The sequence below is a fragment of the Stieleria neptunia genome (assembly GCF_007754155.1).
Lineage (GTDB): Bacteria > Planctomycetota > Planctomycetia > Pirellulales > Pirellulaceae > Stieleria > Stieleria neptunia.
This window is the reverse complement of record NZ_CP037423.1, coordinates 8,707,109-8,822,451: the sequence shown is the minus strand read 5'-3', so window position 1 is coordinate 8,822,451 and position 115,343 is coordinate 8,707,109. Positions and strand designations below refer to the sequence as shown.

At 60.6% G+C, this 115,343-nt stretch carries 93 protein-coding genes (1 of these 93 cut by a window edge); 49 read left to right on the top strand and 44 right to left on the bottom strand.

Annotated elements, in window-relative coordinates; all coding sequences use genetic code 11:
- Window positions 1-265 precede the first annotated feature (265 nt).
- The 4 genes from Enr13x_RS30785 to Enr13x_RS30770 all read right to left on the bottom strand — a co-directional run bounded on the left by Enr13x_RS30785 (window position 266) and on the right by Enr13x_RS30770 (window position 4,246).
- The gene (locus tag Enr13x_RS30785) at window positions 266-919 is read right to left on the bottom strand and encodes a response regulator transcription factor (protein ID WP_145390772.1); all 654 of its coding nucleotides are present in this window, start codon (window positions 917-919) and stop codon (window positions 266-268) included.
- 315 nt (window positions 920-1,234) lie between these two features.
- Window positions 1,235-1,447 (bottom strand): hypothetical protein, encoded by a 213-nt coding sequence (locus tag Enr13x_RS30780; protein WP_145390771.1) that lies wholly within the window; start codon window positions 1,445-1,447, stop codon window positions 1,235-1,237.
- Window position 1,448: 1 nt separating this feature from the next.
- The gene (locus Enr13x_RS30775; RefSeq protein ID WP_145390770.1) at window positions 1,449-3,209 is read right to left on the bottom strand and encodes a TIGR03545 family protein; all 1,761 of its coding nucleotides are present in this window, start codon (window positions 3,207-3,209) and stop codon (window positions 1,449-1,451) included.
- Window positions 3,206-4,246 (bottom strand): TIGR03546 family protein, encoded by a 1,041-nt coding sequence (locus Enr13x_RS30770; RefSeq protein WP_197455469.1) that lies wholly within the window; start codon window positions 4,244-4,246, stop codon window positions 3,206-3,208. Before Enr13x_RS30770 ends, Enr13x_RS30775 begins: the two co-directional genes overlap by 4 nt.
- Here Enr13x_RS30770 and Enr13x_RS38400 point away from each other — a divergent pair.
- On the top strand, window positions 4,239-4,466 hold the full coding sequence (locus tag Enr13x_RS38400) for a hypothetical protein (protein WP_197455468.1): 228 nt from the start codon (window positions 4,239-4,241) through the stop codon (window positions 4,464-4,466). The genes Enr13x_RS30770 and Enr13x_RS38400 overlap by 8 nt on opposite strands.
- A gap of 49 nt (window positions 4,467-4,515) precedes the next feature.
- On the opposite strand, the gene Enr13x_RS39185 is transcribed toward Enr13x_RS38400, so the two are convergent.
- Window positions 4,516-5,391 carry a hypothetical protein gene (locus Enr13x_RS39185; RefSeq protein WP_231743876.1) on the bottom strand — a complete coding sequence of 292 codons (876 nt, stop codon included), beginning with the start codon at window positions 5,389-5,391 and terminating at the stop codon, window positions 4,516-4,518.
- Window positions 5,392-5,764: 373 nt separating this feature from the next.
- Here Enr13x_RS39185 and Enr13x_RS30760 point away from each other — a divergent pair, with 373 nt between their 5' ends.
- Entirely contained in the window at window positions 5,765-6,952 is a 1,188-nt protein-coding gene (locus Enr13x_RS30760; RefSeq protein ID WP_145390766.1) for a 6-phosphofructokinase, read from the top strand.
- 224 nt (window positions 6,953-7,176) lie between these two features.
- Here the strand turns inward: Enr13x_RS30760 and Enr13x_RS30755 are convergent, their stop codons facing one another.
- Window positions 7,177-7,362: a hypothetical protein gene (locus Enr13x_RS30755; RefSeq protein ID WP_145390764.1), complete on the bottom strand. Its 186-nt coding sequence runs from the start codon at window positions 7,360-7,362 to the stop codon at window positions 7,177-7,179.
- A 300-nt stretch (window positions 7,363-7,662) separates the two neighbouring features.
- Between Enr13x_RS30755 and Enr13x_RS30750 the strand changes: the two genes are divergently transcribed.
- Window positions 7,663-8,733 carry an acyl-CoA desaturase gene (locus Enr13x_RS30750; RefSeq protein WP_145390762.1) on the top strand — a complete coding sequence of 357 codons (1,071 nt, stop codon included), beginning with the start codon at window positions 7,663-7,665 and terminating at the stop codon, window positions 8,731-8,733.
- A 192-nt stretch (window positions 8,734-8,925) separates the two neighbouring features.
- A complete protein-coding gene (locus Enr13x_RS38395; RefSeq protein WP_197455467.1) occupies window positions 8,926-9,063 on the top strand; it encodes a hypothetical protein in 138 nt (45 codons plus the stop codon).
- A 209-nt stretch (window positions 9,064-9,272) separates the two neighbouring features.
- On the opposite strand, the gene Enr13x_RS30745 is transcribed toward Enr13x_RS38395, so the two are convergent.
- Window positions 9,273-9,980, bottom strand: coding sequence for an NIPSNAP family protein (locus Enr13x_RS30745; protein WP_145392778.1), 708 nt, complete (start codon window positions 9,978-9,980; stop codon window positions 9,273-9,275).
- Between the two features lie 257 nt (window positions 9,981-10,237).
- On the opposite strand from Enr13x_RS30745, the gene Enr13x_RS30740 reads away from it, so the two are divergent.
- The 10 genes from Enr13x_RS30740 to Enr13x_RS30695 all read left to right on the top strand — a co-directional run bounded on the left by Enr13x_RS30740 (window position 10,238) and on the right by Enr13x_RS30695 (window position 20,395).
- Window positions 10,238-11,185 (top strand): TerC family protein, encoded by a 948-nt coding sequence (locus Enr13x_RS30740; RefSeq protein WP_231743874.1) that lies wholly within the window; start codon window positions 10,238-10,240, stop codon window positions 11,183-11,185.
- A gap of 262 nt (window positions 11,186-11,447) precedes the next feature.
- The gene (locus Enr13x_RS39180) at window positions 11,448-12,293 is read left to right on the top strand and encodes a Dabb family protein (RefSeq protein WP_231743873.1); all 846 of its coding nucleotides are present in this window, start codon (window positions 11,448-11,450) and stop codon (window positions 12,291-12,293) included.
- 84 nt (window positions 12,294-12,377) lie between these two features.
- Complete coding sequence (locus Enr13x_RS30730) at window positions 12,378-13,466, top strand: mannose-1-phosphate guanylyltransferase (protein WP_145392775.1); 1,089 nt, start codon at window positions 12,378-12,380, stop codon at window positions 13,464-13,466.
- Between the two features lie 182 nt (window positions 13,467-13,648).
- Window positions 13,649-14,107, top strand: coding sequence for a TadE family protein (locus Enr13x_RS30725; protein WP_197455466.1), 459 nt, complete (start codon window positions 13,649-13,651; stop codon window positions 14,105-14,107).
- A 55-nt stretch (window positions 14,108-14,162) separates the two neighbouring features.
- Window positions 14,163-14,606, top strand: coding sequence for a TadE family protein (locus Enr13x_RS30720; RefSeq protein ID WP_145390758.1), 444 nt, complete (start codon window positions 14,163-14,165; stop codon window positions 14,604-14,606).
- Window positions 14,607-14,668: 62 nt separating this feature from the next.
- Window positions 14,669-15,952: a vWA domain-containing protein gene (locus Enr13x_RS30715; RefSeq protein WP_231743872.1), complete on the top strand. Its 1,284-nt coding sequence runs from the start codon at window positions 14,669-14,671 to the stop codon at window positions 15,950-15,952.
- A 32-nt stretch (window positions 15,953-15,984) separates the two neighbouring features.
- The gene (locus tag Enr13x_RS30710; RefSeq protein WP_145390756.1) at window positions 15,985-16,548 is read left to right on the top strand and encodes a hypothetical protein; all 564 of its coding nucleotides are present in this window, start codon (window positions 15,985-15,987) and stop codon (window positions 16,546-16,548) included.
- Window positions 16,549-16,742: 194 nt separating this feature from the next.
- A complete protein-coding gene (locus Enr13x_RS30705; protein ID WP_145390754.1) occupies window positions 16,743-18,644 on the top strand; it encodes a hypothetical protein in 1,902 nt (633 codons plus the stop codon).
- 278 nt (window positions 18,645-18,922) lie between these two features.
- On the top strand, window positions 18,923-19,912 hold the full coding sequence (locus tag Enr13x_RS30700) for a sigma-54 interaction domain-containing protein (protein WP_231744461.1): 990 nt from the start codon (window positions 18,923-18,925) through the stop codon (window positions 19,910-19,912).
- Window positions 19,913-20,197: 285 nt separating this feature from the next.
- On the top strand, window positions 20,198-20,395 hold the full coding sequence (locus tag Enr13x_RS30695) for a hypothetical protein (protein ID WP_145390752.1): 198 nt from the start codon (window positions 20,198-20,200) through the stop codon (window positions 20,393-20,395).
- A gap of 159 nt (window positions 20,396-20,554) precedes the next feature.
- Here the strand turns inward: Enr13x_RS30695 and Enr13x_RS30690 are convergent, their stop codons facing one another.
- The 3 genes from Enr13x_RS30690 to Enr13x_RS30680 form a co-directional block, all read right to left on the bottom strand.
- Window positions 20,555-21,139, bottom strand: coding sequence for a pyroglutamyl-peptidase I (locus Enr13x_RS30690; RefSeq protein WP_145390751.1), 585 nt, complete (start codon window positions 21,137-21,139; stop codon window positions 20,555-20,557).
- A 62-nt stretch (window positions 21,140-21,201) separates the two neighbouring features.
- Window positions 21,202-21,660 carry a hypothetical protein gene (locus Enr13x_RS30685; protein ID WP_145390749.1) on the bottom strand — a complete coding sequence of 153 codons (459 nt, stop codon included), beginning with the start codon at window positions 21,658-21,660 and terminating at the stop codon, window positions 21,202-21,204.
- A 147-nt stretch (window positions 21,661-21,807) separates the two neighbouring features.
- The gene (locus tag Enr13x_RS30680; RefSeq protein ID WP_197455465.1) at window positions 21,808-23,235 is read right to left on the bottom strand and encodes a hypothetical protein; all 1,428 of its coding nucleotides are present in this window, start codon (window positions 23,233-23,235) and stop codon (window positions 21,808-21,810) included.
- Between the two features lie 445 nt (window positions 23,236-23,680).
- On the opposite strand from Enr13x_RS30680, the gene Enr13x_RS30675 reads away from it, so the two are divergent.
- Window positions 23,681-24,382 carry a PTS sugar transporter subunit IIA gene (locus tag Enr13x_RS30675; protein ID WP_145219539.1) on the top strand — a complete coding sequence of 234 codons (702 nt, stop codon included), beginning with the start codon at window positions 23,681-23,683 and terminating at the stop codon, window positions 24,380-24,382.
- Window positions 24,383-24,412: 30 nt separating this feature from the next.
- Window positions 24,413-25,189, top strand: a complete 777-nt coding sequence (locus Enr13x_RS30670) for a hypothetical protein (protein WP_145390748.1) — start codon at window positions 24,413-24,415, stop codon at window positions 25,187-25,189.
- Between the two features lie 304 nt (window positions 25,190-25,493).
- Here the strand turns inward: Enr13x_RS30670 and Enr13x_RS30665 are convergent, their stop codons facing one another.
- The 5 genes from Enr13x_RS30665 to Enr13x_RS30645 form a co-directional block, all read right to left on the bottom strand.
- Window positions 25,494-27,116 carry an HD-GYP domain-containing protein gene (locus Enr13x_RS30665; protein ID WP_145390746.1) on the bottom strand — a complete coding sequence of 541 codons (1,623 nt, stop codon included), beginning with the start codon at window positions 27,114-27,116 and terminating at the stop codon, window positions 25,494-25,496.
- Window positions 27,113-27,577 (bottom strand): response regulator, encoded by a 465-nt coding sequence (locus Enr13x_RS30660; protein ID WP_145390744.1) that lies wholly within the window; start codon window positions 27,575-27,577, stop codon window positions 27,113-27,115. Before Enr13x_RS30660 ends, Enr13x_RS30665 begins: the two co-directional genes overlap by 4 nt.
- Window positions 27,578-27,598: 21 nt before the next feature.
- Window positions 27,599-28,699, bottom strand: a complete 1,101-nt coding sequence (locus tag Enr13x_RS30655) for an HD domain-containing phosphohydrolase (RefSeq protein WP_145390742.1) — start codon at window positions 28,697-28,699, stop codon at window positions 27,599-27,601.
- A 162-nt stretch (window positions 28,700-28,861) separates the two neighbouring features.
- Window positions 28,862-30,028, bottom strand: a complete 1,167-nt coding sequence (locus Enr13x_RS30650) for a sensor histidine kinase (protein WP_231743870.1) — start codon at window positions 30,026-30,028, stop codon at window positions 28,862-28,864.
- A gap of 230 nt (window positions 30,029-30,258) precedes the next feature.
- Complete coding sequence (locus tag Enr13x_RS30645) at window positions 30,259-31,371, bottom strand: YdjY domain-containing protein (RefSeq protein ID WP_145390738.1); 1,113 nt, start codon at window positions 31,369-31,371, stop codon at window positions 30,259-30,261.
- Window positions 31,372-31,610: 239 nt separating this feature from the next.
- Between Enr13x_RS30645 and Enr13x_RS30640 the strand changes: the two genes are divergently transcribed.
- A complete protein-coding gene (locus tag Enr13x_RS30640) occupies window positions 31,611-33,590 on the top strand; it encodes a hypothetical protein (protein WP_145390736.1) in 1,980 nt (659 codons plus the stop codon).
- A 13-nt stretch (window positions 33,591-33,603) separates the two neighbouring features.
- On the top strand, window positions 33,604-34,329 hold the full coding sequence (locus Enr13x_RS30635) for a YggS family pyridoxal phosphate-dependent enzyme (protein WP_145390734.1): 726 nt from the start codon (window positions 33,604-33,606) through the stop codon (window positions 34,327-34,329).
- A 297-nt stretch (window positions 34,330-34,626) separates the two neighbouring features.
- Here the strand turns inward: Enr13x_RS30635 and Enr13x_RS30630 are convergent, their stop codons facing one another.
- Both Enr13x_RS30630 and Enr13x_RS30625 read right to left on the bottom strand, forming a co-directional pair.
- Entirely contained in the window at window positions 34,627-35,964 is a 1,338-nt protein-coding gene (locus Enr13x_RS30630; protein ID WP_145390732.1) for an ATPase, T2SS/T4P/T4SS family, read from the bottom strand.
- A gap of 58 nt (window positions 35,965-36,022) precedes the next feature.
- Window positions 36,023-37,228 carry a type IV pilus twitching motility protein PilT gene (locus Enr13x_RS30625; protein ID WP_145390730.1) on the bottom strand — a complete coding sequence of 402 codons (1,206 nt, stop codon included), beginning with the start codon at window positions 37,226-37,228 and terminating at the stop codon, window positions 36,023-36,025.
- A gap of 330 nt (window positions 37,229-37,558) precedes the next feature.
- Here Enr13x_RS30625 and Enr13x_RS30620 point away from each other — a divergent pair, with 330 nt between their 5' ends.
- From Enr13x_RS30620 to Enr13x_RS30610, 3 genes are read left to right on the top strand one after another with little or no spacing between them, the layout of a single operon-like run.
- Window positions 37,559-38,563, top strand: coding sequence for a sugar phosphate isomerase/epimerase family protein (locus Enr13x_RS30620; RefSeq protein ID WP_145390728.1), 1,005 nt, complete (start codon window positions 37,559-37,561; stop codon window positions 38,561-38,563).
- 9 nt (window positions 38,564-38,572) lie between these two features.
- Window positions 38,573-38,776, top strand: a complete 204-nt coding sequence (gene thiS / locus Enr13x_RS30615; RefSeq protein ID WP_145390726.1) for a sulfur carrier protein ThiS — start codon at window positions 38,573-38,575, stop codon at window positions 38,774-38,776.
- A gap of 4 nt (window positions 38,777-38,780) precedes the next feature.
- On the top strand, window positions 38,781-39,650 hold the full coding sequence (locus Enr13x_RS30610; RefSeq protein WP_315856954.1) for a thiazole synthase: 870 nt from the start codon (window positions 38,781-38,783) through the stop codon (window positions 39,648-39,650).
- 60 nt (window positions 39,651-39,710) lie between these two features.
- Here Enr13x_RS30610 and Enr13x_RS30605 read toward each other — a convergent pair whose 3' ends face one another.
- Together Enr13x_RS30605 and Enr13x_RS30600 are read right to left on the bottom strand one after the other, a co-directional pair.
- Entirely contained in the window at window positions 39,711-41,204 is a 1,494-nt protein-coding gene (locus Enr13x_RS30605) for a zinc ribbon domain-containing protein (RefSeq protein ID WP_145390725.1), read from the bottom strand.
- Window positions 41,205-41,351: 147 nt separating this feature from the next.
- Window positions 41,352-41,981, bottom strand: coding sequence for a hypothetical protein (locus Enr13x_RS30600; protein ID WP_145390723.1), 630 nt, complete (start codon window positions 41,979-41,981; stop codon window positions 41,352-41,354).
- A gap of 331 nt (window positions 41,982-42,312) precedes the next feature.
- Here Enr13x_RS30600 and rpmB point away from each other — a divergent pair, with 331 nt between their 5' ends.
- Both rpmB and gatC read left to right on the top strand, forming a co-directional pair.
- Complete coding sequence (rpmB, locus tag Enr13x_RS30595) at window positions 42,313-42,579, top strand: 50S ribosomal protein L28 (RefSeq protein ID WP_095737588.1); 267 nt, start codon at window positions 42,313-42,315, stop codon at window positions 42,577-42,579.
- Between the two features lie 17 nt (window positions 42,580-42,596).
- A complete protein-coding gene (gatC, locus tag Enr13x_RS30590) occupies window positions 42,597-42,890 on the top strand; it encodes an Asp-tRNA(Asn)/Glu-tRNA(Gln) amidotransferase subunit GatC (protein WP_145390721.1) in 294 nt (97 codons plus the stop codon).
- A 215-nt stretch (window positions 42,891-43,105) separates the two neighbouring features.
- Here gatC and Enr13x_RS30585 read toward each other — a convergent pair whose 3' ends face one another.
- Entirely contained in the window at window positions 43,106-43,978 is an 873-nt protein-coding gene (locus Enr13x_RS30585; protein WP_145390719.1) for a DUF1571 domain-containing protein, read from the bottom strand.
- A 648-nt stretch (window positions 43,979-44,626) separates the two neighbouring features.
- On the opposite strand from Enr13x_RS30585, the gene hemQ reads away from it, so the two are divergent.
- Entirely contained in the window at window positions 44,627-45,466 is an 840-nt protein-coding gene (gene hemQ / locus Enr13x_RS30580; RefSeq protein ID WP_145390717.1) for a hydrogen peroxide-dependent heme synthase, read from the top strand.
- A gap of 275 nt (window positions 45,467-45,741) precedes the next feature.
- Here hemQ and Enr13x_RS30575 read toward each other — a convergent pair whose 3' ends face one another.
- Window positions 45,742-46,650, bottom strand: a complete 909-nt coding sequence (locus Enr13x_RS30575) for a phosphoribosylaminoimidazolesuccinocarboxamide synthase (protein WP_231743869.1) — start codon at window positions 46,648-46,650, stop codon at window positions 45,742-45,744.
- Between the two features lie 250 nt (window positions 46,651-46,900).
- Here Enr13x_RS30575 and Enr13x_RS30570 point away from each other — a divergent pair, with 250 nt between their 5' ends.
- The 3 genes from Enr13x_RS30570 to Enr13x_RS30560 are packed head-to-tail and all read left to right on the top strand — an operon-like array spanning window position 46,901 to window position 50,262.
- A complete protein-coding gene (locus tag Enr13x_RS30570) occupies window positions 46,901-48,397 on the top strand; it encodes an endo-1,4-beta-xylanase (RefSeq protein ID WP_145390715.1) in 1,497 nt (498 codons plus the stop codon).
- A gap of 10 nt (window positions 48,398-48,407) precedes the next feature.
- Window positions 48,408-49,349, top strand: a complete 942-nt coding sequence (locus Enr13x_RS30565; protein ID WP_145390713.1) for an SMP-30/gluconolactonase/LRE family protein — start codon at window positions 48,408-48,410, stop codon at window positions 49,347-49,349.
- Between the two features lie 4 nt (window positions 49,350-49,353).
- On the top strand, window positions 49,354-50,262 hold the full coding sequence (locus Enr13x_RS30560) for a dihydrodipicolinate synthase family protein (RefSeq protein WP_145390711.1): 909 nt from the start codon (window positions 49,354-49,356) through the stop codon (window positions 50,260-50,262).
- A 223-nt stretch (window positions 50,263-50,485) separates the two neighbouring features.
- On the opposite strand, the gene Enr13x_RS30555 is transcribed toward Enr13x_RS30560, so the two are convergent.
- From Enr13x_RS30555 to Enr13x_RS30540, 4 genes are all read right to left on the bottom strand, one after another.
- Window positions 50,486-51,034: a gamma carbonic anhydrase family protein gene (locus Enr13x_RS30555; protein ID WP_145390709.1), complete on the bottom strand. Its 549-nt coding sequence runs from the start codon at window positions 51,032-51,034 to the stop codon at window positions 50,486-50,488.
- Between the two features lie 251 nt (window positions 51,035-51,285).
- On the bottom strand, window positions 51,286-52,242 hold the full coding sequence (locus tag Enr13x_RS30550; protein WP_145390707.1) for a hypothetical protein: 957 nt from the start codon (window positions 52,240-52,242) through the stop codon (window positions 51,286-51,288).
- A gap of 76 nt (window positions 52,243-52,318) precedes the next feature.
- Window positions 52,319-53,959: a BBP7 family outer membrane beta-barrel protein gene (locus Enr13x_RS30545; protein ID WP_145390705.1), complete on the bottom strand. Its 1,641-nt coding sequence runs from the start codon at window positions 53,957-53,959 to the stop codon at window positions 52,319-52,321.
- Window positions 53,960-54,294: 335 nt separating this feature from the next.
- Window positions 54,295-54,576, bottom strand: a complete 282-nt coding sequence (locus Enr13x_RS30540; protein ID WP_231743868.1) for a hypothetical protein — start codon at window positions 54,574-54,576, stop codon at window positions 54,295-54,297.
- 110 nt (window positions 54,577-54,686) lie between these two features.
- On the opposite strand from Enr13x_RS30540, the gene Enr13x_RS30535 reads away from it, so the two are divergent.
- Both Enr13x_RS30535 and Enr13x_RS30530 read left to right on the top strand, forming a co-directional pair.
- The gene (locus tag Enr13x_RS30535; RefSeq protein ID WP_145390703.1) at window positions 54,687-55,256 is read left to right on the top strand and encodes a DJ-1/PfpI family protein; all 570 of its coding nucleotides are present in this window, start codon (window positions 54,687-54,689) and stop codon (window positions 55,254-55,256) included.
- Between the two features lie 84 nt (window positions 55,257-55,340).
- The gene (locus Enr13x_RS30530) at window positions 55,341-56,255 is read left to right on the top strand and encodes an alpha/beta hydrolase (RefSeq protein ID WP_145390701.1); all 915 of its coding nucleotides are present in this window, start codon (window positions 55,341-55,343) and stop codon (window positions 56,253-56,255) included.
- A gap of 236 nt (window positions 56,256-56,491) precedes the next feature.
- Here Enr13x_RS30530 and Enr13x_RS30525 read toward each other — a convergent pair whose 3' ends face one another.
- Window positions 56,492-58,135: a vWA domain-containing protein gene (locus Enr13x_RS30525; protein WP_145390699.1), complete on the bottom strand. Its 1,644-nt coding sequence runs from the start codon at window positions 58,133-58,135 to the stop codon at window positions 56,492-56,494.
- Between the two features lie 240 nt (window positions 58,136-58,375).
- A complete protein-coding gene (locus Enr13x_RS30520) occupies window positions 58,376-59,767 on the bottom strand; it encodes an IS4 family transposase (RefSeq protein ID WP_145390697.1) in 1,392 nt (463 codons plus the stop codon).
- A gap of 324 nt (window positions 59,768-60,091) precedes the next feature.
- Here Enr13x_RS30520 and Enr13x_RS30515 point away from each other — a divergent pair, with 324 nt between their 5' ends.
- The 4 genes from Enr13x_RS30515 (at window position 60,092) to Enr13x_RS30500 (ending at window position 65,431) form a co-directional block, all read left to right on the top strand.
- Entirely contained in the window at window positions 60,092-61,357 is a 1,266-nt protein-coding gene (locus Enr13x_RS30515; RefSeq protein WP_231743867.1) for a hypothetical protein, read from the top strand.
- A gap of 85 nt (window positions 61,358-61,442) precedes the next feature.
- The gene (locus tag Enr13x_RS30510) at window positions 61,443-62,753 is read left to right on the top strand and encodes a beta-ketoacyl-[acyl-carrier-protein] synthase family protein (protein ID WP_145390695.1); all 1,311 of its coding nucleotides are present in this window, start codon (window positions 61,443-61,445) and stop codon (window positions 62,751-62,753) included.
- Window positions 62,754-62,772: 19 nt separating this feature from the next.
- Window positions 62,773-64,206 carry an NAD-dependent malic enzyme gene (locus Enr13x_RS30505; protein ID WP_145390693.1) on the top strand — a complete coding sequence of 478 codons (1,434 nt, stop codon included), beginning with the start codon at window positions 62,773-62,775 and terminating at the stop codon, window positions 64,204-64,206.
- 223 nt (window positions 64,207-64,429) lie between these two features.
- Complete coding sequence (locus tag Enr13x_RS30500) at window positions 64,430-65,431, top strand: DUF6807 family protein (RefSeq protein ID WP_231744460.1); 1,002 nt, start codon at window positions 64,430-64,432, stop codon at window positions 65,429-65,431.
- A 542-nt stretch (window positions 65,432-65,973) separates the two neighbouring features.
- Here the strand turns inward: Enr13x_RS30500 and Enr13x_RS30495 are convergent.
- From Enr13x_RS30495 to Enr13x_RS30475, 5 genes are all read right to left on the bottom strand, one after another.
- A complete protein-coding gene (locus Enr13x_RS30495) occupies window positions 65,974-66,465 on the bottom strand; it encodes a low molecular weight protein-tyrosine-phosphatase (RefSeq protein WP_145390689.1) in 492 nt (163 codons plus the stop codon).
- Between the two features lie 265 nt (window positions 66,466-66,730).
- Entirely contained in the window at window positions 66,731-67,582 is an 852-nt protein-coding gene (locus Enr13x_RS30490) for a 1,4-dihydroxy-6-naphthoate synthase (RefSeq protein ID WP_145390688.1), read from the bottom strand.
- Complete coding sequence (gene mqnB / locus Enr13x_RS30485; protein WP_197455462.1) at window positions 67,579-68,235, bottom strand: futalosine hydrolase; 657 nt, start codon at window positions 68,233-68,235, stop codon at window positions 67,579-67,581. The genes Enr13x_RS30490 and mqnB overlap by 4 nt, the downstream gene beginning before the upstream one ends.
- Window positions 68,232-68,759: an NUDIX hydrolase gene (locus Enr13x_RS30480; RefSeq protein ID WP_145390684.1), complete on the bottom strand. Its 528-nt coding sequence runs from the start codon at window positions 68,757-68,759 to the stop codon at window positions 68,232-68,234. The genes mqnB and Enr13x_RS30480 overlap by 4 nt, the downstream gene beginning before the upstream one ends.
- Window positions 68,760-68,788: 29 nt before the next feature.
- Window positions 68,789-70,090, bottom strand: coding sequence for a nickel-dependent lactate racemase family protein (locus Enr13x_RS30475; protein WP_145390683.1), 1,302 nt, complete (start codon window positions 70,088-70,090; stop codon window positions 68,789-68,791).
- A 180-nt stretch (window positions 70,091-70,270) separates the two neighbouring features.
- Between Enr13x_RS30475 and Enr13x_RS30470 the strand changes: the two genes are divergently transcribed.
- The 3 genes from Enr13x_RS30470 to cyaB all read left to right on the top strand — a co-directional run bounded on the left by Enr13x_RS30470 (window position 70,271) and on the right by cyaB (window position 73,749).
- Complete coding sequence (locus Enr13x_RS30470) at window positions 70,271-71,740, top strand: hypothetical protein (protein ID WP_145390681.1); 1,470 nt, start codon at window positions 70,271-70,273, stop codon at window positions 71,738-71,740.
- A 375-nt stretch (window positions 71,741-72,115) separates the two neighbouring features.
- The gene (locus Enr13x_RS30465) at window positions 72,116-73,150 is read left to right on the top strand and encodes a HEAT repeat domain-containing protein (RefSeq protein WP_145390679.1); all 1,035 of its coding nucleotides are present in this window, start codon (window positions 72,116-72,118) and stop codon (window positions 73,148-73,150) included.
- An 11-nt stretch (window positions 73,151-73,161) separates the two neighbouring features.
- On the top strand, window positions 73,162-73,749 hold the full coding sequence (gene cyaB / locus Enr13x_RS30460; protein ID WP_145390677.1) for a class IV adenylate cyclase: 588 nt from the start codon (window positions 73,162-73,164) through the stop codon (window positions 73,747-73,749).
- A gap of 172 nt (window positions 73,750-73,921) precedes the next feature.
- Here the strand turns inward: cyaB and Enr13x_RS30455 are convergent, their stop codons facing one another.
- Together Enr13x_RS30455 and Enr13x_RS30450 are read right to left on the bottom strand one after the other, a co-directional pair.
- A complete protein-coding gene (locus Enr13x_RS30455; protein WP_145390676.1) occupies window positions 73,922-76,888 on the bottom strand; it encodes a hypothetical protein in 2,967 nt (988 codons plus the stop codon).
- Window positions 76,889-76,916: 28 nt separating this feature from the next.
- Window positions 76,917-79,010, bottom strand: a complete 2,094-nt coding sequence (locus tag Enr13x_RS30450; RefSeq protein ID WP_145390674.1) for a hypothetical protein — start codon at window positions 79,008-79,010, stop codon at window positions 76,917-76,919.
- Between the two features lie 136 nt (window positions 79,011-79,146).
- Between Enr13x_RS30450 and tpx the strand changes: the two genes are divergently transcribed.
- Together tpx and trhO are read left to right on the top strand one after the other, a co-directional pair.
- A complete protein-coding gene (tpx, locus tag Enr13x_RS30445; protein ID WP_145390672.1) occupies window positions 79,147-79,662 on the top strand; it encodes a thiol peroxidase in 516 nt (171 codons plus the stop codon).
- A gap of 239 nt (window positions 79,663-79,901) precedes the next feature.
- Window positions 79,902-80,834: an oxygen-dependent tRNA uridine(34) hydroxylase TrhO gene (gene trhO / locus Enr13x_RS30440; protein ID WP_145390670.1), complete on the top strand. Its 933-nt coding sequence runs from the start codon at window positions 79,902-79,904 to the stop codon at window positions 80,832-80,834.
- 228 nt (window positions 80,835-81,062) lie between these two features.
- Here trhO and Enr13x_RS30435 read toward each other — a convergent pair whose 3' ends face one another.
- Window positions 81,063-81,701 carry an RNA polymerase sigma factor gene (locus tag Enr13x_RS30435; RefSeq protein ID WP_145390669.1) on the bottom strand — a complete coding sequence of 213 codons (639 nt, stop codon included), beginning with the start codon at window positions 81,699-81,701 and terminating at the stop codon, window positions 81,063-81,065.
- A 163-nt stretch (window positions 81,702-81,864) separates the two neighbouring features.
- On the opposite strand from Enr13x_RS30435, the gene Enr13x_RS30430 reads away from it, so the two are divergent.
- Window positions 81,865-84,228 carry a serine/threonine-protein kinase gene (locus tag Enr13x_RS30430; protein ID WP_145390667.1) on the top strand — a complete coding sequence of 788 codons (2,364 nt, stop codon included), beginning with the start codon at window positions 81,865-81,867 and terminating at the stop codon, window positions 84,226-84,228.
- Window positions 84,229-84,378: 150 nt separating this feature from the next.
- On the opposite strand, the gene Enr13x_RS30425 is transcribed toward Enr13x_RS30430, so the two are convergent.
- The 3 genes from Enr13x_RS30425 to Enr13x_RS30415 all read right to left on the bottom strand — a co-directional run bounded on the left by Enr13x_RS30425 (window position 84,379) and on the right by Enr13x_RS30415 (window position 87,064).
- A complete protein-coding gene (locus Enr13x_RS30425) occupies window positions 84,379-85,188 on the bottom strand; it encodes a hypothetical protein (RefSeq protein WP_145390665.1) in 810 nt (269 codons plus the stop codon).
- A gap of 211 nt (window positions 85,189-85,399) precedes the next feature.
- Window positions 85,400-85,822 (bottom strand): hypothetical protein, encoded by a 423-nt coding sequence (locus tag Enr13x_RS30420; protein WP_145390663.1) that lies wholly within the window; start codon window positions 85,820-85,822, stop codon window positions 85,400-85,402.
- A 321-nt stretch (window positions 85,823-86,143) separates the two neighbouring features.
- Window positions 86,144-87,064: a histone deacetylase family protein gene (locus tag Enr13x_RS30415; protein ID WP_145390661.1), complete on the bottom strand. Its 921-nt coding sequence runs from the start codon at window positions 87,062-87,064 to the stop codon at window positions 86,144-86,146.
- A gap of 42 nt (window positions 87,065-87,106) precedes the next feature.
- Between Enr13x_RS30415 and Enr13x_RS30410 the strand changes: the two genes are divergently transcribed.
- Entirely contained in the window at window positions 87,107-87,697 is a 591-nt protein-coding gene (locus tag Enr13x_RS30410; RefSeq protein WP_145390660.1) for a hypothetical protein, read from the top strand.
- 128 nt (window positions 87,698-87,825) lie between these two features.
- Here the strand turns inward: Enr13x_RS30410 and Enr13x_RS30405 are convergent, their stop codons facing one another.
- Together Enr13x_RS30405 and Enr13x_RS30400 are read right to left on the bottom strand one after the other, a co-directional pair.
- On the bottom strand, window positions 87,826-88,227 hold the full coding sequence (locus Enr13x_RS30405; RefSeq protein ID WP_145390658.1) for a hypothetical protein: 402 nt from the start codon (window positions 88,225-88,227) through the stop codon (window positions 87,826-87,828).
- A gap of 26 nt (window positions 88,228-88,253) precedes the next feature.
- Window positions 88,254-89,138 (bottom strand): hypothetical protein, encoded by an 885-nt coding sequence (locus Enr13x_RS30400; RefSeq protein WP_145390657.1) that lies wholly within the window; start codon window positions 89,136-89,138, stop codon window positions 88,254-88,256.
- Between Enr13x_RS30400 and Enr13x_RS30395 the strand changes: the two genes are divergently transcribed.
- From Enr13x_RS30395 to Enr13x_RS30385, 3 genes are all read left to right on the top strand, one after another.
- A complete protein-coding gene (locus Enr13x_RS30395) occupies window positions 89,137-89,442 on the top strand; it encodes a hypothetical protein (protein ID WP_145390655.1) in 306 nt (101 codons plus the stop codon). The genes Enr13x_RS30400 and Enr13x_RS30395 overlap by 2 nt on opposite strands.
- 282 nt (window positions 89,443-89,724) lie before the next feature.
- A complete protein-coding gene (locus tag Enr13x_RS30390; RefSeq protein ID WP_197455461.1) occupies window positions 89,725-93,417 on the top strand; it encodes an FG-GAP repeat domain-containing protein in 3,693 nt (1,230 codons plus the stop codon).
- Between the two features lie 326 nt (window positions 93,418-93,743).
- Window positions 93,744-94,649, top strand: coding sequence for an ATP-grasp fold amidoligase family protein (locus tag Enr13x_RS30385; RefSeq protein WP_145390651.1), 906 nt, complete (start codon window positions 93,744-93,746; stop codon window positions 94,647-94,649).
- 39 nt (window positions 94,650-94,688) lie between these two features.
- Here Enr13x_RS30385 and Enr13x_RS30380 read toward each other — a convergent pair whose 3' ends face one another.
- Window positions 94,689-96,014, bottom strand: coding sequence for a hypothetical protein (locus tag Enr13x_RS30380; protein ID WP_197455460.1), 1,326 nt, complete (start codon window positions 96,012-96,014; stop codon window positions 94,689-94,691).
- A 58-nt stretch (window positions 96,015-96,072) separates the two neighbouring features.
- The gene (locus Enr13x_RS30375; protein ID WP_145390647.1) at window positions 96,073-96,300 is read right to left on the bottom strand and encodes a CPXCG motif-containing cysteine-rich protein; all 228 of its coding nucleotides are present in this window, start codon (window positions 96,298-96,300) and stop codon (window positions 96,073-96,075) included.
- A gap of 399 nt (window positions 96,301-96,699) precedes the next feature.
- On the opposite strand from Enr13x_RS30375, the gene Enr13x_RS30370 reads away from it, so the two are divergent.
- The 6 genes from Enr13x_RS30370 (at window position 96,700) to Enr13x_RS30345 (ending at window position 111,576) form a co-directional block, all read left to right on the top strand.
- Window positions 96,700-97,515, top strand: coding sequence for an EF-hand domain-containing protein (locus Enr13x_RS30370; RefSeq protein WP_145390645.1), 816 nt, complete (start codon window positions 96,700-96,702; stop codon window positions 97,513-97,515).
- A 174-nt stretch (window positions 97,516-97,689) separates the two neighbouring features.
- On the top strand, window positions 97,690-98,283 hold the full coding sequence (locus Enr13x_RS30365; protein WP_145390643.1) for a peroxiredoxin: 594 nt from the start codon (window positions 97,690-97,692) through the stop codon (window positions 98,281-98,283).
- A 5-nt stretch (window positions 98,284-98,288) separates the two neighbouring features.
- A complete protein-coding gene (locus Enr13x_RS30360) occupies window positions 98,289-98,984 on the top strand; it encodes a hypothetical protein (protein ID WP_145390641.1) in 696 nt (231 codons plus the stop codon).
- Window positions 98,985-99,434: 450 nt separating this feature from the next.
- Window positions 99,435-102,989 (top strand): hypothetical protein, encoded by a 3,555-nt coding sequence (locus Enr13x_RS30355; RefSeq protein WP_145390639.1) that lies wholly within the window; start codon window positions 99,435-99,437, stop codon window positions 102,987-102,989.
- Window positions 102,986-110,659, top strand: a complete 7,674-nt coding sequence (locus Enr13x_RS30350) for a hypothetical protein (protein WP_145390637.1) — start codon at window positions 102,986-102,988, stop codon at window positions 110,657-110,659. Before Enr13x_RS30355 ends, Enr13x_RS30350 begins: the two co-directional genes overlap by 4 nt.
- A gap of 155 nt (window positions 110,660-110,814) precedes the next feature.
- Window positions 110,815-111,576, top strand: coding sequence for a hypothetical protein (locus Enr13x_RS30345; RefSeq protein ID WP_145390635.1), 762 nt, complete (start codon window positions 110,815-110,817; stop codon window positions 111,574-111,576).
- A 233-nt stretch (window positions 111,577-111,809) separates the two neighbouring features.
- Here the strand turns inward: Enr13x_RS30345 and Enr13x_RS30340 are convergent, their stop codons facing one another.
- Together Enr13x_RS30340 and Enr13x_RS39580 are read right to left on the bottom strand one after the other, a co-directional pair.
- Window positions 111,810-113,138, bottom strand: coding sequence for a 3-deoxy-D-manno-octulosonic acid transferase (locus tag Enr13x_RS30340; protein ID WP_145390634.1), 1,329 nt, complete (start codon window positions 113,136-113,138; stop codon window positions 111,810-111,812).
- Window positions 113,139-113,951: 813 nt separating this feature from the next.
- Window positions 113,952-115,343, bottom strand: partial view of a preprotein translocase subunit SecA gene (locus Enr13x_RS39580; RefSeq protein ID WP_145390632.1) — the end only. Its footprint extends 2,325 nt past the window's final position; 1,392 of the gene's 3,717 nt are visible here — the last part of the coding sequence; its start codon lies off the right edge, out of view — the gene reads right to left on this strand; its stop codon occupies window positions 113,952-113,954.

Here is a 115,343-nt window from a genome sequence, read left to right as displayed (position 1 = left end):
GCGAGCGGAAAAGGGGTCAGGTACCAAAAACCAAATGGCCCGCAGGGTGCTTCGCATTTTTGGTACCTGACCCCTTTTCCGCGGTACCCTAAGTATAAAAAGTTGACGAAGCACTAGGTGGCGCCCATCAAGAGTGAAGTGAACATCGTGATTCACCGTTCGACCTCCCCTCGCTGCGCTCGACCCGCCTGCCAGGAGGGTGACTGAAAATCTCCACGACCTTGAGGGGCGGGAGAGCGCTATCGCTCGGCGCGTCCGGTGGGGGTCAGTCCCGTCCGGCGCGTGTTTTCAGGACGGCGTACTCGGCGACCGACTCGGCGACGAGTTTTCGCAGCGCGGATTGTCGCCGGCGATCGACAGTCCGAGGGCTGATTTCCAGTTGCTCGGCGATTTCGCGGTTGGGGCGACCTTCGATGGCCAGGTCCAGCACGGCCTTTTCTTCGTTGGTGAGCTGATCCAGGCGTTGTCTGGCCGAGCGGAGGTCTTGGCGTCGGGCGTAGGCCTGCTCGCTGCACCGCATCGCCGCATTGATTTCATCGGCCAGGGCGTGCAGTTCGAACGGCTTTTCGACGACGCTGACGGCACCGAGTTTCATCGCGTCGACGGCGGTCGGCACATCGGCGAACGCCGTCAATAGGATCACGGACAAGCAGCTGTCGCGTTGGTTGAGTCGTCGGAGCAGTTCCACGCCACCGATGCCGGGCATCCGCAGGTCGGTGATCACGCAGCCGGTCTCATTCTCCGACGTCGCCAGGAGCAAATTTTCGGGCCGATCGAACGTCTGGGGGGAGAATCCCAGCTCTCGGAGGGATTCGGCCAGGGTGGTGAGCAGCTCCGTTTCATCGTCAACGATGTACAGACGACTCGCTTCATCGGGGGCGTCAAGTTCTTTCACCGGATTCGTGCTGATCAGCGGCATCTTGGCTGTTCAATAGGTTGGAGTGATGAACGAGGGTGATCCACAGGATCGATGCAGCGTTCTGTGTGGGTCACCATGGGAGTCGTTTTCCAGAATCAGCCCAGCGTTCTGCTGCCGTTCTTCGCGGTGAGACGGTATGACGGCCTTGCCGGCGACGTGTCTCGGACGGAAGTCTCGCTGGGTACACTTTAATCGATCACTCGGCGATCGCAAAAGCGTAACCGATGCTGATTTGACGTTCAGTCTAGCAAAAACTGGGGCGAGACGGAGATACCGCCGAGTTTGTCGGGCTGATTCGGATCCCGGGATCGCTGCTCAAGGGGACTGGTGGAGTGTTTGATTGGCGATCTGGCCGGCCCGTTTGACCGCGTCCAGGGCGTCGGCGCAGGACTGCAGCAACTCCTCGCGAAGCGGACTTTCGGGCTCCCGTTGGAGCTTGATCGTGATCAATTCGAGTCTCATCGAGGCGATCGAAAGATCGTTGTTGATCTGGTGCAAGGACTTGCGGATTCGGGGATCGGATTCCATCTCATCGGAACCGGCCGTTGAGGAATTCGTTCATGCGTCCGATGGTGACTTCGGAGGAGTCCACGCCGTCGAGCAGTTTTTTGCCGAGGTCTTCCAGCAGTCCGTCGGCTTTTGCCGTCAGCGATTGGGCGGCCAGCTGTTGTTGATTGAACCAAGTGGCCAGTTTGGCTTGTTCCTGGTCAAAGGTCTGTTGCACCTTTTGTTTCATCTGTTGTTTCGAAGCGGCGACTTGCCGCGTGACGGCGCTCTGAGCGGCGTCGCGCAGGATGTCGCCCAGGTTGGTTTCCATGTTCATCGACAGGTGGTCCCACCTGCCTTGGAATCCGGCGTCGATGGTGACCGCGTCGACCGCGGCCAGGCTTTCGCGCAAGGCTTGGGTGGCCGAGAGCGTTTCGTATTTGGAATCGACTTCCAGATCCAGCCGGACGCCGGTTTGCTTGCTGACGAAACGCCCTTGGACCTGTTCGCCTTCGCTCCGCATTTGAACCCAGATTTCGCGTTTCCCGCCGCTGACTTTCACCATCGCACGGTGATCGTCGCCGAGTCGTGTTTCGGGCGCCTGGGATTGTGGCCAGTGCAAGGTCAGGCGATCGATGTCCGAGTCATTGCGTCGGTCGCGAATGTAATCGACGTTGACGACTTGGGGGCCGTCGAGTTGGAGTTGTGCCCGCAGCGGTTCGGCGAGCAGTTGTGGATCCGGAGTCAAATTTTCGACGGTGCCGGTCAGCGAGTAAGCGTTGCCGTCGGCACGCATCAGACCTTGGACCTTGCAGCGGCGAACCAGGATGTTCGGTTGGCGCGTGCTGCCGAGCAGATCGATATCGACGCCGCGTCCACGTTCGGTTTCGGGGGCGACGATGGTGTAGTTGGCCAACGTGCGTCCGCCTTCCCAGTAGTCACGGATCGTGGCGATTTGGTTCTGGACCGCTTCGCTGATCAAATCGATGCCAAAGTTTTGGGATTCGTTGAGGTTGCCGGGGACGTATTGATCGATCCGGTCCAGGTCGATTTGTTTGGCTTGTTGCAGGGAGGCGACGTCGGCTTGGAATTGGGCCGGAACGGCATCAAGTGCCGCCAGGATGGACTTCAGTTCGGCGCGTGTTTCGTCAGCCAGTCCGACCGTCCGGCCGATCTTGTCCCAGTCGCGCAGTGGGTTTTCGATCTCCTTGGCATTGGACTTGAAATCACGAACCTTTTGCTCGAGCGCGGAGGCTCGTTGGGCGAGCGACTCGTATTCACGCTGCCACCGCGCCTTGATGGCTTCGCTGCGGCGAACGGTTTCCAAGTCCTTGGCGGCCTGTTCGGCTTGGTCGCCCAGTTGATCGGTGATGCTGCCGAGCAGATTGGAGAGGACGCCCGGCTTGTCGGACAAGCTGGGGGATTCCACATCTTCATCGCGGCTGAGATGTCCGCTGGTGTCACGTTTGGCACCGATTTGCAGTCCCGTGATGCTGCCTTCGCGGGCGACCCAGCGTCGATGCAACATCGCGTTCCCATCAAGCGCCAATTCGATCGCGTCGGCGCGGAATGCGTCGCGCATCTCCTTGGCGTCGCGGGGGTCGGCGACGCGGAAGTTTTCATAGCGGATCGTGGGCGGAAACAGTTTGACTTGCGCCGTGCCGATCTCCACTTTCGCGCCCGTTGCGCTTTGCAATCCGAGGACCGTCACGTACCGGGCGACCGGGCCCAAGCCCAGACCCAACAGCACGAGCACAGCCGAAACGATCAACAGTCGTGTTACAACAAATCGCCAGCGAATCATCCTGCTGCTTTCCTTTCCTGGGAGTGACGCAATTGACGAAGCAGGTAGTTGAGTGCTTCGTCCATCGGTTGCTCGGTTTCACGGTTTGCGATGTCCCGGCCAGTCGCACCGGGGGTGGCTTCGTCGTCGCAAAAATCCTTCATCCGAATCACGTCGATCCGAGTCTCGACGGAAACCATTTGTTCGTTGGTGGGGAGCTCGTCGGACAAGTCGGTTTCGGCTTTCGTCGCGGCGAGATCGGCCGTCGTGTTGTCGTCGTTGTCCTCCGACGCGTCGATCGGAATGAAGACCGGCTCGTTGGCGAGCACGTTGTCAATCGGAATCGTCGTCGGGTCGGTCGCGCTCGGTTCGGCGAGGTCGCGTTTGCGAAGCGCGAAGCGGGGCGGTGGCACCGCATCCTGTTGATCGATCAGCACGGAAACCGCATCCGTTGTGCTGCCGCTCTCGGAGGCCTCGACTGAGGATCCGTGGGGTGACCGCAGTTCGTGTTCGCCGTCGCGTCGGTCGTCAGCTGGCAACCAATCGGCAGCGGGCGACGCGAGGGGGGTTCCGGATTCGGCGGCTTCGGTTTGCCCGTCGCTCTCAACGTCGCTCTCGCTGTTTGTGCTGGGGGCGGCCAATCGAAACAGCGGCAAGCAAATCGCGAAGATCGGAAGCACCGACAGCGATCCGATCACAAAGCTGCCGAGCACCACGGTGTTGTTCAGGTCCGTCCACGGGACCACGGGCAAGGACCACGCCTGGGCCGCCCACCGGCTGCCCGAGGGGTGCGTCAGCAGGTATTCGCCGACTTGGTGTGAGTACGGGTCCAGCCGGGTCGCCACGAAGGAAACCACGATCGCCACGACTCCCATCAACGCGTGGTTGACCTTGAAACACAACAGCATGGCCAACACGATCAGGGCCATCAAATTGCCGTGTGGGATGATTCCCAGCAGCACGCCCAACGCAACACCGCCGGCCAATTGGTGCGGGAAACGTCGTCCCGCAATCGCTTTTCGGACGTTGTTGAACAGCTTGAGCGAAAATATGACCATTGCAGTGCGCCTCCATGCGCACAGTTCACGACAGGGCATCCATCACAGGGCTTATCGGCAGGTCGGCCGCTTGATATTCAATACAACCGTCACATTTTCACTCGCCAGGGCAGTTTCCTGTCTTCTGCAGCGAATCGGGGATTTCGCGGCGCAGCGCGGCGATCCGATGGCGGCACAAAAAAACGGCTGGCGAACCGGAGTTCGTCAGCCGTTGGTGTGATCCGATCGGAGGCCGAGCCCGATCAAACGCTCGGTCGTGCGGGGCGTCTTCAGCTATCGCTGGAAAGTGACTCGCTGGAGAGTGACTCGCTGGATTCTGATTCGGTTTCGCTGCGAGACTCGGCGATCCGTGTGGCTTCACGAACGACGGCGATGGCCGATTGGATTTCGATCGGCGAGAACCAGCGGACGTTGCCGGTGTACTTGCTCTCGACGCGATTCTTGGCGGCCAGGGTTTCCCAGGGCAGCTTGTCCATCAAGTTCCAGGCAGCGGCCTGAGCGGTGTTTTGAGCGACTTGGCGATTGCCGAGTGCTTCGCACAGCACATGCACGCGGTCGTCTTGGGTGACGAAGTCCAAGGGGACGATTTTGTAGGCCATTTTGGGAGTCGGATCGGGGCGTCCGTGTTCCAGGCAAACCGTGGTCACGGCGAGTTTTTGTTGGCGTTGCGGGGGAATTCGCATGAAGCCACCCATGCCGCCGCCGCCCATGCCTCCCATGCCGCCGCCCATACCACCCATGCCGCCGCCGCCCATGCCACCGCCCATCGCTTGACCGCCGCCGCCGCCTCCCATGCCGCCGCCGCCCATGCCTCCCATGCCGCCGCCCATGCCACCCATGCCGCCCATCATCCCTTGGCGGTTGATCGGCACTCCGGCAAATGCGGCCGGCAGTCGCAGGGTCATCGGTTTGTCGGTCAGGTTGTTGACAATGACGTTCGCTTTGGTGGTGTTCAGCGGGATGAACTTGACGTCGATTTTTCCTTCGTCGATCGCGGTAAACAGTTCCGCTTGGACGGTTTCGTCGGCCGCGGGAGCGTCAGCCGACGCCAAGCCGGCGCTCAACGCGACGCCGAACGACAACAGGCCGGCGAACACGCGGCGAGAAACGAGACGGGCAGGGATTGATGGGGTGCGATAGGACACGTTCGAATTCCTTGTGCGATTGGAGCCGCAACGGTGATGAGATTAACGCCCGGATGCGACCATGAAATGGGGATACCTTCGACACCCCGCCTGACGCCGCGCGCGGCGTCGATTGGGGTGGATGAAACCGGGCCAGAGGAATAAGGCGTTTGGATTCGCGGCCCGTACCTCCCCAGGGGATGATCGCAAATCGTTCCTCTTGCCGACCTCATCATAGATCGGCGTCCTGGCAGAACCAAGTGAAATCGTTGTCAGGAATTGCATTTTGGGCTATTGGAATCGGTCCGCGATGTCTACTTTCGCAGGGCGAAACGTCCGCGGGCCGGTTTGCCGGGCGTTCTCAAATCGATCGACAGGCAGGAGCAATCGCGGGATGTCCGTTGAAATCACTGAAAATGGCGAAGTCCACCTCTACGGTCGCGAGCGACTGGGGAAGCGACCGCGGATCGGAATCCTGACCTCCGGTGGCGATTGCCCGGGGCTGAACGCGGTGATCCGGGCGACAACCAAAACCGCATTTTGGCTCGGTTATGACGTGGTCGGGTTTCGGGACGGATTCGAGGGGCTCGTCGATCCGATTCGCTACCAGGTGCTCAGCCCGCGGAACACCGCAGGCATTCTGGTGCAGGGGGGCACGATCCTGGGGTCGACCAACAAGGGCCGGTTTGCGGCGCGGGTGGGGGAAAGCGGCCGCGCGGAGCTGGATCCGCAATTGATCGGTCGCGTTGCCGAGACGGTCGAACGCCTGAAACTCGAGGGGCTGATTGTGGTCGGCGGAGACGGGTCGCTGTCGACGGCACTGCAATTTCACGAAGCGGGAATCCCGGTGGTCGGGGTCCCCAAAACCATCGACAACGACCTCAAAGCGACCGCCTTCACGTTCGGGTTTAATAGCGCCGTGCTGTGCTGCACCGACGCGCTGGACCGGTTGCACACGACCGCGGCGAGCCACGAGCGGGTGATGGTGTTGGAGGTGATGGGGCGGCACACCGGATGGATCGCCCTGCACGGGGGGATCGCCGGCGGTGCAGACGTGATCTTGATTCCCGAGATCGAGTGGACCTATGACAACATCATTGCGAAAATCGCCGAACGCCGGGCGCTGGACAAGTACTTCACGCTGATCGTCGTCGCCGAGGGGGCCCATTTGCCTTCCGGCGGGCTGGTCGTCGAAGAACAGGCCGGGGTGCAAAACAAACAGGTCCGTCTCGGCGGTATCGGCCAGGTCATCGCCGAGCGTCTGGAGGGGATGATCGAACAGGATGTCCGATTCGTCGTGTTGGGACATCTGCAGCGTGGCGGCGGCCCGACAACCTTTGACCGCGTCTTGGCCAGCGAATACGGCGCCCATGCGGTCCGACTGATCACCGAAGGCAAATTCGGGCAGATGGTGTGCAGCGATCCGCCGGACATTCGCGATGTCTCCATTGCCGAGGCGGTCGACCAGATTCGCACCGTCGATCCGTCCGGCTCGGCCGTTCAGAGCGCCCGGGCGATGGGCATCTGCTTCGGCGACACGCCGGGCTACCAAAACCCGTTCATCACACCGCCGCCGCACTAGTGCTCGGTCAGCGTTTACTCGTGGGGGAAGCCTGCCGGCTTGCCGTCTCGTTTCATTCGTCAAACGCAAGCTGGAAGCTTACGCCACTTGCTTGCTGAACCTGAGAACAGAAAAACGGTCGGGTCTCACTCGAAAGCGAAACTCGACCGTTGTTTGAAAACCGAATTGCAAGTGGTCGGTGACGACGATTTCACTCCCACAGTGAACCCACCGTACCTTCCCTCCTATTCGTCCGCGCCGAGTCCGCTGAACAGCAGACTCTCACCGGTAACCCGATTCATCGGACGATTTTTGCGGCGAGCTTCCGCTTGAAACGACCGGTGCGATTGAATCGTCAACCGCGGCCGCGTTTTGCTTCCGGTCGATCGCTCTGCGTCGAGTTTTCCGGCTGCCGCTAAAAAATGCTTCACAGCGTTGCCTCCCTGGATCGTTCGCCGGCCCGTCGCATCGCGAAAATGCTGTCATCACGACTGGCGGATTCGCGACATTCAAACGCCCGAATCGGCTGGGTTGACGGTTTGTCACATGCGGATCACCGGTGTCGCTGCACTCACCGGAGGGGGTCGGGCGGATCTTTTACATCTCCGTTACATTCAAATGCCCCGATCGAGACAGACAGGGACCTGGAAATCCTTAGACTTCCGCAGAACCCGAGTGGCAACCGAATGCCGCTCAGCACCAAGCAACGTCCTGATCGAGGAATCGTCGTTATGGCGAACGTAGTAGAGACACCGCAGAAATCGCACCGGAAGTCATCCGAGAATACAACCAAGCTAGAGTTTCCCGAGCTGGAACAAGTCGCCGGGAAGCAAGGATCACTCGAAGCCAATCCGGCTGAACCTTGGAATGATCCCAACACGCTGGAGGTCAAGCAGTCCAAGCCTGAGGGTCAGGTGGAGACGGCGAACGATCGCAAGCGTTTCGCCAACATCTCCTGGTGGGCGATCGGCTGGTTGGGGCTGGCCCATGCGGTCGTGCTCGGCTTTGCCTGGTACACGTTCACCTGGACCGGACTGGCGGTCATGTTGGGATTGCACTGGCTGACCGGCAGCATCGGGATCTGCTTGGGCTATCACCGATTGTTGACCCACTCGGGCATGAAAACGAAAACCTGGTTCAAATACGTGTTGGCCGGGGTCGGATCGCTCGCCGGCGAAGGCACGCCGCTTGATTGGGTGGCCGATCACCGCAAGCACCACAAACACAGCGACCAGGATGGGGATCCCCATTCGCCGCACGACGGCAGTTGGTGGAGTCATATGTTCTGGCTCGCCTACCACACTCACAACGGCGATCGCAAAGCGTATCTGCAGAAATGGGCGCCGGATCTTTACAAGCTTCGTGGCATGCGAATCATGGACTATCTGTTCCTGCCGATTCACATCGCAAGCGGGGCGATCTTGTTCGGCGTCGGCTACTACTTCGGCGGTGCCTCCTTCGGCGCCTCGTTGTTGGTCTGGGGTCTGTTCGTCCGCCTGGTTGGCGTGTTGCACGCGACCTGGATGGTCAACAGTGCGTCGCACATGTGGGGCTACAAGAACTACGAAACGACCGACGACAGCCGAAACAACTGGCTGGTCGCGATCATCGCCTACGGCGAGGGCTGGCACAACAATCACCATGCTCACCCGCGGATGGCCAAGCACGGTCACAAGTGGTGGGAATTTGATATCACCTGGCAAGCCATTCGTCTGTTCCGAACGCTCGGTCTGGTTTGGGACGTGGTCGACTATCGCAATGCGAAAGAAAAGAAAGCCAAAGAGAAAAACGCGGCGGCCTGATCGCACCGCGGCAACCGCTGAAAACAAGCGCTGAAAACAATGGCCCGATGCATGCTTGATCCCAAGCGTGCATCGGGTCGTTTCGTATCCGATTCAAAGCTCTGGGCCCCATGAAGTACTTTCAGCATCAACAAGCATGCACGCTTCCGCGGTTTCGCCCGGCCCGGCGACTCCTTGCGGATCGTGGTCAACTTGACGGAGATCGTTGGCAACGTGTTTGAATTCGCTGCGCGGGTCACGTGTTGCGACAAAACGATTCTCCGCAACACGTTTCAATTGACCAACATTCCTTCGGCCAAGCTGCGAGGGGACGGCGGTGACGTGGCGTAGCGGCCGGCTCGTCAGCGGAGCCGGTCAGCCCTGCACCTAACGCTGTGAAGCATTTTTCCCAAGTGTTTCTTGAGGTTTTAGCGGCAGGGCGCGAGCCCTCCGGTTCTTCATCTCTGCCAAAACACCGGAGGGCTCGCGCCCTACCGCTAAAAAATGCTTCACAGGGGGGCCCTGCACGGTGGCGGCGGCCCGGGCCGGTTGCTCGTCCGCTACATCTGCGAATACGGCTTGGCCGTCAGGATGTGCTTGTCGATCTTGCTGACCGTGCCCTTGTACTTGGCGACGTTTTTCAGGACCTGCCAATCGGCGTGGGCGCGAAACGCGTCCCAGGCTTTCAGTCGCGCCGCGTCGTTGGGGTAGACCGTCAGGTAGGTCAGGTTTGGCGTTTGCGGGCCGATGACGGCTTGGCCGATGAAGATCGGGGCGATGCCGCAATCGAGAAAGATCGGGACTTCCCCGTTGTTGAACATGTCGACTTTCAAATCGCCCAGTCGCTCATTGGCACTTTCGTACAGCCGCAGCTCGTAGACGCGATCGTTGTTGTCCAAGGTGCCGGCGGGGACATTCAGCGTCGGCATGCAGTCCATCGCCACCAGCAGTTCGCTGGAGATTCTGGCAAACGGAGCGTCTTGGGGGCCGCGTTCCAGGTAGGGTTTGGCGTCGGCGAGGTATTGTTCGTCGTTTTGCAGCCGCGTCGAAAGTCCGGCGAGTTCTTCGGCGCTCTTGGCGGGAATCACGACGATGATGCTGTCACGGTCATTGGTGTCGTTGGACGCCGGCGAAAACACGCCCACCGGTCCGATGTTCAATCGCCCCAGTGCCGGCAGCAAGGCGTGTTGCAAGTACCGGTCGACCGCGGCGGCGTCGCCGTTGTCGCCCAGCAGGTAGGTGCGGACTTCATAAAGCTGCTTCGTCATTGGCGTTCCCGTTTCGGCGGCTCGCGTGGCGCCCGGGCCGAACAGGGTGAGCGTCAGCAGGGATGCGGCGGTGATCAGGACGTTTCGGCGTGGGGTTTTTTTCATCGTTTGACTCTCGCGGTTGGCGTGCGCTGACGCGACGCGAGTTTTCTGCGGGGTTGAGGTGGAATCGATGATGGCATCATAATCCCGCCACCACTCCGGCGGGGATTGTGCCCGCCGGGAATTCTGAACCACCCCAGCGACTGGCTGACCCGATGCTCGAATTCGATTTTTGCTCAACCGTCAGTTCGATTTTCAGCACCCCATTTTCGTTGGGGATGTTTACCGAGCCCCTGATGTTGTTGGCCGAGACCGCACCGCCGGAAGTGGTCGCGGGAGATTTGGCGGAACCGTCCGAAGAGAGCTTGTTTTCCGTCGGCGGTATTTTGACGTTGGGAATGCTGATCGTGCTGCAAGCGGTGCTCGGCTTTGACAACCTGCTGTATATCTCCATCGAGAGCAAGCGGGTGGAAGAATCGAAGCAGTCGATGGTGCGCAAGTGGGGGATCGGGCTGGCGATCGTGTTCCGGATCATCTTGTTGTATGTCGTTGTCAAAGTCATCGCATTGCTGCAAGAGCCCTTCCTGAATCTGATTTCGCATCCGCTGGAAGTGCATCTTTCCGGGCACAGTTTGATCGTGATCGGCGGCGGCGCGTTCATCCTCTGGACGGCGATCAAAGAGATCTATCACTTGCTGGCGGTCTCGGACCTGGGGGAAGAAGGCGACAAGGGGGAAAAGGGGAACTCGGTCACCAAGGCGATCTCGTTGATCGTGACGATGAATCTGGTGTTTTCCTTCGACTCCATTTTGAGCGCAATGGCGCTGACCAAATCTCTAGAAATCATGGCGACCGCCGTCATCTTGAGCGGCGTGCTGATGATCTGGCTGGCCGATCACGTGGCCGAATTTTTGAAGAAGAATCGGATGTACGAGGTGCTGGGGCTGTTCATCCTGTTCATCGTCGGTGTGATGCTGGTCAGCGAAGGCGGTCACTTGGCCAAGATCCAGCTGTTCGGGTATCACGTCGAAGCGATGCAGAAATCGACGTTCTACTTTGTGCTGGCCGTGCTGATCATTGTCGATGTCGTCCAGGGTCGCTATCAGAAAAAACTGTTGGCGCGGCAGGCGAAACTGCGATTGGCCGAGCAACCGTCTGCCTGAATCGCGGCCGGTCGCTAATCCTTGGTCAAATACAGGGGGGGGAAGGTTTCACGGCGTCGCCGCCCAGGGCCCGTCGGGTGGACGCAGCTGGCGGTGAGAGGGTCGCCTTTCGCACCGCGAAACCGTGTTTGCGGGGTGATGTTCTGCAGAACGACAGACGCCCCCATCCGATCAACCGCCCGATGGTGACTTCCGTTACCATTGGTGCGTCGCAGGCGTGATGGTCCCTCCCCGTTCTCCCTTTCCAGACAAGGTTGCCAAGATGTTTCGTTCTGAACTCGCCATCGGCTGTTGTTTGCTGATCGCCGCCTGTGGCTGCGGCGCCCCCGACGATTCCGACGCGGCGGCGACGGCCGAGCCGATCGCCGCTGCCACCACTGCCTCCGATACCGCCACTGCGGAGCCGGAGACCGGCGAAGCGGCCGACCATTCGGCCGACAAAACCGTCCACCCCGAAAACCCCGACAACGTCAACAGCGGCATGTTACGACACGCAGTTTTCTTTTCTTTCAAAGAGTCTTCGAGCGAAGAGGACATTCAGGGCGTGGTCGATGCGTTCGCGGAGCTGCCGTCCAAGATCGATTCGATCATCGATTTTCAGTACGGGGTCAACAACAGCCCCGAAGGATTGGATGACGGGTTGACGCATTGCTTTTTGCTGACGTTCGCCGACGACGCGGGGCGTCAAGCCTACCTGCCCCATCCGGCGCACAAGGCGTTCGGCGATGTGTTGCGGCCGCACATGAAGGACGTGTTTGTGCTGGACTACTGGGGCGATCCGAAACAGGACCAGCCGGACAAAGCGCTGCAGCATGCGGTGTTCTTCAAGTTCCAGGATTCGGCCTCGCGTGAAGAAGTGAAGAAAGTTGAACAAGCATTTGCCGCGCTGCCGACAAAAATCGACACGATTCGCGCGTTCGAATGGTCGACCAACAACAGCCCCGAAACGCACGACGACGGATTCACCCACTGTTTCCTGGTCACATTCGACAGTGAAGAGGGACGTGAAGCGTATCTGCCGCATCCCGATCACCTGGCGTTTGTGGAGGTGCTCAAGCCGGTGTTGGACAAAGTACGGGTGCTGGATTTTTGGGCGACCAAACCCTGACCGTCCTGGACGGCTTACCCTGTGCGGAATGATCCGCTAGGTTTGCCGAGGACACTTCATTACACGATTCAAGAAGTATCGGACATGCTGTACGCGGTGATCATGGCAGGCGGAAGTGGGACGCGGTTCTGGCCTGCGAGTCGGACGTTGCGGCCGAAACAGTTGCTGGCCCTTTCCGGGCAACGGACGATGATCCAGTCGACCAGTGATCGGCTGGCCGGGCTGGTGCCTCCGGAGCGTCAGTTGATCGTGACCAACAAGGTCTTGGTCGATCCGATCGCGGAACAATTGCCGTCGCATCCGGCGGAAAACTTGATCGGCGAACCGGCCAAACGCGACACCGCTCCGTGTATCGGATTGGCCGCCGCGTTGATTGCTCACCAGGATCCCGACGCGATCATGGCGGTGATGCCGTCGGACCACGTGATCGGGACGGACGAGCAATTCTGCAGTGCGATCTCGGCGGCCGAACAGTTGGTGATCGAGGATCCCGAGCGGATCGTCACCTTCGGAATCAAGCCGACCTATCCGGCCGAATCATTCGGCTACATCCAGCGGGGACCGGCGATCGAATCGGGCGAGTCTGCGTCCGGGATCAAGGCGTATCAGGTCGACCAGTTTCGTGAAAAGCCGAACCGAGAAACCGCGACGCAGTATCTGCAGTCGGGCGACTTCTATTGGAACAGCGGGATCTTTTTGTGGCGGGCGTCGGTGATTCTCGACGCGATCAAAGCCAACCAGCCGACGATGTATTCGCACATCCAGAACATCGCCGACGCGATCGGTTCGCCCGATTACGACGCCGTGCTGGAGAAAGAGTTCTGCGCGATCGAAGGGACGTCGATCGATTACGCGGTGATGGAATCGTATTCCAACGTCGCCGTCATCGAGGCTCCGTTTCAATGGGACGACGTCGGCAGTTGGCAATCGTTGGGACGCTTGCACGAAGCCGATGCCGACGGCAACACGGTCGTCGGCGACCATCTGGGGATCGACACGACCGGTTCAATCCTCTTCGGCGAATCCGGCCACACGATCGTCACGATCGGGGTCGAAGACTTGATCGTCGTGCAGACCAAAGATGCCACGTTGGTCGCGCCCAAATCGGCCGAAGAGCGAGTTCGTGAGGCCGTCAAGCGATTGAAGGAGTCCGGCCGCACCGATTGTTTATAGGCACGGTTGTTGAGTTTTCTCAACAGGTTTCCGCCATGCGGTGGGCAGCCCCGGGACGTGTCGGGAAAACTCCAACTTTTTTGCGTGGACCGGCGCGCAATCTGACCGACATGCGACGGCTTTACGAGCTAGGTTTCCGACAACGGGAAATCACCAGTTCATCTCCTTCAAAGCCGTTTGTCATGTTTCTTTCCAAGCGTCGCAGCACGAATTCGCGTCGTCCATGCCGCCGATTTCGGCGTCGGGGGGCCGCCACGGTCGAATTCGCCATCTGCTTGCCAGCGCTGATCGCGCTGACGATCGGAACCATCGATCTCTGTTCGATGTTGTTCCTGAAGGAGTCCATCACGTTGGCGGCTTACGAGGGGGCTCGCCGCGGCGTCGCGCGGGGCCGCACCAACGCCGATGTGATCGCCAGGGTGCAGCAGTTTTTGGACGAGCGGAACATTCAGTACAGCGGCAATCCCTGCACGTTCAGTTCGCCGGATTTTGCCGGCGCGGACACGCTGGAAAATGTCACCACCACGGTCACCGTCCCCTGTGATGGGAACCTGCTGATCCCCTCGGCGCTGTTCTCGGGGATGAATCTTTCCGCCGATGTGACGTTGCGAAAAGAGTACAAGAATCTGCCCAACAACTGACCGTTCCAGTTCCTCAACGCTTGATTGCCCATTCTTTCCGCTGCGGACCACAGCCATGAAACCACGTTCCAGATGTAAGCCTCGATCGAAACGTCGACGCACCGGCAATCGTCGACGCGGTGCGGCCGCCGTGGAATTTGCGATTTGCGCCAATATCTTCTTTGTGCTGATCTTCACGTGCATGGAATTCGCTCGGATGAACATGATCCGGAACCTTGCACAAGACGCCGCCTACTTCGCCGCACGCCGCGCGATGGTGCCCGGGGCGACAGCCGAAGAGGCGACGGCGGCGGCGGACGAAGTGATGTCGATGATGACCAACACAGGGTACGAGGTCAACGTCGAGGAACTCGATGAGGATGCACCCAACGTGGTGGTCACCGTCACCGTCGACTTCGACGAAATCGCTCTTTTTGCACCGATGTTTTTGCCCAACGCGACGATCGAATCGACCGCCCGGATTCGGACCGAACGTTACGACGGATTCTACGAACAGTAACCCTTGTCTTGTTTTTCCACTCCTCTGAAATTCCTTTTCGTCCCATTTCCGCGAGTTACACCATGAACGTCAAACCTCCTCGAAACGGACGCGCGAACCACGCTCGATTCAAACACCGTCGTGGTACGGTGATGGCGATCACCGCGGTCGTGTTGCCCGTGCTTGCGATCCTCGCCGCGTTTGCAATCAATGCCGCGCACATGCAACTGACCCGCACGGAACTGTCGATCGCGACGGACGCGGCAGCACGCTCCGCCGGTCGTGCGTTCAGCGAGGTGCAAACCGTTGACGCCGCGGTCGACGCCGCGGTTGCCACCGCCGCCCTGAACACGGTCGACGGCGAACCACTGCGACTGCGATCGGGCGATGGCGACGGCGAAATCGAATTCGGAACGACGGTGCAACATGGCGGCGACGGAAGCCGTTACCACTTCATCAAGATTCCGACCTCCGACGTTCGTAGCGGAACGGTTGCCAGTGCCGTCCGCGTCCATGGAAAACGCCTGGAAGGATCGTTGTCGGGCAACGTCCCCCTGATCATCCCCGGTCTGCTCAGCACCAACGATTTTGAAACGCAATACGACTCGGTGGCGATGCAGGTTGACCGTGACATCTCGTTGATCTTGGATCGATCGGGGTCGATGGACGACATCGATTTCGATTGGGAGTGGAATGAAAATCCCTTCTCGACCGACGCCAAGGATTGGGCAGCCGAGCAAGGCGAACTCAATCGTTGGTGGTCCGGCGGGCGTTGGCGTTACTCCTACGCCAACGGCAATGATTCGATCACCTACCAGCAGTTCATGTACGAGAACTACTTCAACAAGGGCACGGCGCCCACCAACGCGTGGCAGGATCTTGAAGTCGCCGTCAACGCGTTTCTGGACGTGCTTGAAGGAACCAGCCAAGAAGAACAGGTCTCACTGGCCAGCTATTCCAGCAGCGCGACCCTGGACACCTTGCTGGAAAAGGATCTTCAAATCGTTCGCGACACCGTCGCGCAGCTCAATACCGGCGGCAACACCGCGATCGGCAAAGGCATGCAAGAAGGGATCGAAGGCTTGATTCATAGCCGGGCAAGACCGTTCGCGGCGAAGACGATGGTCGTGATGACCGACGGCAATCAGAACCAAACGCCGTGGGCTGAAAACGTGGCCCAGACTCTGGTCAACAACTATCTGCTGACGATCCACACCGTGACCTTTGGCGAGGGTGCCAACCAGCAAGACATGCAGGAAGTCGCGGCGATCGGCGGCGGAAAGCACTATCACGCCGCGACCGGCGAGGACCTGGTGCGGATCTTTGAGGAGATCGCCAACAACTTGCCCACCATCTTGACCAAGTAGTCCACGTCCATACCTGTCGGGGGGAAGCAACCATGCCAGAGAAGAGCAACCAAGCGCCGGGCGAACGGCCCGAGATGAATCGTCGCGAAAGTGACCGAACCGGTCACCGCGGCGGCGTTCAGGCCGGTGGCCGACGCGAGAGTGATCGCAACCACACCTTGCCCCGAAGCAACGTGGCACGGTTCACGATCCTGGCCTCGTTTTTGTTTTCGACCGGACTGGTCGCGTGGGCCTTCACCCTGCCGTTTCGCTCGGGAAGTCTGGCGGGCCGGGGAAACGGACGTGCGTCGGCCGACGCCACCCTCACCGGTCTGGAGTACGAGGCACGGTTGAGCGACGAAGAATACGTCAACTACACCCGCGACATCGATCGGCGGTTTCTCGCCCGCGTCCAGGACAAAAATCGCCCCCAGACGCCGGGCCAGACAAAAGATGAATTGCACCAAGAGTGGCAGCAACGCGTCGAGAAACGCAAAGCGCAACTCCGGCAGATGGTCAAGGCGTCGGGCGAAAAGGTGCCCCGAGAAGGCACGATTGAATGGCAGACTTGGAAGGATCTGGAAAAGATCATCAGCGACGCCCCGAGCGCGAAGTGACGCGCGTTTGCTCGGGTCGTTCGCGTTCCGGGCGAAACAGTGACGTCGAAACGTCGAGGGACAAGGTTGTTGACGAATTGCGCCCACCTGTGCCCAAACGCAAAGGGATTGGGCGCATATCGGGCTTGCGGTGATTAAGATACCGCTGGGTCCCCTGGCACGATTCCACCACTCTTCCCCCCCGTTTGCCCATCATGCGGTTTCACGTTCTGACAATCGCCGTCTCTCTTGCGTCGGTGGCGTTCCTGGCCGCCGGCGCTCCCGGTCAATTCGACGAAGGGCCGTCGGAGGTCCCTGATCCGGCCGAGGCCACGGCCAAATCCGACGAACTGGTCCGTCAACTCGAATCGACCGCCGCCCGGGGCGGACTCTACCGGGCCGAAGCGATCCGATCGCTGGCTCGAATCGGGGCCTGGCCTCCAGTCGATCGTTGGCTGGCGCAGATCGATGGCGTCGGCGATTCGGCCCAGCTTGTTCAAGCCGCCGACGCGATCGGCACCGAGTTGCTGTTGCGGATCTCGCTTCGAAGCGATCTCAGCGACGCCAGCCGTTCGGCGATCAAAAAAATGACGGCTGCGGCGAACGCGAATCAGCAGTCGCCGGAGCGTCTGCGGGCCGCGATCGATCAACTGGCCGGCGACGAGATCGATGCCAACCTGGCGGCGAACCGGGACTTGATGTCCGGGGGAAACGCCTCCGTCGAAGCCATCGTCTCCGCGATCGCCGGGGGGGGGCCAGCCGGTCATCGCGCCAAGTTGCTCGGCGTGCTCGAAGCGCTCGGCGACGGTGGTGCTCAAGCACTCAATCAGCTCGCGCTCTACGGAGACCCGGGCGTGCGTGCGTCCGCCTTGGACGCGCTGCGGGTTCTCGATCCCGCCTCGGCAACCGACACGTTGATCTCCGCGGCGCTGGCGAGCGATGCGACGGCAGACGAAGTCCAGACGGCGCGTCGTTCCTCGCTGTTTCCCCAGGGGTTCGAAAAACTGGATGCGATCGCGGTGTTGGCCGATCGTTTGAACACGCTGCGGACGGTGGCGATGCGCACACCGAACGACTTGACCCCGGCGATCCTGTGGTCGCTCAATCAGGATCGCACGGGGGTGCAGCCCAATCGCAGCACAGAGATTTTTCGGCGCTACCGCGATGCCTATGACGCCGCGCAACGATTGCGGCGGTTGGGGAGTTTGCCGCCTGCGGTCGCCCGCAGCGTGTTGGCCGCCGACTTGGCCTATCGCGTGATGGTGGACGTGGGTTGGGGGGGGCCCGACCAGGTCAAACAAGTCCGGCAGTTGTATCGCGATCAAGTGGATCCCCAGTCGTTGCTGGTCGCCCTGGGGGAACAGCGCGACCGGAACGATATCCCGGCGTCGGTTGGGATTGTGCGTCTGTTGTCGGATTCCGTCGTGTCGGGCGGCGCGGATTCGGGATTGCTGGTCGGTCGCGACGGCGGGTTCTCCGAGTTGGTCGACGCGGTTCGCGATCCCCAGCCGCGGATTCGGTACGAGGCGGCGAGCAGTCTGTGGCAGGCCGTTTCCGGGTCGGAGAGGGGATTCGCCTTTCCGGGGGCCAGCTACGTTCGCAAGACGTTGGCGGAGATGGCATCACTCGATTCCCGCCCGCTGGTCATTTTGTTGGAAACACGGCCGGTCATCGCACTTCGTCAAGAATCGATCCTCAACCAGATGGGGTACGCGGTGGAGCGGGTGACGTCTGCGATCGACGTCGAGCGGGCGATTGAGCGTGGCGGCGACTTGCGCATGGTGGTCAGCAAAATCAGGATTGCCGATGCGGTACCGGCCGAATTGGTCGATCGCGTCCGGCGTCAGCCCAAGGGCAAGCGGGTTCCGATTGTGTTTTACAGCGACGCGGAAACCAGCGAAAAAAGTCTCCGCAGGACCGAGTTGGAAACCACTTCCAATCGCTGGGTCAGCGACGACACGCCGGCGGTCTACCTGGTGCCGCTTCCGGGCAGTCCGGCGGCGCTGAGCGATGTGCTGTTCGAAGTCGAGTCGAAGCGTCGATTGCCGCCGCTTTCGATCGGCGATCGGGCTCGTTTTCGCATGACCGGCGCAGCAGCCCTCCAAGGTAATTCGTAGCCTCGTTAGGGCACACCCGGTATCGGGATCCGCCGCAAAACGCTAATTTCGCGGCAGTGCTGAGGTAGCACTTTTGCTCGTTGGCATTTGGGCACCCCGATGCGTTGGCGGAACGGGCGGAATCTTTACGACTTCCTGGATCAGGCGAAACGTCCGCGGTGATCGAGGCTCGATTGAGAGTCCGGTTCCGCCGTGATCGCTTCATGGCAATGCTCGGCAACTCCGCAACAACACTTCAAAACGCTCCCTTGCCGGGAATCATTGGAAATGGCTCGGCGATGCGGGAGGTCTATCGCATCACCCGACGCGTGGCGGTCAGCAACGCGTCGGTCTTGGTGCTCGGTGAGACCGGGGTCGGCAAGGAATTGATCGCCAGTGCGGTTCACCAGTTGAGCCATCGCAGCGGCCGTCCCTTTGTCCGCGTCAATTGTGGCGCGCTCAGCGAAAGCCTGCTCGAAAGCGAATTGTTTGGGCACGTTCGCGGGGCCTTTACCGGAGCGGTCAGCAATCGGACCGGCCGCTTCGAAGCCGCCCAGGGCGGCACCATTTTCTTGGATGAAATCAACAGCACGTCCCTGACCCTGCAGGTCAAACTGCTTCGCGTGTTGCAGGAAAAAGAATTCGAACGCGTCGGTGACACCGCCACGCTGCGAACCGATGTGCGAATCATCGCGGCCAGCAACCGTGATCTGATGGGCGAGGTGCGGGCGGGCCGCTTTCGCGAAGACCTTTACTGGCGGCTCAACGTGGTGCCGATCGAGATCCCGCCGCTGCGTGATCGCCGTGACGATATCCCTGCGCTGGTTTCGCATTTCCTGGATTACTACAACGAGCTGAACGATCGCTACGTGGCCCACATCGGTCCCGGCACGATGGAAGCCTTGCGGGATTATCACTGGCCCGGCAACGTGCGCGAGTTGCAAAACTATGTCGAGCGTGCGGTGGTGATGGCGGAAACCGACGAGTTGCTCGTTGAACTGTTGCCCGACTGCGTGACCAGTGGTCAGCCGATCCCGGCGGAGGATCTGGAGGCGGCCGGGCCGGTCGACTTCGAAACGATGACAAAGACCGTCGTGCAACTGGGATTGGACCAAACCGGACGCGACTCGACGGATGTCCATCGCGGCGTCGTCGATGTGGTGGAGAAGGAATTGATCGCACAAGTCCTTCAGGCCTGCGGCGGTGTGCAAACCAAAGCGGCGACTCGGCTGGGCATGAATCGCAACACGCTCCATAAGAAGATCAAAGAATATGGGCTTGACGGTTAACCGCCGCGCGAACGCTTTGGGTGTGGTCTGGACTTGAACATGGTCTAGGATTCTTTAGCACGGACCTCCCGTGTCGTCTTCCATGCCCCTGCACCCGGTTCGGCGTAAGTGCGTCGCGGGGGGGCAGCAAGAAACAGGCATTTCCAAAAAATCCTGGCAGTTCGATGCGGACTTGTTCCGCACTGCCGCGTTACTTCAGTGTCCAAGCCGCTGTTGTTGATCGGAAAGCTTGAGGCATTGGGGGGCAATCGTTTGGGTGTCCAACCGCACGCAGGAAGGTGAGCAATGAAAGACTGCGACTACACGCTTGAGTTATCTGATGGCACGGTCGTGCGTGTCGGGGCAATGACGGATTCCCGTCACCCCGACGTCAAGGCTTTCTACTTTCCCGCTGGCGCTTTGACGCCATTTAGCCACAAGAATTTGCCGACCGCCCGACCCAGCCAAGACCACACGCAGTCGGCGTTCTCCAACTCGCTGTAGCGGCACCGGCGGTCACGGGTACCTGCCGTCTTTCGCGAGCCGCGGAAAAAGGGGTCAGGTACCAAAAATGCGAAGCACCCGTTGGGCCATTTGGTTTTTGGTACCTGACCCCTTTTCCGTTCGGCAATTGCAACCCTCAATTGAAATCTGCACCGAGCCCTAGCGATCGGCTTGGGCGAGATGCTCGCTGACCACCGCGATCGCGGCGCTTTGCATTGGCGTGCTCATGCTGGCCAGTGCAGATCCGTCGGTGGCAACTTGGCCCGGCGTGAGCGGCAGATGGAGAAACAGGCTTTGTGTTCGTCGACCCATCATCTCGCCATAGTGTTGGCTGAGAAACAACGCCGCGTTGCAAAGGTAGGTGCCCGCATGATGGGAGATCTGGGACGGGATTCCGGCGGCGGTCAGCCGCTCCAGGCAGCCGTCCAGGTCGAGCGTCGAACGGTAGGCCGCCGGCGCATCGACGAGCAAGGGTTCGCCGTTGGTGCGCAGATTCAGACCGACCGATTCCAGTTTGATCACGGGCGATCCCGGCGCCTGTCCCAGATGAATCGCGTAGTCATAATTGCGGGCCAAGTCGGCCTCGAGCATCTCGCGCAGTTTCGGCAAGTCGACCGGATAGCGGCGGGTGCTGATCTCCAACGCGCCTTCGTACCAACTCGTCAGGTCGACCAGCGCCAACCAGCTGGAGTTTTGTTTCCAACGGTCATACGGCTCAAATGCGGTGATAAGAATACGAGTCACGGTAACGTGCGCCGGGTGCGTGTGGCGAAGACGGGATCGAGGGTACAGCAGTGCATCATAGATCAGGGCAGCGGTTGAGAGGGAGTTTTAGCCGAATTACGGACCAGTTCCGCTTTGTGAGCTTGGCTGATGTGGACGATTGCTGCGATCGCCGTGATTTGGATGACGGCGATCATCAGCGGCGGAGTCATCCGAATCCGTTCAAAAACCTTCCTCAGCCAGCTCGGCTCTCGTTGTCGTTGGACGTCGAGCCACGACTCGATCGATCGCGATTGAAACTCCGTCGAAACGAACCACAGCGACGCGTCTTCCCAACCGTTTTTCGTCCGCCGCATTCCCCGCGGGATCGCGGCGTCCGATTCGATCGCGGGGACGAACGCGCCGGATTCATTTTCGAACAACGCGGGAGGCGAACAGCCGCCCAGGGCGAGCAAACAGAACCCGACCAGGCTGAGCAGAAGCAAACGCGAAACGGCGGCGCGGTGCGATGCGATGAGTCGATCGAACGAAGAGGCATTCATGCCGATCAGACACACGCAAGCGGCGTGCCGCTGCATCTCAGCCCATGTTTCCCCCGTGATTCGAGACGTCGTCGGCGGTCGTGTTGACCATTCGCCACATCACGTCGCCGGGCGACGTTGCCGTTTCGCAACACACGTTGCTACGGATCAGTATCCCATGCCCAGGCGGAACATCCAGGTGTCGCCGATGCTGAGGTTGTCGGCAGGGTTGCGACGATAGACGAGTTCTCGGTCGCCGACGTAACCGAATTCGAAGAACCAGGTTCGCTGCCCGGCCCGCATCCGTTGGCTTTCGCCCCATTCAAAACCCGTCGTCAAGCGAATGTCGTTGATGTCCACCTGGTCTTCGCCCTTGCCATCTCGCTCGACGATCCACGACCCGCCACCGTATTCACCGGAGACGTACCACCAGACATCGTTGGTGCCCACCGTCGACAGATATCGTGAGTAACGCGGCTGGGGGAAAAACAAATCGACTTTCGTGAACGCATTGGGACGCCAGAACAGCCCGACGGCCGGCAGCAGTTTGATGTCGACACGATCGTAATAATAAACGCCCACTTTGAGCGTCGAAGCCGGAGTGATGCGGAACGTGCCGAGGCCTTTGCCGCGGATGCGTACGCCGTCGATGTCAAAGGACTGGAACTCGCTAAACATCCCCACGCTGACGCCCAAGTCGACGCCCAAGATTCGATTGGGATCGGATTGCCAGGCAAAGTCCAAAAAGGCGCTGTAGGCGCTGCCCGGCATGTCAGCGCCGGTGATCGATTGCGGACCGTCCCACAGGTGCAGCGAAAACGAGGGGGCGATGAACAGCGGTTGAGTCGAGTACAGGAAGCTCGGGATCGCAAACGCCAGCGCCACATCGGTGTCGTTGATCCCCAGGTCGTCGCTGCCGCCACCGTCATGAAGGTAGGTGTGGCGAAACCGCATCCGCTGGATCAAACGATACGGATTCAGCTGCGGTGAAAACGAGGGGGTGCTGCCCAACAGTCCGCCGGGGAACAACGTCGAAGGCGAGCCGCTGGGGTAGGCGGTCGATGGATAGCCGTACGACGGCGGTGCGGCATAGTTGCCCGACGGATTCAAGGACGCTCCCGCCGACGCGCCCCCGCCGAACAGATTTCCCGCGTCGAACATCGGTGGCGGTTGATTGGCCAGACCGCCATAGACCGGCGTTCCGTACGTGGGTTGCGGCGAAGCGGGCGCGAAGAATCCACCCTGGGGTGCGACGGTGGTCGGCGCGCCGAACAAGCCGCCCAGGCCCGATGGCGAGCCTAGGATCGGTGAGGAAGTGGATGGCTGAACGAACCCGGACGCGGGGGATCCGGCATAGGGATCAAACTGGGAAACGCCTGCCGGATTGTTGTAGGGTGACGCGTTGTAAGGCGACCCGTAGCCCTGTCCCGAATAGACCTGCCCCGGAGCAGCGGGCGGAGTGGCGACGGGGCCGGCACGGGCGGTGTTCGGGGCGGCGGTGATCGGGGCCAGACGCGTTTGCGGAACATCCAGGGAGTTGCCAGGCGACTGTGCCGCCGCTCCCGCGGCCGCGATCCAACCGATCCACGCAAGCATGCCCGCCAGGCGGAATGGCCGCGGAGATGCCGGACGGGGACGTGCCGGACGGGGACGGGGCGAGCTGAGTGTCACACGAATGCCGCAAAGCGTTGGGGGCTGTCAAAATTTTCTGCTTGAACTCGGGAATAGCCTCCAGCGGGGATCACGGTCAAGACCGAGACCGGCTGGGAAGCGATGAAACTTGAGTGAATCTGAAAAGATTTCACCGAGAATCCGGAGTTTTTGGACCTCCCTAAATTCATCCCGGTCAGTCAACATACGCGGGACCAAAATGCGACACGCGTGCGAATCAATCAGACGCATCGTGCGAATCCAGCGCCCGCGGACGGACCACACGAAACAAGATTGCCCACGAAATCAGATTGCCTGGGACCTTTGACGAACGTTGTCGACCAATGCAATCAGCCAACAGGTCCGTCACCAAGAATTGATTAGGCCGACAATGGAAGAATTCGATTTAGCCCAGTTAGCGCAATACCTACACATTACACCTGCCAAAGTTGAAAAAATGGTGCTCCGCGGCCGTCTGCCGGGACGCAAGGTGGGCGGGCAATGGCGATTCAACGAGGCCGAGATCCACCATTGGTTGGAGGACCAAATCGGCGCCAGCGACGACAGCGTCGAACTGGAACGCGTCCAACGGGTCGTCGACCGCATGACCGATGAAACGCAGGACCGAGAGTTGCATGAATTGTGCACCGTCGACACCATCGAAATCCCGTTGCGGGCCCGAACCCGCGGATCGGTGATTCGCTCGATGTGTGACCTGGTCGCCGCATCGGGGATGATGTGGGACGCACCGGCGATGGCGGAGGCCGTCAAGAGCCGTGAACAAATGCATCCCACCGCGTTGGACTGTGGCGTGGCGCTGTTGCACCCCCGGCGTCCCCAAACCTCGATTTTGGCCGACACCGTCGTCGGCTTGGCCGTCAGCCAGGCGCCGATCCCCTTCTCTGACACCGGTCACATGACCGATGTCTTTTTTCTGATCTGCTCTTACGACGATTCGGCACACCTTCGTACCCTGGCCAAGATCAGCCGACTGATCGCAATGGAATCATTTCTGAACCGGTTGCGGGCTTGTGAAAACCCGAGCGAAGCATGGCATTGCCTGCAAGAGGCAGACGTTTTGTTGTCGGCATAATGGAAGCGAAAAGGACTTCGGGGTGGGAAGATGTCGATGCAATTGGTCGATCACGGCGGTGTGACGGATCATGGGACGTTGCTGTGGATCGGCGATCGCGATTCAAACGCTTACTGCGACGCCTATGACTTTTGCGAGTCACATGTTTCGCAACTGGCGTATCGCGTGGATCTAAAATCAGCCTTGCTGCGTCCGGCATCGGCGGTGCGAACGATCTTGTGTTGCCGCGACAATGACTCGGCCGAATCGGTTGAGCTGTTCCGAACGCTCTGCCGGTTGCATGCCGATGCCAAAGCGGTCTTGTTGTTGGGGCCGTTGTGCGCCGGTGCGCGACCCTCACCGGCCGATCTGTTTGCTGTGCCGACGATCCATTGGCACGAGTGGGAATCGTTCTTGCCGGGTTATCTGCGGCGCTGCGGATGGGCCAACCGGCCCGGCGGCGTGCCGCAAAGTATCGCCGTGGTCGCGGCGTCCCACGCCAACGCGTCGGCCCTCTTGTCCATCGCTTCCTCCGGTCCGGCGTCGGCGATCTGGTGTCGGCCCGACCAGCTGGCGACCCTTCATCGCTTCGACGAAATCTGGTGGGATGATTCGGCGACCCAAGGTGAGTCCTGGGATGACTTGATGAATCGTTTGGTGGATCCGCCGCGCGAGCACGTTTGGGTCAGCGGAAACGTGACGCCGAAAACCAAGTCCGCGGCGATGGAGGCCGGGGTCGATTTGGTGATCGCCAAGCCGGGCGATTTCTCATTGCTGATCGATCGGGCGGCAGGTGAAACCGAATTCGGGCAACGCCGCGCGGCGTGAGTCGCAAGTGTTCGTCGTCGCGGCGTGGTTTGAAGCCACCGCGAACTCGCCCCCGGCCGCTCGTCCCATGCCACTTCCTTTGTTGGCTCTCAAGGTGTTAGCGGAACGGCGCGAGCCGTCCGGTCGCGTTTCAAAAACACCGAGAAAGACCGGAGGGCTCGCGCCCTGCCGCTAACAAGAACACTCCGTTGGGCGTCCAAGTCGATGACATTGGCCGCTCGCCCCTGGCGTTCGACCCTCCCCTCGCTGCGATCGGACCTCCAGCCAGGGAGGGTGACTAAAGAGGTGGAGGCACCCATGCCGGCTACTGGTCGGACGTGGAGGGTTGGAGCGTCTCGGCCGGGACGCAGAATCCCGTGGTTCCGATGATCGGGCGTCCATCGACGGGAGCCGGTCGGGTCGCGGGTTGGCGGGGCTGGTGGTTGACGCGGATCTCGTCGATTTCGTCGATGTACCGATGAAAGACTTTGATCAGGTTGGGGTCCCAGAACGTGCCGGCGCCGTCGTTGAGAATCGTGATCGCCCGGTCGATCGACATGCCTTGGCGATAGGGGCGATCACTGGTCATCGCATCGAAGGCATCGCAGACGGCCAGGATACGGCCGTCGATCGGAATGTTTTCTCCGGCCAATTGATCGGGATAGCCTTCACCGTTCCAGTGTTCGTGATGGTAGAGCACGCCGGGCAGGATGTCTTGCAGGGCTTCGAGTTCCTGCAAGATCCGCCAGCCGGAGTCCGTGTGTGTTTCGATGATCGCGCGTTCTTCGTCGTTGAGCCGATTGGGTTTTTGCAGGACGCCGTCGGGGATCGCGATCTTGCCGACGTCGTGCAACAGTCCGGTCAGGTAAATGCGTTCGCATTCGACGGAGGTGAATCCGATCTTTGATGCCAGACAGCGGGCGAAGCTGGCGACGCGTTCGCTGTGCCCGCAGGTGTAGGGATCGCGGGCTTCGACGGCGTTGACCAGGGCGCGGATGACGTCGGTGAACAGCTCTTCTTTTTGACGAAGCAAACGAATGTTGTTGAGTTGTGCGGCCAACTGATTGGTTGCCGTTTCCATCAGTGACGCTTGCACGGTCGTGAATCCGAGCTGAGCCCAGGGCACGTCATCGATGTCGTCTTTCACTCGATTGCAGGCCATCACCCAGCCGTGCAGACGCCCTTCGCTGGAGCACTTGACGATGACATATTCGTCCAGCCCGGCGACACCGCAATGTTGATCGCCGATGTTGCGATTACGGACGACCGGTTGCTGGCTCAGTTCCGCGGCGTGGTTTTGGATCAGTTCAAACACCGATTCGTCTTCGATCAGTCGCGTTCCGGTCCACAGGGTGCGACGTTGATGGCGTCGGGAATCATCCACCAAGACGGCCGCGATCGAGACGGCGCCGACACCGTTGACCAGGGGCATCAGGGAGGCGAGCACAAAACCGTCGGTGTCTTCTTCGGTCTGTGGCAGTTCCAGGCTGGAGGCGAGCGCGCGAATCAGCGAGAGTTCTTCAAAGTCCTGCATCACTTGGTTGGTCAACGAATCGACTTCGGCCAGCAACTGTTTGGTTTCGTTGCGTGAGATTTCCAGGTCCAGCAGGGTCATCGCGTGGCGGCCGATTCGTTCGGCATGGTCCGCCGGGGCCGACCAGACGGCGATCCCTCCGGCGGGCAGCGCCAGCGCTTGGCGAACGGTCGAGGCACCGGGCGTCTGTTCGGTGTGCACGCGATGCGGGTCGGACGTCGCCTGCACGACCAACGGATGTCCCCCGTCACGCGCTTCGACCACCGTGATCGACAGCCCGATCCCTTCGGCCAAAATATGGGCGAGCGAGCCGTCCAGCCCACCTTGGTCGTAGGTGCAGACTTTGACATTGGATGCCGGCGCGCCATCTACCGTGCCTCGCGTCGTATCGTTTGGCTCTGCCGTTGGGTTCATGCACTTGCCTCCGGCAGACCTGTCGCCGGCATTCCACCGATCGCAGGGGCAGCGGCGGCAGCGGGTGGGCAGGCCGATGCGGACGCCTGTTGATTGATCGCGTCGCTGACGGCGGACACCACCGTCCCGGGGCTGAAGGGTTTGCCGAACACCGTCTGGATCTTCAACTTGACCACGCGGGGGTCACGTGACAATTCGAGTTGACGACCGGTGACCAAAAAGCATGGCAACGTGGCGTCCATTTCGCGGACGCGTTCGATCAATTCGATCCCCGACATGATCGGCATTTCATGATCGCTGACGACCGCAGCAACCTGGCTGTCGCAGAACGACTTCCACGCTTCGCCGCCGTTGCCGCAGGTGATCGGTTCAAATCCACAGGACTTGAACTTGAACGACAACACGCGAGCCAAGCCGGGATTGTCTTCGGCGATCAGCACTTTTCGTTTTTCGGTGGGCATGGCAGTTGGCAGGATCGAAAGTTAAAGGGTGGGAGCGGCGAGGTGCGCCGGAACGGGGGCGGCCGAAGCGTCCGGTGTGTCCTCGGGGGCTTCGTCTTGAATCATGTCACAGAACTTGTCGACCAGTTCGGGGTCGTGAATGCCTTGCTTGGCGCGATGTCGCAAAATTTCAACCGCTTCGGCTTGCGACTTGGCACGTCGAAAGGGGCGATCATTGGTCAGTGCACTGTAGACATCGACGATGCCGACGATTTGGGCTTTGAGCGGAATCTCGTTGCCGCGCAACCCGTCCGGATAGCCGGTGCCATCGAAGTGTTCTTTGTGGTGTCGGATGATCGGCAACACGGGCGACAACGGTTTCAGCGGGGCGCAGATATCACAGCCCACGCGCGGGTGCTGGTGAAACAGGGCCCGCTCGCGCGGCGTCAACGGTCCCGTCTTTTCCAAAATCGAATCGGGGATCGCGATCTTTCCGACGTTGTGGAGGATCGCTCCGTAGCGAAGCATTTTGAGTTCCGCGGCGTCCAGGCCGATGGCTTTCCCGAATGCGACGGCAAAGTTGGCCGCTTGCTCGACATGGCCACTGCTGTATCCGTCTTTGCTGGCGACGGCACGGGCCAGTGACAGGGCGACGCTTTCGGCCCCGATCAATTCCGCGTTGCCTTTGTGGAGCCGCGTGATCGATCGCAAGCGAACTTTCAATTCGCCGCGGTTGATGGGCTTGCTCAGAAATTCATCGGCGCCGGCTTCGACCGCCTCGTTGATTTCTTCGTTCGACCCGGTGGTCGTCAACATGACGATCGGAATGGTGCGGTATTGCATGTCGCTTTTCAATTCGCGACAAACCTTCAATCCGTCCATCCCTCCGCCCAAGCCGGCGTCCAACAGGATCGCGTGGGGTTCCGGCGTGGCGGTGGCGCAGGCGTAAGCGTCGGGCCCGTTGGTGGCTTCGATGATCTCGTAGGATTCGCCGACCAGCCCCATCCGCAACAGCTTGCGAATCGTGGCGTTGCCGTCGGCGACCAGGATTCGCATTTTGCGTTGGGCATCCACGGCCGCTTGCGAAAACGATTCCGCGAACCCTTCGGCGAATCCTTTGTTCAATTCATTGCTTTCGATCATGGTCAACCTTTCTATTCCCGTGCTGGTTCAAGTTTTGATTCGCGGCAAGCGGTGGTTCGGAAAAGGGGTCAGGTACCAAAAATGCGGAGCACCCTGCGGGCCATTTGGTTTTTGGTACCTGACCCCTTTTCCGCGGCCTGACCCCTTTTCCGCGGCGAAGCACTAGACCCCTGCCAGATCAAGGTTCAACACCGCGTCTTCGGGACGCAGCGTTCGTTCGCCGGCCGGTTCGTCACACATTTCCGCCTCACGCGGCAAACGGATCGTGAACATGGTTCCGGTGTCGACGACGCTTTCGACGTCGATGGTTCCGCCGTGCAGTTCGGTCAGGTGTTTGATGATCGCCAAACCGAGTCCGGTGCCGATGCCTTGGTCGGCGATCGCGGCTTGATAATAGGGCTCGAATAAATGTTCCATGTGTTCCGGGGCGATGCCGCGGCCGGTGTCGCGGACGCTGATGCGGAACATGTTCTTGTCGTCGGGGCGGATCTGCACGATCACGCTGCCGCCGCTGGAGTTGTACTTGATGGCGTTGGAGAGCAGGTTCAACAGGATTTGTCGCAGTCGCAAGGGATCGGCGACCACCTCGTTGAGTTCCACGTCGACTTGAGCGGTGATCGAAATCTCTTCGTCTTTGGCCCGCACGCTGACCATCGAAACACACTGAGAGACCAATTCGGCCAACGCCACCGGTTGCGGTGCCAAGCGGATCATGCCCGCTTCGGCCTTGGCGTAATCCAAGATGTCATTGACCAGCGCCAAGAGATGTTGAGCGGAATCATCGATGTCTTGAACGAACTCGCGTTGCGATTCGTTCAGCTCGCCGGTGCTTCCGTCGAGCAAGGTTTCGCTGATCGCGGTGATGGTGGACAGCGGCGTGCGGACTTCATGGGAGGTTTGCCGGAGGGCCTGGGCACGCATCGCGACGAGTTGCTCCTGGATCTGGTTTTCCAGCGCCCGCTGTTTCTCTTCACGCTGTAGCCGATAGCTGGCCATCAGCACGCGGACGGTGAGGTACAGCACCGCACCCAGGGCGGCCATGTCGCGGACCGCATCGAAGATCGGGCTCCAGGTGGTCGGTTCGGCCGCGTAGTAGAGCTGGGCGAACATCGTGGCGGTCACGACGGCGACAATCGCGCTGGCCAGGCCCAAGGCGCGACGGCGGACGAGCGCATAGGCGGATCCGACGGCCGCCAGATAATACAGAATCAGGACGAAACGGTCCTCGAACGCCAACTGGTGCATGACGACGAGAAAAAGGACGGCCGAGCCGAAAATCAGGCTGTCAGGGCCGAGCGTCCGAGAAAGTTTCTGTTTCAACGCGTGCATAGTGGTGTGCTCCGACGGTTGGAATCGCCCAAACCGGGCGGTTTTCGTCATCGAACACTACGTTGCACTTTTCATCCGATCTTCGGATTCGTACTTTGACTTGGGATCAGCCCCCCCGGACACCATGAATAGTGGGGCGGTGCCGGATTTGCATTTCCGCCCGTTTTTGCCGTTGGCAGCCTGTTTTTACGGCTGGAGGCCTGTTTGCCAGCCAAATGTCGTCGATCCGATCACTGGGCCCGCGGGACATCCCTCGCGGTCGGCAATTCCAGACGATCGGCCGGCTGCGATGGCGGCGGAGCATCCGTTGGCAGTGGCAGCGGGACCAGGATCAGCCGCACCGGGGTCTCGCGCTCGGGGATCTTGGACTCGAACGGGACAAATCTCAGCGAGTCGGCATCGGCACTGCTGGGGATCGCAACGTCCAGCATCGCGCTGGAAAAATTCGAGACACAGATCATGTCGCCGGAGTCGGCCATGTAGTGTTCTTGTTTGGTTTCCTCGTCCTGCCAGAAACCGCTGCCGGCAAAGACCCATTCGGCGGCCATCGCCTGTTCGGTCTGCAAGTCCTGGACCCACTCTCGGGCATCGACCACGTGGAATGCATCCTCGGCGTCGTACCAACAGACCCAGACCCGGATCACTTGGCCGGTCGGCGGTGCAAACTCGGGCCGAAATCGCACCGGGGTTCCCGGGGTCGCGTCGACGGCCAGCAAGGCGGCATGCACTTCACGCGATCGGGCCAGCGCGGCAACGATCGACTCGTGCTCTTTCGTCCCGACTGGACAGGCAAACATTTCCAGCGCCCCGCGTTTGAGTGCGACGTAGCCATCGACAATCACGCGCTGACGCTTGGGGTCGATCCACAGCCGCCCCGTTTTGCTCAGCGGTTTGGCGCCCGGTGGAGGTTCGAAGGCTTTCTTTGCGATTGCTTCGGCGGTCGGTCCCTCGGGTTCCCATTGGGGAAGATCCCCGCCGGTCTGGGCGGCGTCCGAGGCCGCGTCCGGGGGCGTGGTTGGGGCGTTCGCGTTGGTCTCCTCCGGGTCGATGTCCGGCGGCGACGGCAGCGGCCGTCCGGGACCAGAGGCCATCTCGCCGGGCATCTCGATCGGCGCCGATGGCTCGGGGGTGGTAGGTTTCTTTTCAACCGGGGGGGCGGCCGAATCGGATGGCTGCGTTTGGGGTTCGCCGACAGCCGTCGAATTGGCCGCGTCGGAAGGTTCGGGCACGTTTTCCGACGCCGCATCGGTGACGCCTTGGGGGGCCGATTTGCCGCAGCCGACCAGCGGGATCAAAAGCCCGAGAAGCGAACAGGCCAAACCGAGTCGGATTCGTTTTTTCATGGAGGCCGCTGGAGAGATTCGATGGGGATGCGATGGAACGCGTGGAGACAGAACGCGTGGAAAGGACGCTTGGACAGTGGGTGCAAGAGTCACGCATGGCGAGTAAGGTAGCGTCCGGTCTACCGGTGCTCTTTTTGTCGCGCTGCCGTCTGTCACCCATCTTCGCCTTTCGACCTGTCCGAATCCAGCCTCCCATGCCCCGAAAGCGTCGACAACCCAAAATGCCTGACTCGAGCAAAATGCCTGACTCGAGCGAATCCTTGCCGCAAGCGGTTGCGACGGGCGTCACATCGATTGCCGAACCAGATGCGGCGGTGCTCGAGGAGTCCCCCCTGACGTCGGCCCAGTGGACGACCTTGCGCAAGCGGATCCTCGCCGACCAAGACGAGCAACCGATCGGCGTCGTCTTGGGTGACGCGGTGTGGCGGGGAACGATTTATCGTTGGGGGGCCGCGACCGTGTTGCAAACCCCCTGCGACATCCAAACGCAATGGTTGACCCGGACGGCGGTCGGTGGCAGCACCAGCGGCAAGCGATTTCGAACGATCGAGCCCGACGTGATGGTGCGACGTTTTCAAGAGTCGCTGATCCGCAGCCCGGACGAGTTGAGCGAGGTCTGGAACGTCCTGGTTTGGTCGGCGGCGATGCCGGGATTGTTGCAGCATCTCGAAGAAGCCGACTGGTGGAGTCTGCTGGGGACGATACAAGATTTCCGTGACGGCATGCTTCAATGTGATCCGACCCATCCGGCCGTGTTGGTCGGTGTCGCCGAAATCGGACTGACGCTTTCGCAACGTCTCCGCGCGTTGCCTTCGTGCCGTCGCTTGGCCGGCAGCAGCATCGACGCGCTGACGAAGTGGTGTGAGCAAGATGATCTTTCCACCTCCGCCGTGCTCTCCCAACCGCACCGGTGCCGGCTCACGTTGGCTTCCCTGTTGCGTCTGCGTCGTCTGTTGCGGAACGTCGAGCCGCCCAAGCCGCCCAAGAAGACGCAACAAAAGAACGGCAAGTCAAAGTCCAAAAAGTCGAGCGTCTCTTCGGCCGTTGAAAAAGCAATCGACGAGATCGCAATCGAATTGGCGACTTGGGTTGCCGCGTTGACCGGCCGCGGCGGCGTTCAGGCGTTCTCCGGTCTGAGCGAGCGAGACGTTCAGGACGACTTAGGAAAACACGGGCTTTTGGCCTGTGCCGCTGAACTGGATCCGGAAACATTGCAGCCCGCGATGAAGGCCGCTTTGGGGACAGGCCAGACGAAGGGACGGCTGGCGTGGCAGGTCAGTTTGCCCGAAGCGATGTTGCACGACGAAGAGGCCAAGGTCGCCTGCCTGCTTCCCGAATGGGACGTGCGGCGTGGGCGAACCGTGGTCGAGTACGCCGACCGCCAGGCGCGACTGGAATGGACCGCGGGAAAATCGACGCTGGTCAGTGGTCGCTGTGAAACGACCCTCGCGATCGACGGTCAACCGCTTGAACCCCTGGGCGACTGGGTGTCGACCTGCGAGTACACCGACGACGACGTCCACTATCTGGAAATGGAGCAACTGCACGAGGCTGGTTATGTCTTGCAGCGCCAGTTCATGGTCCTGCGCGAAGATCGCTGTTGTTTCTTCGCCGACGCGGTCGTTCGGGGCCAGTTCCACACGGAATTGCAACGGGCTGCCGATGCGAGGCACGACCGCCAGCAGGGTGCCAACAGCGATCCGACATCGGCCTCCCTGCCGTTGATCGACTATCAGATCCGTTTCCCGCTGGCCGATGGGATCGGTGTGGAGCCGGAAGCGGAGACGACGGAGTTGTTTCTTGGCGACCATCGTCGGCGCGCGTTGGTGTTGCCGTTGTCAGCCCCGGAATGGAAAAATTCGCCGTCGCCGACACGGCTGCGGGCGACCGAAGACCGACACTTGTTGCTTGCGTCCCAGGGACACGGTCAGCTGTTCGTGCCCCTGTGGGTGGACGTTTCTCGGGACCGGTTTTCGATGAAACGAACGTGGCGGCAACTGACGGTTGCCGAGCAATTGGACCTGATCCCGTCACGTCTCGCCGCGGCGTATCGGATCCAGATGGGAAAGTCCCAGTGGATTCTGTACCGTTCGATGGCACCGTCGGGGCCACGAACGTTCATGGGCAAACAGATGATCGCGGATTTTTATTGTGCCCGATTCGATGCCAAGGAAGAGTCCTACGAAGACTTGATCACGGTGGAAGACAATCCCAGTTGACGCAATGAACGTGATGTCGCAGCCCCATGAGACCGCCCAGCGGATCCGTCGCAATTGGATGGCCGTCAATGACGAAGTGCGTCGAGCCGCCGCCGCGGCGGGCCGGGATCCCGAATCGGTTCGCGTGATCGGAGTCTCAAAGTACGTTGACGCGGCGACGACGGAAATGCTCTTTGACGCCGGCTGCAGCGACCTGGGCGAGAGCCGTCCGCAAGTGTTGTGGCAGAAAGCCGAAGCGATCGCCCCGGCCGTTTCCGCCGACCCGAACCGTCGCTTGCGCTGGCACATGATCGGCCATGTCCAAACCAACAAACTCCGACGGATGCTTCGCTTTGATCCACTGATCCATTCGGTCGACAGCGAGCGATTGTTGCGGGCGATCGATCAGGAAGCGGGGCGTCAGCAACGCGTCGCCGAGGTCTTGTTAGAAGTCAACATCAGCGGCGATGAGAGCAAGACTGGTCTTTCGCCCGAGGCGGTCGGCCGGTTGCTGGAGATTTCCGATCTCAACGCGGTGCGGGTGGTGGGTTTGATGGCGATGGCGGGATGGGGGACCGAATCGGCAGAGGCGGCGAATCAGTTTCGCAGCGTCGCCGAGTTGCGCGACCACCTGGTCGAGTCCGCCGGTTGCGCGTTGCCCGAGTTGTCGATGGGGATGAGCGGTGACTTTCGCGAAGCGATCGCCGCAGGCGCGACGATGGTCCGCATCGGATCGGCGCTGTTTAAAGGCGTGATCTAAAGTGGCGTAAGCTTCCAGCTTGCGACGAGAGCAGTGGCGTAAGCTTCCAGCTTGCGATTGCCGAGCCCGCGAGGCATGCCCGGTCACCGTTTCTGATTGAGGGTGTGACCGGACGGCCGGCGGTCTGTTGATTCAATCGGGGTCAGCTGAGTCAATGGTGAGCCGCTGGCCGTCAGGCCTCAGGCGGGCGGCAAGAATGCCCGGCCGCTTACGCGTCACGGCTCACCAAATCGACCGCCCCGCACGCGCCGCTTCGGCGAACGCCTTCGATTGGCAAGCAGGATGCTTACCCCGCGGTTACGCTTTCTTGGCGAAGGCGCGTTTCAGTTCGTCCAAACCGGTCAGACCGCGGGCGATGGTCAGCACCGCTTCGGTTTGAACGCCGTGGAAGCCTTCGGATTTGGCGATCCCCGCCAGCCGTGCGACGTCCTGCGTCTTGGTCAGCGCGTCGCGCAACTGGGGGCCGGGCGTGAGCAGTTCGAAAATGGCGATGCGTCCCAGGTAGCCGCGGCCCTGGCATTTGTGGCACGGGGTGATCGGCGCGGGGCGACCATTTTCATCGACCTGTTGTTCGATCGGCGGCGGAATGAAGGGCTGGTACAACAGGGTGACACGTCCCGGCGGAATGCCGAGTTGTTGCAGCAGTTGGGGGGGCGGCTGGAATCCGACTTTGCAGTTATCGCAAAGTCGGCGGACGAGTCGTTGGCCGAGCACGCAGGAAACCTTTTGCGCGATCGCGGCGCGTTGTTCGGGGTATTGGGCGATCAGACGCACCAGCCCTTCGACCGCACCGCCGGCGACCATCCGTGTGATGATTTTCTTTTCGGCTTTGCCGACTTGGTCGAGCGCCAGTTGGAAGGATTCGGCGTCGACGGTTCCGGGGAACAGAAACACGTCGGGTTCTTTGAGGATCGCCTTGCGGACCGCTTCGTAGGGCGTCAGCCCGGTGTTGCCGCCGTAATAGTTGGCATTGATGTTGATGATTTCAGGCTCCGGCCGGGCCTGGTCTTCGAACGATTGGAAGTCGCGCAAGAAGCGGTCGGACGCGTTGATGCCCACGTTCCAGGTCGTCGTCAGGCCTTCGGTTTTCGGAGCGGTCAGCAGCACGATGTCCGCTTCATCGTTGAGGTGCTGCTTCAAGGTGGCGACCATTTTGTCCCGCATGCCGAGATCGCTGAGCGTTTCGAAGGGGATCTGCAGAGAGTCCAAGCGGACCAGGACGCGTTCGCCCGTGGGCACGCCTTGGGACTGCAGCACCAGGTCGAACTTATCTTTCTTGAGTTTGACGGCGACCGACCCCGATTGGGCGCTCCGCCGATCGGCAGGGTTCAGCAGGCACAGTTGTTTGAGTGCGAACAGCATGCCGTCGCCCGTTTCGCGGTCCAGTGCCGGCAACTGTTCCCAGAGCCCGTCGATCATGTACCGCATCGCGCAGCCGGCGGCGGTGAAGTCGAGCAAGACCTGCGTGGCACGCGACTGAATCGCGTGGGAGATCTGCCCGGCGGCGACTTCATAACCGGCACCCTGGCGGGTGCTGATCAGCAGTGCTTGGACTTTGGTGTTGTCGCTGAGCTTGGGCGAGAATTCAACGGGGGCAACGGATTGCCAGAGCTGGGGTGGGGGTTGTTCGGCCATCAATTACGGGCAAGAGCGGATGAGTTGAGTTGGCAAAGGAAGTGGTCGCCGCAAGAGCTTACAAGATACCGGGAGCTTTCACATCGATGCCCTTGAGTGCCATTTTCAGCGCATCTTTGTTCGGCGCGACGGCGAAGGCGGTGGGGCGATCGATCAATTCGTCGTCGATCAGACCTTTCAGACTCATGGTGAAGTCTTGCATTCCGTCATCGGCACCGATGCGAATGGCGTCGGGCAGTTTTTCGTCCTTGCCCTCCAGGACGAGTTTTCGGATCGTCGGGTTGAACGTCATCACTTCGCAGGTCGGGACGCGGGAAACGCCGGGTTTGATGCTTTTGAGCAGTTTCTGGGCGACGATGCCTTTCATGTTGAACGCGATCGCGCTGCGGATGGCATTGTGCATTTCTTCGGGGAACAGGTCCAAAATCCGGCCGATCGTCGTCGACGCACTCGCCGCGTGGATGGTTCCGAACACCAGGTGACCGGTCTCGGCGGCATGAATCGCCGTCATGAAGGTCTCTTCGTCACGAAGCTCTCCGACCAAAATGATGTCGGGGTCTTCACGCACGGCATGCTTCATCCCGATGCTGAAATCCTTGACGTCCTGCCCCATTTCCCGCTGGTTGATCAGGCATTTGTCTTCGGTGAAGATAAATTCGATCGGGTCTTCGAGGGTCAGAATGTGCTTGCGATAGATCGAATTGATGTAGTTGAGCATCGATCCGATCGTCGTACTTTTGCCGCTACCGGTCACGCCGGCCAGCAGCACCATGCCTTGTTCGTAGTGGCACAGGCCTTCGATCGAATCGGGCAGGAAAAGCCCGCGAAAGTCGGGGATGAAGTTATTGATCCGCCGGGCGACCAGGCCGATATTCCCCAGCGACTTGAGCATGTTGACACGAAAACGCCAACGCACGCCGTCGACCATCATCAGGTAGGCAAAGTCAGCGCCGCCTTCCTCTTCGAAAATCAGCAGGTTGCGCTCGTCCATCATCGGCAGCAACAGGTCGACCATTTCTTCGGAGTCGATCGGCCCGCGGTTGAGCGGTTTGAGCGACCCGCCGACGCGGACCATCGGTGGCTGGCCGACCTTGAGGTGCAAGTCGCTGCCTTCCAGCTTGACGAGGGCTCGGAACAGTTTGTCGACCTCCAGCTCTTCCCGCTGTTGGAGCAGCGATTGGCGAAGTCGATTGGCGACAGCTTCTGCGGTGGTGGAACCGGTGGGTTGGGGGGCTGAAGCAGTCTTGCCGTTTTTGTGAGCCATTTCGAGTCTTACGGAAAAAGGAGGAGCCGGGCCAAGCACAGGAGCCAGAAATCGCCTTGCGGGATTTCAGCCATCTTATTCTAGGCCAAGGATGGGAACGCTCAATGGACTCCGCGTGGTCTCCACCCGCTTTGAATTGAAACTCTCCCGATTGCCCGGGGGACCCAAATTGGGTCTGATGACCACCATTTTGACCGGGGGCTGCATTTTCAGGGTTGTTGCAGGTTTGACCGGCGGGTGCGCAAAATACCCCTGGAAGCATCGGATTGCATTTCTTCCAATTCATCTTTTCATCATTCCCACCATCCCGTTTTCCCTCTGGAGAGCTTCATGTCGCGTCCTGTCACCCTGTTTACCGGTCAATGGGCAGACCTTCCGTTCACCGACATGGTCCAAAAAACGAGCGGATTCGGCTATGACGGAATCGAACTGGCATGCTGGGGCGATCATTTTGAGGTCGACCAGGCGCTCGCCGACGACGGCTACTGCGACACGAAACGTCAAGCACTCGACGACGCCGGGCTGCAGTGCCATGCCATCAGCGCCCACCTGGTCGGCCAAGCCGTCTTGGATCGGATCGACGAGCGCCACCAGGCGATCTTGCCGGAATACGTTTGGGGCGACGGCGATCCCGATGGGGTCAACACCCGGGCGATCGAGGAACTGAAAAACACCGCTCGGGCGGCCCAGAAATTTGGCGTCGAAGTCGTCAACGGCTTCACCGGCAGCAGCATCTGGCACCTGCTGTACTCCTTTCCGCCGGTTCCGCCGAGCATGATCGATGCCGGGTTCGATCTGTTGGCCGAACGATTCAATCCGATCCTGGACGTGTTCGGCGAATGCGGCGTGCGGTTCGCGCTGGAAGTCCACCCGACCGAAATCGCCTTCGACATCCACACCGCCGAGCGGGCGCTGGAAGCCCTCGACCGGCGGCCCGAATTCGGATTCAACTTTGACCCCAGCCACCTGATTTGGCAGGGCGTCGACCCGGTCCAGTTTCTGCGTCGGTTCCCCGATCGGATCTACCACGTGCACATCAAGGATGCGATCGTGACCTTGGACGGAACGAGCGGGATCAACTGCAGCCACCTGAATTTCGGCGACGCACGACGCGGGTGGGATTTCCGCAGCCCCGGACGCGGCGGAGTGAACTTTGAAGAAATCATTCGCGCGCTCAACGACATCGGGTACAACGGACCGCTGTCGATCGAGTGGGAAGACAGCGGGATGGAACGCGAGTTCGGTGCCGCCGAAGCGTGCCAGTTCACCAAAAAGCTGGATTTCGCGCCCAGCAACATCGCTTTTGATGCGGCCTTTGACGACGACAATGACTGAGTCCAACCGATGATCTCGATCACCGTCAACGGCCGAAGCGTCGAAATCGAATCGGAGATGAGTGTCGAGCAACTGCTCGATACCGTCGACGTGCCGCCGAACTACTTGGCCGTCGAGATCAACGCGGACGTGGTCCCACGTGAAACGTATGCCGACACGATCGTTCGTGACGGCGACGACGTCGAAGTCGTAACCCTGGTCGGAGGCGGGTAATCCCTTGTCCATCGCATCTACTCCCAACGCTTCCGCCGAGGCCGACGACGCACCGCTCGTCGTGGGCACTCACACCCTGGCCAGTCGGTTGATCGTCGGCACCGGGCGCTACGACACGATGGAGCAGATGCGGGACTCGCTCGATGCGTCCGGCTGTGATTGCGTCACCGTGGCCGTCCGCCGCGAACGGCTGTACGACCGCGGCGGCAAGAATATCTTGGATTTCATCGATCTGGATCGTTACACCCTGTTGCCCAATACCGCCGGATGCTATACCGCCGCGGATGCCATTCGCGCCGCCAAGCTGGGCCGCGAGATCCTCAAAACGCTCGGCAACCCCGGCGCGGATTGGGTCAAACTGGAAGTCCTCGGCGACAGCAAGACCTTGTTGCCCGATCCCGCCGAGACCGTGGCGGCGTGTCGCGAGCTGGCCGCTGACGGGTTCCAGGTTCTCTGTTACACCAGCGATTGCCCCGTCACCGCGCGGCGGCTCAAAGAGGCCGGCGCGGCCAGTGTGATGCCCGCCGGCAGCCCGATCGGCAGCGGGCAGGGATTGCTCAATCCCAATAATCTGCGGATCATCCTGGAGTACCTCAAGGAAGACGATCCCGATTACCCGGTGATCATCGACGCCGGCGTCGGCACCGCCAGTGACGTCAGCCAGGCGTTCGAACTCGGTGGGGACGCGGTGCTGCTCAATACAGCGATCGCCCATGCCCGCGATCCCGTTCGGATGGCCAAGGCAATGAAACACGCCGCGATCGCAGGGCGTCACGCCTCTCGGGCCGGTCGCATCCCCAAGCGGCTTTACGGGACCGCGTCGAGTCCGTCCGAAGGGGTCATCAGCACGCGGCCCTACGGCAGCAACGCCTGAGAGGCGGGGTTGACAGGCTGGAAGCCTCTCCCACTTGCTTTCCGCCCGTTGCCAACCCGATTATTGCTCTTCGTCTTCGTCGTCGTTGTCCAAGGCCGTCAGGTCGACCACTTCGCCGATCGCCAGTGCCAGCCGCCCCAGGATGGCGAAGTACATGAACACCACGCCGATCGACAGGGTCACGCCGATCGCGATGCTGGCCGGGGACAAGGAAACCATCACAAAGTAGCCGAACAGGGTGGCAAACAAGAGGCCGGTCGAGAAGTAGAAGGCGCCCCACTCTTCCTGGCACCGTGTGATGCTTTTGCCGACGTCGGCGGAAAATGGCGACGTGATCGATTGCTCGTCCAGCATCGAAAGCAAGATGATCGGAAACGCGGCGTAGATCGAGAACATCACCAGCCCCAACTTGATCACCGGGACGGCGCCAAACACAGTCGCGATCACGTAGGGCGGCCCCACGGCGATCGCGGTCGCCGCAATCACCAGCCACAGCGATTCAAACCACGCAGGCGGGTCCAGCGTGGGCCAGTCTTCGATGCGGTCGTGTTCGTTGGCGACGCCGAACAGAATCGCGAATCCGCACGAAACCGTCAGGGTGATGCCGAGTAATCCCAACGGGAACATCCCGAGTGCAAAGACCGGCATCGCGACCGTCAAGGCCGCCGGGATCGCCAGCAGGATCGCCAGCCCCAGGAAATGGCTGATGACCCCGGGGTCGACAAAGATCCCGAAGACCGTTTTGAACCATCCGATCGTGCTCGGCGCATCGAAGGCCGGTTCGGACTGCTTCTCGTCGGGCTCTCGAGCGGCCTCTCGCAGCAGTTCGTCCGCGCTCTTCTTGAACGGATCCGCCGGCCGCCCCGACGCACCCGTTTCGGCGAAATGAAACGTTTCGGCGTTGTCGTCACGCTGCGGCTGAGTCTTCTTTTTCGGCGGCTTGGGAACGCGGACTTCGCTGTAGCAGTCACCGCATTTGATGGTCTTGCCGGTCTGCTTGGCTTTCGCCGACAGCATGCTGCCGCAGATTGGACAGGTCACCCGGAACTCTTCGTTCGGATCGATCGTTGCGGCGGCTTCGGGTTGCGGAGTCGGTTTGGCCGCCGCCGCTGGACCGGACACTGCGCCGGACGCTGAACTCGATGTCGGGCCTGACGTTGGGCCGGCCGCAAAACTCGGCAGTTCATCCGGTGATGGCAACGCGTCCAGAGATGGCAGTCCTGCGAACAGGTCGTCCGGATCGGATTCGCTGCCCAGGCCTTCCCCAGTGGGGAGGTCGACGAACGGGTTTTCGCCGAGCAGATCCTCGTCGTCGGATTCCGGCGAGGGGGCTTGGGGGGATTCGGATTCGGTCGCCTTGGACGCAGCGGTCGCCGCCGGCGGATCCGCCAGCGACAGCCAATCCTCATCCTCGGCGCTCGATCCGGCTCCGCCGAGCGACGAAGGGGCAAAGAATTCCTTCAAGCAACTGGGGCACTGCACACGTCTGCCGGCTTGGTCCGCACCGACCGTGACGGCGGAATGGCACTTCGGGCAATGGACGATTTCAGACATGGACGGCTCGCCAGCAACCCGATCGGGATCGCACGGAAGAGGTGGGGCAAAGACAACGCGGCGTGTTGTCTTCATATTATCGTAGCACCACAGCCGACTTCCAGTGGTTCACGTCGCGGCACGCTCCATCTTGAAGTGCCCAGGGATCTAGCGACGCAGGGCCATGTTGACCAGGCTCTCGATGGCGGTCGTCGTCTTCTTTTGGATCTGGACGCGGTCCCCGGGCCGCAGCCCGTAGTCGGTCGTCGGGTCGACGGTCCCGTCGTCGGCGAATTGAATCTCCATTCGCACCCCGGAAATCGAATCCGGCGAGGGGCGGTAGAGCGTCGCCTGGACGCCGCCGAGCTTGCGGAGCACGCCGGTTTGGGTCAGCAATTCGCTGACAAAGACGCTTTTTTGGCCGGGCGGCAGCGGCAGGACTCGGACCGGCTGCTCATCTTCGGCGACTTGCAGCACGATCGCGTTTTGTGCTTTGGCTTCACGGATCTTGTGATAGGCCTCCTCGGTCATCCCGGCATCGCCCGAAAATGCGGTCGTCGGCACGGTGCCGTCGAGCATCTCGTAGGGCGATGCGTTTTTCGCCGATCCGGGGAATAGCAGGCTCGCGGAGGGATTCATCAGGTCCAGCCCTCGTGCCGAGGGGAGTGTGGAGCACCCGGTGGCCATGGCGATCAACAGCGGAGCCACGGAAGCGGTCGCCCACCGGACCAGCGAGACACGGTGGGGGAGGATGGCCGTATTTCCAGGTGATTCGATGATGCGATCGGAGGCGGTCATAGTCGCAAGGCTCAGTTTTGGATGGTCGCAAGACGCAGTGTTGCTGGTCGCAAGCCGTCGGGGAGTGCCGAATTCGACGGGAAATGCGTCCGGGAAGGAGGCTTAGGAAGAGTTTTCGGCCGCCCGGACCTGGATCTTGAGAAATCTGCTCTCTTTCACTCAAGAAAGATTGGTGGGGGATTACTTCTTTCGCCCGATCCCTTGTGTTTGTATAGTCTTGACCCTTCGACGCATTTCCGGCGAAAGTCGAAGTCGATGACAACACAATAAGCAATCCAACGAACAAACCGGCTGAGGAGCCCCCACGCGATACGATGGGGGAAAAGGTGCCATGGCACGACAATGTGAAGTTTGCGGCAAGAAAGTGCAGATGGGCAATCGCATCGAAACTCGCGGTAAAGCGAAGTATTTGGGCGGTGTCGGTACAAAAATCACCGGAATCACCCGTCGCAAATTTGTCCCCAACCTGCAGAAGGTCCACGTGACGCTGCCCGACGGCGTCAACAAGTCGATGCGCGTTTGTGTGCAGTGCATTCGCAGCGGAGCGATTCGCAAGCGGGTGCACACCAAGCCGTTTGACGTCAGTGGCGCCAAATAGCTGACCGCGAGGAAGTCATGGCACTCTCTGCAGACGACGTCCGCAAGCTGGCCCTGCTGGCGCGGTTAGAAATTTCCGACGAAGAGGTCGAACATCTCGGCCCCCAGTTGGAAAGCATTCTCGGTTTCGTCGCAAAGTTGTCCGAGCTGGACACCAGCGATGTCGAGCCGATGACGACGGCGCTGGACGTCGATAACCGCTGGCGTCGTGACGAGATCACGCCGGGGCTGGATCGAGCCGCTGCCCTGGCCAATTCCCCGGCCGCAGACGACGAGTGCTTTCTCGTGCCGCCGGTCTTAGGATCGGCGTAGTGGATCTCTAATTAAAGATCCCCGGAACAATAGGTGGGATAGGCTTCCAGCCTGTCATCGCGAAAACGACAGGCTGGAAGCCTATCCCACAATCAATTCCTGTCACTTGTTGTTCCGAAGTTCCTGACGATTCCCCACGGAACGATGGTTCACCGGATCCACTGCCCGGGAATTGGGCTGCGGAGAGGCGCCCGGCGTCAGGGGGCGGTCGGCGATCAATAAAAATTGTACTTCGAGTTGTTCGGATCGAAGTCCGCGTCGGTCAAGCCGACGTTCAGCTTCAAGTTCAAGTAGTTGTACTCTTCGATCACCGACAGCTTCTCTTGGCCCGGCGCGGGCCAATCGTAGGCCACGTAGCGGATCGGCACATTCAGTTCTTCGTCCATGTACACCTTGGCCTGATAGAACAGCAGGTCCGGTCGCGGTGTGGGCTGGGTGACGGTCAGCAACATGCAGGGGCGGTCGTTGACCTTGATGCCGGTTCGCATCTCGGCTTTGACGTCCGGCAGTTGTTTGGCTTGCTCGCCCCGCTCGATCAGTTTGACGAGCAGATTTTCCAGGCCGATCTCCGTCATCGGGTACCGCTGCCCGCGCATGGCCAGCGTACCGGTCGGCGGCAGATTGACCGTCGGCAGAAAGCGTCCTTTGAATCCGCCTTCGTGTGCGATCAGATTTCCGTTGTTCTGGCCTTCCACGTACAGCACTTCGCGGCCCTTGATGCTGGCCGGTTTGACGAAGCTCAAGTAGACGCTGAGCGGTTGGACGATCTGGTTGTCGACGACCTTTCGGCAGCGAATTTTCGCCGACATGTATTCGTGCGGGCCGAGCGTGTCGCCGATCCGTTCCCGTTTGATCAAGAGCGCCGTGTAGTCATTGATGGTGCTTTTGCAGTTCGCCAAGCTCCGGCGGGCCCGCATCAGTGCCTCGTCGAGTGCCGAGAGTTTGACCGGGGGGCTGGGGGCCAGGCTGGCCGCGTTGGCCACGCGATGGACCGGTTCAACCAAGTGGGGCGGCGTGGCGAACGATTGTTCGGCAGCGGAGGTCGCTGCGAGTGAGCCCAGAAGGGCGAGAAATTGACGTCGTTGCATCTCGATTGCTTCCTTGCGCGTGCGTCGGACGACCGGAAAAAAGGACGGCCTTGGTGATCGTATCGCCGCAGATGCTACGTGAAGATGAGGAGTTCCACTGGCAGGCAATCATCCGGAGCAATCGTCGTACTCGTTGCCGAGCGTTTCGACCGGACCAACACAATCAGATTAAAGGAGCCGTTTCCGCTCGGGATGCTGCTTGAGCCTTGGGTGGGATCACTGTTAACGAAAAAGTCGATGATTCCGCTAGAGGGATCTGATTTTTCCTCAAGGATTCCGGTTCGCCCCGTGATTCACACCACAGCACGTGGCGTCAGCCAGTGAAGCATTTTGTTAGCGGTAGGGCGCGAGCCCTCCGGTCTTTCACGCTGTTTTTAAAGCGCAACCGGACGGCTCGCGGGCTGTCGGTTTCGTGAGCCGCGGGCGCGTCAGCGGCCGGGCACTGCGACGCCCGCCCGAGGCCTTACGGCCAGCGGCTCACCATGGACTCAGCAGATCCCGGCTCAATCGACAGCCCGCCGGCGCGATCGGCGACGGTTGAGTCGTCCAAGGGTACGGGGCTTGCGCGCGAGCGGCAAAGCTGGGATAATCGACCGATCGCCTTCGAGGTTGCCTTTCTTTCCCCCCGCCCAACTGCGTTTTTCACCTATGTCCGGTCGTCCCAGTCCACACGCCGCCCCGCTTCCCGAACCCTCGACCATTCCGGAAAACGGATGGCATTGCGGTCACTTCTTTTATCGATTTCGCCGCGAAGCGATGGCGACGCCGTTGACGCCGGAATGTGTGACGCAATTCCGCGCGGCGTTGTCGCCGCCGGATGATGCCGCCCCGGAGCGGATCGCCAGCTATTGGATCAGTGGCCACGAGGCTGATTTTGGCGTGGTCGTCATGGACCCTGACCCGGCGAAGGTCGATGCGATTCACCAATCGTTGGTCGCCCCGCCGCTGGGCCAATTCGTCGAAGGGGTTTGGTCGTTCGTCTCGATCAGCGAAGTCAGCGAATATGTTCCGACGATCGAGCGATTCAGGGATCGATTGATTGGCGAAGGGGCTGATCCGGAATCGGACGAGCTGAAAGCCAAGGTGGCGGCCTATGAGCGACGTTTGCCGATGATGAACGAGCAGCGTTTGCGTCCCGAGATTCCCGAGTGGCCGGCGGCGTGTTTTTATCCGATGAACAAGAGCCGCGTGCCGGGCGCCAACTGGTTCACCGAACCGTTCAGCCATCGCAACAAGATGATGGCCGAGCACGCCCAAAGCGGGATCGCGTTTGCCGGCAAGGTGTCTCAGTTGATCACCGTCGGTGTCGGCTTGGATGACTGGGAATGGATGGTCACGCTGTGGGCGCGGAATCCGGACTACTTGAAGGACATCGTCTACAAGATGCGTTTTGACATCGCCAGTGCCAAGTACGCGGAGTTCGGCCCCTTCTATGTGGGCTATCGCGCGGACGCCGACGAGATCTTAGATCACTGCAAGGTCCGCTAGTGCTTCGTCAACTTTTATACTTACGGTACCGCGGAAAAGGGGTCAGGTACCAAAAATGCGAAGCACCCTGCGGGCCATTTGGTTTTTGGTACCTGACCCCTTTTCCGCTCGACAAACGCAGGCTCGAAAATTGAAAGCTGACAAAGCACTAGTGCTCTGTCAGTCATTACGAGCGGGCGGTAGAGAAGTGGGATAGGCTTCCAGCCTGTCGACGCTGGCATGACAGGCTGGAAGCCTATCCCACATGACAGGCTGGAAGCCTATCCCACGCGCCACTATGCCAATCGTTCGAACGCTTCGCGATACTTGGCCGCGGTTTGCCAAATGATGTCGTCGGGCAGCTTCGGCGGATCACTTTGTTTATCCCAGCCGCATTGCGACAGCCACTCTCGGACGAATTGTTTGTCGAACGAGGGCTGGGCGGCGCCGGGGGCGTAAACCGATTCGTCCCAGAAACGTGACGAGTCGGGCGTCAGGACTTCGTCGATCAAGACAACCTCGCCGTCGACCAAACCGAATTCAAACTTGGTGTCGGCGATCAGGATCCCGCGCGAGCGGGCGTGGTCGGCAGCGGCGGAGTAGATCTTGAGCGTTTCGGCGCGCAGGCGCAGTGCCAGATCGCTGCCCAGGTCCGCGATCATCCGCCCGATGCTGACGTTCTCATCGTGGCCTTCTTCGGCCTTCGTTGCCGGGGTAAAGATCGGTTCGGGAAGTCGATCGCATTGGCGCAACCCCGCGGGAAGCTTGTTGCCACAGACTTCGCCGGTCTGCTGGTATTCCAGCCAGCCGCTGCCTTCCAGGTACCCCCGCGCCACGCATTCGAAGGGCACCACGTCTGCTTTTTCGACCACCATGATGCGGCCTTCCAGCGGGCCGGTGTCAAAGGATGCGGATAAATCCGGGGGGACGGCCGTCGATTTCAGGTGATGTCGGATGCCCAGGTGGTTGAACCAGAACGCGCTCATCTGCGTCAGCAAGCGACCCTTGTCGGGGATCCCACATGGCAAAATGAAGTCGAACGCACTGATGCGATCGGTGCTGACGACCAGTAAATCGTCGCCCAAGTCGTACAGGTCGCGGACTTTCCCGCTTTTTCGTGGCAGCGGCAACTGCGTCGTCAGCAAGGCTCCGGCATCGTCGAATTCGTACAGCGATTCGGGGGGCGATTCAGCGGGCTGCGTCACGGCGATTTTTCGGGGTTGGGGGTGGTCTTTTGTTCCCGCGTCGGCCTCCGGCTGCGGGACCGGCGATCGGACAGGCGTATTGTCGAGAATCCGACGCGGCTCACAACCAGTGGCGTTTCGGGACGACCGGGCCGCTATGGTCGCAAGCGGCACGATCAGTCGGTAAACTGGCGTCCGATTCCGGATTCTGCCAGTCTGGATGTTGACCTTTGCCTCTTCCATCCCGCAACCGGATTGTTTGGCCCGCACCATGGGGCAATTTCATTTCGCTGTCCCATCCGATTCGACCCAGTTGTTGAAACAAACGCTGTGGAAAGATGCGTACATCTGCGGCATCGAAGGTGTACCGTGGGAATGCAAGAACAGCGTCAAGGGAGGCGTTCTTTCGATATCTCGACCGGTCGACACGTCGGGAAAGCTGTATTTGACCTGTCCGACCAAGGGGCTCGGTTATCGCACGCTGTCGACCTGTTCGTTGATGCCTCAGGAGCAACCGCATTTGCTGTACCTGGAACTGGCCCGGGGTAGTTGTTATCGGGCACGGGAACAGTCCAGCAATTGGGAACGGGCGGGGCTGTCGCTGGGGGATCGATTCCCCGAGTTGGTGGCGCGGGGCACGTCGCAGTTTCTCGATGCGGCCGAGGCCCGGTCGGATCTTCAGGAGTGTTCGCGACACGCCTTGCAGGCCATCGCCACGCTCGAACAAGCGATCGCCGATCTCGGTGAATCGTTCGCACTCCAGTCGATCGCCTATCGCAAGCAGCGTGAACCGCAACTCGGCACGCTGTTGGCCGGCAGTGTGATTCCGCCGTCTCCGACACGCTCGGCACTGAGCGCGCGTTTCCAGAAAGCGTTCAACTGCGCGGCGGTCCGGCTGAACTGGGGGACGATCGAGTCCGACGCGGGGCGTTTCGAGTTTGAGGCCAGCGATCGAACGATTCAATGGTGCGTCGAACGCGGGATTCGTGTCTTGGCGGGGCCGCTGATCGACTTTCGCAAACAGCTGATGCCGCCGTGGATGTATTTGATCGAAGACAACTTTGATTCCTTTGTTCAGTCGATCACGCAGTACACGCAACGTGTCGTGGAACGCTATCGCGGCTCGGTGCAGCTCTGGAATTGTGCCGCGGGTTTGAATACACCCGGGCCGATCGCCTTGGACGACGAGCAAGTCATGCGGCTCGCGGTCGCCGTTCTGCAAACCGTTCGCCGCATCGATCCCAATACGCCGGCGATCATTTCGTTCGATCAGCCGTTTGGCGAATACCTGGCAAAGCACCGCGACGGAATATCGGCTTTGCACTTTGCCGATGCGCTCGCCCGCAGCGGGCTGGGAATGGCCGGCGTCGGGTTGGATGTTCGATTAAATTATTCCAGCGACGCGACGTTGCCCCGATCGGCGCTCGACTTTGGTCAAATGATCGATCGCTGGGCGACGTTGGGGATGCCGATGCTGGTACAGCTGACGATTCCCGGCGGGTGCGGCGAAGACGAGAAAGCGATGTCCAAACAATCGCCGTTGATCACCGGTACGAATCGATTGGAGTTGTCCGCCAATCAGCTTCGGACCGCCGGACCGATCGTCCGCACCCTGCTCGCCAAGCACGTGGTGCATGGGATCGTTTGGGACGGCTGGGCGGACAACGAACCGCACGTGCAAAGCCACTCCGGCGTGATCGATTCGCTCGGCGTGCCGCGACCGATGTTGGATTATTTTGAACGGCTTCGACATGAACTTCTAACCTGAGACGACCACAATGAAACTGAATTTTGTGCTCTGTTTGATGATCGTTGGTTTCGGTCTGGTGGCGTTTGAGTCTCCACCTGCGTTGGCTCAAGACAACTCGGCTCAAGACGACTCGTCAACGACCATCAAGCCGACCGGCAAGGTCGAATTGATTCGAGACGGATTCGCGTTCACCGAAGGCCCGGCCTGGGAACCGAAATCCAAATCGCTGTTGTTCACCGACATTCCCAACTCCGCCATCCACCGGCTGAGCGCCGACGGGTCGATCAGCCTGTTCACCGGTGACTCCAAGCACACCAACGGCATCCTGATCCCCAGCGATGGACGCATCTTGGCCTGTCAGATGGACGGGCAAGTGGTCCGCTATGACGAACATGCAAGCGCGACCGTGTTGGCGTCCCAGTACGACGGCAAACGATTCAACGCACCCAACGATTTGACCGTTGATGGCCAGGGCGGCATCTATTTCACCGACCCGCTGTTCCGCGCCCCGACACCGCTGCCGCAAACCGTCCAAGCGGTCTATTACATCGCCGCCGACGGCACGGTCTCTCGCGTCACCGAGGGTTTGGCCGCGCCCAACGGCATCGGCATGTCGCCCGACCGAAAACGTCTTTATGTCTGCCCCAGCCAACAGGCCGAGATGCTGGTTTATGAAGTGACCGGGCCGGGGAAGTTGTCCCCGCCGAAAACGTTTTGCACCGTTGAACAACCCGAAGGACAATCGGGAACCGGCGCCGACGGGATCGCGTTGGATGTTCAAGGCAATGTTTACATCACCACCCACATCGGTGTGCAGATTTTTTCGCCCGCCGGAAAGCAGATCGGCGTCGTCTCGTTTCCCCAGCAGCCGGCCAACGTCTGCTTCGGCGGCGATGATTGGAAAACCATGTTTGTGACCGCTCGCAGCGGTTTGTACCGAGTCACCATGCCGATCCCCGGATTGCACTGATACCATGCTCACCAGTTCGTTTGATCCCAGCCATCTGGCTGAAAGTGTTTTCGCCGTGCCGCCGCTTGCGCGTGACGGCGATGGCGAAGTTTGTTCGGTCGAGAATGCGAAACTGATTCGGTTTCTCGAAGCCGGCGGAATTCGTTCGTTGTTGTACGGTGGAAACGCCGTCTTCTATCACATGCGGCTCAGCGAGTACGCCAAGACGCTGACGATGCTCAGCGAAACCGCCGGCGACCAGACCACCGTCGTGCCCTCGATCGGCCCGGCCTACGGTTTGGCCGTCGATCAAGTCGATATCTTGCGCGAGTATGACTTCGCCACCGCGATGTTGCTGCCCGCACGTGATGTCGTGGACCAACAAGGGATCGCGACCGGCATTCGTCTGCTGGCCGAACGCTTCGGCAAACCCCTCGTGTTGTACTTGAAATTTGATCGCTGGTTGGACGCCCAATGGGTCGAGGCGTTGCACCGTGACGGTGTGATCTCGTGGATCAAGTACGCCGTCGTTCGGGATGATCCCAGCCAAGACGATTATCTCAATGAAATCCGTGACGTCTTTCCGGCCTCGCGGATGGTCAGCGGAATCGGCGAACAACCCGCCATCGTGCACCTCCGCGACTTCGGCATCACCGGATTCACCAGTGGATGCGTCTGCGTCGCGCCGGCTCGCAGCATGGAGATGCTCCACGCGATCCAGGCCGGCGACTTTGAAACGGCCGAGTCGATTCGGCAGTGGTTCTTGCCGCTGGAGGATTTGCGCAACACGTACAGCCCGATACGCGTGTTGCATCACGCCGTCGCCGAAGCCGGCATCGCGGCGACCGGTCCGCTGCTGCCGATGCTCAGCGACCTCGAGGAGTCCCTGGTCGCCAAGATCCGCGACGCCGTCGCCGGCCTGACCGTGGGGTAAGCTTCCAGCTTGCCAATCCAAGTGGAGAAAGCTTCCAGCTCGCCTCTGGTCAATGGGCTGGGAACAGCCAGCGGAAATCGGTCGACAGGAAAATTGGTGACAAGAAAATGACGTGGTTCCGATCAGGCTTCCTGGTTGCTCTTCCTTAATTTTCTTGTCATCGATTTTCTTGTCTGTTCTCCAGCCTTGGCACTCCCCCGGCGCAACTCAAGGCCTGTTTGCGTCACTGATCTTCCGCTTCGGCCAGATATCGATCTTTCATTTTCACGTAGTGGGCCGGTGAGTAGAGGAAGAAGCGGACTTCTTTTTCGCTGACGGGGCGAAGTTGTCGGCAAGGGTTGCCCACGTACACAAAACCGCTCTCGAGTGTCTTGCCGGGCGGCACGATACAACCGGCCCCGACAATGACTTCGTCGGGGATCACGGCGCCATCGTTGACCACCGCTCCGTTGCCGATCAGGACGCGGTTTGCGACCGTGCAGCCATGCAGGATCGCACGGTGGCCGATCACCACGTCGTCGCCGATCGTCAGCGGCCAACCGCCGGGATTGAAATCGCCGTCATGGGTGGTGTGCAGCACGGCGGTGTCTTGCACATTGCTGCGAGCGCCGATCTTGATCGGCTGCATGTCACCGCGGATGACCGCTCCGGGCCAGACGGAGGCATCATCGCCCAACACAACGTCGCCGATCACCGTGGCTGCCGGGTCGACATAGACGCGTTGGCCAAGACGTGGCGTGATCCCACCAAACGAGCGAATCGATAGCGACATGAAAGTTAGCACTCCACGGGCAGGGAAACAGAACAAGTCCGACCGAGTTTACCGGATCCGCGATCGGGCAAGGTCTGGGGGGATGGCAGAAAAATGGTGGGCAGGAAAATGGGTGACAAGAAAATGACTCGGACCTGATCCGGTCCTCGCGGCAGCGTTTTTCTTGTTTTCTTGTCGTCAATTTTCTTGTCTTGATTCCTCCGCTGGCATTTTTCTGCCCACCATTTTTCTGCCCACCCCGTTTCGACGCATCAGGCGGCGGCGCGGCCGTTTTGGCGGAGTCGCAGTTCTTCGTTTTGCAGCAGGTTGCGGTGGGATTCGCCGCCCAGGGCGGCTTCGACGCGGCGATTGACGCTTTTTCGCATGGCGCGGTGGTAACCGACCGATGCGGCGAATAGCGTGACCAGATTGACGAACGAGGACTGTGTGGTCAGCGGGTGGGCGTCCAAGACCAGATGGCTGTCGCTGCCGAAGGAGAAGAGTTTGCCATCGATTTCGCCGATCCCTTGTCCGTCGGCTTCGATTTCAAAGTCGGCTCCGATCGAAAACCAATGCCGGCGCAGCATCAGGTTCCACATGCGTTCGCCGTCGTGATAGCAGAAACTGAACAGCGACGGGATGCGAAAGGTGCGATGGTTCTGTTGCACGTACGTGACCAGATCATTGCGCGAGAGCATCGCGGCCATCGTCAGCAGAGATTTTCCGGTGCCGATCGAATTGTGGACTTCCGTCGCCGTGACTTCTTCGATCGTGCCGACCCAGCGGACGCGATCACCGGTGGTGCGAAACAATTTCAAGACCAGGCGACGCGTTTGAATGTCGTCGCATTGCATCTGCATGATCTCGTCTTCGGCCAATTGGTCGTCGAGCTTCTGTTTCTGCTTCGCGTTCAATCGACCGGAGCGTTTGATCGAACGTTTCAGCTCATTGCGACGTTTGTCTTTCATCGCCTCCAGACAACTGTGCATTTCCTCATCGTCCGGTTTCCAGACGTCGGTCCGCACCCCGACCAGATGCGTTTTTTCCCAATCACCGGTTTCCTGGTCCAGGGTGTTGACCGTTCCGACGCAATCCATGTGCGTGGTGAAGTGATTGGTGTCAGCCGTTTTCAGCTTTTGCAGGAACTCGACGTTGCTGGGATGCACTCCCGGCAAGGCCCACATGTCCACAAAGCGTTGGCATCCCGTAGGCTCCTTGGCCGCCATCATTCCATTCCTTTGGGAGAGAAAAAGGTGTCCGACACCTTTTTGGTTGACTGGGTGCTTTGGGGTGTTCGGGGTGGGGTCAGTAGATGTACGCCAGACCGAAGTGGATGCCTTGGACGTAGAATGTCCCGTGCCGGAAGTTCGACGTGGGGCGTTGTGCACCGACGGCAGGGTCGGCCAGGTTGACGGACAGGTTGGGATCGATCACGCCACTGAGTTCCAAGGCGTCGGTCATTGCGATGATGTGATAGCCGAAGGTGACGTCGAAACAGGGGTACTTTTGCCAGCCGAGTGTGAAGTCCAGTTCGGGGACCCAGCCGAAGGTGTTGTCGCTGTGCGTCCCCGAATTCGTCGAGCGGACCAGAATGCCGTTGGGGTCGGTCGCATTGTTGCCGTCGATACTCGTGAACGTGCTGCCGGCCAATACGGCTCGTCGGCGGATCGATCCGAAGCCGATTTTTGCCAGCGTGCTGAACGACCAACAGCCTTCGCGGTAATGGGTCGCGACGCCGAGCTGGCCGCCGTGGAAATCATTCTCCACGTCGAACGAATCCGAAGTCGCCAAGACGGATCCGATCGGCCGAACACCGTCGCTGAGCGCGGTGGCGCGGTCTGCGATCGTCAGTGATTGATCCATCCCCATGTACTGGTAGCCGTACAACAAATCGACCGTCGCACCTTGGCGTTTGTACCACAGTTGGCGAATCGAGACGTCGGCTCCGAAGGTGTTGCTGTCGGCGCGGATGCTCAGTTCGCCGCTGGCTTCACCCGGCGTCGCGATGATCCGCGTGTCGTCGATCGGGACCACGCCATCGGTGACATTGAAGAACGGGCGGACGAGTGTCGTGTGCGTGTTTTGATTGGCGTTGAATCCGTAGGTTTGTTCTCCGGCGAACCAGCCTCGAGCGACGATGTTGCGGTCCATGTAATCGTCCAGCCAAGCACCGACGGTCAGACGCCCGCCCGCGGTCATGTCTTTGAAAACCGTTTCGCGACCGGCAAAGATTTGCGTGTCGGTATCGTCCAAGGTGCCATCGGATGCCAGGGCGGGCAGGCGATCGCCCGAGCGAAACATCAACAACAACTCGACCGACCCGAACCAGTCATTCGCCGACAGCCCGAGACGACCCAGCGGGCCGCATCCGATCGCATCGCATCCGCCGTCGCAGGATGCCCCGTCACAGAACTGCGAATCGCAGCCGCCGTCAAACACCTCACCGGCGAATCCGTATGGCGATGCATCGACGGTGTGGGGCATCGGCGGTGGCAGCGGAACATGGGCGCCGCCGCTGCGGCAGGATTCACACGAGCAGGTTTGAACCGCCTGGTGCTGCGGATCGACGTTCACGTGTCGTTGGTTGGAGGTTTCATAGCTGACCGTCTGCACCGTCGCTCCGTTTTCTGACAGCACGACCGGGTCCGGCAAGGACGCTTCGGTGACGACAGGTTCGGCGCGGCGGCGCGGCTGTGGGAGCGCGTCCAATGGTGCGTCGACCAGCCCGCTATGTTGTTCGCCGGCTTGTTCGCTGCGATCGGCCTGCGTGACCGTCACGGTTTCAAGGTGGTGGGTTTCAAGCACCGGCGGTTGATAGGTGCTTCGGTCGGGTTGCTTGCGGCGGATCGTGCGATCGCCGCCGAGGGCGCCCGTGGCGCAGTGGAACACACCGACAGCAAGAAAGCAGGTCACAAACGCGAAACGTCGAAGTGCGTCTTGAATCATGAGGATTCCAGATATTGCATCAGGTCAATGGATGGTCGCCGTTGATTGGCGCCGTTGAGTGGCGCCGTAAATTAACGCCGTGCACGCGCGGATTTTCGCCGACACCGCGCCCGGTAGTAGGCTTTTTCGACATTGACGGTTCGTCTGATTAAGGAATCTTGGCAAACTTTGCGGATTGGCGAGGGTCGGCCGGTTCTTGTTGTTCGCTCAGGCCGCCGGCGCCCTCACCCCCCCTGCCCGCGGGCCGTCCGGTTGCGCCGTGAATGACCGGAGGGCTCGCGCCCTACCGCTAACGGAAAACACCCCGCTTGGCGTCAAAGTAAGTGGTCTTCCGATCAATTCCCTCGGAACCCGTCGGTGCGACGCACCGTCGTCCCGAGGAAGATTTGCTGGATCGGTCGCGTCGCGATGCCGCGGCTGGATTGGTCCAATAGACGCACCGTGTTGCCGTAGACATGCAGCAGACGACCCGGGCGTTGCTCGATGGGCATCGATTTGATTTTCGTCCGGTAGTCACCGGTCGGCAGAATGATCGGGCTCCAGCCCGTCGGAGAGGTCGCCGAGGTGGTGGTGATGGAGGTGATCAGCAGTGTGCTCAGAAGGATTGCGTATCGCATAAACGTATTCCCCGGTTTAAATTTCAATGCCACTCTAGGTTACGATTCCGATCCGAAAATCGGCCTGGGGCGGAAAAATCAGGACTCCACCAACCGCAAGGCAAATTCAAATGGGCAAGAAGATTTTGATGATCGTCGGGGACTATGTCGAGGATTACGAGGCGATGGTCCCGCTGCAGATCCTGCAAACGATGGGTCACGCCGTCGACACGGTCTGTCCCGACAAATCGCCCGGCGACACGGTGGCGACGGCGATCCATGATTTCGACGGGGACCAGACCTACAGCGAAAAACCCGGGCACCGCTTCGCCATCACCGCCGATTTTTCTGCGGTCGACGTCGCGGACTACGACGCCTTGGTGGTCCCGGGCGGCCGGGCGCCGGAATACCTGCGTCTCAACGACCGGGTGTTGGAGATTGTCAAGCAATTTGACGTCGAAAAGAAACCGATCGCCGCGATCTGTCACGGCCCGCAAATCCTCGCCGCGGCAGGCGTCTTGGTCGGAAAAGACTGCAGTTGCTACCCTGCGGTGCAGTTCGAAGTCACCGCCGGGGGTGGGAAATATGTCGAGCCGGCCGCGACGATGGATTCGGCTCACACGCACGGACACCTGGTCAGCGCACCGGCCTGGCCGGCCCATCCTGCCTGGATGCGGGCCTTTTTAGAGCTTCTCAATTAGGCATTGAGGGCCGTTTCAGCGCATAATAGAGGGAAATGAGCAAACCGAGATTGCCGACCGAGAGTATCTGCCCAGGAGTTTAGAATGCGCCGTCTGTCCGTACGAGTTGTCATCTTTGCGTTCACACTGACGTTGTTGACGCAGTCGACTCTCTCCGCACAAGGTCCTCGGAAGAAGGTGGATCCGCCGCCTCCGCCGGGGCCCGTCAAATTGCCGACCAAGGACGGTTTGGAACTGAGCGGATATTATTTCGGTTCCAACAAAGGCAAGGCGGCGATCCCGGTGATGATCGTCCATGAGTGGAAAGGGCAAAAGGCTCCCTACGGCAAGCTGTGCGTCGCACTCCGCGATGCCGGCTGCGCCGTCTTGGCGCTCGACTACCGCGGGCACGGCGGATCGCGTGAGTACACCGATCCACGTGGTGAAACCCAAGAGTTCGATTTGGAACGGATGCGAAAGCAACACGTGATGGCGATCGTCAAGTACGACTTGGATGCGGCCAAAGCGTTCTTGGAAAAGGAAAACAACGAGGGAAAGTTGAATTTGAACGCGCTGGTCGTCATCGGCATCCGCGAAGGCTGTGTGTTAGCCGCCGGTTGGACGCAACGCGATTGGAGTTTTGTGCCCGTCGGGACACGCAAGCAAGGCCAAGACGTCAAAGCCCTGGTGCTGGTGTCGCCGGAACGATTGTTGAAGGGGGTCCCGATCGAAACCTCGATCGCGGTTCCCACCGTCGCCTCACTGCCGATCATGATGGTTGTCGGTGAAGGCTCCGCGGAGCAGAGCGACACCGATCGAATCTACAAGCGTGTCGAGGCGGCCAAAAAGAAACTCAGCGGAGGCAAGGATCCGCAAGGGCTGGAATTGCTACAGGTCAAGCAGCCGTTGGGAGGCCCCTTCTTGGTCAACGAATCGGCCAAGGTGATCCCCGAGATCGTCAAGTTTGTCACCTCGCAAGTGCCGATCAGCGAAACCGACAACCCCTGGATCGAACGCTAGTGCTTTGTCAGCTTTCAATTTTCGAGCCTGCGTTTGTCGAGCGGAAAAGGGGTCAGGTACCAAAAACCAAATGGCCCGCAGGGTGCTTCGCATTTTTGGTACCTGACTTCTTTTCCGCGGTACCCTAAGAATAAAAGTTGACGAAGCACTAGGCCGTCGCCACACGACGTGGCGTAAGCTTCCAGCTTGCGATTCCCACAGCGCAAGCTGGAAGCTTACGCCACTTTCCATCAACGTCATTCGTTCGGTTTGGGGACATACCGGTATTGGCCGCCGTTCTGTTTGGCGATCCGCCGCATCCGACTCTCGCCTTCTCGGCTGTGATAGCCGATCGTGTGCACGATGCTGATCGGGCCGTCGTCGCCGAACAGATTGTCGACGCGATTGATCTCCGCCAACAGGTCCTCGATCCGCTGGGGGAACTCACCGTCGGACAACAGAAAGATCACGTCCGGATTCAGTTCCAGCGCAAACGGCAAGGCGTCATAGGGCGCCCGGCCACGATCCATCTTGATCCTCATCGCCCACCGCTGCAGCCTCTGCTTGTTCTCGGCCGTCGCGTAAACGCTCCGGGGCTCGTCTTGGTCGGCAGACGACAATCGCATGTAATCCGGTTCGGCGTCGAAAAAGATGACGTAAAAACGTTGATCGGGTTTCAGCAAGCGAATCGATTGCAACAACGCCGCGCGCGCCGATTCAAACGCGTCGCCCATGCTGCCGCTGCTGTCGACCAAATAGACAAAGTGGTTGCCGCCGCCGTCGACGCCGCAAAAGCTCATCGTCGCATCGGAATCGGATTTCAATGACATCGCTGTCATGCTGGTCACGTCGCGCCGGATCATCGACTCGATCAGCGGGGTCGGCGGTGCCGGCGGTGCATCGCTGATCAAATCGACCACGGAAATCTCGCCGATGTCGCTGATCTCATCCTCCAACTCGCTCGGTGTCGGTTCGTGCGGCGTCGGCGGCAGCTCGGGGGTTTCGATCGAGAGCGATTCGATGGCCAATTCTTCCGTCTCGGCGACCGAACCGGCGATCGCGATCTGGTCTCCCGGTGGCGGCGATGCCAGCGTGAAGAACGCCAGCGCGAGCAAGATCAAGCCGTGGAACACCGCGCTGAGCAACCAGGCGGCAGGCTTGCGTCGTCGCGGCGGAGGGTCGGACGCCGTGGTGGCCAGATCGATGTGCTCCGCCGGATCCGAACGCCGCGGCGGCGATGTTTTCGATCGTTTGGTGTTTGACGGTTTGGTGTCCCCCGGGGCAATCCGCGAGCCCAGCTTCGGCGAGCCCTGCTTTAGCGAGTCCAGCGAACAGGTCCCGTGCGAGTCGCTGCCTGATGCGTCGCTGCCTGATGCGTCGCTGCCTGATGGAGCGACGACCGCGAGATCGAGCGCGTCTTGCACCTGGTTCCAGTTTTCAAAGCGTCGGCTGGTGGGATTGGGGCGAAATCCGGTCTCGCCCCGGGCAAGATCGGATTCATCGCGGTGATCGTCCGCCTCGGGCGGACCGTGGCGGTAGATCGTCGCGGCTTTGGGTGGCCGTCTGCGTGGAGAATCGAAGGCAGAACGCGCGCGACCCGCTGTGGGGAGTGGCCCGGCAGTCGGTCCCGGCGGCTGCGGGGAATCGGCCAGGTGAGCGACGCGCGTCGCCGATTCCAGATCGGCGACGTCGTCGTGTTCCAGGCATTCGCGAAGCCGCTGAATCTGCAATTCCAACTCGGCCGCTTGAGCATCCAACCGCGCCGCGTCGGCTTGGCAGCGGATCTTGTCGAGTTCCAGTTCCAGTTCACGCAGCTGCTGGCGATTGGTTTGATCCGGGGGCGGCTCGGGCGACGCCTTGGGGGAATGATTCAACGGGGGAGCGTTCGGCAACTCGGACATTTCAGCGATTCGGTTGCGTTCGAAGAAAGTGCGCTGGCGACAAGAGTTGCCTTTTATCGCCCCCTGATCGTCGACTTGCAAGTGCGTCGCTGGCGGGGGTGAGGAAATCGTTGGATCGGACCGGTGTGATGGTCGTTCGTGCACCACGTGCCGGTCGCTAGCCAGCGTGTCGATCGAATCGGGATGTGCGGAGTCAATGGTGAGCCGCTGGCCGTAAGGCCTGTCAGTTATACGTAAATGTCAGGAACCGTCGTGGCCGAATGCTCGCCAAGCCAGTGAGAAGTCTTTCATCCGACGCAGACCGTTCCACATCGCTTCGGCACCTGGCGGGTTGTCGCCGCGACGGTTGTTGTGTCCCCCGAGCTGACCGATCATCAGAATCATCTGGCCAAGGCTGGGCGGTTGCTCAGGCAAAGGATCATCACAAACCACTTTCCAAACCGGCTTCCATTCGAATTCTGCGAAGACCGCTTCGCAGTCCAGGTCAGGACACTGACGCCCCAGTGTTGTCAAATACATCAGCCGCCAAGCGACAACTTTATAGATCATCAACGCACGACGTTGCCGGGCGTTGGTTTCCAGCTGGATCTCCTCGATCCGGCAACCCGATTTGTAGACTCGGAAATAGGTTTCAATTGGCCAGCGTTTGACATAGATGTCGATCACTCGTTGGACCTGGTCGATCGTGTCCACTGGCAAGCTGCTTAGCAGTTGCCAATGAACCTCCGTGCCATCGCCGGGGCCGTCTATTTCGCGGACCTCCACGACCGACAGTTGGACCTCGGGAAGATCAGCCTTTCGCAGGTGCGGTGGCTTGACGGTCAACCGCTTGGCGCGAACCTCAAGGGTTGCTCGGCGAGCGGCTCGCTTGGGCGTCGCGGTTAAGTCGATCTGCAGACGTAACCGAACCGGCGCAGCGGCGACTTCATCGGCTACTTTCTTGTAGACGCTCGGGCCGGCGTCGATGTCACGCTCTGGCGTACAGCGGGGCTGATTGGCTCGAATGACGAAATCAGCCGGGGTCGGATGCTCGGCCGATTCGACGTAAATGTCGTACAGATCGCCCTCGCGATCGGCCACGTTAATGACCTGCTTATCGGGGTATTCTCCAGCCAGCTGGCAAGCTTGCTGGTAGTCCTGCAACCAACGGTAGGACTCTTTCTCTTGGATCGGTAGCTGTTTCCGCTGATCGGCTTTTCGACCAAGCGTCTCGGGGTCATGCGAGAACAGTTTGACGTCCGTGACGCCAAGACACAGTCCGGTCTCGGTGAAAGCGATTTGGCTATGGTCATAGAGCCCGAATCGGTAGTCTTCGTTGAGCACGCCGGAGTCTTCGGTGGGGTGCTTGGTGAAATTTAGCTCGGTGGTGTCTTGAACCAGCAGGACGACATCCTGCTGTTCGATACGCCGCATCGTGGCGTCTTTATGAGCGGCGAGGATGTCGGCTTCGTCGACCGAATCGTTGTCGAAGAACTCATAAGCGGCGTGTGTCTCGTTCCATCCCTGCGACGCAGCATTGATGCTCGCTTGAGGGTTGGCGGCAAAGCGTTCGGCAATCAGTTTGCAGCGATTGTCCAGTCGCTTATCGCCCAGTTGAAGTGTGTCAAATTCATTGGCAATTGAATCGGTCATGGCTTCTCCCGTGTTCTTGGTAATCCTGACTAAAGCTCGTGAATTACCTAAGTTCCGGCGCAAATATCGTGCCAATTCAAGCGAAAATGTCAGCGACTTACGTATAACTGACAGGGCCGTAAGGTCTCGGGCGGGCGCCGCAATGCCCGGCCGCTTACGCGTCGCGGCTCACTCAATCAACAGACCGTAACGCGTCCCGCTGGGGTGAATGTGGGAAAGAAACCAGAAGTCACCTTGCCTTGGAGACCGCGCGGCGGCTATAGCCAAGTTCAAAGAAGCGGACGGGAGGAAACCGTTCGTCACGTCTTACAGGGATGGTCTGCCATGCGTTTTTGTCCGAATCGATACCTTGCGAGCCTCGCGACGGCGATCGCGTCTTTTCTTCTCGCCTTTTCCGTGTCGAGCGATCCGGTTCATGCTCAGGGGATGCCGCTGCCCGGCTCGGGGCCGTCTGGTCAGACCGGAACCGGTGCTGCCGCCGGAGGCATGCCTGCCAACGCGGGGACGCCACCGAGTCTACAAAACCAGCCGATGTCGCCTCCGAACCGACCGGCACCGCTTCCCGGCGCGCAAGCCAGTGGCGGCGGGACTCTGCCGCAGACGGCCGGCCAGGAACACCGGGTCTATGACTTGCGACCCTACACCGGCTACCTGACCAAGCACGACCGTCCCGAGCAGGCGATCGTCGACTGGGTGCTGCGTGAAACGGGAACCGACGTCTGGTTCACGTCTCCGTTCGGTTTTTTGAATGCCGACCGCGATCAATTGTCGGTTTATCACACCCCCGAAATGCATGAAGTGGTGACGGGTATCGTGGACCGGTTTGTCGCCGGCGAAAAGGACCCCCAGGTGTTGTCGTTGCGGGTGATGACGGTCGGCAATCCGAATTGGCGATCTCGGGCGCACCTGTTGATGCAGCACGTCAACGTCGACTCGCCCGGCGTCCAGGCTTGGTTGCTCAGCAAAGAGAACGCGGCGTTGGTCTTGAATCTGCTGCGTCAGCGGACCGACACCCGTCAAGTGCAGGCGCTGGATCTGATCACCTACAACGGCCAAACCGAAAAACTGGCCAGCACCCGCGGTCGCAATTACGTCCAAAACGTCAAACCCGCCGCGACGGGCTGGCCGCCTTATGAACCCGAGACGGGAGAGATCCAAGAGGGCTATCGCTTGGAAATCAGCCCGCTGTTGAGCGTGGATGGTTCAGCGATCGATTGCGTGATCAAGGCGTCGATCGATCAAGTCGACCAGCTCAAACCGGTCGAATTGGATCTCCCCTTGCCCAACGCCCAGGTCCATCGCACCAAAATCGACGTGCCCCAGGTCGTCAGCTGGCGGCTGCACGAGCGATTTCGCTGGCCATCGGACATGGTGCTGTTGTTGTCGTGCGGGGTGATCGCCAGCCCCGAGCGGCCGCAGGCGGCGATGCCGCTGTTTAACTTGGAAATGCTGACCGGGACGACCGCCGGCCGGGCCGACGCGTTGATGTTCATCGAGTTTCGTGGTCGGGCGTCGGAAAATTTGACGACCACGCCCCTGGTCCCCCAGATTTCTGCCGGTTTCGGGGCGCCCCACCGCGGTCGTTACTGAGATACGCCCCCTCTTTGCCAATTCCCCCAGAGCCTAGAATGCGGACATCCCGTATTCCTTCTGCTCCGCGTCGTTCGGCTGATTCATGGTAAATGTCACGTCCAGACGAGTGGTCATCACCGGTGTTGGTGTGGTCACTCCCCTCGGAAACGACTCTGATCGTTTGCTCTCCGGTTTGCGTTCTCGCCACAGCGGGATCGGTCCGTTGACCCAGGTCCCGCAAGGCGTCCTGTCGGTCGACTACGGTGCCGAAGCGTCTGAGTTCACCGGCGACATCGCGGACTACGGTCCGATGGACAAGAAACTGCAGCGGACGATCCGCAAGGGCAGCAAGGTGATGTGCCGCGAGATCGAAATGGGTGTCGCGGTCGCACAGTTGGCGCTCTCCGATGCAGGCTTGGAAGCGGACCAGCGTGATCGCGATCGGACCGGTGTGCTGTATGGTTGTGACTACATCATGTCGCAGCCGATTGAGTTCGCGTCGGGCATCAAAAAATGCATCGACGCCGAGGGGCAATTCGATTTCGACCGTTGGGGGGAACTCGGTAAACCCGAAGTCAATCCGCTGTGGTTGTTGAAGTACCTGCCGAACATGCCGGCCAGCCACGTGGCGATCTACAACGATCTGCGCGGAGCGAACAATTCGATCACGTTGCGCGAAGCCTCGGCGTGTGCGGCGATGGCCGAGGCGTATTCGACGATCTCGCGCGGACAAGCCGACGTGTTGCTGGTCGGTTCGACCGGTTCGCGCATTCACCCGTTGCGATCCTTGCATGCGGACATGCAGGAAACGTTGGCGAAAAATCAATCGGATCCGTCCACGATGAGCCGACCGTTCACGGCCACGCGTGACGGCAGCGTGCTCGGTGAAGGTGCCGGCGCGATGGTGTGTGAAACGCTAGAGCACGCCCAGGCTCGCGGGGCGACGATCTTGGGCGAAATCGTCGGTTACGGCAGCAGCGCCGTCGGGCCGGCGTTCGGCGAGCGGTATTTCCAGACGGCGATCACCAACGTCTTGCGGGCCGCCCTCGGCGACGAAGACAAAGCGAACATCGGGCACCTGCACGCCCATGGACTGGGAACGGTCGAGTGTGATGCCCAAGAAGCCGCCGCGATCAACGACGTCTTTGGGCCGGTCGATCAACAGCCACCGGTGACGACCGCGAAAGGTCACATCGGAAATCTGGGCGCCGGTGGCGGGATGGTTGAAACCATCGCCAGTTTGAAGTCGCTCGGCGAAAACCTGTTTCCAATTCTCAATTGCGACGCGCCGGCGGACGACTGTCCGATCAACGCCTGTGTCGATGACTCCACCGCTGCGGGCAAGCAGTTCATCAACGTGAACGTGACGCCGCAGGGACAAGCCAGCGCCATTCGCATTCGCGCGTTCGAATAGACCCAGCCCTATATCAAGCATGACGCATCATAGCCCTTCGTACGCCATCACCTTCCGTCTTCGTTACCGTGACCAGCCCGGTCTGCTCGGAGAAATCACCACCGCGATCGGTTGTGCCAATGGATTCATCGGCGCCGTTGATATCGTCGGCGTGGCGGACGGATTGATCTCGCGCGACATCACCGTCAATGCCACCAACGTCGAACACGGTCAGCGGATCGTCGAAGCGATTCGGCAAATCAGCGGTATTGAAGTCGTCAATGTGTCCGACCGTGTGTTTTTGATGCACCTGGGCGGCAAGATCGAAGTCAATTCGAAGATGCCGATCAAGACCCGCGACGACCTGTCGATGGCGTACACCCCGGGCGTGGCGCGGGTCTGCACGGCGATCCACGAAGACCCCGAATCGTCGTTTGCCTTGACGATTCGCAAAAACACCGTCGCCGTGGTCAGTGACGGCAGTGCCGTGCTGGGACTGGGGAATATCGGCCCGCGCGCCGCCATGCCGGTGATGGAAGGCAAGGCGATGCTGTTCAAAGAGTTCGGCGAAGTCGATGCGTTTCCGATCTGTTTGGACACCCAGGACACCGAAGAAATCATCGCGACCGTCAAACGACTGGCACCCACCTTCGGCGGCATCAACTTGGAAGACATCTCGGCACCGCGATGCATCGAAATCGAAGAACGACTGGAACGCGAGCTTGAGATCCCGGTATTTCATGATGACCAACATGGCACCGCGATCGTTGTTCTGGCGGGGCTCAAGAATTCAATGCGGTATCTGAACAAAGATCTCGCCGCCGCACGCGTCTTGATCAACGGTGCCGGTGCGGCGGGAACCGCGATCGCAAAGTTGTTGATGCAAGCCGGCGTCACGGACATCGTCGTCTGCGACAGCAAGGGCGCGATCCACAAGGGACGCACCGACATCGGGAACAACTCGATCAAAGTCTGGTTGTCCGAAAACACCAACCAAGCCGGCCAATCGGGGACGCTCTCGGACGTCATTCGGGGCAAGGATGTGTTCGTGGGCGTGAGTATCGCGAACGTCTTGTCCGAAGACGATGTTGTCGCGATGAGCGAGGATGCCGTCGTGTTTGCACTGGCCAATCCGGATCCGGAAATCGATCCCAAGGTCGCCGACAAGCACGTGAAAATCGTCGCCACCGGACGCAGTGACTACGCCAACCAGATCAACAACGTGCTTTGTTTTCCCGGGCTGTTTCGCGGCGTCTTGGACGTTCGCGCCAGTGCGATCAATGACGCCATGAAGCTGGCCGCTGCGGATGCCATTGCCGACGTGATCTCGCCGGAAAATCTGACCAACCACTACGTCATCCCCAGCGTCTTTGATCGTCGGGTTTGTGGCGAGGTGGCCAAAGCCGTCGCACAATCGGCCCTGGAAACCGGCGTCGCACGGCGACGCACCAAGCAGGCCTATCGAGTGGTTTGATGCTCTTTTGGGTTCAGCAAGAAAGTGGCGTAAGCTTCCAGCTTGCGTTTCACGAGTGAAACGAGACGGCAAGCTGGAAGCTTACCCCACTTTCCGCTCGACGCTTGCGACGTCGGCTTTTGCTACAATCCGGCGGTGGTTTTTACTTCCGACGATCTGCGGTCCGGCAATGTTGAATTCATCGTTTTGGCGTCCTCTCTCCCTCCCCTTCGCACTCGTGTTTATGCTGATCGTGTCCGATGCGGTGCAAGCACAGGTCGACGCCGGCCCGCCCTCGGGACCGTTGTTTCGCTGTGTGCAATCGGACGACCATGTGACCGTTTATTGCGACCAATCCGAGGTCTTGCGATACAACCTCACCGCACCCAAGGCGCCCGAAGGGATCGATCCGAGGTATCAGCGGAGCGGTTACATCCACCCGATCTATTCGCCGGCCGGTCGCATGGTCAGCGGTGACTTTGCCGCCGATCATCCGCATCAACATGGATTGTTCGCCGCATGGACGGATACTCGTTTTCGTGGCAAGAAAGTGGATTTCTGGAATCAGCTCAAGCAACTCGGCGTGGTGCTTCACGATCGCGTGATCGCAGTCGGCGGCGAAGGGGAACGCACTGAGTTTTCCGTCGCGGTCAGACATTACGCCATCGATGAAGATGGGGTCCGCGAAGCGATTCTGGATGACGTCTGGACGGTCGGTGTGAGCGGGGTGACCGGCGAAGACGTTTCCGCCGAGGATCAGAAGGGACCGCGCTATGTGATCCAGTTTTCGACCGACCAAACCAACATCACCGAGCACCCGCTGACGATCAACGAGTATCACTACGGCGGAATCGGTTTCCGTGGCAACAACGCTTGGTATTCCGCTCCATCGGCCAAGGCCCTGGCCGCGTTTGTCAAACAACCCCAGGCCGACGCGCCGCCGTTGGAACTGGCGCGGCATCGGTTTTTAACCAGCCAGGGCCATGACCGTCGACTCGGCAACCATAGCCGTCCCGAGTGGACCACGCTGTTCGGGATTGTGGATCAGACGCAGGGCCAGAATCACATTGCCGGCGTGAAGATGACACCATCGCCGCTCAACGAGCAGTATCCCGATCCGGTTCGATTGCATCCCACGAAACCCTATTTCAGCATCTCGCCGTGTGTGGTCGGCGCGTTTGATATCGGTCCGGGCCAGACCTATCGGGCGCGGTACGACTTTGAAGTGTTCGACGGGACGCCTTGACTCGTTGACTCGTTTCCGGGCTCTGCCTGGGAACGCAATGTGAGGGTGGCTCCGCCACACGTTTCGGGATGCGGCCAGGCGGAGCCTCTGGAGAATGGTGTTCCCGGGCGGAGCCTGGGCTGCGCGGAATTGATTGTTGCAGCCGGTCCGAATCTTAGGCGGAAACCGTTCCGCAGCATTTGCCCAAAGGGCATCAACAACATAGCCTGGGGTCAGGGAACGAGCGCAGCGGAGTGACCGCCACCCCAGGGAAAGAAAGCCAAACCTGCTCCCTCCCCCTTTCGATCGGCCGGCGGCTGAGCCGCCGGCCGATCGAAAGGGGGAGGGGTTTCGGTAGATCGCGGACCTGGGGTTACGCCCGGATTCGCTGGGGCTCATCCGGTCTCACCCCAGGCTATGTTGTTGATCGCCTTTGGCGAACCGAATCGAGTGAATCTTAATCCACCACGGAACAAGAACGACCAAAGTCTTAACCGGCACAACGCATGAAATCGCGGGCATTCTGCGCAGCCCAGGCGGAGCCTGGGAACAAGTGCAAACCGCTACTCGACGAAGCCGTCGTCGAAGATCGCTTCGCCCGCTAGCGTCTGCAAGATGATCGGGCAGCCTTCTTCGAGCATGTCCAACACTTCATCGAACCCTTCTTCTTCGCCGTAGTAGGGATCGGGCACATCGTTGGGCCAATTGTCATCCAGGTAGTCGCTGAAGACCCGGATGTGCTGGGTCGGCCGACCGGCCAGCGCCGTCAGGAGTTCGTAATTGGCGTTGTCCATCGCCAGCACCAAATCGAAAACACCGTCGGCGAGATCTTCTTGGGTCACCTGGCGACCGCGGCTGGTCAATTCGTACCCGCGTGCTTCGGCGGCTTTCAGCATCCGTGCGTCGGCGCGTTTGCCGATGTGATAGTCGTGTGTCCCGGCGGAATCGACGTCGACGTCCAGCCCGAATTCCTCGGCGAAACGCTTCATCACCGCTTCGGCAGCCGGCGAGCGACAGATGTTGCCCATGCAAACAAAAAGGACTCGTTTTGACATTGGGAAGATTCGTGGATTGAAGGCTGAAGATAAATCGATGCGGCACGGGTACCGATAGGTTATGCGATGACTGACGTTCTGTTCAATCCTATCGCCCGGGGCATTCCAGCCCTACACCCAAGTGAGCCGCTGGCCGTCAGGCCTCGGGCGAGGCCGCGGTGCCCGGCCGCTTACGCGTCGCGGCTCACTCAACCGACAAGGCGCTAACAAAAAACACCCCGTTTGGCGTCAAAGCAGGTGGCATTGGACGCTTCCCCGCGGGCGATTACCGCAAAATCTGCAATCCCGCCGTCGACGGAGGAATGATGCCGGCCAGCTTGGCTTTTTCGTTCAAACGGTTGAGCGCGCCGGCCCCGGTGTCACCCAGATCAACCGTCCATTCGTTCACGTATAAATCGACATGCTGCATCAGCACCTCGTCGTCGAATTCTTGCGCGTGGTGTCGCATCGTTTCCACGGCACCCCCGGGATCGGCGAGCGAGTATTCCAGCGATTCGCGAACGACTTGCTGTACTTTCCACAAAACTTCATGGGGCAGCGTTTTGGCACCGACCAATCCGCCCAGTGGCAACGGACACTGCGTTTCGTTCTCCCAGCGCGTCCCCAAGTCCTCCACCAATCCCAGCCCTTGATCCTGCCAGGTGAACCGGCCTTCGTGGATGCAGACTCCGAAATCGGCGGTGTTTTGCACCAGTCGCGGCATGATGTCCGAGAACACGACCTGCTCGATCGACGTGGTGTGGGGATAAAACAATCGAAACAGCAGCGTCGCGGTCGTGTGTTGTCCCGGGCACAGCGTGATTTGGTCTGTCGTCGCGGGCACGGCGTCGGCGGAGGCACGCGATTGCGACGACAACAGCAGGGGGCCTACGCCGAACCCGAGTGCCGAGCCGCTCGGTAAGACCACCATCGAATCCGACAACAACAGCGCGGCGTGGAAACTGCATTTGGCGACGTCAAAGTTGCCCGCGAACAATTCGTCGTTCAGCTGTTGGATGTCCAGCAACCGCAGATCGAATTCCAGCCCGCGCCAATCCACCAAGCGATGCATCAAGGCATGAAAGGCGAACGTGTCATTGGGGCAGGTCGAAATGCCGAGTCGAATCTTCTCGCTCATGGAGTCTCCCCGTCGAGGAATTGGTTCAATTGTTCCGCGACGCTGGCCAGCGCGGGAGCGATCTGCCAATCACGCTTGTCGCGGCGGCCGACGTGGTTGGAAAACCCGCGCACGACGCGGAGCGGCAGGCCGGCCGACCGACAGGCGTGGGCGACCGCATACGCTTCCATGTCTTCGCCGATCGCATCGGGAACGCGTCGCCGCCGGCGCGCCGCATCGTCTTCGCACGCGCTCCCCGAGCAGACCGTCAGCAGCAGGGCCGGCTGGGCAAGCGATGCCTGGTTCTGGGGCGCGGTCGGCAATCGAATCGTCTCGGTCGTTGCCGGCTCGCCTTCGGCACGCCAACCCAAATCCGCCGCGTCGACAAACGCGTCGCCTTGTCCCACGCCGATTCCGTCGATGGCGACCGAGTCGAACCAGATCGCATCGCCCAGTCGAAGCGTTTCCGTATTTGGACCGGCAAACAGACCGGCGATTCCGGCCAAGATCACTTGGCGGGGCCGTTCGCTCAGCAACAGACGCGTCGTTTCGATTCCCGCCGCGATCACACCAAAGCCGATCGTCCTGACAGACCATTGGCCGGATTCGATTCGGATCGACGACTCGATCAGGCGTCGTTCGTTGTCAGTCGGAACCAGGATCAGACCGTTCAAGAGAGTTGACTCATCCACAATTCGATGGCGTAACGGTTGGACGGAAACGCCATGTTGTCCAGGTACTCGGCGCTCGGATGGACCCAGGCATAATCGTCCAGTTCGGCCGCTTCCAATTCCACATGGCTGGGATCGACGGCACGGCAGACATAAAACAGATCGATGACTTCGGTCACGACGCCTTGATAGTTGTATTGGTTGGGGTGCGTGACCAGCAGATCGCGCGCCTTTAACTGCAATCGAGTCTCTTCGTAAACTTCGCGCTCAAGCGCTTCTTCGACGGTTTCCCCGCGATCGACAAAACCGCCGGGAAGTCCCCATTGGCCCTTGCCCGGATTTCGTGCCCGCCGCACCAGCAGCAACTGGTCGGCGGAATTGACGATCAGACCGCCGACCGCGGCGACCGGTCCGAAGAACACGGCGAATTGGCAGTCGGCGCAGCGAAACGGAATGTGGCCGGGATCGTTCTGCTTGCACCCACAACGCGGACAATGCAAGTACGCCTGTTCAATCGGGATCGACATTAAAGAAACCTTGTCGTTGGATTCGAGATTCAGTGGCCGCCGGCAAAGCTGGCGGCGCGGAGCACGCCACAGCTTTGGAAATGTCGGCTCAGATTGGCCAGTTCGTGTGGCGATTCGATGACGCCAAGCCCGAGTGGTTCGACGACTTCGCGGGGAAGATTGCTGTGCAGCATCAGGCGGTGTTGTTCGGTCACCCGTTTCAAGGTGCGGGCCAGTTCGGAAAAGCGATCGCGGGGCGGCAAGGTTTCCGAGTCGTCGCCGTGTTGCGTTGTCGCCGGCGGTTCTTCGTCGTCCTGGTCGATCGCCAGCAACGCTCCTTCGGGCGGCTGATCCAACGACGACCAGATGACGATCGTCGCGTCGGGCAACGCATAGGCCAACGCGGCTTCGGCGGCCCGGGCCACGTTTTCCCAGGTCTGTTGCTGGGCATCCCCGTCCAACGCCGCGACGACCAACGCCGCCGGCGGCGGAACCGGGTCGGGGCGACGAAGCGTTGGCGTGATCCGTTTGGCGAACGCTTCCAACGTACCGGCGTGGATTTCTCCGGCCGCTCCATCGGAATTGGCCGTCACGCCCAGAATCAGCTGCACGCCCAGCAGCCATGGCACTTCTTCGGCAATCGTGTTTCCCGACTTCATCGCCGGGGACGAAGCGACACCGGAGGAAATCTTGTCGGCAAACCGAGTCCGCGTGGCCGAATCACTGAGCGAAGGAAACACGCCGGTCAAGTCGCGCCGCTGGCTGAGGTTGGAGGGGCGGATCGCGACAATCGGCAAGACAAAGTCGGCGTCCACCAAGGCCCGATTGAGATAAATCGGTTCCGCGTCGACGTCGGCCGCCAGGTAGCACAGCGATTCGCGAATGTCGCTTTGATGCGGGATGACCGCGTGCTCGCCCGCTGCGGCGCGGATCCGCTGGAGGGTCTGTTCGGTGGCTTCGTCCCACACGACGATTTCAATTTGCTCGGCCGGGGTGCTGCGAAGCATCCGCAGGACACCTTCGATCACGGCATCGACGTCCGGGACGTTGGGATCGACCGCCAGTGCGACGCGGTCCCCGGCAACAATTGCGGCTTCGATCGGCGGGAAATCGTCCGGTGCCGCCAGGGCCTGCAACGTCTCGGCGACCACATCACGGCTGGTCCGGTTCGTCGCCGCGTCGTATTCCCAGATCTCAGCAGAGGTCAGTCCGGTCTTCTTCGTCACGAAACGGACGCCCCCGTCGGCCGAGGCGGCGTCGGAAGGATTGGATGGTTCAGTTTGGCTGTCGGGCATGCGACGTTCCAAAGTGTCGGTGGAAAAGTTCAGTGGGTTATCGGTCAGCTCAAACACGGAGACGCCTCCAGCGCGGTTATCACGCTTTCGGGCAAAAAACGCAACCGCCTCGCGTCCGGCCGCGCAATGTTGTATGGGAGTCGTTATCAGACGCTGTTTGGTGCCGTCCACTGCGGAACTCGCACACGGCCTCCCGTCATCGCGACGCAAATCCTAGCCGGCAAACCCTCGAAATCGATGAAGTCGCTCGTTCGATCGCTCCCGAAACTCGTCGCGATCGCGGCTTGGGTGACATTGTCCGGCTGTGGCGGCAGGGAACACGCCCCTTCGTCGGCCGCAGATTCGGCGACCGAGGAAAGGACCCTTTCGCTGCCCGAGATTCCCGCCGCGGATTATCTGAAGCGCGTCCTGACACGCTATCAGAACACCCGGTCCTATCGTGATCGCGGCGAAGTGCGGCTGCGGGTGGAAAAAGACGGACAATTGATCCGTCGAACCGCTCCGATGCACGTGGTGATGGACGGGCCGACAATCTGGATCGCCGCTTATGATGCCCGGTTGTGGTCCGATCCCGAACGAATGGTCGGTTGGATCGCCGACGAGCAGACCGATTTTCATGATGGGCAGGTACTCCTGGCGGGGCCCTCTGCCGACGGGCAGTCCGCCAATCGTCCTGAGCTGGAAAAATTGCTCCGCGACCCGATTTTGACCGCACGAATGGTCTCCGGGCTCGGCGGTCCCCCGCCACAACTGGAATGGCTGCTCGATCCCAACCCGATGGGCAAGCTATTCGGCCGCAGCACCGGCAGCAAGGAATCCGCAGGGCAAGAGGCCGGGGAGTCGGAGCAGCGGTCGATTCGCTATGACGGCATGGCGCGGCGCGAGAACGTCCAGTGCGTCGTCGTGGAAACGGTCGCCGGCAATGATGTGTATCGTTTTTGGATCGATCCCCAGCGGTCGCTGATTCATTGTGTCGAGCTACCCGTCGCGATGGCGGGCAAACGCATCGAGTTGGAAGGCTGGCAGGTTCACTCGCTGGAACTGGTTTTGACCGGCGCGAGTTTCCGGCCGCCCGAGTCACCGTATCGGATGGAGGAAATGCCGGAGTCGGACTTGCCGCGTCGTCCCAGGTATCTCCGGTCGCTCGTCCCCCTTCCCCCGCCCCCGCCCGATCGTCGGCTGGGCCGTCGGGTTGCCGCGTTCCAGGTCGTCGACCGGACCGGGCGAGTGACGGTCACCGAACGGGGCGTCGGCCGACCGTTGACGCTGTGGTACGCCGGTTTGGCCCAGTCGGTCGATGCTGGAGATGTGAAAAACATGCGAGCGGCCGAGGTGCTGTCGGTTTGGCTGCGTCAGTCGCCGGAATCGATCCGCGACAACATCATCCCGGTCGCGGTGGTCAACGATTCGACCGGGCGAATGTTCACCGACGCGGGGCTGGCCAACGGGTTTTGGGTCGTCCTGGCTCAGCGCAGCGACAACGGGACTCGCAACCTGGATCTGGAACCGGGGCGGGCGATGCTGGTCGATTCCAGGGGCACGGTGGTTTGGGTCGGCGATCCGTTTTCGCCGGCCGACATCGTCTCGCTCTCGGCGATCACCCGTGACGCGATCACCGGAGTCGACGTGGCACGCCAGATCCACCAGCAATGGGAAGCCGATCGCGACGCCTATCAAAAGACGCTGGATGAATTACGCATCCCCTAGTGGCGTAAGCTTCCAGCTTGCGTCCCCGAGTGGCCCCGCCACTCTCCGCCCAATGCCATCTACTTTGACGCCAAGCGGGGTGTTTTTCGTTAGCGGTGGGGCGCGAGCGGGCTGTCGATTTTGTGAGCCGCGACGCGTAAGCGGCCGGGCACTGCGACGTCCCCGGGGCCTTACGGCCAGCGGCTCACCATTGACTCAGCAGATCCCGACTAAAACGACAGCCCGCTCGCGCCGTTCCGCTAACACCTGCAGAGCCAAAGCAAGTGGCATTGACTCTCCCCCCCTCCCTTCCGGCAAGCTGATCTTGCGGTCCCCGGGCCTTGTCGAGGATGATCGCCGCCTCCCGATCCATCCCCCATCCTCAGGCGTACGATCATGGATGATTACGAACTGGAACGCACGCCCAATCCGTTTTCGGCCTTTGCGGAATCTCGCAACCAATCGCGGCGCCACTTCGCATCGACGGCAAAATACCTGACGTTCGCGTTTGTCCTGTTTGGCATCGTGACCGCGGCACAGGTTTACCTTCAACGCGCCCGCTTGGCTGAAATTGTGAGCGGGTTTTCGCAGCTCACCACGGCGGAAAAGCTGGCGCAGCTTGAGCGATTGAAAACATCGGGGATCGATGGGATCCCCGGAATCGTGGCCGCGATCGCTGACGAAAAACCAGAGGTCTCGGCGCGGTCCGCCGAGTTGCTCGAAGATCTGAGTCGGCAATGGATGACGTTGCCGTCTGAGCAGTTGGCCGAGCGGCGATTTATTTTTGCCGATCAGCTCGCGGCAGTCTCCGGTACGATCTCCGACGCCCAGGATCCACGCTGGATCCGTGTTCAAGAATTGGCTCGTCTGGCCGCCCGCGACTTGCTCGATTCGGGCTGCGCGGAGAACGACGCCACCTATCGCCGACTGATGCAGGTGATCGCGACGGAGAGCACAGCACCCGGGCATCCGCCGCGCGATGCGATTGCCGAGACGGGGCAACCGTTGCCGATCGATCTGGTCGATCACGAGGCCGCGGGCTGGACGGATTGGCCGCCGACTTCGACGACGCCGACGCTCTATCGTCGGACCGTCGCGACGCTTGATCCGATCGAACCGTCCGACGTCGTTTTGAATCAACCGGCCGACAACGAAGGTTCCGTTCGCTCGGACGCCCGGTTGCTCAAGCCGCGATTTCGCCCCGCGACCACGCTGGCCGACCAAACCAAGCAACGCAAGACCGGTGACGTGGATTCGACGTCGTATTGGATCGCGCAGCTGCAAAGCCCCAGTCCGTTCGTCCGAAAAGGGGCCGTCACCGAACTTGCCAAGCGTGGTGATCGGTCATCGTTGGCCGCATTGCGCCAGCACTTTCAGCACGAGTCGGATGAAACGATTCGCCAGCAAATCCATAGCCGCCTAGAACGTTAGCGAGCGTCACCATGCTTGAAGTCGAAACGAAGTACGAACTTGCCGACAAGGATGACTTGATCAAGCGTCTGGATGAGATGGGGGCGGTGGGTGGCAACGTGGAACGCCACGCGGACACCTACTACCGTCACCCGTCGCGAGACTTTGTGCAGACCAAGGAAGCGTTTCGGATCCGAATGATCGATTCGGTTGCTTCGGTGACCTACAAGGGTCCCAAGATGGACGTCGGTGACTCGGCGTTGAAGGCTCGCGAAGAAATCGAGTGGTGTCTGGCGCCCGGTGACGCCGACGGCAGCCAAATGACCCGTCTGCTTCAGGCACTGGGGTTTGATCCTGTCGCGACCGTGCGGAAAGAGCGACGGTCGTATGCGTGGCCGACGACGGATACACAACACACCGATTTTACGCTGACCATCGATCAGGTCGATCAGGTCGGGCTGTTCGCCGAAATCGAGTTGCTGCTCCAAGACGATTCACCCGACGCGGTCAAGTCAGCGGGCGAGCGGATCGACGCGCTTGCCGGACGTCTCGGGCTGGTGACGACCGTCCGTTCCAGCTACCTGAATCTGTTGTTGGCCAAGCTCAGGCTAGACCGCTGAGAAAAACTTGTTTTCAAGCGTGTTTGGACCAACCCGGGTGTCGACCGGTCCAACCGTAGCGCCAAAGGGTCCCGCGATCGATAGGACCAATGGGACCAATAGGACAGATGGGACCCATACGTCCTCTGTGTCCTATTGGTCCCATTGCACGGTGGCAATCCGCTTCAATCGGCTAATGCATGACCGGCTCGTTGGCCTGGCGCAGAAACCATCGGGCGTGGCCGAGCCTGCGCAACGGCTCCCAGCCGGAATCGCTCCAAAGGTCGCGTTCCTTTTTGAAGTACCATGGCATCGCCGGGCCTTCATGGGCATGACGGTAAAGCACTTCATAGGCTTTCGCCGGATGCCCACGCCGTCGGTCATGTCGGACCAACGCGAGCGCAAAACGCGGGTCGTGGATGTCGACGATTCCACACAGTCGGCCAAAGGCGGATTCGAATTCGCGATTCTGCGATTCCATGTCCTTGATCGGATGCGTTGCGATCACATCGGGAAGTTCGCGATAGCCGATCGCGCGGACTTGACGATACGCCGCGTCGGCCGCCCAGGCGTACGCCAGAATTCCGGCCGGATCGGGTGGTGTCGAGAACGCTGGCGTCCGCTCCGGACCTGCCGTCTCTGAGCCGGGCGCCGCAGACGTCTCCTGACCTGGCAAGGGACCGAGTCGCTGCTGACAAAGTTCTAAGACATGATCGGCAGCAGCGATCACTTCGTTTAAGTGCTGCTTGCGAAGGGTGGGTTGATCGAGAGCCAGCAGATACAATCGCCACGCGACGGGATCGTCCAACGTCTCCTCCGGCTTCGGTGTTCGACTTAAAATCTTCGACGGGCTCGATCCGGCCAGCAACCGTTGCTGCAGCAGCTCGGCTACGGGATCATGGTCATAGTGCCACAACCAATCATGCGGTTCTGCCGGCTCGTTGGGATTGGCAGAAAGCCGCAGCCAACGCGTCGCCGGGCTTTGTTCGGCCGGTGAATGGAACGCGTACCAGAGGATCTCCGCACCATGCATCGAAATAGACGGTATCGTGCCATTGTACTCATCGACCCACAATCGTTTGTCGGTGGAAGAAACAGGATCCGATGCTCGCCGTTGGTGTTGCGTTCGTTTCCAAGGAGCGTCATCGGCTTTTTGCTCGAAACGAGAGGCCAGGACCAATCGTGGTGCCTGTTTCGGAGACGTGGGGAGCTTCACTGCCTGCACCAAAATCCACTCCGCTTGCGGGCTCGAATGTCGAAACGCTCCCAAGCGGTCGGCGGGTGTTTGCAGCCATCCCGTTTCCAACAGCGTCCAACACTGCAGATGGCTTTGGTCCCATGCCGGTACGGTTTCGTCGAGTTCTTGCAGGACGGTTTGGTGTCGAACGGTTCCGGGGTTTGACGACGCGCGATACCACCAAGATTGAACCGACGGTCCACGATTTAACAAATGACTTGCCGACTGGCGGACGGCGCTGGGGACTTCTGATTCTTCTTTTCGGTCCAGCCGTTCCACTCGAGTGACGGCGGACAGGAGAAGCGTGTCCGGAGTCTCTTGGCTGCCGATCAACTGAATCGTCTCAGGCTGTTCCGATTCCGTTCGGTTGGTCGTCTTCTCAAGCATCGGAGCCGTTCCCCGTGTCCATGAGAGCCGACATTGGCGATCGGTTGTGTTCCAGACCTTTCCTTTCCATTTGATTGTTTCGGGGGCGATGACATAGCCGCCCCGATGATCGAGCGTGTGCGTCGGCCAGCCATGATCGAAGGCGGGGCCGTCAACAAGTTCCGGTCCACCGATCCGCTGTCCGTGCAGGTCATACAAACGAATCCCTTCCACTTGATGCAGCGGGATCGCCGGCCCGTCGTCACTCAACCGCACTCGACCATCGACGGCATCCAGTGGAATCCGCGCCACCACCTGCATGCCCGCGTCAATTCGCTGGAACCGCTGGCTGTTGATCGCCGAGGCCGATTCACCGAACAACGCGTCGATCGGGCCGGTTGGTTCGCTGCCGGGTTGTTCGGCAACCGTGTGGCGTAAGGATCTCAGATCCTGCAACATTAATTTTGTTGCTCGGCGAAACGCTTCGGATGAACCAGGCTGTTTTCGGTCGCGGAATTCCGCAATGTCCGGAATCGAGGTCTTGGCGGGATGGGCCACGAAGTCCGGGGCGACCGTGGTTCGTTGATTTACCACGACTGCGACGCCGGTCTGGTGTGACAGCGAGGCGAGAAGCTGCGCCGTGTCGGTTGCGACGTTCCCGGGCTGACCGAGATTCGCAAACACGACCTCGCAGTCGAGACGCTGCGCCGCGTCCATCGCAGCCCCCAGATCCGCCGGCAACAGACCGCCGACATCCAGCCAAACCAGCTCGATGCCGGCCCGTTCGTTCGGCAAGTCGCCGGACGCCTGCAATAACAAGGTCAACAGGGATGGTTCCGATCGTCGATCCGTGTCGCGAGTCGATCCTGAGATCGTCCAGCATTTCAAGCGAATCTCGTCCGCCGATTCGGATGTCGGATTCCCAACCGGCTGCATCATCAAAATGGCATCGTCACGGCGAAACAGATGCGGTTGTTCAAGCCGCGCCGGCGGCAACGTGAACACCTCGTCCTCGCCGATCACGAGGTTTGCGTCCCAATCGAATGCCACCTGCCATGTCCCCTGGTCGTCTGTCCCCTGGTCGTCGATGCGGACGACGACATCGTTGGGGACATTCGATTCAACCAGCGGTTTCCATTTGGACCAAGGGTCGGGTGACTGTGGGCTGGACTGCTGTTCGAGCAGCGTGTCGCGGACGATCGTCCGGGGACGCCAGGGACCGCAGGCGACACCGCGATAGAGACGATGGCTGGCGTTCAAGTCCCAGTGGCGTGGGAGTTTGACCGGTCGCCCGCAGACGCCTTCGACGCTGTGATCGGGGACCGATATTACGTCGCGGAAGCACTTCGCCAGGTGAATGGAATTCCCGATGTCTCCCGAGTCGTCCACCGCCACCAAGCAGCGCCGCAAGTCCGGCAAGTGCTGGATCGGCAGGCCATACCCATCGATCGGATCGATCAGACCCACACGCAGTTTTTCACCGTTTGCCGTCGTGATGGGCCAGACGATGAAAAATAAAACCGCCAGACAAAGGGCGTTGAATCGGTGAACCGTCATTGGACCAGCCATAAAGCCTCTTACCCGATCACGCGCGTCCCAGGCGTCCGACCCACATGCCGGCGGCCAACAGCAACGTGATCGTTAGGACGGTGATGGAGGTGGCGACGATGATTTTGAAGCTGGCCCGCCCGGTGAACAGTTCGTTCCACGTCAGACGTTGATCGGCATCGATGCCTTGCAGTGTGAACATCGCCACCGGCTCACCTTGATCGGGGCCGGGACCGGTCGCTGCGACGGTGCTGGCAAAGATCTTTCCGGTGTCGCTGTGGCATTCGACGCATCCGGTGATGCCCAATGACCAACCGGCCGGGCGGACGTTGTGTGCCATCGGCCAACGGACCATGTCGATCGAATCTTCGTCGGAGACTTCGATTTTCTTGACCGTGTCTTCTTCGTCACCGCTGGCGTACACCACACCGCTGGACACGTAGACGACCTGTGCCAGGCCGAGTTCTTCTTCCAGGGCGGCGATGGCTGCGAAGACCTTTTCGCCGAACAGTTGCTCACCGGCCGCCTTGGTCGCCGCTTCGACTTTGGCGGCTTCTTCGTCGGTCCACTCGTCGGCTTTAGTGCGGTAGCGGTCTTCTCCGAGGGCTTCTTTGAGTTCTGAACTGCCCAGTTTGGGTGACAGCAATTCGCTCGTGAAATCACTTCGCACCCGCAGGGCCCGCCGCGTGATCTCGTACACCGAATCGGGATCGAGCGGTTGCAATTTGCCATCGACCAGACTGGCCCAGTAAGCCGGCCAGACGACGCGGTGCGGGTAAACTCGACCGTCGTCGCCCTTGGCGTAGACGGGGCCTGCGATCCGCGGCAGTTCCGTCCCCGTGCGGTGCCCTTTTTCGCCCAGAGAATGTGCCAGGGACGTCATGATCCCGAGTGCCTGGTCACGGGGCAGCGGACCGCCATGGCAGGCGGTGCAGGAGAGTTTTTCAAAGTGCAGCGGTGGCAATCCGGCGTGGGCGGGATGCGGTGATCCCAGCCGCCCGGCCAGTTGGTCCGTGGCGTAGGGATGGGATTCTGGTTCGTCGTCGGACGCATGCTGGAGTTCATCGACGAAGTCGGCGCCCAGGTGGCAGCCCGCGCACGACAGCGTGACCATGTCTTTGCCGCTGGGGTGGGCTTCGCCAGGAAAGGCCCGGACGATGTGGTGGTCGATCCCATTGCGGTGACAATCGATACACGCCATGCCGGCCCGCAGATGGACGTCTTCGTCGTGCGTCCAGCGGGATTGGATGCCCGATTCGTCGACGGTCCGATTGCTATGGCATTGGTAACAGGCGTTGTTTTGCGGTTGGCGGACCAGGTCGACAAAGACCGTGCCGTCGGTCGCAAAGCGAGACGCGTCGTAGCTGACTTTAGGCAGTTTTTCTTGGGTCGCTTCGTCTTCGGGATCGGAGCCCTCTTTGATCCGCGAAACCTGGCCGTCGATCGTGGCGATCTTAAGTGCGGCGGTGGCGGCCCAGGCGAAGTTTTCTTCGGCGATCTGGTCCCGTCGGGCATTGAAATCGTAGGACCCCGAAACGCCATGACATGCCAAACAGTCGATTTCTAGTGATCCGGACAGGGGCCAACGTGACGCGGTCGCGTCGGCCTCGGTGGTCTCGGCATCGCCCTCGTCGGCCTCGGCGGGTTTGTCGTCCTCTTGCTCGGGGGCGTGTCCCAGTCCGCCACCGGGGATGCGTCCGCCGAATTGCCGGACCATCGCCCACTGGTCGATACCGATTTGGCGGGGATCGAAGGTTTGTTTCCAGTCGCGGTAGGAGAGTGGCAATTGGGTCCCGGTGCGGGGATCGGTCCAGATCCAGGGTTCTCCCTCGCGGCCATCGGCGGACTCGGGCAGGAAGGCGTTAAAATGCCAGCCATGCGAGATCGTTTCATAGTCGTGGCAGCGCCCGCACGTCTTCATGCTGGAATAGGGCGTCGTCGAGTCCGGTTCGATGCGACGATTGTTCGCATCGTACAAGTGAATTTGGTGTAAAAACCGGGCGTCCCCGTCGCTGTGCGCAAATTTTGACCCGTCGGCAGCCGTCAGCCGAGACGACGCGCCGGCCAGGGCCAGCACGGCGATGCAAGCGAGGAAGCGAAGGGTTGGCGGAGACGAATGCGGCAAAAACATTGGAAATTTTTATTCTCTGGTCCGGGCATCCGGGGTGAGCCCCATTCCCGGTTGCGTGTCGGGGCAACATAATTTCAACAGCTTAACATTGTTCCGTAAAAATGTGTCGAACCGAACACCACACAAGGTTTTTATCATGAGTCAAACTGGCGTCATCACTTTCAAGGGCAACCCGATGACTTTGGCCGGAGAGGCGCTCGCTGTCGGCGCACCGGCTCCCGATTTTCAGCTCCACTACGCCGAAGGCGGCATCCAAACGCTGACGTTGGCCGATCTGAAAGGAAAACCCAGCATCATCAGCGTGGTTCCCAGTTTGGACACGCCGACCTGTGCGACCCAGACCAAAAAGTTCAACGAAGAACTCGCCGCGCTCGGTGACAAAATCAACGCCGTCACGGTCAGTCGTGACCTGCCGTTCGCCCAGGCCCGATTCTGTGGGGCCGAGGACATCAAGATGCGGACCGCCAGCGATTACCAGACGCATGCCTTCGGCAACGACTACGGATTGACGATCGAAGAGCTGAAATTGCTCACCCGCGCCGTCTTCGTCCTGAACGCCGATGGCGAAATCGCTCACAAGGAAATCGTCGCTGAAGTCACCGAGGAACCCGACTACGCCACCGCCTTGGCCGCACTGCGGATGCTGCTGTAGAACCAGCCGTCCGACGTCACCGCATACGAGTGGTGTCGAGTGCTGCCGGTAGCATCGTACGGATCCGTTGTACGACGTCCTTTCTAGGTCGTCGTGGGGAGTCCTTCGGACGACGGCCCGGAAGGGCCGTCGTACCTGTGAAGGTCAGAGTCCTACGGACGACGGCCCGGAAGGGCCGTCGTACCTGGAAAGAGGAGAGCCGACCCTCCACTGGCCGCCTAATTCTAACGCTCATCACGATGTCGAACGAACCACTCGAACGGACCGCCGACGACCTGCCGATCGTCGTCGCGGCGCTGTACCGATTCGTCGCCCTGCCGAACCATCAAGACTTGCGGCCGTCGATCGAAGCGGTGCTTGTCGAGAACAACGTCAAGGGATCGCTGTTGTTGGCGACCGAAGGCATCAACGGGACCATCGCGGGCACGCGCGATGGCATCGATGCGGTGCTGGACCACTTGCGGTCGATTCCCGAGTTCGCGGATCTAGACGTCAAAGAGTCCCGGTGCGCCGAACAACCGTTTCGACGCAGCCGAGTCCGATTGAAACGTGAAATCGTGACGATGGGCGTGGAGGGGATCGATCCCCAAGAATCGGTCGGAACCTACGTCGATCCGCAGGACTGGAATGATTTGATTGCCGACCCCGAGGTCGTCCTGATCGATACCCGCAACGAATACGAGATCGCCATCGGCAGCTTTGAAGGTGCCCAGAACCCGCACACGGAATCGTTTCGCGAGTTCCCCGAGTTCGTGGACAAACAACTCGATCCGTCCAAGCAGAAAAAGGTCGCGATGTTTTGCACCGGCGGAATCCGCTGTGAAAAGTCGACGGCCCTGCTGAAGCAAAAAGGTTTCCAAGAGGTCTATCACCTCCGCGGCGGCATCCTGAAGTATTTGGAAACCGTCCCGCCGTCGGAATCCAAATGGAACGGCGACTGCTTCGTGTTCGACCAACGCGTTTCCGTCGGCCATGGACTGGCCGAAGGCGAGCACGTGATGTGTTTCGCCTGTGGATGGCCGGTGTCGAAAGAGGACCAGCAGCATCCGGATTTCAAAGCCGGTGTGCACTGCCCCAATTGCGTCAACGAGATCTCTGAAGAACGCAAGCGACGCTTCGCCGAGCGGCAAGCGATGTGGGAAAAGCAAGGCCGTGTGAAATCGGGGGAATGATGGGGCAAAACGATGGGGGCAAAACGATGGGGTGGCAGAATGATGGGGTGGCAGAATGATGGGGGGGCAGAACGCTGGGGTGGCAGAACGCTGGGGTGGCAGAACGCTGGGGTGGCAGAATGATGGCGCCTCGTTCCCAGGCTCCTGCCTGGGAACGCACTGTCTTGGAGGCTCCCGCCTCCTGCCCGCTATGCCCCGAATCAGTCTGCCAACCCTCTCTCCGCCCTGCTATTCCCGGGTCGGGCGGACGTCGTCGAGGATCTTTTCCAGCTGCCGCATGCTGCGCGAGAGCAGGACTCTGACCGACACGTCGGACTTGCCGAGTTTTTCGGCGATCTTCTTGGTCGGCAATCCTTCGGCATAACGCATCCGAATCGCTTGACGTTGTTCTTCACCGAGTGACTCGACGGCCGCTTGCATCCGCATCATCCGCACGTCACGGCTGAACGCCGCACTGGGACTGGTCATGCTGGCGGCCAGCAGTTGTTCCAGCCCGGGGGCGGAATCACCCGAGGCGCTGCCGCTGCCGGCGGCGTGCAGGGATTGTTGTCGATTCACATCGCGTCGCTTGGCATCAAAATGAAAGCGATGGGCATCGACAACGCGTCGACGGGCGAGTTGTTGCAACCAGTCCATCGGCGAATACTCCTCCAGCGGCGCGGTCTCCAGGCCGGCAAGGGCCGCCGCCGAGACCTCTTGGACCAAGTCATCGACTTCGACCACAGCCAGCAGGTGTTCGCCGGTGATCGATCGCACGAAACCGGACAGCTGGGCTTGGTGCAGACGGATGTAGTCCGCCAACGCCGTCGCGTCTTTTTGTTTGATCCGCTCGATCAACGCCGAATCGGCAGGGGATTCATCGGGCATTTCGAATCGTCTTGATGGAATAGATGGCAAGGCTCGGAGCAGTTCCGCAACCGTCGGGCCGATCCGCAACGGGTGCGTGAATCGTCAGCACCGAGTATAACGGAGATCATCCGACCGGCGGTTCGCACTCGGCAAACGCTCTCCTGCTCGTCTATCCCGTTCCATGACCGACAGGGCACCCATTACCGACGACGCATCCGGGCAGGCCGCCGATTCGGACGCGTCGGTCGATCCCGACGCGACCACCAATGTCCCGAGCCAGGCGTCCGATGGCCAGGCGTCCGATGGCCAGGCGGTGATCGATCTGGACCAGATGGATGAGTTGTTGGAGCAGGCATTGGAGCACTACCTGCAAGCCGCCCCGTTGAGTTCGCCGCAGGAATTGATGCGGTTTCTGCCGGAGGTCGATCTGACCACCCGACGATTCCTGTTGGTCGAATTGATCAAATTGGACATGGCCAGCGTCTCCGAAGCCACGGTCACGGGATCGCAGCTGGGCGTGATTCCGCGCGTCGAAGATTACCTGACGCACTTTTCCGACGTGATGACCGCGGCGGATGTGCCGCTGGATTTGTTGATGGAAGAGATCCAGTTGCGCAAGGAAGCCGGCGAAGTGCTCGATCCGGCTGACTATGCCAGACGGTTTCCACAGCACGACTCGATGATCGCCGAACTGTTGGGCGGACAGTTGAGCGCCAAACCCGAAGCGACCGCCGCGGTCAACTATCGCAAGCGACCGCCGGAGTTTCAAATCGGGCAACAAATCGATGACTTTGTGATCATCCAGACGCTCGGCAGCGGCGCGTTCGCCAACGTGTACCTGGCCCGTCAGTTGTCGATGAGCCGTCTGGTCGCGTTGAAGGTCTCCAAGGGCACCGGCGACGAACCCCAAGCCTTGGCGCAGTTTGATCATCTGAACATCGTGCGTGTCTACGATCAACGCATGCTCGACGATCCGCCGTCGCACCTGTTGTACATGCAGTTTCATCCCGGCGGAACATTGGCCGACGTGGTTGAGCGGGTGCGTCACACGCGGCCCTGGGATCGATCCGGCGAGATGATCTTGCACGCCGTCGACCGATCGTTGTTGAAGACGGCTCAGGCGGTCCCGGAACGGTCGGCGCTGCGTGAAGCGTTGCGGACGATGTCTTGGCCGATGGCGGTGGCCTGGGTCGGAATTCAATTGTCTCGCGCGCTCGAAAGCGCCCATCGACGCGGCGTGATGCACCGTGACGTCAAACCGGCCAACGTGTTGTTGTCGGCCGAGGGCGTTCCCAAACTGGCCGATTTCAACGTCAGCTTTTCCGGCAGCGCCGGTCGCGCCGGAGCGGCCAGCAGTTTCGGCGGTTCGATCGGCTACATGGCGCCCGAGCACCTCCGCGCGATCTCCGCGACCACGTTCTCCGCGGTCGAAGAGGTGGGGCCGAAAGCCGACTTGTATTCGTTGGCGATCTTGTTGTGGGAACTGTGGCAAGGCAGACGGCCGTTCGAATCCGAAGGGCGACCGAAGTCCTGGACCGACGCGGTCGAGCAACAGCTTGACGCCCGTTCGTCGCTCAGCGCCCCGTCGGCGCAAAGCGAAGATGCGCTGGCGAGATTGTTGGAAAAAATCCTTCGCCAAACGTTGGCGTTCGATCCCAACGACCGGATCGGATCGGGCGCGGAACTGGAAGCGCGTTTGATCTTGGCCCTGCATCCCGATGCGGCACAGCTGTTTGATCCGGAACCGGAAAGCTGGCAAGGCTGGCTCAGTCGGCAATCGCCGTGGTGGGTCGCCGCGACCACGATCCTGGTGCCCAACGCGATCGCGGGGGTGTACGGTTTCTTCTACAACAATAAAGACACGTTGGACACGTTGTTCGAAGAGGTGGAGGGATTAGAAACCACGTTCTTGACGCTGGTGTTGTGCATCAACTCGGTTGCCTATCCGCTGGCCGTGTTGCTGGCGATCTACTACACCAGTCGCGTGGTCAAAGGGCTGGAATCGACCTCCGCAGGCAACGAAGCGACCGAAGAAGACCTTTCGTCGGCGCTGGAACTCGCTCATCGTGCCGCCGTGATCGGCGGTCTGCTGTGGTGCTTGGCGGCGGTGCTGTATCCCAGCGTCCTGTCGTTCATGCACCCCGAGTTTTCCCGTCGCGAAGTCGGGCACTTCTTTTTGTCGCATGTCATCTGCGGCGGCGTCGCGGCGATCTATCCGTTTTTCGGCTTGAGCATCTATGCCGTCTCCGTACTGTATCCGCGGATGGTCCGCTCGAAATTGAAAGATCCGAACTTTGACCAACACGTTGCCACGTTGGTTCGTCGCTGTGAGCGTTACTTGTTGTTGGCCTGTATGGTGCCATTGTTGGGGGCGACGTTGTTGTTGGTCAGCAACGAGGCGGCCAAGCACGTGATGTTGATCGCGATTGCGGCGACGGGCCTGGGGTTGTTCGCGGCGTTTTCCGCCTATCGATACATCCTTCGTCAGTGCTCCGTGTTGGCGCCGGTGCTCTCGAGTAAGCAGGATTCGATTTTGTCGCTATGAAAGAACCTCTCGCCGCGTTGCGATCCATCGCGCGACGAGAGGCGACCCTGAGTCTCAACTCGTTCCAAGGCTCCGCCTTGGAACGAGTGGGATAGGCTTCCAGCCTGTCATGACGCACCTCTCCTCCCAACGGTCCTTACGCAACGGTCCTTACCCGGCGGTGTTTCCGCCGGTGAACTGATCGATCGCCGAGCGGAGATCGGGCGAGGACAATCCCGCGCCGGAGTCACTCGGCGAAGACGGTTCGGCGGCAGGCGGATTGACGCTGGATGCCTGGTCCTGGGGTGTTGCTTCCGTCGCGGCAGGTGCTGCGGCCACCGCCGTCTCTGCGACCGCGGTTGCCGCCAGCGGAATTTCTGCGGCGTCGTACAAACGCAAGTTGTTCGCTTCGTCGGATTCCATGAATTGATCGAAGCTGTCGATGACCACCAACACTTGGTTCATGGCGATCGCTTGCCCGTTCAGGTTGCCCAGCGCCAGCGATTCGATCGGCAGGGTCAGCGTGACTTGGATCGCTTGGCCGGCCGCTATCGAATCGAGTTTGCTGGTCACGTTGGGGCTGGTCGGACGGATACGTCCCAGCAGCCCGACCAGCGTGACGTGCGCGCCGCAGACATCACGCGTGCTGCAGTTTTTGATCACGACGTCGAACGAGGGGCCACATCCGGCTGTCGCGTCGGCATGGCGGGTGATGGAAACGAGCTGTAGATCGCCCAGTTCCGCAGCCGGGATCGCGACCGGACCGTGGGGATGAAACGCGTTCATCGCCGCGGCGGGATTGGAGTCGTTGTTGACGCCGTGACGAAGCAACAGTCCGATGACATGGTCACATCGATCGGGGCCGTGAAGCAGTCGTCGCAGCGCAAGCTCGTCGGCGTTCGCGACGGCCAAGGAATTGCCGATCAGGGTGCCCGCGATCACCGCGAACATCCACCGGCACAGTCGGAGATGACGTTTCATGAGATTTGTCTCGTGAGAGTTTGGGGTGCTGTCAAAAAAACAGGCCCGGTGAGTGATTCAGTGCACTCGCCGGGCCTGCGGAAGATCATGCATGCAGAGCACTGGTCTGGGAAACTCTTTCGTCACCCTCCCTGAAGCGAGGGGAGGGTGACCTTGCGTCTTGTCTCGATGCCAGTGCTTGCGGATGCATGTGCTGGCAGACGCTAGCGTCCTAGTAGCAAGCCCAGTAGCTGGTGTAGACCGGGACGTGGTAGGTCACGGGCCGGTAATACGTGTAGGTGACCGGTCGGTAGCAGTGATAGCTGTAGGACGGTCGGTAGTAGCTGTAGCCGCGGCTGTAACCATAGCTGTACCCGTAACTGCGATAGCTGGGCGAGTAGCCGTAGCCGTATCCGACGCGTCGGAAGCAGGCGGCAATGGTGTCTTCGTCTTTGTCGTCATCGCCCAGCAACGCGTCGACGTCGGCTTGTCCGAAGTCGTCTTGATCGTCCGCCACGCTGTCGGACGATGCCTCGGCGGCCGCGATCAGATTCGTGTCCAGGGCGGCGAGCGATTGCAGCAAGTCATCATCGGCACTGACGGAGCCAAAGATCATCACCAGCGGAGCAACAGCAAACAGGATTCGTTTCAACATGGTTGGATACCTTCACGCGATTCGACAGAGATTTTGAATTCAGAAGGCGGCAGTCCGTCGAGTCACTCGCCGCATTCGTTGTCCTTGACTGAAGAACCAAGCGGAAGAGTCGGGCGGGTGTTTCAAAGATTTTTGGAAAGCGGGTTTGGGGCATACCGGGGGCCAGGGGCAAATGGCACGGGCATGCGTGTTGGTGTGCAGGCTTCAGCCGCCGTCCAGCTTAGGACGACCGGTTTTCCGAGTACGATGGCCCTTCCGGGCCGTCGCCCGTGGGGCTCTGCGCGACGACCTCGAAAGGACGTCGTACAAAACGGTACCCTTTCACGGCCTCAGCCCCGCCGCCAGGCCGCTGGCGATTTGCAGGGTTGCGGCGTGGATGGCGACGATCTCGTCGATGTCGGCTGCGTAGCCGCCGCTCATCGCAACCGCGACGGGGATCGAGCGGTCGATGCACCACTGCAGGACGGCGCGGTCGCGCTCGGCGAGGCCGGGTTTGGACAGGCACATCCGCCCCAGGCGGTCGCCGACGTACGGGTCCGCCCCAGCCAGGTAGATCACCAGGTCGAATTCACCGTCCACGCGCCACCGATCGAGCGTGTCGAGAGACCGCGAGAGTTTCTCGAGGTACGTGTCGTCATCGGTGCCGTCTTCCAGCGGGATGTCCAGATCGCTGGGGACCTTTCGCAGCGGGAAATTCTTCGCCCCGTGCATCGACATCGTGATCGCAGAAGAGTCGCTCGTGAGGATCGACGCGGTGCCGTTGCCCTGGTGCACGTCCAAGTCGATCACGCAGGCGCGTCGGATCAAGGATTCTGATTGCAGCGTTCGTATTGCGACTGCGGCGTCGTTAAACACACAGTATCCTTCACCGGCATCGGCAAACGCGTGGTGCGTGCCGCCGGCCAGATTGGCGGCAATACCGTCGTGCAAGGCGCTGCGGGAGGCCGCGATGGTCGCACCGGTGCTGCGCCGCGACCGCTGGACCATTTTGGGCGACCAGGGGAATCCGATACGCCGGACTTCCTGGGACGACAACGTGCCGGTGGCCACCCGGACGATGTAGTCAGTGTCGTGGCAGAGCCGCAACTGATCATCCGAGGCAGCCGGTGGCACCAGCAACACATCGTTGCGGTGGGCATCGCTGGTCGCGACGTGACGGCGCAGACGCCGGTACTTGTCCATCGGAAACCGGTGCGTCGGCGGCAACGGCAATTCGAAATGATCGGTATAGTACAGACGCACGTTGATCTATCAGAGAACAAGAAAAGGGCGAACGGACACGACATGAATGATCCAGCACAGAATCCTTACGCGTCAAGTTCGGCCACACCAGGGGGATTGTTTCCGCAAGGGCGATCGGCGGGCACGATCGATGCGGCGGCGCGAACCGGTACGATCATCTCACTGGCGCTGATCAGCGGCGTCGTCATGATCACGGTGATTCTGACTTATCTGGTGTTTGCCAATCCTCCCGAAGATCAGCCACTGATGCGATTTGACGGTGACGCGATGCTGTTCTTGATCATCGGTTATGGGGTGTTCGTCGCCTCCGCCGGGGCCGCGATTGTGTTGCGAGGGATCATGAAAAATCAAGCGGAGACGCGGCTCAAGGCGTCCGCTGATGAGTTGCCGCGGCCGCTGGAGGGTGGTTCGCCGTTGCCGCCCTCGGGGCGAGCTTTTGTCGGGGCGGTGGCAACGTACACGCTGATCGGCCAGGCGTTGGTGGAGGGCCCGGCGATCATCAATGCGATCTTCATGTTCATCGACAACAACCTGGCCCATCTGGTCCCGATCGTGCTGGCGGTGCTCGGGATCGCCTTGCAAATCCCGACGTCGGGCAAGATCAAGGCGTCGATGGAAGATGCGAAACGGTGACCGGTGCTCGCCAGTGAAGTGACCGGATCGGTCCCATCGCACGGTTGTTATCCCGGCGAGCATGTCTAGAGATCGATCATGCAGACGCCCAGCGCCACGGATTGGAGTTCTGAAACTTTTTTCTCCGTTCACAGACGGTAATGCGGATCCCTTTCACCACGAAAAAACCTGATCACATCGGCGGTATCCACCATCAAACAGATCGAGTTCAAGACGAGTAGCGCGACGAGCCAGCCATGAAACGCAGGGTTTGAGGCCGCGGACGGCAAACGCATCAGCAACCACGGTAGCATCACCAACCAGGTCACGTGCCCCGCTCCAAGTAGCCGCACGAAACCGAGTCGCTGGTGGATCATTGCCATGATCGAAATCGCGATGATCAACGCAAGCAAAACCACCCTGCCCTCGAGTGTTCCTAGGAACAGCAGCGAGGCTAAGTTGGTCAACGCGACGGCGATCGCCCAAGCACGAATCGGAACCGGAAAGCGAAGGCAAACGATCGCAGCGATTTCCCAAATAGAACGAATCATGTCAGTGGTCATCCACGCCCGGATGCTTATCGAATATCAGCGGATTGCGATTGGCTCCGTTGGAATTCCTCGAGTCCTTCTCTCCCCTCGGCTCCCGCTTCGAGATACGGGCGGTTGCTCGATCGGACGCCATCGTAATAATTGGCGACCTCCCAGATTGCGGTCTTCTCGGTCGTCACCGCGAGCTGGCGAGAGGTCATCCTGGCGAACGATCCTTGCCAGACGCGTGTGCCGTTCGATTCGATTGCTTCCAGCCGTAGTAGCAGTTCGGGGTCGTTGCTGATCACGTACGCGAAGACCGCTCCGTCGACGACGCCGCTGTTGACGTCCTCGTAGCGGTAAAGCGGTTGTGGAAGCAATCGCAACTCTGTCGGTTCGCCACTTCGTCGGTCATAACACGTCGAACGGAATTGTCGCGCCACGGCGCGCATTTGCACCAGACGACGTGTTGCCTGAGCCGCAGGCTCGGGTGCCCCGGAGATCTTCGCCGGCTCACTATTCCAGGTCCGTGGGTTCCAAATCAACTCTCCATCGCGGCGACATTCCAACGCCGCGTCGACGAACGAAGAGAATTCCAGCCCGACGCTATCGTTGGGGCGGCGGATCGAAAACGAACAGGCGGCAACTGGTCGTTTGCCATCGAGCCAAAGGAACGACGCGCCATGCGTGCTGCCAAGCGCTTTGGTCGGATTGCTGTAGAACAGCAACGCGTCTTCGGTGAGTGTGAACGTTTCTTCCTGCGATGACGATGCGAGCGAGTACTGATGCGCAAGCTGCTGCAGATACTCGCGACGCACCCGCGTGGCCGATTCTTCTGCGGACCGTGGATCGACTTCCTGGCAGACGGCGACCGCTGAAATGAAACCGAACATCGTGACCAGCAGAAACCGGTTGAGATGCGAATTGTTCATGGCGAAACGAGTTCCTGAATTGAAGAACGCTCAAGTTGGTGCCGGCAATTGTACGCGCAAACAATTTGGTCGTGGCGATCGTTTGGCATCAGGCGGCGTCATCCTGATCAGTGGGATTCTGGTCGACCTGATGTTCGCCGATCCGCCGAAGGATCAACCGCTGTTGCGATTCGACGTTACCGCCGCCGGCGCAAACGTTTCGGGGATTGGTGGCGACGTACAACCGCCAAAGGAGGTGGCGCGGTTTTTAAAGTCACCCTCCTGGCAGGAGGGTCGAGCGAAGCGAGGGGAGGTCGAACGATGAATCGCGCGTTTTACTTCACCTGGCCGAGTCGCATCCCAAGCAGCAAAGAGAACCCTCTCCTCGCTACGCTCGACTCTCCCAGAGGGAGAGTGACGACAGCCCTTTGAAATCAACCACTCAAAAACTGGACGACCTCCAGCTTAGGGCCGCGGTCGCGCACGCAACGAAGTGACTTAATTTGCGAGCGGTACCCGTCAGATGTACACTGGTCGGGCTTGTGTCATCGCAGTGGCGTCCGGCTCGTGCTGCAATGCAGCCAATATTCAGGATCGAATCAACAGCATGCGAAAAGCGACCCGAAAACAGAGTGCTTGCAAGGCCCATCGGCGTCGGGTGGACGGGCGGCGGCTGGGGCTGGAGTTGCTTGAGCTTCGCCTTGCGCTGACCACCGGTGTGGCCATCGACTGTGGTGATGCACCGGCACCCTATCCGACGGCGCTTTCCGAGGATGGCGCAAGGCACATCGCGACAGGTGTCAAGCTGGGTGCGACACGCGGTGAAGATTCGGTTTGCCAACACACGCCAAATGCTTTGGGACATTCGACGGATGATGGAGTCTCGTTCGGACGTGTACAAGTCGGGATGGTTGATGCAACGGTGCGAGTCAACGTCCAGGGAGGCGCGGGGCGTCTGGACGCATGGATTGATTTTGATCGTGACGGAAGTTGGTCGGGGCCGGGCGAACACGTCTTCGATTCCAGGGCATTGGTGGAAGGTGACAACCTGCTTGAGTTCGACGTTCCGGCGTTCGCGAGCGCCGGCACGAGTTACGCACGATTCCGTCTCAGTTCTGACGGCGACGCGAGTCTTCGGTCGGAGGCAAGTGATGGTGAAGTCGAAGACTATCCGATTGAGATCCTTGCCCCGTTCCCAAGCACGGGCCTATCAACGACGCATGCAATCGACGAAGGAAACGGGCAAACTCGGGCCACCGCGATGGGAGATCTTGATGGCGATGGCGACACGGACATCGTGACTGCTTACAGGGACAAGGGCAGGGTCATTTGGTTCGAAAACACAGGGAACCAAACGTTTGTGGAAAGGATTGTCGCGTACAACGCCGGAAAGGTTGACGACGTTGCAATCGCCGACATTGATCAGGATGGGAATCTTGACGTCCTCGTCGCCACTTATTCGCAAACGTCCCCTTGGTCTGCTCTGGGAGTCAATTGGTACCGCAACGATGGAAGCCAGGGCTTTGAAAAACGCGTTGTCATGGGCCTTGGGATCGGTCTGTTCGACGTTGCAGCAGTCGACATTGATGGCGATCGTGATATCGACGTGATTCATGGTTGGACAAACTCGATTACCCTGCATACGAACGACGGACAAGCCAATTTTCAACGCAGTACGATTGGCAGCGTGGATTCAATCAGGAGTGTCGCGATTTCCGACATCGACGGAGATGGTGATATCGATGTCGCCGGCTCTGGGTTTAACGAGATCAAGTGGTTTGAGAACGACGGGCAAGGTGACTTTACGGAGCACCTCGTCGCCACATTCAGTGGAAACATCGCAACGGCGGTTGCAATCGATGACGTCGACGGCGATGGGCTTGGGGACGTGGTTGCGGGATTCAATGACGGGGCCATTCAACTCTACATAAACAATGGCGACGGATCGTTTGCCCCCCGCGAGATCTTCCAGACACCAGCGATTGTGCGTCACGTGACGGTCGTCGACTTTGATCTCGATGGCGATGCTGATGTGTTAGCAGCAATCCACTTGAACCAGGTCAACCTGATCGCCTGGTATGAGAACGATGGTAGTGAATCGTTTTCCGAACATGTCATTCCGGGATCTCGTTATGGCGCCATGCACGTCACCCCGGGTGATATCGATGGTGACGGTGACATCGACGCCGTCGCTGCATTCAACGTCCACGACGTGGTTGTTTGGTATGAAAATGATGGTGCCCAGTCATTCACCAAGCATCCTTTACACACCCCTCCCAACAGGGTTGCCGATGTGGAGGTCGGTGACATCAACGGCGACGGGCGACTGGATGTGGTGAGTGCGTCTCCAGGCGACAGCACCGTCGCTTGGTACGAGAGTCAGGGCGAAGGAAAATACGTCATGCGGATCATCGATAGCGAGGTGGCCCATGTGATCGATGCATCCGTGTCCGATCTCGATGGCGACGGCGATGCCGACGTCCTGGCGATCGACCCGGCCGGTTCGGTGCATTGGTTTGAAAGCGGATCGCAGGGGGGATTCGAGTCGCACGTGGTGGGTGCGGGATTGCTCGCTCCGCAACGCGTTTCGACTGCGGATATCGATACGGACGGCGACACCGACGTGTTGGTTGCCCACATGGCGGACGAGGAGTTTTCCTGGTTCGAAAACGACGGAAACGAAGGCTTCACCGAACACCGTGTTCCAGGTGTCGGTCACTCGACTCTCGTTGACGTTTATCCATCCGATCTCGACTCCGATGGGGACATCGATTTCATCGCAGGAACCACCGTCTCGACCGACGCGCTGCTGTGGTACGAGAACGATGGACAGCAAAACTTTTTGCGGCGGGTGATTGCGACCGGCAGCGGAGGAAACGTCTCCATCACGACGTCTGATGTTGATCGTGATGGGGATCAAGACATTCTGGCGGTCAGTGAAGGCGGCACCGTGGTCGTCTGGTACATCAATGACGGGACGCAGCAATTCGTCCGTCGCCCGATCGACTCGTTCACCAATTCGACACGCGCCTTCGCGGCCGACTTTGACGGAGACGGCGACAGTGATGTCATTGTGGCTGACCGTGGCAATGACCGAGTCTCCTGGTATCAAAACGACGGGCAAGGCAACTTCACGGCGGATCCAAGCGTTCGTTCCTTTGATGACGCTTCGGGACTTGCCGTCGGCGACCTGGATCAGGACGGTGACTTGGATGCCGTCGTGGCACTGTCCGCGCAGAATACCGTGACGTGGTGGGAAAACCTGCCAACTGGCGGGCTGGACTTTGGCGACGCGCCGGCGCCTTACCCGACGACATTTTCTGACGGGATGCCCGTCCATCGAGCGGTGGGGCCTCAACTCGGTCAAAGCCGAGATGGCGAACACGATGGTGTTCCAAGTGTGAATGCGGACTCCGACGGTGACGAGGACGGAGTCCTGTTCGGCAAGATCGATCTGGGGACGGGGATTGCCGGCGTCAACATCGAATTGCAGAATCGGGGGGCTTCCGCCCACGTGGATGCTTGGATCGATTTCGACGGTGATGGTCAGTGGGGGATCGACGAAAAAATTCTCGACAGTCAGGTCGTCGTCGAAGGATTGCAAACGTTGAATTATTCATTGCCCGCTAGTGCGGTTGCGGGCGTCACCTATGCCCGAGTTCGACTCAGTACGGCAGGGGGCTTGAGTCCAACTGGACTTGCGCCCGACGGCGAGATCGAAGACTATGTCGTCAGTGTCCTGCCGGCCGCGCCGACGGTGCTGGGGTTTGAAGTCAATCAGGGCGAATTGCAACGTAGCTCCGTTACCGAAATCGAAGTCGTGTTCGACCGCGAGGTTGACGCGAGGTCGACGGCGTTTTCGATCATCGACCGTGATCGCGAGGTGGAGGTTGACGGGCTAACCGTTTCATCTCGATTGGAAAACGGGGGCACCGTCGCAACAATCACGTTCCTGCCCGGGGCCTTCGTCCAGACGCGATCCAATGGGCTGCATTCTCTCCGGGATGGGAGTTACCAATTGAATGTGGACGGTGCGCAAATCACTGCCGTCTCGACCGACCTGCCGATGGCGGGCGACGTTTCATTCGGCGATGATGCAGCGGACCGGTTCTTTCGCTTCTTCGGTGATAGTGACGGCGACCGGGACGTCGATGGACAAGACTACGGCCGTTTCGGCCGATCATTCCTCAAGCAAGCCGGCGATGCCCCATTGCATTCAGGTTTTGACCATGATGGCGATGGAGACGTCGACGGCCAGGATTATGGATACTTCGGGCTGAACTTTTTGAAGACGCTCTGATTCGAAGCGTCTGCTGTCTTCGTGATCGCCGGAACAATTACTGGCGGAGTTAAATTCGTTTCCGACGGTCCTTGGCAACCCGGGGGGCTTCCCGGCTTGTCTTGAGCGTCTTGGTTCTTTGACGTATTCTGAACGGAGTGAGGGGCTCCCTCGATCGATTGCGAGTGATCAACGTTGCGATCGGTTCCTCATGTCACCGCCAAACCCCCCGCTGCAGTACGGGCTCTCTTGTAAGCCGAACGAAGGCAACCGTCAGCATCGAAGCTCTGTCTAATCCTCCATGCGAACCGCCCAAACGCTGGCGGCGGGGCCTGCGAAGTTCCGTCATGGCGCTGGTGCGCTGTTGGCGGGAATACGACTTACACAAGCTGTCGGTCAGCATCGGCCGCGTCCTGCTGTGGCCGTTCCCCGACAGCGTCTACCTGCGTCTGGGCTATCGCGCCTACTTCGGCACCTGGCCCGATTATCGGCACCCCCGCAGCTTCAACGAGCACATCCACGAATACATGCTGCGCTGTCGCGATCCGATGCTGCGCATTCCGGCCGACAAGATTGAGTCGCGCCATTACATTGCCCAACGCGTCGGTGCCGATGTGCTGGTGCCGTTGCTGGGCGTGTGGAACCGGCCCGAAGACGTGCCGCTGTCGGCCCTGCCGCGTCCGCTGGTGCTCAAGCCCACCGCTGCCAGTGGCCAGGTGCTGATCGTACGGGCCGAGGACGAGCTTGACGAGGACGAGGTGCGGGACCGGATGCGCTGCTGGCTGAGACGCTGCTACAGCCACGTCAATCGCGAATGGTGCTATCGTGGTGTGCCACGTCGGTTGATGGCAGAGACGTTATTGAGCGATGACGGCGGCGGACCGCCGCCCGACTACAAGGCCTATGTCATCGGCGGCAAGGTGCGTTTCCTGCAGGTGGATCGCGGCCGCTTCGATCAGCACACTCGCAACGTGTACGACCCACAATGGAACCCGCTGCCGGCGCGTTGGACGCTGCAGAAGCACGAACCAGATCTGTGTCCTGCGTGTTTGCCACGCATGATCGAGCTGGCCGAGACCCTGGCCGAGCCGTTCGAGTTCCTGCGCGTCGACTTCTACGTGATCGGCCGGCAGCTATACATCGGCGAGCTGACGAACTATCCGGGCGCCGGATTCGAACGTTTCATCCCGAGCGAGTACGCTTGGGAGATCGGCAAGTTCTGGAGGGGGCGGCCACGGAGTGGAGATCACTGATTCGCAGGCTGTCGGCCGATGCAACCGACGCGCCATCGGTTAGTGATCATCGGTGCCGGCGGCAGCCGTCTCGGTTGTTTCACTGGAACCCAGTGCGTCGGCCAGGGTGGCGTCTTCGCCGGCGGGCAGCCAGCGGAAGTCGACGACCAGGTTGTCGCCGTCGATCGTGGTCAGCACGGCGGGGTTTTGTTTGATCAGTTGATTCGCCCAGTGTTCGGCCGAGAGCGTTTGGTGCCGCAAATTGAGTTGCCGTGAGGGGAACTGCCAGCGGGCGTCCGCGACAAGCCGGGCCGGCCGGTCGGTGATCTGACAGCTGGCGATCGATTCGTCGGCGGTCAGCCGGGTCGCCATCCGTTCGGCGCGACTGCGCAAGTTGTCTTCACCGGTATCGATCAAGACCGACAACGGGTTGGGGGACGGCGCGGTCATGGCGGCGACCGTCATGGCGACGATTCCGGCGGCCGCGGCGTGCGTGTTCCAGCGACTGTCCTGTTGAATGGATTCGATCAGCGATTTTTTTCCGGCGATGATGCCCGCGGTTGTGCCACCGGTCAGCGGGCCGCCGGGCAGCACGACCAAATCGATTCCCGATCGCAGCAGCGACTCGGCGCTGGGGATCGATTCATGGCTTTGGTGAATCGTGGCGACGGGAAGGACGGCGACGCTGATCACGTCGCGGCCATTGATCGGAATCGGCGTGACGGGGTGCATCCCATCGTCGGCCAGGATCACGCAGGCGTGGTCGATGCCGTCAAAGTCACTCGGTTCCAACGTTTGGACGCCGCCGCATTCGGTCAGCGTCAGACCGGCGAAGGCATCGGGCAGCGGAGTGCCCGAGGGCAGACGAATCGCCTGGCTGCGGTGCATCACCAGTTTTCGCTCTTTGGCCAAGACGCTTAGCGATGCGATCGCCGCGTCGAGGCTGGTGGCCACGGCGACGGCGTGACCGTCGACATCGAGCAAGCGTGTCAGCGAACGATCCAGTTGTTGTTCCAGGTCGTTGTCCACGCAGTCTCCGCGGAGCACCTCGCAACCGAGTTGCAAGACATGATCGGAGAGCGAGATTCCGCTGCCGTGGCGGGAGAGCAGCACGCCGCCGGCATTGAGACAGCGGACCGCCAGATCGGTTTGACGCTCGGTCCAGCGGAGCATCGATTCGCGGCCCTGGTCGATCGCGCCGCGGGCGGTCTCGCTGGCGGTTTTGACGAGTGCGTCGATGCCGCGTGAGGCATTTTCGGGCAGGTCGCGGAGCAATTCGGCGGCCTGTGCCTTGACCCGCGTGATCGTTTCGGTGTCGCTCGCTTTGCGGGCCACATCGGCAACGCCGTTACGGATGGCTTCGATGGCCCAGGGTGGAAGTCGCATGAAGGGTGTTCTCGCAGGGTGTAGGACAAAGGGAAAGGTGCGGGGGGGGGGGGCGAGATCAGAATCGATCTTGTTCCGATTCCGCCCAGACGCGTGCTTCGGCGCCCTCCCAATCGACATGGATCACGCTCGGATTGCAGCAAACCGGGCAATCTTCGACAAAGGTTTGGGAGTGTCCGGCGACCGGGTCCAACGGGATCACGATCTCTTCGCCGCAACTGTCACAAATGTAGCTGCCGTCATTGTCGAACAATTCTGGCGGCGGATCACGGTCTGGTTCACTCATCGGTTTGCCCGGAAGTGTTGAGTGGTTCGGCGAATGAAATCGACTGGCCCTGCTTAATTCGACTTGCCCTGCTTAATTCGGCTGGCCCTGCTTAATTCGGCTGGCCCTGCTTAATTCGGCTGGCCCTGCTTAATTCGGCTGGCCCTGCTTAATTCGGCTGGCCCTGCTTAATTCGGCTGGCCCTGCTTAATTCGGCTGAGCCGGCGAAACCCTGGCGATCGCACGGCGTTCAATCACTGGGCCGACAAACACTTGTCGGCCTTCGCAGTCTCGATTCTACCGCCAACTTCGTCGCTTTGATGGGTGTGTGGGGGAAGTATCTTTCGAGTCCTGCGAAACAGGCGGCAATCGAGGTTGTTGGCCGCTAAACGTTTGCTCATCACGCCGGGAAACCATCCAATGAAGATTCGAACCAAGACCGCCTTGCGGCTGACCCTTTGTGGTGTCGCGGGGCTCGCCGTCGCGATTTCCGCTTCCCATTCCATGGCACAGGAGTCCGAGGAGGGCCGGCGACGCGGCCGTCCCGAGGCTCGCGAGGGGGGACAGCCCGGCGAGCGAGGGGGTCCCCGCGGCCGACGCGGTGGACAGGGCGACCAGACTGGCCCACGTGGCGGATTCGGTGGCCCCGGAGGACCGGGCGGCTCTGGAGCGCAGATGCTGATGCGGCTGCCGGTGATGGCCGCATTGGATGCCGACAAAGACGGCGTCCTTTCCGCAACTGAGATTGCCAACGCCAGTGTGGCGCTGAAAACGCTGGACAAAAACAACGACGGCAAGCTGGATTCGGCAGAAATGGCGCCCTCGCGCGGCGGACCGGGCGGACGTGGCTTTGGTGACCGCGGACCGGACGGTCCCGGCGGGCGCGGGCCCCGTGAGGGTGACGCCGGACGTGGTCCCGGCCCCGGCGATGGGGCGGGAGGTCCCGGTGGTCGCGGAGCCGGGTTCGGCGATCCCAAAGCCATGCTGGATCGGTTGATGACCCAGGACAAGGACGGCGACGGCTTGCTGGCTGCCGACGAATTGCCCGAACGGATGGCCGCGATGCTGGACCGCGCGGACACCAACGAAGACGGCAAACTGTCGCGTGAGGAGATCGAAAAGGCGATGCAGGCGCGGATGGGCAACATGCGTCGCGGCGGCGGTGGGCGACCCGGCGGGGATCGCGGTGGCGACGCGCCTGGCGGAGAACGGCCGCGGCGTCCGCCGGCAGAGTGATGCGGATGGATGGATGCCGGTGGGCGTTTTTTCTACGCCCGCTTGTCCGAAACTTGCACCTGCTGGATAGTGTGGGGTAACGGCGGAGCGGCGACGTTCCGCCCGGCTAGGGCGATTCGTCTGGAGTCGCCGTTCACCTCGAACCTTCCTCGACTGCGAGTTTTGACCGGTCCCATGAGCGTATTGGTTACCCAACAGGCCCCTGACTTCAAAGCACAAGCCGTTCTGCCCGACGGCCAGTTCAAAGAAATTTCCTTGAGCGATTACAAGGGCAAGTACGTCCTGCTGTTCTTCTGGCCGCTGGATTTCACCTTCGTCTGCCCGACCGAGATCATCGCGTTTTCCGATCGTGAGTCGGAATTCGCCGAGCTGGGCGTGCAGATTCTGGGTGTTTCGGTCGACAGCCACTTCAGCCACTTGGCCTGGACCAACACGCCGCGCAACGCCGGCGGCATCGGCAAGACCGCCTATCCCTTGGTGGCGGACATGAACAAACAAATTTCGCGTGACTACGACGTCTTGCTCGACGGCGGCGTCGCCTTGCGCGGTTTGTTCCTGATCGACAAGGAAGGCGTCGTGCGCCATCAAGTGGTCAATGACCTGCCGTTGGGCCGAAGCGTCGACGAAGCCCTGCGAATGGTCAAGGCACTTCAATTCTTTGAAGAAAATGGCGAAGTGTGCCCGGCCAACTGGCAAGAAGGTGCCCGCACGATCAAGCCGAACGTCGACGACAGCAAAGAATTCTTCGGCGCCGAATACGCGAGCTGAACGGAATGTGGTTGACGGCCCCCAATCGAATCGGCATCGCGGCCTGGCAGGTCGAAGATTCGGTTTGGCGAATCGAAGCCCGTGGAGGCCGCGATGGAGTCGCGCTGCACGTCGGGGACCAGGCCATCCGCCTGGTTGCCCAGCGTGATCAGGCGAGCGATCAGGCGAGCGATCAGCCGGGGAATCAAACGTTGCCGCGTTTGGACGAACAATTCGTCCGTGGCGACGAGTTGCATCTGTCCTTTCCCCAATCCGACGACCGTCAGTTCGGGTTTCGGTTGGTCGTCCGGCCGGTTGAGTGGGATGGGTTTGCCGTTGACCGGAACCACGCTTGCTTTGAATTGCTGGTTTCGATCCAGACGACGCTGTTGGATGCCCACCCCTCACTCGATCTGGTTTTGCCCGCGCGAGAGGGGGCCCGCGTCGAGCGCGTTGCCGCCTCGGGATGCCGCGTGCATCACGCGGACGATGGCGATTCCGCCGCGGCGGTCCTTCTCGGTCCCCAGGATGTGGGAGGGTCGGGACCGATCGACCCCGACCGGGCGCAGCGTGTGACATTGTTCGGCGACTTTCTGGAAAAGGGCGTGATCCGGCGGGCCCGACCGTGGCTGATCGTCAATCGTTCCGGCCGGGTGATCGAGGCGAAGTGGATCGGCGCGGCGATCGACGCGTTAACGGGTAGCCCGTTGCCGCTGAGTTAGTGCTTTGTCGGCGTTCTCTCATCCAGATTCCTCTTTCGGGCTGAAGCCTCCGCGAAAGCCTTGACGAGTCCCGTCGCGAACCGCGACGCGTTTTTCCCGAGATGCGTTTTTCCCGCGACGCGGCGGGGCGGCTCGCACTTTCTGACGTGTCCGTCCAATGGTGGGGGATCAGGGACGGATGTGACGATGTTGCAGAATTGGCTGGTTAGACGACTTGAAGTCCCGGGCCGAGGGCAGACCGACGAAATCCGGGCCGGAAGGGCGCGCTTTTGCTGTTTCCGGTTGCGTGGTTTGCGTAAACTAAAGGGGCTGTTTCCTGAACGGATGGTCCGCCATTGACGGAAGCATGGTCCGCTTCCTTCTCCTTTCTCAATCCGCCACGTGCTGCTTGCGCGCGAGTCCCGGTCGGCTCGCCGCGTTGCCGCAGACCGTATCGAGTCCACCTGGTTTATGAATCGCACCGATTCGGTAACGAATATCTTTTCGGCGGCATTGATGTCCGCCGGATCGATCGCTGCGTCGGTGTTGGGGTCCGCCGGAGTGTTGTTGTGGCTGGTGATCGGTGGACCGAGCCAAGGCCAGCCACCGGGGACGTATCCGCCTGCGGAAATCCTCCGCCCCTCAGCGACACCGGCCGAGTCGGGAAAGCTGCCGATCAAGGGGATGATGTTTTTGGATGTCTCCGAGAATGCGATCTACGCCCCGGGGATGAATTACGAGCGGTATCTGGAGCTGGAGCGGGGCGGCAAGAACCAGACCCGCCGCTACGTCTACGACACGGTCAAGATTGACGGGCGTGTCGATGGCAATCGGGCGGAGTTGTCGGTGGAGGTGCGTGTGGTGGTCGACGCGACGGGGGAGGAGACGATCGAAATTCCCTTGGCGATGGAAAACTTCCATCGGCTGGGGCCGGTCGAGTTCTTTTCCGGTGCGGAGAATGGCAACAAGCTGGCCGTGTCGGTCGACCAGGATTCCGGGGATTATGAATTGCTCGCCTCGGTCGCCCAGGACACCGTCGTCGGATTTCGCATGCAGATGTCGGCTCGCGTCGAGACCGATGTGCTGCACGCCTTGGATTTTCGATTGCCACCCGCTGCGACGGAAATCAATTTGATCAGTGATTCACGGGACGTCGTCGGCGTGATTCCCAATCGAGACGATGAAGTCATTGAAACGTCGACCGACAACACAGGACGCAGTCAGTTCAAAGTGATCAGCAGCGGAGGCCGTTTCACGCTTCAGTGGGGCACGATGGATCGTCCCGTTTCGGTACCGCTGTTGGAAGCCACCAGCGGGATTGCGATGCAATGGAATTCTCCGCAGGACCAGTTGCTGCAGAACGTGAAGATGACGGTGCGTGATTCGCGCGGTCCGATTTCCAGTTTTAAACTGCGGCTTCCCCCGGGGGCATCGTTGCGAGACGAACCGAAATTGATCACCAGTGGTCAATTCGGTCAGCAAGTCGAACTCTCCAAACCTGACGCCGCCGACGACGAGTTGTTTCTGGTCACGATTCCCAAGTTCGAACGTCGGCAGAGCATCGTGTTGGAGTTTCGATTGGAGCTTCCGAGCGATTCGCCGACGGTCAAGAAACCGTTGCCCTTGCAGGTGCCCGTCGTCGAGGAGGCGCTCCGCAACCAGGGCACGATCAACATCACCACGGGCGCGGATTATCGGTTGCGGTGGCATCAACGATCGTATGTCAAAAACACGACGTCGGCCGTTGAGGAGGAAGCAGCGGTCGACCAGCGGAGTTATTCCTTTCAATTCATCCGTGGTGCCTTCACGTTGCCGATCTGGTTGGACGCGACCAAACGCGAGTTCCGGGTTTCCAGCGAGTGTGACATCGAGTTGCAAGACAACTATGCGAATCTGGCGATGGAAATTCGTTCCGTCGGAAACGGCAATCGTTCTCAACTGTTGAGCGTCGATTTGGCGGATTGGCAGGCGCCTCGCATTGAAAATGCTCGCACCGGAGCTCCGCTTCCCTGGTACGAATCGGATGACTTGATCGAAATCGAAGTCAGTTACACGGGGATGGAGGAGAGCATCCCGGTGATGATCAAGGCGCGGCGTCCGATCCAGGAGGCGTCGACGGCGCAGGCGGATCAGCGCATCGAATTGCCGGTGCCGCGGATCGTCGGTTCGGGGGACCGTCGCGATCCGATCACGATTCAAGAAGCCATCGTGCGGCTCTCGGGGAAGGGGCGGCGTTCGTTCGTCGTTGACCTGGAACGCTCGGTCAATCTGGAGCGAACGGCGGATTCGGCGACCGGCAGCGGGTTGGAACGGGGCGGCAACGGGGAGCGCGCCTCGGCGGACGATCCGCGGGATGCCGACGCGATCCGAGTGTTCGCCGTGATGCCTCCCGAATCGGCCGCCCGCATCGTCGGGGAAATGGTCGTGCGTCCGCCCCGCATCAGTCTGGAAAACAAAGCCAACGTCAAATTGATCGGCGATCAATTGGTGACGACCGTCACGTGGTTGATCGAAACGCCCGTCGACTTGGAAGGACGGCTGCGGATCGCGATCCCGGAACCGAACCAATTGATTGCCGGAGCGGGATTGCCGGAGGCGTCGTCGGACGGGCCGACCGGCGAAGATGTTGCGGCGGCATCGGACTCGACGCAAAATCAATGGTCCGTCGAAGTGAATGACCGTGCGGCCAAGTTGCAACCGGTCAAAACGGATGCATCGGACTCGGTCGAGAGCAACCGGGATGACGCGGAGCATGACGAGGCGACGCTGCTGTCGCAGACGACGCAATACGATCTGGTTTCCGATGCGCTTGCCGACGGCAAGATGGAAGTCCGCTTCATTCACTCGGAAACGGTGACCTTCCAGTCCGAGACCCCCGAAACCCTGGTCGAAATCGGATTGCCGTATCCGCTGGTCCAGGACATCACGTTGCGGGGCAAGGTCGAGTTGGAGTTGTTGGGAGGTGAATCGCACGACATCACGCCCGCCGAGAAATCACTGACCGATCAGTTGGTCTTTCGCACGCTGCCGACCAAAACGGTTCCGTTGCGGATTTCGCCACGGGCACCCGCCGACAGCGAACTGCTGACGGGCAAAATTGTGGTGCGGACGGTGATCAGCGAGATCTCGCAGCACGATCAATTGATCGCCAGTCTGGAAGGGACCGGTGAATTCGCGTTGGAGCTTCGGTATCCCGATCAAACCGAGCCCTACGTCACGCTCGACGGTGAACGCGCGGCCTTCAAAATGGTGGGCGAACGATTGGTCGTGCGTGTCCCCTCCGACAGGCAGAAGCACCTGATCGATGTTCGTTTATGGGTCGACCGAACCAGCGGCGGTCTGTTTCAAACGATCGTCCCCCTGGCGCATGTCGGTCCCGGGGCCGGGCAGCTGTTTTGGCAGCTGACCGTCCCATCGGATTGTCATCTGGTTTGGACGACGCCTTCGGTCGGACGTGAGATGCAGTGGGGATTTGACCGCTGGCGATTGATTCGCAGCCCGCTGATGACCGAGACCACGCTGATCAATCGGATCGCCGCATCGCAGTCCGATCTGATCGAGCTGAGTCCGATGCCGACCGGCAATCGCTATTTATTTTCGTCGATGGATGACCGCTCGTTCCGGGCGTTGGTCGGCACCCGCACCATCCTGTGGATGATCGTTGCCGGCGTGATCGTGTTTGTGGCCGCGGTGTTGACGTACATCCCCGCGACACGCAATCCGTTGTCGTCGGTCGTCGCGATTGTCGGTTTTGCGGGCCTGTTGGCCGCGGCTCCCGATGCCGCGATTCTGGTGGGACAAGTCTCGATGTTATCGTTGGTGTTGGTGATCGTGATGCTGGCGATTCGTAACCTGGTCTTGCCGACACCCTCTCGCGTGTTGACCAGCACGCGTGAAGCGCGGCTCGACGCATCGACACAAAGCCGTCGTCAGCCGCCCGATTACCGTCCGCCCAGCAGCGTCGCCGTGACGCATTCGATCGGGCCGGAGGACGTCTCCAAATCACCCAACGAGGTGGCTTCATGAACCGCCCGGTGAGCGACAACAAGGCGTGCCAGACCGGGCACGCCGGGGCGTCATCGTCGGGCACGTCGAAGCTTCGCCGCGGCGCTGCCGGTCGTTTCTTCGACATCCGATCCGGGTTGATGTGCGTGCCGGTCGTGATCGGTTGTCTGATGCTGTGGCCCGGGACCGGGTTCGGTCAACAAGAACCCGGCGAGACACCACCGCCCGCGGTGGTGGGAGAGAAGGAGGCGGGAGAGAAGGAGACGGGAGAGAAGGAGACGGGAGAGAAGGAGGCGGGAGACAAGGAGACGGGAGACAAGGAGACGGGAGACAAGGAGACGGGAGACAAGGAGACGGGAGACAAGGAGACGGGAGACAAGGAGATAGGGGAGAAGGAGACGGGAGGGAAGGAGACGGGAGGGAAGGAGACGGGAGGGAAGGAGACGGGGGAGAAGGAGACGGGGGAGAAGGAGACGGGAGGGAAGGAGGAGGAGGATTCTGGCTCTGAGTGGACCGATGGGGGTCACGAGGATGTTGCAGCGGCATCGCGCGACCGCTTGACGTTACCGCTGCCGCTTCGCGACCGTGACGGTCGGCCGCTGCGCCCGATCGGAGTGTTCCTTTCGCAGATCGTCGATTTGGTGCCGTCCGATTTTCGCGCGGTCTCGATCAATGAACTGCGTGACGCCATCGGCACCGGGGCCGAGCGATTCGCGGATTCGGATCAGGCCCGCTTGGTCAGCGGGTTTTATGACATTCGGCTGGACGAAGATCTGTTCATCAGCGAGGGCAGCAAGTTGGTGCTCGAGCACAAGCGTCGCCCGATCATTCGGCGGACGCTGGGACAGGTCAATTTGGCGATCACGGACTCCGCCGGCGGGCTGCGATCGCCGCTGTCGGCGTCGACGGTGAATGTGCCGCGGTTAGAAATTGATGCGGCGGGCGAATTGATTGCGGTGATCCCCAAGTCGGTCGTCGCCGACGATCCCGCCGCATCTCAGCAGCCAGAGATTCGGGAGCCAGAGCGAGAGGCAGACGGGGCCGCGGGGGCAGCGGACAGCCGCTCGTCGGCGGACCTCCTATCCGACGGTTGGACTCAATCTGAAATACGATTCGGGTGGACGTTGCGGAGTCAATCGTTGGGCGCGGCGAAACGCTTTGAATTGCGCTTGCCGCGGACCGCACAGACGCGATTGGTCATTTCAACGCCCAGCGACATCGTCTTGGAATCCAGCCAGGGTGTGCTGGTCGAACGCCCCGGCCCGCCTCCGGACGCGGATGTCCAGACCCGTACCGGCGACATCCGTTGGTATGTGTTGGAAGCCGGGGGGCTGAATCGGCTGGAGATCTTTGCCCGGCGACGGTCTCTCGACGACACGAACCAACCGTTGTTCATCCGCCGAGAATCCAAACAGTACGAGGTGGACTTGTCGGGCGTTTCGTGGATTCACCGGATGACGCTCCAGTTCCCCCGCCAACGCAACCGTCTGCGTCTGCGTGCTCCGCTGGGGACCGTCACGGCCATTCGAGTCAACTCGATCGAGGCACCGTATCAAGTCTTGCGTCGTGAAGACGGGCAATCGCTGATTGATGTCGATCTGCCCGGCAACGTCGCCGGAGTCATCGATCCGTCGACCGCCAATCCGGCCGGCGGAACGCTGCGCCCCGAACTGGTGTCGGGTGTGTTGACGTTGACGATCGAGGGGACGTCGACTTGGGAGCTCGGCGATGGCATCTGCGAGTTGCCGTCGGTGACGCCGGTCGAGCCGAACGTGTTGTGGACCGAAGCGTCGACCCAAACCATCGTGGCGGTGATGGACCCATTGGAAGTCGCACAATGGGACTTGCCGCCGACGTGGCGGCAATCGATTCAGACACCGACGCGTGCCGGAGAAACCTTGCTGATCGCCGACGGTCCGCCACCGAGAAATGCTCAATCCGATGCGACCTGGTCGCGGCTCCGGTTGATTGAAAAGGAAGAACGATTCATCGACGCGATCTGGACGCGTTTGCGTGTCCAACAGACCCCGGCCCCGGAAGTTCGATCCAACAGCCGGATTCGATGCCGGTTGATGCAAAACCATCAGTCACCCTTTCGCATGAACGTCAACCCGGACTGGAACGTCGACTCGGTCACCGTCGTCGGTTCGGGGCGGCGCATCACGGTGCCCGTCAGTGCCAACCAATGGGTCCTCTGGCCGACACCCAGCGAGTCGGCGCAGGCGACGTTCGAAATCGAGGTGATTGCGCGAAAAAATTTGCCGAGGAATCGCAACCAGTTGGCGATGAATTCGACGTGGATCGTGCGTCCCGAGCAGCACGTCGGTTCTCATCTGATCTCGATTCAACCTCCACCGCTACGGCGATGGGATGGCAATTCGGTGATGCTTCCGGGACGCTTCGAGTCCTCCACCCTGGACGAAGAATCGATCGCCTTTTTTCAACCGACATCGGAAACGCTGTTGATCCGCAGCCCCACCGGCGAGATCCCCGCGGTCACCTTGGAACCGGTCGATGATTCCTTCGGCGTGGCGCTGCGTCACGTGATTGAAACCGAGGGCAACGACGTTGCCGAAACGATCGTGGTCCGCGCCGAGACGACGCAGCCGATTTCGGAACTGTCGGTGCTGACCGGAAACGCCCGACAAGAAGAATTCGATTGGTCGCTTCGACGCACCGATCAGTCGGCGACCGTCAGTCTGCCGAGTTCCAGCGTCGAACGGATGCCGCTGGATCCGCTGGGAACCTACCTGATCACACTCGAAGGCCGTGACCTGCGGCAATACGAATTGGTCGGACGACGGTACTTCCCCGTCGCAGACCAGTTGACGCTTTCTCTGCCCAGCGTGCGGCGGACGCGCGGTCAGACCGCGGAGGTCACGATCGATGCCAGTTGGGAGGTCACCGAAATCCCGCCGGGCGTTCAATTGGTGCCGGGGGCGGAACCGACCGATTCGTTGCAGCCATTTGGGGACCAACCGCAACATTTGCGATACGAACCGCTGCTGCGGCCCGAGATCCAGTTGCGTCGGGCGCGTCGCGACGCCGCGGCGACGTTGATTTGGGACCAGCGGTTTGACGTCGTCGCCAACAGTCGCAATGAAGATCTGTTTCATTTGGTCGCCGACGTTTCGACTCGCAAACCGATTCGTGTTTCGTTCGACGATGAGTTGGAAATCGTTTCGGTTTCCCGAAACAACACGGGCTACGTTCCCGATCGTGTCGGCGTCGGCGAGATTTGGATCAACCCGCAAAAACAAAGTGATCAAATCTCCGTCTTGATGCGTCGACGTCACTCCTCGAGCGGTTGGTTTCGTCGCTGCCCCATTCCTCGTGTCGAGGTGGAAGGCAACGTGATTCGAAATCAAGCTTCCTATCAAGCCGGTGCGGGAACGCTGCTCGTGCACCGCGTCTCGGCTTCGCACCTGCTGGACTGGTACGCCGGCGAATCGGGCGAATCGGGCGAATCGGGCGAATCGGGCGAATCGGGCGAGTCAGCGGAGGGGGCGGAGGGAGCGGAGTTGATCTTGGTTTCGCGAGACGCGGCCATCGGGCTGGGGTGGCTGACCGCGACGGTCCTGTTCTGTTTGGGCTGGTCGATCGCACGGTGGTTTCCGATGGGCGTTCACACGCTGTTTGTGCTGGTGGTGACGGCGATCAGTGGATCGATCATCTGGTGGCCCGCCCAACAGGCCATTGTGGGTTGGGTTGCGGTGCCGCTCGCCGCCGCGGCTTTGTTGCAAGTGGTGATGACCGATCGACGCCAGCGGGACGCGAAGAAGACGAACGGGACCGATGGGGCGCTACGGTCGGACGACACGCGGTCACAGCGAAGCGCCCGCGACCGATCGGCAGACTTTTCGGTCTCGGCGACCCGTTCCATTTTGATGCTGGCGATCGGGACGCTTGCCGCAGCGCCCGGTGTCGCGACGGCGCAGGATTCCTCTGGCGAGGAACCGCGTCGCGAGATCGACAGCAGCGGTGACGGCGAGACCCGGCGGAACGATCCGATCGAGTTGCTGGTGCCGATCGGAGCGGACTATGCGCCCGCCGGGGACAAGGTCTACATGTCGCGAGCGGATTACGAATCCATTCGTTCGGTCGTTGATCCCGATCGCCCGGTCGATGCCCAGTTTCAATCGGCCGAGTACCGTGTCGTCTTGACGCCCCCACGCGATGCGGCCGGTTCGATCACCGCAGAAGTCCAGGCCGACTATCAAATCCAATTGGTGCGGGAGTCGACACGCGTGCGATTGCCCGTCCGCGCCGATTCGTTGCGTCGGATCGAATGGGTGGGGGATGGCGAAACACAAATCATCCGATTCACCGTCGATGAACGAGGGATGGTGACCGCGACCATCCCGTCGAGCCGCCAGAGTCTGCTGCGTTTGACGTACCTGCCGTCTGTGTTAATGCTCGGCGGTGACTCGGAGAACGTCGCTGGGCGAGGGGATGGCCTGGACCGACCGCTGCCGGTCGACCGCGACAGCGGAGATTCGCTTGGCGGTCCAGACCCGTTCAGCGACACCGCCGACGGTGACGTGTTACAGGGGATGGCGACCACGGTCATCCGATTGGCGATTCCGGCGATTCATTCGGCAACGTTGATCGTCGAAGCGCCGCGTGAGATTCAGGTCGATTCGCTCGGCGAGCCCCTGGGGCGGTCGTTGTTCCGTCCCGAATTGGGGCGATACGAAGCCGACTTGGGGCCGATTCGCGAGTTGTCGATTCGCTGTCGGCCGGTGAAACGACCCGGACAGCCCGCCGCGCAAACCCTCAGCCGGGCCTATCGGATTTCGGCCGGAATCGAATCGACGATCGTCGAGTGTGAAATCAATCCGGAGGAATCACTCCGGGAAGGCGACACGGTGCAATTGACGATTCTCGGCGGGCCGCCACCGAGTCTGACGTCGGTCGGTTGGGCGATGGCCGAATCCGACGTCGACAGCCCCGACCGCCCCTCGAGCGTCAATGCGACACTCGGCAATGGAATCTATCGATTCGAAAAACAATCCAGCATCGGCACACCGATCCGGTTGTTGTGGCGGCTGCCGTCGGTGCTCAACGACCCGACGTCAACCGAAGACAGTGAAACGATGCCGATCCCGGAGGTCTTTGCATCGGCGTCGCAGCGTTCCTCGCCGACGTTGTTTGCCATCGAATCGGCTGGCTCGATTCGCGTTTCCGAATTGGCAAAAGGGTCGCAACCGGTGACCGAAGACGAGTTTCTGGCCGCTTGGCGAGGCTATCCGGGAAAGATTCAACGCGCCTTTGTCATCAAAGAGGCGTTCCCGTCATTCGTTCTGTTGCAAGACAAATATCCCACCCCGACGGTCAAACTGGATCACCGTTTGCACGTCGCCGAGACCAAGATGGAACTCAGGTTGAAGGCGGATCTGGTCGACCTGCGGCCGAGTCTGCAACGCCTCCGAATCTCGATTCCCCCGCGTTTCCGATTGGTCAATTGTTTTGTCAACGGCGAAGCCGTCACGTCGATCACGCCGCTGACGGTCAAAACGTCGACGGGGACTCGAACGGAATTGGCGATCGGCGACAACCGAATCAATGGGGCCACCAAGATCGAAGTGTTGGCCGAAAGTTTGGTCCCGATTCGGGGGCGGACATCGCTGCCCCGATTCGCCATCTCGTCGGACGGTCAGACCCACCAGACGTATCGTATCACGCGCGAACGCTCGCTCGACGTGACGCTGACCCAACCCCCAAACACGCAGCCGCAAAACACGCGGGACCGGCCCGCGGAGAACGCGGCGTCCGACGGCGGCCCCACCGGCACGTGGACGCCGGCCGCGTTGACCAAGGACGATCTGTTGGCCGGGCGGATTCCGGTGGTGGATTCCCGCTCCGGCAGCACACCGTCGGCCGACGACCAGATCGTGGTCAGCCGTCGCGCCGCCGGTTCGATGTTTACCTGTGATCAAATCACCCGGATGCGATACTCCGATGGCCAGTGGTTTTGCGACACGCTGTTGGAACTGCCCGGCGGCAAGCGACCCGATTACGTCGATTTAACGATCCCGACACGTTGGTCCGCCGACCTGGACGTGACCGACGCGCGGGTCTGGGCGAAACGCGAATCCAGCGACGATGTGGTCACGGTGATCCGCGTCGCGATGCCCGACGAAGCCGTTCAATCGACGCGTGGCGACGAAAAAGTGCGACGCGTGCAGATCACCGGCAGCCTGAAGAACCGAGATCAGGTTCGAGTCAGTGTGCCAGCGGTGACGGTGCTGGGGGCCAGACTACGCAACCACCGCATCGCGGTGCCGGGCCAGTTGACGACCCAGGCCATCCAGTGGCGTGCCCAATCGGTGCGTGCGGTCAAGGCCACCGAGGGCTGGATGGATGCATTCAAGAACGAGGTGGAATCGCCCGAACGCTATTCCTTTTACACCCCGATCGAAACCAACTGGTCGATCGAGTTGGAACCGCTGTTACAGGCGACGATCAATCCGCTCGCTCTGTGCTGTGACGCCAGGGTGTTTCTCGATGGCGATCACGCGTTGGTCTTGCAGCGATTCGACGTGCTGCCGGAAACCCGTAATGAAGTCTCGGTCGTGTTGCCGATCGGGGCAACCTGTATCGGAATCTGGTCTGCCGGACGCGAAGTTGACTTGAGTGATGTGCCGCCCGACGCCGACGCCGGTGACGGTTCCGACGACGCAACACCCCAGCATCCGACCAAGGTGCGTGTGCCGCTCGCCTACAGCCGGCTTCCGCAATCGTTGGAGGTCCTGGTCGAAGTCCCCGTGGCCGAACGCGCCATCACCCATTATCTGAGTGACTTGGTGGGCGTGCCGACGCGTGACATTTGGGTCACGTTCTACCAGGCTCCGCTGGCCGATCAAAATCGACAACTGAAACTTGAACAGCAAGTCGACTTCGGTGAAAGCTCCTCGAATGATTTCGAGCGGCAAGGTTCGATGCGTGCCGTTGCGTTGGCGGGAAGCGTGGTCACGGCCATCGATCGCTCGCGTGACATGCTGGCCGAACGAAGCGACGAAGAAATCAAACGTTGGCTGTTGCCATGGATCGCCCGTTACCAAGGGATCGCCAGACGCAGCGGCCACGTGTTTCGAATGGTCGAGTCATCCACGCCAACGGGCGACAGCGCGACCACCGACAGCACGACGCCGATCGCCGCGGAATCCGCAGCGTCGACCGGTTCGAAACCGGAGTCGGATCCGGCGGAGGCGTCCTCGCCCGTGGCGGACGGATCGAGTCTCCATCGCGACGCCCAAAAGCGATGGGATGCCTATGACCGCCAGTTGCTGCAATTGGCCGGCCGCTTCTTGCAATCCAATCCAGAATTGCCGCAGACGCTGTTCGCACAGCATCGATTTTCCGATTTCGACGTGGTCGCCATCCGACGCTTGGATTCGATCGAGCAAGGGCCACCGTTGACGCAGACGTTCACGCAACGCGAGTCGCTGGAAGATCTCTTGGTCAACGGCATCACGCTGTTGACGTTCGGTTTGGCCATCATTTTGATGTGGCCGTTCCGCGGTCGGTTCCAAGGTTGGATTCAAGAGCCGGCGGTCTGGTTGTTCGTGATCGGTGTCCTGGGGCTGTTCCTGATCCCGATCCCCGTGGCCGTGACATTGATGATCATCGCGGTGACCGTCCCGCTGATCAATCGACTGAAGTCCAAATCGACATCAACGGGGCTGTAACGAAGAACTGCAGCAATTAACCGGGCGAACCATCGAAAATCATACCCGCGGTCGCGGAAAAGGCCTCTGATGCGTTTTTCTGTAACACCGCCCCGTTTGTCCCGCTTGGCTGGGTGTGGGCACGTCAAACCAGTCATTTCACGGGGATTTGTTCGATGAAGGTTGCTTTTGCAAACGTCGCGTTCTGTTCGGTTGTGTTGCTTTCGATCTTGGCGGCAGTGGATCCGGCGGCGGCTCAATCGAACTCCAGCGGGTGTGATTCAGGCCACGGCCACAACGGATACGTCTCGCACCACCACCGCGTCCACTACGTTCGTCCGGTCCATTATGGATACGCTCACCGCGGCTATGGTTACGACCCCGCGTTTGGGCGTGCCGAGTTGCTCAGGGCCGCGGCGACGGCCAACGTCTTGAACGCGAGTGCTCGCACGCAGCACCTGCACGCCGATCGGTTGGAGATGCAAAACAGTGTCGAATTTCTGGCGACCCGCTTGGAACGAAAACAGATCAACAAACAAAGTCGTTTCGGTCACCTGCATGCCCGTGGCGAACAGGTTCGCCAGCAAAAACAGGCCGAGGTGCAGTTGGTGTCCAGCGTGTCACGTCGTCGCCCCGTCGATCCGATGACCGGGCAGGTCGCGTGGCCGATCTTGCTGCGGTCGAGCTACTACGACAAGGCTCGCGGCCCGATTGATCTGGTGTTTGATCAACGCAGCCGCGTCGGACGCATCAATCCCGATCATTTTCTGCCGATGCGAGATTGGATCGAGCGGATCGAAAAGGAGTTGAAGGCCAACGTCGCCTACTACGAAAAGAGCGACTACTTGGAAGCGAAGGCGTTCCTGCGAAGTCTGATCGATGAAGCACGGACTGACGTAACGCCCGGTCAATCGCAGATCCAATTGGCCGCACGGTAGGGCGTGCGAGAGGATGACATTGGGCTAAAGACCGTCAAGCTTAGGACGACCGGTTTTTCGAGTACGATGGCCCTTCCGGGCCGTCGTCCGTTGGACTCCCGACGACGACCTAGAAAGGACGTCGTACAACGGTCCGCTGACCGCATCACACTTCATCGACGACCTTATGAGGATTCCTCGCGTTTCGCAACATTCCTGAGCGGGAGGGGATCTCGTGTCTGCACACCAGCGGTTTATGCCGCGCGTCGTTGTGACTGATCGTCGGGGGCGAGGAACTGGCCGATGGCGTCGACCGTGCGTTCGCTCGCGCCGCGGTGTTGCTCGACGACCTGCTTGGCGGAGCGTCCGAGCGCATCGGCGGCCGGGATGTCGGTCAGGCAACGCTCCAGGAACGCTTCCAATTCGGTCGCGTTGGCCGCCCGCACCGCGCCACCGGCGTCGAGCAGTCGCTCGGCGATGTCGGTAAAGTTTCGGGTGTCGGGGCCAAAGGCGATGGCATTGCCGTAGCCGGCCGGTTCAAGCATGTTTTGTCCACCGCGGTCGCCGAAGGTGCCGCCGACGGTGGCGATCTGGCCGACGCCCCACCAGTGCCGCAGTTCACCGATGGTGTCGATCAGCAGGACTCGATCGGCGGTCCATTTCAAATCTTCCAATGAGCCGTCCCGCGAGCGACGGTGCGCGAGCAGCCCTTCGGCATCAATCAATTGCGCCACGCGGTCAAACCGTTCGGGGTGGCGTGGCACCAGGATCAGCCGCAGTTCGGGGTGGCGCCCGCGGAGTCGTCGGTAGACGTCCAACGCTATTTTTTCTTCGCCTTCTTGCGTGCTGCCGACGACCCAGACCATGTGCCAGGGATCGACGCCTGCCCAGCGGGCGCGCGATTGGACTTCGACGCATTCACGCGTTTGCGGGGCATCGTCAAATTTCAGCGAACCGCTGACGGCGATGCGTGACCGGGGTGTTCCGCAGGCGACAAAGCGGTCTGCCGAAGATTCGTCTTGGCATTGAACGCTGCTCAGTGATGTGAAGATCGAACGCGTCAGCCAGCCGAATCGTTGATAGCCGGCGGCGCTGCGTTGGCTCAACCGTCCATTGATGACGATCACGTCGGTGTTTCGCTGTCGGGCGGTTTGGATCAGGTTCGGCCAGAGTTCAAGTTCGGCGAGCACCAACAGCTTCGGCTGGAGAGTGGCCAGGGTGCGCTTGACCGCCCAGGAAAAGTCGAGTGGGCAGAAGAACACGCGGTCGGCTCCGAAGCGCTGGACGGCCAGGTCGTATCCGGTGTCGGTGCTGGAACTGATCACGATCGACGTCTGGGGGAACTGTGTCTGCAAACGCTTGACCAGCCCGCCGAGCAAGTTGACTTCGCCGACGCTGACCGCGTGCAGCCAAAGGCAATCCGCCGTTGGGGTTTCACCGCGCAGACGACGCGCCTCGGCAGGCGACAGGCCCAGTAGTTTCTGTCGCCACCCGCGGCGGTAGCGTCCGTGCCGCACCCGGCGATACAGAATCCACGGCGAGAGTGCCGTGAGCGCGATCAAGTAGACGGCATTGGCGAACATTGGAGATTCCGTTCTCGGGTCGTGCTTCCTCGTTCCCAGGCTCTGCCTGGGGACGGGCTGATTGGAAGGCTCCGCCTTCCGGTTGGCTGCTGGGTGAGGCGGAGCCTCGGGGGCATTGCGTTCCAAGGCGGAGCCTTGGAACGAGTTTGGCTGCATTGGAGATTCCGTTCTCGGGTCGTGCTTTCTCGTTCCCAGGCTCTGCCTGGGGACGGGCTGATTGGAAGGCTCCGCCTTCCGGTTGGCTGCTGGGTGAGGCGGAGCCTCGGGGGCATTGCGTTCCAAGGCGGAGCCTTGGAACGAGTTTGGCTGCATTGGAGATTCCGTTCTCGGGTCGTGCTTCCTCGTTCCCAGGCTCTGCCTGGGGACGGGCTGATTGGAAGGCTCCGCCTTCCGGTTGGCTGCTGGGTGAGGCGGAGCCTCGGGGGCATTGCGTTCCAAGGCGGAGCCTTGGAACGAGTTTGGCTGCATTGGAGATTCCGTTCTCGGGTCGTGCTTTCTCGTTCCCAGGCTCTGCCTGGGGACGGGCTGATTGGAAGGCTCCGCCTTCCGGTTGGCTGCTGGGTGAGGCGGAGCCTCGGGGGCATTGCGTTCCAAGGCGGAGCCTTGGAACGAGTTTGGCTGTGTTTTACGAGGTTTTAGCGGCAGGGCGCAAGCCCTCCGGTCTGTTTCTCGTTTCTCGTTCCCAGGCTCTGCCTGGGGACGGGCTGATTGGAAGGCTCCGCCTTCCGGTTGAATGTTGGACGAGGCGGAGCCTCGGGGGCATTGCGTTCCAAGGCGGAGCCCTGGAACGAGATCGGCGGGGAATTCGACTGGCTACTTCCTCAGGCAGCAATTCTTGTATTTCTTGCCGCTGCCGCAGGGGCAGGGATCATTGCGTCCGATTTTGACGCCGGTATTTCGAATCGGCTCGGGTTTGGCGTCGGTCTGCTGGTTGCTCGCTTCGGCGGCCTGTTGTGCGGCCGTTTGGGTGGCGGCCTTGGTCGCCGTCGCGGTGCCCGCTTGGCCGGCGACCGAGTGCACTTCATCGTGACGTGCTTTGGCGTCGACCCAGGTGCTGCGGATGAAGTCTTGGTTGAACGATTCCATGCGGAAGATCAAACCGGTGACTTGTTCACCGACCGATTCCCACATGTGGTCGAACAGCCGCATGCCTTCGCGTTTGTATTCGACTTTGGGGTCCAGTTGGGCATAGCCTTTCAAGCCGACGCTGCTGCGGAGGTGGTCCATCGTCAGCAGGTGATTTTTCCAAACGTCGTCGACGATGTTCAGCAAGATCTGGCGTTCCATGCGTCGCATTTCGGGGTGGAATCGATCATCGACGGCACCGTCGACGGCCAGGGTGAGTTTTTCACGATTCATCCGCGCCAGATCTTCCGCTTCGATCGAAGCACCCAGTTCGTTTTTCATCCAAGCGGCCAGGGTTTCCAGTTTGTCGGTTCCGCTGGTGGCGACCGCGGCGGTCTGGTCGTCCTGGGCATCCCCGAACACGTTCTGGACCATCTCATCCGCTTTGGCGTACATGGCGCCGGCGGCGTCGCTGGTTTCGCGGCTGAACTGGATCAGCTGCGTTTTCAGGTCGTCACGGTTCAGCGGTACCTCCTCGATGTCGACCCCTTTCTCAAAGCGACGTTTGATCCAGCCGACCAGGTTTTCGCGATCCAAGATGACTTGGGCACCTTGCTGGACGGTGAATTGCGAGATGCCGGCGAGTGCCGGGTATTCGGTTTCTTTCTCGGCGTATGCTTCCTCGGCGCGTGAGACCAACGCCTTGGTGACGGCACGTCGATCTTCGACGTCGCGGAATTCTTCGGGAGTGGTTTCGATTCCGAAGCGGTGTCGCATCCAACCGCAGAGGACGCGGAGTCCGTAGTCGGCATCGAGGAACGGTTCGCCTTCGCTGAGATCAACTTTTTCAATGGCTTGATGACTTTTCTCGATCAGGGTGTTGATCAGTTCATCGCGTTCCATCTTTTTCAGTTGATGGTCTTGATAATTGGTGCCCAGGGAGGTGTTGCACCATTTGGCGAGCGCCTGCCAGTTCCATTCGTCCTCCATGCCTTCGGGCAGGTTTTCTTCGACGATTTCTTCGACCGTGACTTCGGCGGTTCGCTCGGCTTGTTCGCGGGCGTAGCTGGTGGCCATGGAGATTTCCATGTTTTGGAAATCTTTGGGATCCAGCGTGCAACCGAGTTGGCCGCCGGCGAA

What these genes read in the sequence shown, in the direction of transcription:
- Enr13x_RS30785 (WP_145390772.1), bottom strand. Translation starts at nt 919, where the DNA reads ATGCCGCTGATCAGCACGAATCCGGTGAAAGAACTTGACGCCCCCGAT.
- Enr13x_RS30780 (WP_145390771.1), bottom strand. Translation starts at nt 1,447, where the DNA reads ATGGAATCCGATCCCCGAATCCGCAAGTCCTTGCACCAGATCAACAAC.
- Enr13x_RS30775 (WP_145390770.1), bottom strand. Translation starts at nt 3,209, where the DNA reads ATGATTCGCTGGCGATTTGTTGTAACACGACTGTTGATCGTTTCGGCT.
- Enr13x_RS38400 (WP_197455468.1), top strand. Translation starts at nt 4,239, where the DNA reads ATGACCATTGCAGTGCGCCTCCATGCGCACAGTTCACGACAGGGCATC.
- Enr13x_RS30770 (WP_197455469.1), bottom strand. Translation starts at nt 4,246, where the DNA reads ATGGTCATATTTTCGCTCAAGCTGTTCAACAACGTCCGAAAAGCGATT.
- Enr13x_RS30760 (WP_145390766.1), top strand. Translation starts at nt 5,765, where the DNA reads ATGTCCGTTGAAATCACTGAAAATGGCGAAGTCCACCTCTACGGTCGC.
- Enr13x_RS30750 (WP_145390762.1), top strand. Translation starts at nt 7,663, where the DNA reads ATGGCGAACGTAGTAGAGACACCGCAGAAATCGCACCGGAAGTCATCC.
- Enr13x_RS30745 (WP_145392778.1), bottom strand. Translation starts at nt 9,980, where the DNA reads ATGACGAAGCAGCTTTATGAAGTCCGCACCTACCTGCTGGGCGACAAC.
- Enr13x_RS30740 (WP_231743874.1), top strand. Translation starts at nt 10,238, where the DNA reads ATGCTCGAATTCGATTTTTGCTCAACCGTCAGTTCGATTTTCAGCACC.
- Enr13x_RS39180 (WP_231743873.1), top strand. Translation starts at nt 11,448, where the DNA reads ATGTTTCGTTCTGAACTCGCCATCGGCTGTTGTTTGCTGATCGCCGCC.
- Enr13x_RS30730 (WP_145392775.1), top strand. Translation starts at nt 12,378, where the DNA reads ATGCTGTACGCGGTGATCATGGCAGGCGGAAGTGGGACGCGGTTCTGG.
- Enr13x_RS30725 (WP_197455466.1), top strand. Translation starts at nt 13,649, where the DNA reads ATGTTTCTTTCCAAGCGTCGCAGCACGAATTCGCGTCGTCCATGCCGC.
- Enr13x_RS30720 (WP_145390758.1), top strand. Translation starts at nt 14,163, where the DNA reads ATGAAACCACGTTCCAGATGTAAGCCTCGATCGAAACGTCGACGCACC.
- Enr13x_RS30715 (WP_231743872.1), top strand. Translation starts at nt 14,669, where the DNA reads ATGAACGTCAAACCTCCTCGAAACGGACGCGCGAACCACGCTCGATTC.
- Enr13x_RS30710 (WP_145390756.1), top strand. Translation starts at nt 15,985, where the DNA reads ATGCCAGAGAAGAGCAACCAAGCGCCGGGCGAACGGCCCGAGATGAAT.
- Enr13x_RS30705 (WP_145390754.1), top strand. Translation starts at nt 16,743, where the DNA reads ATGCGGTTTCACGTTCTGACAATCGCCGTCTCTCTTGCGTCGGTGGCG.
- Enr13x_RS30700 (WP_231744461.1), top strand. Translation starts at nt 18,923, where the DNA reads ATGCGGGAGGTCTATCGCATCACCCGACGCGTGGCGGTCAGCAACGCG.
- Enr13x_RS30695 (WP_145390752.1), top strand. Translation starts at nt 20,198, where the DNA reads ATGAAAGACTGCGACTACACGCTTGAGTTATCTGATGGCACGGTCGTG.
- Enr13x_RS30685 (WP_145390749.1), bottom strand. Translation starts at nt 21,660, where the DNA reads ATGAATGCCTCTTCGTTCGATCGACTCATCGCATCGCACCGCGCCGCC.
- Enr13x_RS30680 (WP_197455465.1), bottom strand. Translation starts at nt 23,235, where the DNA reads ATGCTTGCGTGGATCGGTTGGATCGCGGCCGCGGGAGCGGCGGCACAG.
- Enr13x_RS30675 (WP_145219539.1), top strand. Translation starts at nt 23,681, where the DNA reads ATGGAAGAATTCGATTTAGCCCAGTTAGCGCAATACCTACACATTACA.
- Enr13x_RS30670 (WP_145390748.1), top strand. Translation starts at nt 24,413, where the DNA reads ATGTCGATGCAATTGGTCGATCACGGCGGTGTGACGGATCATGGGACG.
- Enr13x_RS30665 (WP_145390746.1), bottom strand. Translation starts at nt 27,116, where the DNA reads ATGAACCCAACGGCAGAGCCAAACGATACGACGCGAGGCACGGTAGAT.
- Enr13x_RS30660 (WP_145390744.1), bottom strand. Translation starts at nt 27,577, where the DNA reads ATGCCCACCGAAAAACGAAAAGTGCTGATCGCCGAAGACAATCCCGGC.
- Enr13x_RS30655 (WP_145390742.1), bottom strand. Translation starts at nt 28,699, where the DNA reads ATGATCGAAAGCAATGAATTGAACAAAGGATTCGCCGAAGGGTTCGCG.
- Enr13x_RS30650 (WP_231743870.1), bottom strand. Translation starts at nt 30,028, where the DNA reads ATGCACGCGTTGAAACAGAAACTTTCTCGGACGCTCGGCCCTGACAGC.
- Enr13x_RS30645 (WP_145390738.1), bottom strand. Translation starts at nt 31,371, where the DNA reads ATGAAAAAACGAATCCGACTCGGTTTGGCCTGTTCGCTTCTCGGGCTT.
- Enr13x_RS30640 (WP_145390736.1), top strand. Translation starts at nt 31,611, where the DNA reads ATGCCTGACTCGAGCGAATCCTTGCCGCAAGCGGTTGCGACGGGCGTC.
- Enr13x_RS30635 (WP_145390734.1), top strand. Translation starts at nt 33,604, where the DNA reads ATGTCGCAGCCCCATGAGACCGCCCAGCGGATCCGTCGCAATTGGATG.
- Enr13x_RS30630 (WP_145390732.1), bottom strand. Translation starts at nt 35,964, where the DNA reads ATGGCCGAACAACCCCCACCCCAGCTCTGGCAATCCGTTGCCCCCGTT.
- Enr13x_RS30625 (WP_145390730.1), bottom strand. Translation starts at nt 37,228, where the DNA reads ATGGCTCACAAAAACGGCAAGACTGCTTCAGCCCCCCAACCCACCGGT.
- Enr13x_RS30620 (WP_145390728.1), top strand. Translation starts at nt 37,559, where the DNA reads ATGTCGCGTCCTGTCACCCTGTTTACCGGTCAATGGGCAGACCTTCCG.
- thiS (WP_145390726.1), top strand. Translation starts at nt 38,573, where the DNA reads ATGATCTCGATCACCGTCAACGGCCGAAGCGTCGAAATCGAATCGGAG.
- Enr13x_RS30605 (WP_145390725.1), bottom strand. Translation starts at nt 41,204, where the DNA reads ATGTCTGAAATCGTCCATTGCCCGAAGTGCCATTCCGCCGTCACGGTC.
- Enr13x_RS30600 (WP_145390723.1), bottom strand. Translation starts at nt 41,981, where the DNA reads ATGACCGCCTCCGATCGCATCATCGAATCACCTGGAAATACGGCCATC.
- rpmB (WP_095737588.1), top strand. Translation starts at nt 42,313, where the DNA reads ATGGCACGACAATGTGAAGTTTGCGGCAAGAAAGTGCAGATGGGCAAT.
- gatC (WP_145390721.1), top strand. Translation starts at nt 42,597, where the DNA reads ATGGCACTCTCTGCAGACGACGTCCGCAAGCTGGCCCTGCTGGCGCGG.
- Enr13x_RS30585 (WP_145390719.1), bottom strand. Translation starts at nt 43,978, where the DNA reads ATGCAACGACGTCAATTTCTCGCCCTTCTGGGCTCACTCGCAGCGACC.
- hemQ (WP_145390717.1), top strand. Translation starts at nt 44,627, where the DNA reads ATGTCCGGTCGTCCCAGTCCACACGCCGCCCCGCTTCCCGAACCCTCG.
- Enr13x_RS30570 (WP_145390715.1), top strand. Translation starts at nt 46,901, where the DNA reads ATGGGGCAATTTCATTTCGCTGTCCCATCCGATTCGACCCAGTTGTTG.
- Enr13x_RS30565 (WP_145390713.1), top strand. Translation starts at nt 48,408, where the DNA reads ATGAAACTGAATTTTGTGCTCTGTTTGATGATCGTTGGTTTCGGTCTG.
- Enr13x_RS30560 (WP_145390711.1), top strand. Translation starts at nt 49,354, where the DNA reads ATGCTCACCAGTTCGTTTGATCCCAGCCATCTGGCTGAAAGTGTTTTC.
- Enr13x_RS30555 (WP_145390709.1), bottom strand. Translation starts at nt 51,034, where the DNA reads ATGTCGCTATCGATTCGCTCGTTTGGTGGGATCACGCCACGTCTTGGC.
- Enr13x_RS30550 (WP_145390707.1), bottom strand. Translation starts at nt 52,242, where the DNA reads ATGATGGCGGCCAAGGAGCCTACGGGATGCCAACGCTTTGTGGACATG.
- Enr13x_RS30545 (WP_145390705.1), bottom strand. Translation starts at nt 53,959, where the DNA reads ATGATTCAAGACGCACTTCGACGTTTCGCGTTTGTGACCTGCTTTCTT.
- Enr13x_RS30540 (WP_231743868.1), bottom strand. Translation starts at nt 54,576, where the DNA reads ATGCGATACGCAATCCTTCTGAGCACACTGCTGATCACCTCCATCACC.
- Enr13x_RS30535 (WP_145390703.1), top strand. Translation starts at nt 54,687, where the DNA reads ATGGGCAAGAAGATTTTGATGATCGTCGGGGACTATGTCGAGGATTAC.
- Enr13x_RS30530 (WP_145390701.1), top strand. Translation starts at nt 55,341, where the DNA reads ATGCGCCGTCTGTCCGTACGAGTTGTCATCTTTGCGTTCACACTGACG.
- Enr13x_RS30525 (WP_145390699.1), bottom strand. Translation starts at nt 58,135, where the DNA reads ATGTCCGAGTTGCCGAACGCTCCCCCGTTGAATCATTCCCCCAAGGCG.
- Enr13x_RS30520 (WP_145390697.1), bottom strand. Translation starts at nt 59,767, where the DNA reads ATGACCGATTCAATTGCCAATGAATTTGACACACTTCAACTGGGCGAT.
- Enr13x_RS30515 (WP_231743867.1), top strand. Translation starts at nt 60,092, where the DNA reads ATGCGTTTTTGTCCGAATCGATACCTTGCGAGCCTCGCGACGGCGATC.
- Enr13x_RS30510 (WP_145390695.1), top strand. Translation starts at nt 61,443, where the DNA reads ATGGTAAATGTCACGTCCAGACGAGTGGTCATCACCGGTGTTGGTGTG.
- Enr13x_RS30505 (WP_145390693.1), top strand. Translation starts at nt 62,773, where the DNA reads ATGACGCATCATAGCCCTTCGTACGCCATCACCTTCCGTCTTCGTTAC.
- Enr13x_RS30500 (WP_231744460.1), top strand. Translation starts at nt 64,430, where the DNA reads ATGCTGATCGTGTCCGATGCGGTGCAAGCACAGGTCGACGCCGGCCCG.
- Enr13x_RS30495 (WP_145390689.1), bottom strand. Translation starts at nt 66,465, where the DNA reads ATGTCAAAACGAGTCCTTTTTGTTTGCATGGGCAACATCTGTCGCTCG.
- Enr13x_RS30490 (WP_145390688.1), bottom strand. Translation starts at nt 67,582, where the DNA reads ATGAGCGAGAAGATTCGACTCGGCATTTCGACCTGCCCCAATGACACG.
- Enr13x_RS30480 (WP_145390684.1), bottom strand. Translation starts at nt 68,759, where the DNA reads ATGTCGATCCCGATTGAACAGGCGTACTTGCATTGTCCGCGTTGTGGG.
- Enr13x_RS30470 (WP_145390681.1), top strand. Translation starts at nt 70,271, where the DNA reads ATGAAGTCGCTCGTTCGATCGCTCCCGAAACTCGTCGCGATCGCGGCT.
- Enr13x_RS30465 (WP_145390679.1), top strand. Translation starts at nt 72,116, where the DNA reads ATGGATGATTACGAACTGGAACGCACGCCCAATCCGTTTTCGGCCTTT.
- cyaB (WP_145390677.1), top strand. Translation starts at nt 73,162, where the DNA reads ATGCTTGAAGTCGAAACGAAGTACGAACTTGCCGACAAGGATGACTTG.
- Enr13x_RS30455 (WP_145390676.1), bottom strand. Translation starts at nt 76,888, where the DNA reads ATGACGGTTCACCGATTCAACGCCCTTTGTCTGGCGGTTTTATTTTTC.
- Enr13x_RS30450 (WP_145390674.1), bottom strand. Translation starts at nt 79,010, where the DNA reads ATGTTTTTGCCGCATTCGTCTCCGCCAACCCTTCGCTTCCTCGCTTGC.
- tpx (WP_145390672.1), top strand. Translation starts at nt 79,147, where the DNA reads ATGAGTCAAACTGGCGTCATCACTTTCAAGGGCAACCCGATGACTTTG.
- trhO (WP_145390670.1), top strand. Translation starts at nt 79,902, where the DNA reads ATGTCGAACGAACCACTCGAACGGACCGCCGACGACCTGCCGATCGTC.
- Enr13x_RS30435 (WP_145390669.1), bottom strand. Translation starts at nt 81,701, where the DNA reads ATGCCCGATGAATCCCCTGCCGATTCGGCGTTGATCGAGCGGATCAAA.
- Enr13x_RS30430 (WP_145390667.1), top strand. Translation starts at nt 81,865, where the DNA reads ATGACCGACAGGGCACCCATTACCGACGACGCATCCGGGCAGGCCGCC.
- Enr13x_RS30425 (WP_145390665.1), bottom strand. Translation starts at nt 85,188, where the DNA reads ATGAAACGTCATCTCCGACTGTGCCGGTGGATGTTCGCGGTGATCGCG.
- Enr13x_RS30420 (WP_145390663.1), bottom strand. Translation starts at nt 85,822, where the DNA reads ATGTTGAAACGAATCCTGTTTGCTGTTGCTCCGCTGGTGATGATCTTT.
- Enr13x_RS30410 (WP_145390660.1), top strand. Translation starts at nt 87,107, where the DNA reads ATGAATGATCCAGCACAGAATCCTTACGCGTCAAGTTCGGCCACACCA.
- Enr13x_RS30405 (WP_145390658.1), bottom strand. Translation starts at nt 88,227, where the DNA reads ATGATTCGTTCTATTTGGGAAATCGCTGCGATCGTTTGCCTTCGCTTT.
- Enr13x_RS30395 (WP_145390655.1), top strand. Translation starts at nt 89,137, where the DNA reads ATGGCGAAACGAGTTCCTGAATTGAAGAACGCTCAAGTTGGTGCCGGC.
- Enr13x_RS30400 (WP_145390657.1), bottom strand. Translation starts at nt 89,138, where the DNA reads ATGAACAATTCGCATCTCAACCGGTTTCTGCTGGTCACGATGTTCGGT.
- Enr13x_RS30390 (WP_197455461.1), top strand. Translation starts at nt 89,725, where the DNA reads ATGCGAAAAGCGACCCGAAAACAGAGTGCTTGCAAGGCCCATCGGCGT.
- Enr13x_RS30385 (WP_145390651.1), top strand. Translation starts at nt 93,744, where the DNA reads ATGGCGCTGGTGCGCTGTTGGCGGGAATACGACTTACACAAGCTGTCG.
- Enr13x_RS30380 (WP_197455460.1), bottom strand. Translation starts at nt 96,014, where the DNA reads ATGCGACTTCCACCCTGGGCCATCGAAGCCATCCGTAACGGCGTTGCC.
- Enr13x_RS30375 (WP_145390647.1), bottom strand. Translation starts at nt 96,300, where the DNA reads ATGAGTGAACCAGACCGTGATCCGCCGCCAGAATTGTTCGACAATGAC.
- Enr13x_RS30370 (WP_145390645.1), top strand. Translation starts at nt 96,700, where the DNA reads ATGAAGATTCGAACCAAGACCGCCTTGCGGCTGACCCTTTGTGGTGTC.
- Enr13x_RS30365 (WP_145390643.1), top strand. Translation starts at nt 97,690, where the DNA reads ATGAGCGTATTGGTTACCCAACAGGCCCCTGACTTCAAAGCACAAGCC.
- Enr13x_RS30360 (WP_145390641.1), top strand. Translation starts at nt 98,289, where the DNA reads ATGTGGTTGACGGCCCCCAATCGAATCGGCATCGCGGCCTGGCAGGTC.
- Enr13x_RS30355 (WP_145390639.1), top strand. Translation starts at nt 99,435, where the DNA reads ATGAATCGCACCGATTCGGTAACGAATATCTTTTCGGCGGCATTGATG.
- Enr13x_RS30350 (WP_145390637.1), top strand. Translation starts at nt 102,986, where the DNA reads ATGAACCGCCCGGTGAGCGACAACAAGGCGTGCCAGACCGGGCACGCC.
- Enr13x_RS30345 (WP_145390635.1), top strand. Translation starts at nt 110,815, where the DNA reads ATGAAGGTTGCTTTTGCAAACGTCGCGTTCTGTTCGGTTGTGTTGCTT.
- Enr13x_RS30340 (WP_145390634.1), bottom strand. Translation starts at nt 113,138, where the DNA reads ATGTTCGCCAATGCCGTCTACTTGATCGCGCTCACGGCACTCTCGCCG.